97 protein-coding genes, 4 tRNA genes and 3 pseudogenes (1 of these 104 only partly in view) are annotated in these 98,482 nt (G+C 57.7%); 57 read left to right on the forward strand and 47 right to left on the reverse strand.

Annotated features, from left to right (window positions below):
• The 3 genes from ACZYSM_RS08330 to ACZYSM_RS08340 form a co-directional block, all read right to left on the reverse strand.
• Positions 1–470: the 5' portion of a GreA/GreB family elongation factor gene (locus tag ACZYSM_RS08330; protein ID WP_489070654.1), read on the reverse strand. It extends 25 nt beyond the left edge of the window; 470 of the gene's 495 nt are visible here — the first part of the coding sequence; it begins with the start codon at positions 468–470; its stop codon lies beyond the left edge, outside the window.
• Positions 471–612: 142 nt separating this feature from the next.
• Entirely contained in the window at positions 613–2,466 is a 1,854-nt protein-coding gene (locus ACZYSM_RS08335) for a DUF7840 domain-containing protein (RefSeq protein WP_489070656.1), read from the reverse strand.
• Positions 2,467–2,558: 92 nt separating this feature from the next.
• Positions 2,559–3,047, reverse strand: coding sequence for a DUF3015 domain-containing protein (locus ACZYSM_RS08340; protein WP_489070658.1), 489 nt, complete (start codon positions 3,045–3,047; stop codon positions 2,559–2,561).
• 277 nt (positions 3,048–3,324) lie between these two features.
• Between ACZYSM_RS08340 and ACZYSM_RS08345 the strand changes: the two genes are divergently transcribed.
• Together ACZYSM_RS08345 and ACZYSM_RS08350 are read left to right on the forward strand one after the other, a co-directional pair.
• Positions 3,325–5,763, forward strand: a complete 2,439-nt coding sequence (locus ACZYSM_RS08345) for a Lon protease family protein (protein WP_489070660.1) — start codon at positions 3,325–3,327, stop codon at positions 5,761–5,763.
• A 202-nt stretch (positions 5,764–5,965) separates the two neighbouring features.
• Positions 5,966–6,289, forward strand: coding sequence for a PA4575 family protein (locus ACZYSM_RS08350; RefSeq protein WP_489070662.1), 324 nt, complete (start codon positions 5,966–5,968; stop codon positions 6,287–6,289).
• Between the two features lie 23 nt (positions 6,290–6,312).
• Here the strand turns inward: ACZYSM_RS08350 and ACZYSM_RS08355 are convergent, their stop codons facing one another.
• The gene (locus tag ACZYSM_RS08355; protein ID WP_489070664.1) at positions 6,313–8,151 is read right to left on the reverse strand and encodes a hypothetical protein; all 1,839 of its coding nucleotides are present in this window, start codon (positions 8,149–8,151) and stop codon (positions 6,313–6,315) included.
• Between the two features lie 161 nt (positions 8,152–8,312).
• On the opposite strand from ACZYSM_RS08355, the gene ACZYSM_RS08360 reads away from it, so the two are divergent.
• The 3 genes from ACZYSM_RS08360 to bamJ all read left to right on the forward strand — a co-directional run bounded on the left by ACZYSM_RS08360 (position 8,313) and on the right by bamJ (position 9,983).
• Positions 8,313–8,801, forward strand: coding sequence for a TIGR00645 family protein (locus ACZYSM_RS08360; protein ID WP_489070666.1), 489 nt, complete (start codon positions 8,313–8,315; stop codon positions 8,799–8,801).
• A 132-nt stretch (positions 8,802–8,933) separates the two neighbouring features.
• Positions 8,934–9,239 (forward strand): DUF6482 family protein, encoded by a 306-nt coding sequence (locus tag ACZYSM_RS08365; protein ID WP_489070668.1) that lies wholly within the window; start codon positions 8,934–8,936, stop codon positions 9,237–9,239.
• 126 nt (positions 9,240–9,365) lie between these two features.
• A complete protein-coding gene (bamJ, locus tag ACZYSM_RS08370; RefSeq protein WP_489070670.1) occupies positions 9,366–9,983 on the forward strand; it encodes a BamJ family beta-barrel-assembly machinery protein in 618 nt (205 codons plus the stop codon).
• A gap of 53 nt (positions 9,984–10,036) precedes the next feature.
• Here the strand turns inward: bamJ and ACZYSM_RS08375 are convergent, their stop codons facing one another.
• The 3 genes from ACZYSM_RS08375 to ACZYSM_RS08385 form a co-directional block, all read right to left on the reverse strand.
• The gene (locus tag ACZYSM_RS08375) at positions 10,037–10,324 is read right to left on the reverse strand and encodes a PA4570 family protein (RefSeq protein WP_489070672.1); all 288 of its coding nucleotides are present in this window, start codon (positions 10,322–10,324) and stop codon (positions 10,037–10,039) included.
• A 203-nt stretch (positions 10,325–10,527) separates the two neighbouring features.
• A complete protein-coding gene (locus ACZYSM_RS08380; RefSeq protein ID WP_489070674.1) occupies positions 10,528–10,869 on the reverse strand; it encodes a zinc ribbon domain-containing protein YjdM in 342 nt (113 codons plus the stop codon).
• 178 nt (positions 10,870–11,047) lie between these two features.
• Entirely contained in the window at positions 11,048–12,016 is a 969-nt protein-coding gene (locus tag ACZYSM_RS08385; protein ID WP_489070677.1) for a polyprenyl synthetase family protein, read from the reverse strand.
• A gap of 241 nt (positions 12,017–12,257) precedes the next feature.
• Here ACZYSM_RS08385 and rplU point away from each other — a divergent pair, with 241 nt between their 5' ends.
• The 5 genes from rplU to ACZYSM_RS08410 all read left to right on the forward strand — a co-directional run bounded on the left by rplU (position 12,258) and on the right by ACZYSM_RS08410 (position 16,158).
• The gene (gene rplU / locus ACZYSM_RS08390; RefSeq protein ID WP_489070679.1) at positions 12,258–12,572 is read left to right on the forward strand and encodes a 50S ribosomal protein L21; all 315 of its coding nucleotides are present in this window, start codon (positions 12,258–12,260) and stop codon (positions 12,570–12,572) included.
• A 35-nt stretch (positions 12,573–12,607) separates the two neighbouring features.
• Positions 12,608–12,883, forward strand: a complete 276-nt coding sequence (gene rpmA, locus ACZYSM_RS08395) for a 50S ribosomal protein L27 (protein WP_489070681.1) — start codon at positions 12,608–12,610, stop codon at positions 12,881–12,883.
• 195 nt (positions 12,884–13,078) lie between these two features.
• Positions 13,079–14,302, forward strand: coding sequence for an Obg family GTPase CgtA (cgtA, locus tag ACZYSM_RS08400; RefSeq protein WP_489070683.1), 1,224 nt, complete (start codon positions 13,079–13,081; stop codon positions 14,300–14,302).
• 240 nt (positions 14,303–14,542) lie between these two features.
• Positions 14,543–15,661 (forward strand): glutamate 5-kinase, encoded by a 1,119-nt coding sequence (gene proB, locus ACZYSM_RS08405; protein WP_489070684.1) that lies wholly within the window; start codon positions 14,543–14,545, stop codon positions 15,659–15,661.
• A 32-nt stretch (positions 15,662–15,693) separates the two neighbouring features.
• Complete coding sequence (locus ACZYSM_RS08410) at positions 15,694–16,158, forward strand: CreA family protein (RefSeq protein ID WP_489070686.1); 465 nt, start codon at positions 15,694–15,696, stop codon at positions 16,156–16,158.
• A gap of 185 nt (positions 16,159–16,343) precedes the next feature.
• Here the strand turns inward: ACZYSM_RS08410 and rpsT are convergent, their stop codons facing one another.
• Complete coding sequence (gene rpsT, locus ACZYSM_RS08415; protein WP_008154937.1) at positions 16,344–16,622, reverse strand: 30S ribosomal protein S20; 279 nt, start codon at positions 16,620–16,622, stop codon at positions 16,344–16,346.
• A 260-nt stretch (positions 16,623–16,882) separates the two neighbouring features.
• Here rpsT and murJ point away from each other — a divergent pair, with 260 nt between their 5' ends.
• From murJ to ispH, 6 genes are all read left to right on the forward strand, one after another.
• A complete protein-coding gene (gene murJ / locus ACZYSM_RS08420; protein ID WP_489070689.1) occupies positions 16,883–18,421 on the forward strand; it encodes a murein biosynthesis integral membrane protein MurJ in 1,539 nt (512 codons plus the stop codon).
• Between the two features lie 129 nt (positions 18,422–18,550).
• Positions 18,551–19,489, forward strand: a complete 939-nt coding sequence (gene ribF / locus ACZYSM_RS08425; protein WP_489070691.1) for a bifunctional riboflavin kinase/FAD synthetase — start codon at positions 18,551–18,553, stop codon at positions 19,487–19,489.
• A gap of 13 nt (positions 19,490–19,502) precedes the next feature.
• On the forward strand, positions 19,503–22,334 hold the full coding sequence (ileS, locus tag ACZYSM_RS08430) for an isoleucine--tRNA ligase (protein ID WP_489070693.1): 2,832 nt from the start codon (positions 19,503–19,505) through the stop codon (positions 22,332–22,334).
• A complete protein-coding gene (gene lspA, locus ACZYSM_RS08435; protein ID WP_489070695.1) occupies positions 22,327–22,839 on the forward strand; it encodes a signal peptidase II in 513 nt (170 codons plus the stop codon). The genes ileS and lspA overlap by 8 nt, the downstream gene beginning before the upstream one ends.
• Positions 22,840–22,846: 7 nt before the next feature.
• On the forward strand, positions 22,847–23,284 hold the full coding sequence (locus ACZYSM_RS08440) for an FKBP-type peptidyl-prolyl cis-trans isomerase (protein WP_489070842.1): 438 nt from the start codon (positions 22,847–22,849) through the stop codon (positions 23,282–23,284).
• Between the two features lie 192 nt (positions 23,285–23,476).
• Positions 23,477–24,424 (forward strand): 4-hydroxy-3-methylbut-2-enyl diphosphate reductase, encoded by a 948-nt coding sequence (gene ispH / locus ACZYSM_RS08445; RefSeq protein WP_489070697.1) that lies wholly within the window; start codon positions 23,477–23,479, stop codon positions 24,422–24,424.
• On the opposite strand, the gene ACZYSM_RS08450 is transcribed toward ispH, so the two are convergent.
• Positions 24,401–24,949 (reverse strand): GspH/FimT family pseudopilin, encoded by a 549-nt coding sequence (locus ACZYSM_RS08450; protein ID WP_489070699.1) that lies wholly within the window; start codon positions 24,947–24,949, stop codon positions 24,401–24,403. The genes ispH and ACZYSM_RS08450 overlap by 24 nt on opposite strands.
• A gap of 135 nt (positions 24,950–25,084) precedes the next feature.
• On the opposite strand from ACZYSM_RS08450, the gene ACZYSM_RS08455 reads away from it, so the two are divergent.
• The 7 genes and pseudogenes from ACZYSM_RS08455 to thiO all read left to right on the forward strand — a co-directional run bounded on the left by ACZYSM_RS08455 (position 25,085) and on the right by thiO (position 29,283).
• Positions 25,085–25,558 (forward strand): GspH/FimT family pseudopilin, encoded by a 474-nt coding sequence (locus ACZYSM_RS08455; protein WP_489070701.1) that lies wholly within the window; start codon positions 25,085–25,087, stop codon positions 25,556–25,558.
• Positions 25,555–26,022 (forward strand): type IV pilus modification protein PilV, encoded by a 468-nt coding sequence (pilV, locus tag ACZYSM_RS08460; protein ID WP_489070703.1) that lies wholly within the window; start codon positions 25,555–25,557, stop codon positions 26,020–26,022. Before ACZYSM_RS08455 ends, pilV begins: the two co-directional genes overlap by 4 nt.
• On the forward strand, positions 26,019–26,726 hold the full coding sequence (locus ACZYSM_RS08465) for a PilW family protein (RefSeq protein ID WP_489070705.1): 708 nt from the start codon (positions 26,019–26,021) through the stop codon (positions 26,724–26,726). The genes pilV and ACZYSM_RS08465 overlap by 4 nt, the downstream gene beginning before the upstream one ends.
• A gap of 11 nt (positions 26,727–26,737) precedes the next feature.
• Entirely contained in the window at positions 26,738–27,214 is a 477-nt protein-coding gene (locus ACZYSM_RS08470; protein WP_489070707.1) for a pilus assembly PilX family protein, read from the forward strand.
• 157 nt (positions 27,215–27,371) lie between these two features.
• Positions 27,372–27,710 (forward strand): annotated as a pseudogene (locus ACZYSM_RS08475) (pilus assembly protein); the annotation flags it as partial.
• Positions 27,711–27,724: 14 nt separating this feature from the next.
• Complete coding sequence (locus ACZYSM_RS08480; protein ID WP_489070709.1) at positions 27,725–28,126, forward strand: type IV pilin protein; 402 nt, start codon at positions 27,725–27,727, stop codon at positions 28,124–28,126.
• A gap of 56 nt (positions 28,127–28,182) precedes the next feature.
• Positions 28,183–29,283: a glycine oxidase ThiO gene (gene thiO / locus ACZYSM_RS08485; RefSeq protein ID WP_489070711.1), complete on the forward strand. Its 1,101-nt coding sequence runs from the start codon at positions 28,183–28,185 to the stop codon at positions 29,281–29,283.
• Positions 29,284–29,540: 257 nt separating this feature from the next.
• On the opposite strand, the gene ACZYSM_RS08490 is transcribed toward thiO, so the two are convergent.
• Together ACZYSM_RS08490 and ACZYSM_RS08495 are read right to left on the reverse strand one after the other, a co-directional pair.
• Positions 29,541–29,774 (reverse strand): PP0621 family protein, encoded by a 234-nt coding sequence (locus tag ACZYSM_RS08490; protein ID WP_489070713.1) that lies wholly within the window; start codon positions 29,772–29,774, stop codon positions 29,541–29,543.
• Between the two features lie 124 nt (positions 29,775–29,898).
• Positions 29,899–30,921, reverse strand: coding sequence for an outer membrane protein assembly factor BamD (locus ACZYSM_RS08495; protein WP_489070715.1), 1,023 nt, complete (start codon positions 30,919–30,921; stop codon positions 29,899–29,901).
• Positions 30,922–31,071: 150 nt separating this feature from the next.
• On the opposite strand from ACZYSM_RS08495, the gene rluD reads away from it, so the two are divergent.
• The 7 genes from rluD to ACZYSM_RS08530 all read left to right on the forward strand — a co-directional run bounded on the left by rluD (position 31,072) and on the right by ACZYSM_RS08530 (position 36,165).
• Positions 31,072–32,034 (forward strand): 23S rRNA pseudouridine(1911/1915/1917) synthase RluD, encoded by a 963-nt coding sequence (gene rluD, locus ACZYSM_RS08500; RefSeq protein WP_489070717.1) that lies wholly within the window; start codon positions 31,072–31,074, stop codon positions 32,032–32,034.
• Complete coding sequence (gene pgeF / locus ACZYSM_RS08505) at positions 32,031–32,756, forward strand: peptidoglycan editing factor PgeF (RefSeq protein WP_489070719.1); 726 nt, start codon at positions 32,031–32,033, stop codon at positions 32,754–32,756. Before rluD ends, pgeF begins: the two co-directional genes overlap by 4 nt.
• A 131-nt stretch (positions 32,757–32,887) precedes the next feature.
• The gene (clpB, locus tag ACZYSM_RS08510; protein WP_489070721.1) at positions 32,888–35,452 is read left to right on the forward strand and encodes an ATP-dependent chaperone ClpB; all 2,565 of its coding nucleotides are present in this window, start codon (positions 32,888–32,890) and stop codon (positions 35,450–35,452) included.
• Positions 35,453–35,752: 300 nt separating this feature from the next.
• A tRNA-Asn gene (locus ACZYSM_RS08515) sits at positions 35,753–35,828 on the forward strand.
• A gap of 9 nt (positions 35,829–35,837) precedes the next feature.
• A tRNA-Pro gene (locus ACZYSM_RS08520) sits at positions 35,838–35,914 on the forward strand.
• Between the two features lie 5 nt (positions 35,915–35,919).
• A tRNA-Lys gene (locus tag ACZYSM_RS08525) sits at positions 35,920–35,995 on the forward strand.
• 93 nt (positions 35,996–36,088) lie between these two features.
• Positions 36,089–36,165: transfer RNA gene (locus ACZYSM_RS08530), tRNA-Pro, on the forward strand.
• A 113-nt stretch (positions 36,166–36,278) separates the two neighbouring features.
• Here ACZYSM_RS08530 and ACZYSM_RS08535 read toward each other — a convergent pair.
• The 3 genes from ACZYSM_RS08535 to ACZYSM_RS08545 all read right to left on the reverse strand — a co-directional run bounded on the left by ACZYSM_RS08535 (position 36,279) and on the right by ACZYSM_RS08545 (position 38,650).
• Complete coding sequence (locus tag ACZYSM_RS08535; RefSeq protein WP_489070723.1) at positions 36,279–37,577, reverse strand: NAD(P)/FAD-dependent oxidoreductase; 1,299 nt, start codon at positions 37,575–37,577, stop codon at positions 36,279–36,281.
• Positions 37,578–37,637: 60 nt separating this feature from the next.
• Entirely contained in the window at positions 37,638–37,811 is a 174-nt protein-coding gene (locus ACZYSM_RS08540) for a DUF3094 family protein (protein WP_489070725.1), read from the reverse strand.
• Between the two features lie 212 nt (positions 37,812–38,023).
• A complete protein-coding gene (locus ACZYSM_RS08545) occupies positions 38,024–38,650 on the reverse strand; it encodes a DUF1780 domain-containing protein (RefSeq protein ID WP_419116713.1) in 627 nt (208 codons plus the stop codon).
• A 228-nt stretch (positions 38,651–38,878) separates the two neighbouring features.
• Here ACZYSM_RS08545 and ACZYSM_RS08550 point away from each other — a divergent pair, with 228 nt between their 5' ends.
• On the forward strand, positions 38,879–39,559 hold the full coding sequence (locus tag ACZYSM_RS08550) for a class I SAM-dependent methyltransferase (protein WP_489070728.1): 681 nt from the start codon (positions 38,879–38,881) through the stop codon (positions 39,557–39,559).
• A gap of 49 nt (positions 39,560–39,608) precedes the next feature.
• Here the strand turns inward: ACZYSM_RS08550 and ACZYSM_RS08555 are convergent, their stop codons facing one another.
• From ACZYSM_RS08555 to ACZYSM_RS08565, 3 genes are all read right to left on the reverse strand, one after another.
• A complete protein-coding gene (locus ACZYSM_RS08555) occupies positions 39,609–39,950 on the reverse strand; it encodes a hypothetical protein (RefSeq protein WP_489070730.1) in 342 nt (113 codons plus the stop codon).
• Between the two features lie 245 nt (positions 39,951–40,195).
• Positions 40,196–41,563: a sensor histidine kinase gene (locus ACZYSM_RS08560; protein WP_489070732.1), complete on the reverse strand. Its 1,368-nt coding sequence runs from the start codon at positions 41,561–41,563 to the stop codon at positions 40,196–40,198.
• Complete coding sequence (locus ACZYSM_RS08565) at positions 41,541–42,233, reverse strand: response regulator transcription factor (protein ID WP_489070734.1); 693 nt, start codon at positions 42,231–42,233, stop codon at positions 41,541–41,543. The genes ACZYSM_RS08560 and ACZYSM_RS08565 overlap by 23 nt, the downstream gene beginning before the upstream one ends.
• Positions 42,234–42,381: 148 nt before the next feature.
• Between ACZYSM_RS08565 and ACZYSM_RS08570 the strand changes: the two genes are divergently transcribed.
• Positions 42,382–43,089, forward strand: coding sequence for a response regulator transcription factor (locus ACZYSM_RS08570; RefSeq protein WP_489070736.1), 708 nt, complete (start codon positions 42,382–42,384; stop codon positions 43,087–43,089).
• A gap of 157 nt (positions 43,090–43,246) precedes the next feature.
• On the forward strand, positions 43,247–44,455 hold the full coding sequence (locus tag ACZYSM_RS08575; RefSeq protein WP_489070844.1) for an MFS transporter: 1,209 nt from the start codon (positions 43,247–43,249) through the stop codon (positions 44,453–44,455).
• Positions 44,456–44,697: 242 nt separating this feature from the next.
• Here the strand turns inward: ACZYSM_RS08575 and ACZYSM_RS08580 are convergent, their stop codons facing one another.
• On the reverse strand, positions 44,698–44,901 hold the full coding sequence (locus ACZYSM_RS08580; protein ID WP_489070738.1) for a co-regulatory protein PtrA N-terminal domain-containing protein: 204 nt from the start codon (positions 44,899–44,901) through the stop codon (positions 44,698–44,700).
• A gap of 327 nt (positions 44,902–45,228) precedes the next feature.
• Between ACZYSM_RS08580 and ACZYSM_RS08585 the strand changes: the two genes are divergently transcribed.
• From ACZYSM_RS08585 to ACZYSM_RS08600, 4 genes are all read left to right on the forward strand, one after another.
• Complete coding sequence (locus ACZYSM_RS08585) at positions 45,229–46,572, forward strand: aromatic acid/H+ symport family MFS transporter (protein WP_489070740.1); 1,344 nt, start codon at positions 45,229–45,231, stop codon at positions 46,570–46,572.
• A gap of 127 nt (positions 46,573–46,699) precedes the next feature.
• Positions 46,700–47,911 (forward strand): benzoate/H(+) symporter BenE family transporter, encoded by a 1,212-nt coding sequence (locus ACZYSM_RS08590; RefSeq protein ID WP_489070742.1) that lies wholly within the window; start codon positions 46,700–46,702, stop codon positions 47,909–47,911.
• A 77-nt stretch (positions 47,912–47,988) separates the two neighbouring features.
• On the forward strand, positions 47,989–49,257 hold the full coding sequence (locus ACZYSM_RS08595) for an OprD family porin (protein WP_489070744.1): 1,269 nt from the start codon (positions 47,989–47,991) through the stop codon (positions 49,255–49,257).
• A 443-nt stretch (positions 49,258–49,700) separates the two neighbouring features.
• Positions 49,701–50,150, forward strand: coding sequence for a methyl-accepting chemotaxis protein (locus tag ACZYSM_RS08600; RefSeq protein WP_489070846.1), 450 nt, complete (start codon positions 49,701–49,703; stop codon positions 50,148–50,150).
• 20 nt (positions 50,151–50,170) lie between these two features.
• Here ACZYSM_RS08600 and ACZYSM_RS08605 read toward each other — a convergent pair whose 3' ends face one another.
• Positions 50,171–50,416: a DUF2790 domain-containing protein gene (locus ACZYSM_RS08605; protein WP_489070746.1), complete on the reverse strand. Its 246-nt coding sequence runs from the start codon at positions 50,414–50,416 to the stop codon at positions 50,171–50,173.
• 121 nt (positions 50,417–50,537) lie between these two features.
• Here ACZYSM_RS08605 and ACZYSM_RS08610 point away from each other — a divergent pair, with 121 nt between their 5' ends.
• From ACZYSM_RS08610 to ACZYSM_RS08620, 3 genes are all read left to right on the forward strand, one after another.
• Positions 50,538–51,470, forward strand: a complete 933-nt coding sequence (locus ACZYSM_RS08610; RefSeq protein WP_489070748.1) for a LysR family transcriptional regulator — start codon at positions 50,538–50,540, stop codon at positions 51,468–51,470.
• Between the two features lie 163 nt (positions 51,471–51,633).
• Positions 51,634–52,323 (forward strand): energy-coupling factor ABC transporter permease, encoded by a 690-nt coding sequence (locus ACZYSM_RS08615; protein WP_489070750.1) that lies wholly within the window; start codon positions 51,634–51,636, stop codon positions 52,321–52,323.
• Positions 52,324–52,395: 72 nt separating this feature from the next.
• Positions 52,396–52,611 (forward strand): hypothetical protein, encoded by a 216-nt coding sequence (locus tag ACZYSM_RS08620; protein ID WP_489070752.1) that lies wholly within the window; start codon positions 52,396–52,398, stop codon positions 52,609–52,611.
• An 8-nt stretch (positions 52,612–52,619) separates the two neighbouring features.
• On the opposite strand, the gene yacG is transcribed toward ACZYSM_RS08620, so the two are convergent.
• The 6 genes and pseudogenes from yacG to ACZYSM_RS08650 form a co-directional block, all read right to left on the reverse strand.
• Positions 52,620–52,823, reverse strand: a complete 204-nt coding sequence (gene yacG, locus ACZYSM_RS08625; RefSeq protein ID WP_489070754.1) for a DNA gyrase inhibitor YacG — start codon at positions 52,821–52,823, stop codon at positions 52,620–52,622.
• Complete coding sequence (gene coaE / locus ACZYSM_RS08630) at positions 52,820–53,443, reverse strand: dephospho-CoA kinase (protein ID WP_489070756.1); 624 nt, start codon at positions 53,441–53,443, stop codon at positions 52,820–52,822. Before coaE ends, yacG begins: the two co-directional genes overlap by 4 nt.
• A complete protein-coding gene (locus tag ACZYSM_RS08635; protein WP_489070758.1) occupies positions 53,440–54,312 on the reverse strand; it encodes a prepilin peptidase in 873 nt (290 codons plus the stop codon). The genes coaE and ACZYSM_RS08635 overlap by 4 nt, the downstream gene beginning before the upstream one ends.
• A 2-nt stretch (positions 54,313–54,314) precedes the next feature.
• Positions 54,315–55,532 carry a type II secretion system F family protein gene (locus ACZYSM_RS08640; RefSeq protein WP_489070760.1) on the reverse strand — a complete coding sequence of 406 codons (1,218 nt, stop codon included), beginning with the start codon at positions 55,530–55,532 and terminating at the stop codon, positions 54,315–54,317.
• 3 nt (positions 55,533–55,535) lie between these two features.
• A pseudogene (locus ACZYSM_RS08645) lies at positions 55,536–55,712 on the reverse strand (ATPase, T2SS/T4P/T4SS family); the annotation flags it as partial.
• Entirely contained in the window at positions 55,703–55,870 is a 168-nt protein-coding gene (locus ACZYSM_RS08650) for a hypothetical protein (protein ID WP_489070762.1), read from the reverse strand. The pseudogene ACZYSM_RS08645 and the gene ACZYSM_RS08650, both read right to left, overlap by 10 nt.
• 228 nt (positions 55,871–56,098) lie before the next feature.
• Between ACZYSM_RS08650 and ACZYSM_RS08655 the strand changes: the two genes are divergently transcribed.
• Positions 56,099–56,515 carry a pilin gene (locus tag ACZYSM_RS08655; protein WP_489070764.1) on the forward strand — a complete coding sequence of 139 codons (417 nt, stop codon included), beginning with the start codon at positions 56,099–56,101 and terminating at the stop codon, positions 56,513–56,515.
• Between the two features lie 367 nt (positions 56,516–56,882).
• Positions 56,883–57,239 carry a BON domain-containing protein gene (locus ACZYSM_RS08660; protein ID WP_489070766.1) on the forward strand — a complete coding sequence of 119 codons (357 nt, stop codon included), beginning with the start codon at positions 56,883–56,885 and terminating at the stop codon, positions 57,237–57,239.
• A 182-nt stretch (positions 57,240–57,421) separates the two neighbouring features.
• Here the strand turns inward: ACZYSM_RS08660 and ACZYSM_RS08665 are convergent, their stop codons facing one another.
• The 16 genes from ACZYSM_RS08665 to dksA form a co-directional block, all read right to left on the reverse strand.
• On the reverse strand, positions 57,422–57,718 hold the full coding sequence (locus ACZYSM_RS08665; RefSeq protein WP_489070767.1) for a DUF2845 domain-containing protein: 297 nt from the start codon (positions 57,716–57,718) through the stop codon (positions 57,422–57,424).
• A 2-nt stretch (positions 57,719–57,720) separates the two neighbouring features.
• Positions 57,721–60,642 carry a DUF748 domain-containing protein gene (locus ACZYSM_RS08670; protein WP_489070769.1) on the reverse strand — a complete coding sequence of 974 codons (2,922 nt, stop codon included), beginning with the start codon at positions 60,640–60,642 and terminating at the stop codon, positions 57,721–57,723.
• A 98-nt stretch (positions 60,643–60,740) separates the two neighbouring features.
• A complete protein-coding gene (locus ACZYSM_RS08675) occupies positions 60,741–61,754 on the reverse strand; it encodes a class I SAM-dependent rRNA methyltransferase (RefSeq protein WP_489070771.1) in 1,014 nt (337 codons plus the stop codon).
• Positions 61,755–61,997: 243 nt separating this feature from the next.
• The gene (locus ACZYSM_RS08680) at positions 61,998–62,870 is read right to left on the reverse strand and encodes an oxygenase MpaB family protein (protein ID WP_489070773.1); all 873 of its coding nucleotides are present in this window, start codon (positions 62,868–62,870) and stop codon (positions 61,998–62,000) included.
• 52 nt (positions 62,871–62,922) lie between these two features.
• Entirely contained in the window at positions 62,923–64,860 is a 1,938-nt protein-coding gene (gene acs, locus ACZYSM_RS08685; protein WP_489070775.1) for an acetate--CoA ligase, read from the reverse strand.
• A 187-nt stretch (positions 64,861–65,047) separates the two neighbouring features.
• A complete protein-coding gene (gene pgi, locus ACZYSM_RS08690) occupies positions 65,048–66,712 on the reverse strand; it encodes a glucose-6-phosphate isomerase (protein ID WP_489070777.1) in 1,665 nt (554 codons plus the stop codon).
• A 245-nt stretch (positions 66,713–66,957) separates the two neighbouring features.
• The gene (gene panD, locus ACZYSM_RS08695; protein WP_003228271.1) at positions 66,958–67,338 is read right to left on the reverse strand and encodes an aspartate 1-decarboxylase; all 381 of its coding nucleotides are present in this window, start codon (positions 67,336–67,338) and stop codon (positions 66,958–66,960) included.
• 241 nt (positions 67,339–67,579) lie between these two features.
• On the reverse strand, positions 67,580–68,434 hold the full coding sequence (panC, locus tag ACZYSM_RS08700; protein WP_489070780.1) for a pantoate--beta-alanine ligase: 855 nt from the start codon (positions 68,432–68,434) through the stop codon (positions 67,580–67,582).
• The gene (gene panB / locus ACZYSM_RS08705; protein ID WP_489070782.1) at positions 68,431–69,231 is read right to left on the reverse strand and encodes a 3-methyl-2-oxobutanoate hydroxymethyltransferase; all 801 of its coding nucleotides are present in this window, start codon (positions 69,229–69,231) and stop codon (positions 68,431–68,433) included. The genes panC and panB overlap by 4 nt, the downstream gene beginning before the upstream one ends.
• 357 nt (positions 69,232–69,588) lie before the next feature.
• A complete protein-coding gene (gene folK / locus ACZYSM_RS08710) occupies positions 69,589–70,068 on the reverse strand; it encodes a 2-amino-4-hydroxy-6-hydroxymethyldihydropteridine diphosphokinase (protein WP_489070784.1) in 480 nt (159 codons plus the stop codon).
• A 4-nt stretch (positions 70,069–70,072) separates the two neighbouring features.
• Positions 70,073–71,482, reverse strand: coding sequence for a polynucleotide adenylyltransferase PcnB (locus ACZYSM_RS08715; RefSeq protein WP_489070786.1), 1,410 nt, complete (start codon positions 71,480–71,482; stop codon positions 70,073–70,075).
• A 695-nt stretch (positions 71,483–72,177) separates the two neighbouring features.
• The gene (locus ACZYSM_RS08720; protein ID WP_489070788.1) at positions 72,178–73,611 is read right to left on the reverse strand and encodes a sigma-54-dependent transcriptional regulator; all 1,434 of its coding nucleotides are present in this window, start codon (positions 73,609–73,611) and stop codon (positions 72,178–72,180) included.
• Positions 73,612–73,633: 22 nt separating this feature from the next.
• Positions 73,634–76,588 carry a sensor histidine kinase gene (locus ACZYSM_RS08725; protein WP_489070790.1) on the reverse strand — a complete coding sequence of 985 codons (2,955 nt, stop codon included), beginning with the start codon at positions 76,586–76,588 and terminating at the stop codon, positions 73,634–73,636.
• Positions 76,572–76,748, reverse strand: a complete 177-nt coding sequence (locus ACZYSM_RS08730; RefSeq protein WP_003176118.1) for a hypothetical protein — start codon at positions 76,746–76,748, stop codon at positions 76,572–76,574. Before ACZYSM_RS08730 ends, ACZYSM_RS08725 begins: the two co-directional genes overlap by 17 nt.
• Before the next feature lie 77 nt (positions 76,749–76,825).
• Positions 76,826–77,722 carry a tRNA glutamyl-Q(34) synthetase GluQRS gene (gluQRS, locus tag ACZYSM_RS08735; protein WP_489070792.1) on the reverse strand — a complete coding sequence of 299 codons (897 nt, stop codon included), beginning with the start codon at positions 77,720–77,722 and terminating at the stop codon, positions 76,826–76,828.
• 172 nt (positions 77,723–77,894) lie between these two features.
• Positions 77,895–78,338: an RNA polymerase-binding protein DksA gene (dksA, locus tag ACZYSM_RS08740; RefSeq protein ID WP_489070794.1), complete on the reverse strand. Its 444-nt coding sequence runs from the start codon at positions 78,336–78,338 to the stop codon at positions 77,895–77,897.
• Positions 78,339–78,667: 329 nt separating this feature from the next.
• Between dksA and ACZYSM_RS08745 the strand changes: the two genes are divergently transcribed.
• Complete coding sequence (locus ACZYSM_RS08745) at positions 78,668–79,840, forward strand: pyridoxal phosphate-dependent aminotransferase (RefSeq protein WP_489070796.1); 1,173 nt, start codon at positions 78,668–78,670, stop codon at positions 79,838–79,840.
• Positions 79,840–80,553 (forward strand): DNA/RNA nuclease SfsA, encoded by a 714-nt coding sequence (gene sfsA, locus ACZYSM_RS08750; protein WP_489070798.1) that lies wholly within the window; start codon positions 79,840–79,842, stop codon positions 80,551–80,553. The genes ACZYSM_RS08745 and sfsA overlap by 1 nt, the downstream gene beginning before the upstream one ends.
• A 12-nt stretch (positions 80,554–80,565) precedes the next feature.
• Here sfsA and ACZYSM_RS08755 read toward each other — a convergent pair whose 3' ends face one another.
• The gene (locus ACZYSM_RS08755) at positions 80,566–80,883 is read right to left on the reverse strand and encodes a Rieske (2Fe-2S) protein (protein ID WP_489070800.1); all 318 of its coding nucleotides are present in this window, start codon (positions 80,881–80,883) and stop codon (positions 80,566–80,568) included.
• A gap of 217 nt (positions 80,884–81,100) precedes the next feature.
• On the opposite strand from ACZYSM_RS08755, the gene ACZYSM_RS08760 reads away from it, so the two are divergent.
• From ACZYSM_RS08760 to ACZYSM_RS08775, 4 genes are read left to right on the forward strand one after another with little or no spacing between them, the layout of a single operon-like run.
• Positions 81,101–81,988, forward strand: coding sequence for a heme/hemin ABC transporter substrate-binding protein (locus ACZYSM_RS08760; RefSeq protein WP_489070802.1), 888 nt, complete (start codon positions 81,101–81,103; stop codon positions 81,986–81,988).
• A 50-nt stretch (positions 81,989–82,038) separates the two neighbouring features.
• Positions 82,039–83,022, forward strand: coding sequence for a FecCD family ABC transporter permease (locus tag ACZYSM_RS08765; RefSeq protein ID WP_489070848.1), 984 nt, complete (start codon positions 82,039–82,041; stop codon positions 83,020–83,022).
• A complete protein-coding gene (locus ACZYSM_RS08770) occupies positions 83,022–83,789 on the forward strand; it encodes a heme ABC transporter ATP-binding protein (RefSeq protein ID WP_489070804.1) in 768 nt (255 codons plus the stop codon). The genes ACZYSM_RS08765 and ACZYSM_RS08770 overlap by 1 nt, the downstream gene beginning before the upstream one ends.
• Before the next feature lie 22 nt (positions 83,790–83,811).
• Positions 83,812–84,690 carry a ChaN family lipoprotein gene (locus ACZYSM_RS08775; protein ID WP_489070806.1) on the forward strand — a complete coding sequence of 293 codons (879 nt, stop codon included), beginning with the start codon at positions 83,812–83,814 and terminating at the stop codon, positions 84,688–84,690.
• Between the two features lie 346 nt (positions 84,691–85,036).
• Here the strand turns inward: ACZYSM_RS08775 and ACZYSM_RS08780 are convergent.
• The 4 genes and pseudogenes from ACZYSM_RS08780 to ACZYSM_RS08795 all read right to left on the reverse strand — a co-directional run.
• Positions 85,037–85,225: pseudogene (locus tag ACZYSM_RS08780) on the reverse strand (cAMP-binding protein); the annotation flags it as partial.
• A 107-nt stretch (positions 85,226–85,332) separates the two neighbouring features.
• A complete protein-coding gene (locus ACZYSM_RS08785) occupies positions 85,333–85,605 on the reverse strand; it encodes a TfoX/Sxy family protein (protein ID WP_003228231.1) in 273 nt (90 codons plus the stop codon).
• A gap of 250 nt (positions 85,606–85,855) precedes the next feature.
• Positions 85,856–86,200 carry a pentapeptide repeat-containing protein gene (locus ACZYSM_RS08790; RefSeq protein ID WP_489070808.1) on the reverse strand — a complete coding sequence of 115 codons (345 nt, stop codon included), beginning with the start codon at positions 86,198–86,200 and terminating at the stop codon, positions 85,856–85,858.
• 91 nt (positions 86,201–86,291) lie between these two features.
• On the reverse strand, positions 86,292–87,848 hold the full coding sequence (locus ACZYSM_RS08795) for a bifunctional aminoglycoside phosphotransferase/ATP-binding protein (protein WP_489070810.1): 1,557 nt from the start codon (positions 87,846–87,848) through the stop codon (positions 86,292–86,294).
• 117 nt (positions 87,849–87,965) lie between these two features.
• On the opposite strand from ACZYSM_RS08795, the gene mrcB reads away from it, so the two are divergent.
• The 3 genes from mrcB to ACZYSM_RS08810 are packed head-to-tail and all read left to right on the forward strand — an operon-like array spanning position 87,966 to position 91,367.
• A complete protein-coding gene (mrcB, locus tag ACZYSM_RS08800) occupies positions 87,966–90,290 on the forward strand; it encodes a penicillin-binding protein 1B (protein ID WP_489070812.1) in 2,325 nt (774 codons plus the stop codon).
• Between the two features lie 16 nt (positions 90,291–90,306).
• Positions 90,307–91,038, forward strand: coding sequence for a tetratricopeptide repeat protein (locus ACZYSM_RS08805; protein ID WP_489070814.1), 732 nt, complete (start codon positions 90,307–90,309; stop codon positions 91,036–91,038).
• Positions 91,038–91,367 carry a YqcC family protein gene (locus tag ACZYSM_RS08810; protein WP_489070816.1) on the forward strand — a complete coding sequence of 110 codons (330 nt, stop codon included), beginning with the start codon at positions 91,038–91,040 and terminating at the stop codon, positions 91,365–91,367. Before ACZYSM_RS08805 ends, ACZYSM_RS08810 begins: the two co-directional genes overlap by 1 nt.
• Positions 91,368–91,386: 19 nt before the next feature.
• On the opposite strand, the gene ACZYSM_RS08815 is transcribed toward ACZYSM_RS08810, so the two are convergent.
• Complete coding sequence (locus ACZYSM_RS08815) at positions 91,387–91,809, reverse strand: DUF4124 domain-containing protein (RefSeq protein WP_489070818.1); 423 nt, start codon at positions 91,807–91,809, stop codon at positions 91,387–91,389.
• A gap of 401 nt (positions 91,810–92,210) precedes the next feature.
• On the opposite strand from ACZYSM_RS08815, the gene ACZYSM_RS08820 reads away from it, so the two are divergent.
• The 6 genes from ACZYSM_RS08820 to msrQ all read left to right on the forward strand — a co-directional run bounded on the left by ACZYSM_RS08820 (position 92,211) and on the right by msrQ (position 98,194).
• A complete protein-coding gene (locus tag ACZYSM_RS08820) occupies positions 92,211–93,935 on the forward strand; it encodes an acetolactate synthase 3 large subunit (protein WP_489070820.1) in 1,725 nt (574 codons plus the stop codon).
• Between the two features lie 2 nt (positions 93,936–93,937).
• Positions 93,938–94,429, forward strand: coding sequence for an acetolactate synthase small subunit (ilvN, locus tag ACZYSM_RS08825; protein ID WP_150643298.1), 492 nt, complete (start codon positions 93,938–93,940; stop codon positions 94,427–94,429).
• Positions 94,430–94,477: 48 nt separating this feature from the next.
• A complete protein-coding gene (ilvC, locus tag ACZYSM_RS08830) occupies positions 94,478–95,494 on the forward strand; it encodes a ketol-acid reductoisomerase (protein WP_150643297.1) in 1,017 nt (338 codons plus the stop codon).
• 145 nt (positions 95,495–95,639) lie between these two features.
• Positions 95,640–96,497, forward strand: a complete 858-nt coding sequence (gene pssA, locus ACZYSM_RS08835) for a CDP-diacylglycerol--serine O-phosphatidyltransferase (protein WP_489070823.1) — start codon at positions 95,640–95,642, stop codon at positions 96,495–96,497.
• Positions 96,498–96,560: 63 nt separating this feature from the next.
• Positions 96,561–97,574, forward strand: a complete 1,014-nt coding sequence (gene msrP, locus ACZYSM_RS08840; RefSeq protein ID WP_489070825.1) for a protein-methionine-sulfoxide reductase catalytic subunit MsrP — start codon at positions 96,561–96,563, stop codon at positions 97,572–97,574.
• Entirely contained in the window at positions 97,574–98,194 is a 621-nt protein-coding gene (gene msrQ / locus ACZYSM_RS08845; protein WP_489070827.1) for a protein-methionine-sulfoxide reductase heme-binding subunit MsrQ, read from the forward strand. The genes msrP and msrQ overlap by 1 nt, the downstream gene beginning before the upstream one ends.
• Positions 98,195–98,482 lie beyond the last annotated feature (288 nt).

Genomic DNA, 98,482 nt, shown 5'->3' on the forward strand with positions numbered 1-98,482 from the left:
TCGATCAACTGATCGCCGGCCGGTCGCTTCCACTGCACTTCATCGCCGGGCTGCGCCCCAAGCAGCGCACGCCCCAGCGGTGAGCCCCAATTGATCAGGCCATGGGCGGCATCGGCCTGATCTTCACCGACCAGTTGCACGCGTTGTTCCACGCTGTGTTCATCGGCAAAGGTCACCCAACTGCCTATTTGCACTTTCTCGGTTGAGATTGCCGGTGCTACCACCTGAGCGCTTTGCAAACGTTGATTGAAGTAACGCAGGTCGCGTTCTAAATCGGCCTGACGTTGCTTGTCAGCTCCCTCACCTAGAGTCGATTGTTCGTTGTGCTGCGCCTGCAGTGCAGCAATTTTGGCCTGGAGCTGAGTGAGGCCTGTGGGGGTGACGTAATTGGGCTGCGTGCTGACCTGTCGTTCTACCGGTTGGTCGGCTTGCGCGGCGGCTTGATCTTCATTAACGAAGGCGCGGCTCATGGTAATTCTCCCTTGATGGAGTTTGGGCCAGGTCGCAGTCTGTGGGAGCCGAGCTTGCTCGCGATGGTATCGCTGCGGTCATCCATTCATACCGAGGTGTTCGCATCGCGAGCAAGCTCGACTCCTACAAGGGCGGGATGGCTCAATAGTGATACCACTTCACTTCAAGCATCACCTCATTCTCCGCTGATGCCAACTGACTGAACTGGCGCTGCGCACTCAGCCGCAAGCCGAGGTTGCGTGACAGCTCCCACTGCTGATTGAGGCTCAGGTTGCGGCGTACTTCGCCGTTGGTGAAGTAATCACCTTTGGCTTCCAGGCTCAGATTGCCCAGCGGGTTTCGCCAGAGCAGGCCGGTGTTGAACCCGGCCGCCGGGGCGATGAACCCGGCAAAGTCGGCGTTGTGCTCGATGCGCACAGTGCCGAGGGCAAAGCCGAGCATCTTGTCGCTGAGCTGCCAGGTACCGCCAGCACCGCCGTTGACGTGGCTGACCAGCGTTTCATCGTCATGCTTGCCCGGCACCCGCTCCAGACCGCCCGTGACTTGCCAGGACATGGGTTGCAGCAACTCGTTACGCGGGGTCAGCGAACGGATGGTCGCCAGGTCCAGTTGCTGCAACTGCCAGTGATTGCCTTCGTACTGGCGCAGCTTCATCTGGAGGATTTCGATCTGTGCACCGAGGGGGAAGCCCTCGGCGTTGTCGTTGAGGTCGTGATAGGCCATGCGCAAGCCATATTCGCCAAACGCTTTGTCGCCCCGGGTGCCGATACCGGCTTGCCAGGTGCGCGATTCGTGACCGTTCTCGGGTAAGCCTGGGCGCTCGATCGAAAGCTCTGGCGCCGGATTCTGATTGATCGCCCGCAATAGCTCGAAGCTGCGTTGCGAGCGCTCTGGATCGCGCTCCAGGCCGTTGGCGCGGTAGCGTTCAAGACGGTAGGCGGCGTCGATGATCAGCGCCTGCCGGGCCCGAGGCTGAGCCTTGAAGGCCGGATTCTGCAATTGCTTCTGGTCGGCGCTGACTTTTAGCACCCAATCCTGTTCTTCGCCGGTCAATGGTTCAGCACGGCTCAGGAGCTCGCGTTCGCGGGACGGTCGATAGTCGATCGTCTCCACCAATCCGGCTTCTTTCACGGCTTTCACGGTGTCGGTGGGGATGGCGGTCAGCGGGAATTGTTCGGTCAGCTTCAGGCTTGGTCGCGCCACTTGCAGCAGTTCCAGCAAGCGGTAGGAGCAGTTTTCGTCGAAGAAGAAGTAGTCGAACTGGATCTGCTTGAGCTCCCAGACATGCTCGACCATGCGCTCGGTTTCTTCCTGGCTCAGGTTCAGCTGGTATTCCCACAGGTCGCGGTTCTCCAGGCTTCGGTATTCCGAAAGTTTTTCCTGATAGGGCACCAGAGCGAACAGGCCAGGGTAACCACCCATCAGGCCTTTCCAGGCGTAGAGAATGCTGTTGTCCGAACCTTCGATATAGGCACCGAAGTTGATCGCGTAGCTGAGCAGGGCGGTGTGATCGCTTTGCACATCGGCCTGGTCGATACGCAGCAAGGTGTGACCAAACATCGACGACGGGCTGTTCAAATAAGCCGCCGGGAAAATCAACACCGCGCTGTGGGGGGCAACGTCCTTGAACCATTGTTTGAATTCAGTGCAGTTCACGGCCGGTAAGTCGGTCAGGTTCAGCTGCGCTTTCAACCAGCGGGTTCGCGCCGGGTAAACGCATTGCGCGTGTTTCTCGCCGGCGCTGGTCGGGGCGTACAAGGCTTGCAGGGTCGCGCTCAGCTCATCGTCGGGATGATGGGCGCCATCGGTGGCGAGGAAAAACTTCGGATCGCTGACATAGCTACGCCAGCCGCCGAGCTTGGCGGTTTCGTAGTGCCCCAGGGAAATCCAGAAGGTGTCGTTGGCCAATTGCTGTAAACGTTGATTGTCGATATGAGGCGCGGCGGACAGCGGGGCGCAGACACAGAGCGCCAAATAGGCAAGGCGTTTGAGCATGGTGGGCAACTTGGAATTCGAAAAAAAAGACCCAAAAAGGGACAGGTCCAAAAAACAAATCCCGCCCCTGGAAAGGAGCGGGTGGGTCGAGCTTAAGCTGGGGTGGCGTATTTGGCCAGACGAGCATCGCCTTTCAGTACGGCCAGGGTATTGGTGTGCACATCCTCAGCCGTCACATCGGCTTTGCTGAAAATTTGCTGGAAGTGTTCATGGGTGACAGCGGCGAAGTGCGCGCGGTCTTCAGGGGCTACACCCAGCACCACAGCATAGGTCGTCAGCGCTTCGCCCTGACCCTTGGCCATGTCTTCGGACAGCTCGTTCATCATGCCATTCATGGCAAACCAAGACTTGCCACCGTAGGTTAGCTCAGCGTTGGTCGCGCAGCCGTTGGTGCCGGAAGTCATACCGAAGGTTGCGTTGCCGGAGGTGCCGTTGGTGGTCGATGCCAGGAAGTGAGCCGGGGTGCCACGCTGACCTTTGAACAGCATGTTGCCCCAGCCGCAATCTGGACCGCCTGGCGCTTGGGCCATTGCATTGAGGGATACAACGGTGAAGAGAGTACCAAGAAGAATCCGTTTCATAGTTTTGTTCTCTTTAATGTGCAAACCAATGGACAAGAGGTTCTGGCCCGGGCCGGCGCCATATGGGCCGGTTATTAGTCCAGCCGCGCAGTTTGGAGTTTAGGCACGATCCAAGGGTTCCGTGATTTTTTGCAAACAATCCTCAACAGAGCCTCTTTCCCCCGGCCCGGCTGGGGTTTGTCGCTTGTCTATGCTTTCGCCTACAGCGTGCCTTGCCAGCCGGGTACACCCGGCGCCAGAATGCCGCTATCTGCCCCGCCTGATGTAAGGAAGCCCGATGCCTGATCCTGTTGCTGCCAGCTTGCGTCTAGCGCCCGAAGCGCTGACCCGTCCGTTTTCCGCTGAACAGTTCAGCTTCTCTACAACCAATGATTTGGAGCCTTTTCGCGGTGTGCTTGGCCAGGAACGTGCGGTCGAAGCGTTGCAGTTCGGCGTGGCCATGCCGCGCCCCGGTTACAACGTGTTTGTTATGGGCGAGCCCGGCACTGGCCGGTTTTCTTTCGTCAAACGCTACCTCAAAGCCGAAGGCAAACGCCTGCAAACCCCGGCGGACTGGGTCTACGTCAACAATTTCGATGAGCCGCGCGAACCGCGTGCGCTGGAACTGCCTTCGGGTGCGGCCGGTGCTTTCATTATCGACATCAATGCTCTGATCGATAACCTGCTGGCGACTTTCCCGGCAGTGTTCGAGCATCCGTCCTACCAGCAAAAGAAGAGCGCTATCGACCGCGCGTTCAACCAGCGCTACGACCGCGCACTGGATGTGATCGAGCAACTGGCGCTGGAAAAGGAAGTAGCCCTTTATCGCGACAGCACGAACATTGCCTTCACCCCGATGAACGAAGGCAAGGCGCTGGACGAAGCCGAGTTCGCGCAACTGCCGGAAGCCGAGCGCGAGCGTTTCCACACCGATATCTCCATGTTGGAAGAACGCCTCAACGAAGAGCTGGCGAGCCTGCCACAGTGGAAGCGCGAATCCAGCAATCAGATGCGTCAACTCAACGAAGAGACCATCACCCTGGCCTTGCAGCCGCTGTTGGCGCCACTGTCGGAGAAGTACGCGGAAAACGCCGCGGTGTGCGGTTATCTGCAAGCCATGCAGGTTTACCTGCTGAAAACCGTGGTCGAACAATTGGTCGACGACAGCAAGACCGACGCGGTGGCCCGCAAGCTTCTGGAAGAGCAGTACTGCCCCAGCCTTGTTGTTGGGCATCACGCCAGCGGCGGTGCGCCAGTGGTGTTCGAGCCACACCCGACCTATGACAACCTGTTCGGCCGTATCGAATACAGCACCGATCAGGGCGCGCTTTACACCACCTACCGGCAATTGCGTCCGGGGGCTTTGCATCGGGCCAACGGTGGTTTCCTGATCCTCGAAGCCGAGAAAATGCTCAGTGAGCCGTTCGTTTGGGATGCGCTGAAGCGCGCGTTGCAGTCGCGCAAACTGAAAATGGAATCGCCGTTGGGTGAACTGGGGCGATTGGCGACAGTAACGCTGTCGCCTCAGGTTATTCCGTTGCAGGTCAAGGTCATCATCATTGGCGCGCGGCAGTTGTATTACACGCTGCAAGACCTGGATCCAGACTTCCAGGAAATGTTCCGGGTGCTGGTGGACTTCGACGAAGACATCCCGATGGTCGATGAAAGCCTTGAGCAGTTTGCTCAGTTGCTGAAAACCCGTACCTCGGAAGAGGGCATGGCGCCGCTGACCGCCGATGCGGTGGCGCGACTGGCGACCTACAGTGCGCGGCTTGCCGAGCATCAGGGGCGGTTGTCGGCGCGTATCGGTGACTTGTTCCAGTTGGTCAGCGAGGCGGATTTCATTCGTGATCTGGCCGGCGACGAGATGACCGATGCCGGGCATATCGAACGAGCCTTGAAAGCCAAGGCGACTCGCACTGGACGCGTTTCTGCGCGGATTCTCGACGACATGCTGGCGGGGATCATTCTGATCGATACCGCGGGTGCGGCGGTGGGCAAATGCAACGGTTTGACCGTGCTCGAAGTCGGTGACTCGGCGTTCGGTGTGCCGGCGCGGATCTCCGCCACGGTCTACCCCGGCGGCAGTGGCATCGTCGACATTGAGCGTGAGGTCAACCTTGGGCAGCCGATTCACTCCAAGGGCGTGATGATCCTCACCGGGTATCTGGGCAGCCGCTACGCCCAGGAATTCCCGCTGGCGATCTCCGCGAGTATCGCTCTGGAGCAATCCTACGGTTATGTCGACGGCGACAGCGCTTCCTTGGGCGAAGCCTGCACCTTGATCTCGGCGCTATCGAAAACGCCGCTCAAGCAGTGTTTTGCGATCACCGGTTCCATCAACCAGTTCGGTGAGGTTCAAGCGGTCGGTGGGGTGAACGAGAAAATCGAAGGTTTCTTCCGTCTCTGCGAAGCCCGCGGTTTGACGGGTGAACAAGGCGCGATCATCCCGCAGGCTAACGTCGCGACGTTGATGCTCGATGAACGCGTGCTTTCGGCGGTGCGGGCCGGGCAGTTCCACGTCTACGCGGTGCGCCAGGCGGATGAGGCGCTGAGCCTGCTGGTCGGTGAGCCTGCCGGCGAGCCGGATGCAGAAGGTCAATTCCCCGAGGGCAGCGTCAACGCCCGGGTAGTGGAACGCCTGCGGGTAATCGCCGAAATGATCAGCGAAGCAGATCTCAAAGAAGCGGAAAAAGAGTTGGCCCTGGAGGCGTTGGCAGAGACCAAACCGGTCTGAGGTTGACCTGTGGCGAGGGGCCGCCCCTCGCCACTAGGCTGGCGTCAATATTCCCCGGATGAGTATTTGGCGCCGCTGGTCTTTGCAGGCTTTGCAGTTCGCACTTTTCCTCTATTCTCAGGGCAAGGAATCGACAGTAATCACTGGATCGAGACAGCCTTCCTGTGGAGGTTGAATACCGGATCTACCGAGGGTCGCCGCCATGTCGCGCAACCTCTGCCTTACCCGCCAATGCCTTGGCCTGGTCACCCGTATCGAATGCAGCATTCGCCCGCTTGCGGGGGATACCGGTATGTGGACCTTACTCTTCGCCGCCGGAATGGCCGGTGAGCAACCTTCAGCCATCAAAGCTCAAGGCCCGTTTCATGGACCTTTTGTGGCCGAAGAAATCCTTGAAACCATCGTTGAAAGCCTGACTTTGCATGGCTACCAACTGGCCGACGATCCGCAAATCTGGTGCCTGCATCTACAGGCCCAGTTGCGGGAAATCAACGGCGGACGTTGTCGTCCATCCGGCGACTTTTGATTGCATCCTGAACACTGAGACATCTATTCGGCAAGGTTTTCTGTTTCTGTTTCTGCTTTGTCGAGTTTGACCTCGAATCCATATTCGACAGTGTTCAGTTCGGTGCGCTGGTAGGTTTCCAGGCTGCTTGGCTGTCCATAGAAGTAATGCACGTCCAATAGCGCTGGTCCGTCTGGTGTTGTGCTATGGCTGACCGCCAGAATCTCCTTCAAATAATTACCTTTGTCGTCCTTGGCGTAAAAGCGCCAGTCCTGCGATGGGAACAACTTCTGGTCGATAATCAGGGCATTGCCCTTGAGCTCCAGGCCTTTAGGCAGTTGGCCTGCTGCGACGGTGTTTTTTTCGATGCTGGCGAGAAAAAATGGCACCGAGCCGATGGCGTAGGCCGGCGTTTCCGGAAACAGATTCAAGTCATAGGTAATGGTGGCGCGTAGCGGATCGACCTGGAAGGCCTCGGGTGGCAGCTCTATGGGGGCGCCGCGTTTGCCGTTTTCGTCTTGAGTGAAGAAGGTCACCGGCGTGTCGTCGGCACTGAAAGACGAGCCCAGCAATTCATCATTAAAGGTTTTTGGATGAATGAACTCGATGCGCGCTGCACTGGGGTCTTCGACGGATTGGCTGATGGTGATGCTCTTTTTCAGTGTGTCCTCGTCGAGCGCGGCATCCTTCAGCCAGGTCGCCGCCTGATCGTCATACACCACCACGGGTAATGACAGGCTTTGAATGGTTTTCTCGGTGGTGTTTCTGTCGAACCGACGCACTGGTAGCTCGAGATCCTTGCGAGTCACCGTGGCGGCCGAGAAGTCGAGCACGTTGACCTCCAGGTTCTCGATCGCGCCGTTGAAGTAGACCTTGGTGTAATGACTGGTCTGTTGGCGTTCGAACGTTTGCTGTTCCTCCTCAAGCTGTTTCTCGAAGGCCTCGCTCCAGGCATCCTGCTTCTGCATCTCAGCCAATTGCTTTTCATAGAACGCTATTTGTTGGGCGTTCTCGTTGATCGAGCCTGAGCGCGAGAGGAATTTTCCGGTCGTGTCTTTGGCCTGAACAATCAGCGGATTGAGCGGAGTTTCACTGACCTCAGGCGCCAGCGACGCGCTGTTGCTCAGCTCGATTTCCGCGTAGTTCTTTCCCAGGGTCAACAGCGTGACGGTGATGTTTTCATTCGTACGCTTTTTGCCCACGTCCTTTTTGGTCAGGTCGAAGGTGAATACTTTGCGCGGTGCGATGACTTCCACCTTGCCGTGCAATGTCATTGGTTGAGGTTGATTTTTGTTGTCGACTTCCAGACCTTCAATGTAGGGATAGGTCACCGTCAGATCATCGGGATTGGTCAGGTTGGAGCTGGAGGGGCTCAACTGAATACCGGGATCGGTTTCCGACCATTCGGGCTGGAAGGGAACGACCTTCTTGTTACTCAGCGTCACCGACTGCCATTCCAGGCCGTGCGGGAAAGGGAACTCTGCCGGCATGTTGAAGTTAAACGGAAAGACCGGTTGCAGGTCGGTGAGGTAGTCGGAGTTGGACGATTTGCGCAGCACGAAAAGGCCATCGATGTAGGCATCGACCAAGGCTTGCGGGCTTGGATAGTGCTTGAGTAAGGCCATGGCATCTTCGCCATACTCGGTTTCGATCGGTTTGTTCTTGAGCTTGAGTTGGGCGCGCTCAAGCAACAGCAAAGAACCGCCGAGATTGGCCACGGCATCCTTGAGTTTCGGCTCCTGGATCGCGTCCAGAGACTTTTCGAACTGCGCGGTCTTGTCTTCGAGACTGGTCTGGCGCTTCTCATCGCTGGGTGAACAGCCGCTACTGATCAGTAACGCGATGCACAGGCCAGCGCTCGTTAAAGGAAATCGCAAATCCATTATTCAGTCTTCCTGTCCGACGTCAGTGAGCTGCGTGAATGTCTTCGACACTAGCAGAAAAACACTTTGGCAGACGCGCAGGTCATGGATTTCTCTGCGGTTTATGGGTTTTTGACCGGCTGATATACTCGCCGCCGTTTTTAGACCTGATGTGAGATTTAATGGAACGCTTTATCGAGAATGCAATGTATGCCTCGCGCTGGCTACTGGCGCCGATCTACTTCGGTCTGTCCCTTGGTTTGTTGGCCCTGGCCCTGAAATTTTTCCAGGAAGTCTTTCACGTTATCCCTAACGTGTTCTCGATCGCCGAGTCCGACCTGATTCTAGTGTTGTTGTCGTTGATCGACATGGCGCTGGTGGGCGGCTTGCTGGTGATGGTGATGATTTCCGGTTACGAAAACTTCGTCTCCCAGCTCGACATCGATGAAGGCAAGGAAAAGCTCAACTGGCTGGGCACGATGGATTCCTCTTCATTGAAAATGAAGGTGGCCGCCTCGATCGTGGCGATTTCGTCCATTCACCTGCTGCGCATATTCATGGATGCGAAGAATGTCGATCCTGAGCATCTGAAGTGGTACGTGATCATTCACATGACCTTCGTGATCTCAGCCTTCGCCATGGGTTATCTGGACAAGCTGACCAAGCACTGATTGTTCTGACAGTCTTTCCGAGCCGCCCGGCCGTTGTGAAACGGACGGGCGGCGGCGTTTCTGGCTTGTGCTTTTGTACGGCGAGGCATATCCCTGTAACTGTCTTGGGCTGAGTTGTGCGAGGTTGCCGTCATGAACCTGGAAGAGCTGAACGCTTACGCCATCGCAGGGAAAGTTGATGAGTTGAACCTGATCTCTCTCGAGGGTGGAATCTATCTGCTCGAGGCGCGCATGCATGGTACGGCCTATCCGTTGAGTGACACCCATGGCCAGATGTTTCATCTGCGCTCGGTGGAGCACGCCCGTGAAGTACTCCATGCCTTTCCGAAGCTGCCGTTCAACCTGATCCACACTTCGGTTCACGATGAAATGTGCGGAATGTCGGGTGGCGCGGAGGATAGCCTGCGGGTGCCGATAGCTTTCCATTCGGCCAAGTAGGCTGGACACGCTCATCACCGTCACAGCTTCTGTGCTAGTCTGCTCGCCCTTTTGGTTCCGGGCGCCCCGGAATGCGCTGTGCACGCACGGCAATTTCCCGAGCCGTCCGCACAGCGGAGCAGTGTTATGTCCGAAGTAAATCTGTCCACCGACGAAACCCGCGTCAGCTACGGTATTGGCCGTCAGTTGGGCGACCAACTGCGTGACAACCCGCCACCGGGCGTCAACCTGGACGCGATCCTGGCAGGTCTGACCGACGCCTTCGCCGGCAAGGAAAGCCGTGTTGGCCAGGAAGAAATGTCCGCCAGCTTCAAGGTTATCCGTGAAATCATGCAAGCCGAAGCGGCAGCCAAGGCTGAAGCGGCTGCGGGCGCTGGCCTGGAGTTCCTGGCTGAAAACGCTAAGCGTGACGGCATCACCACTCTGGCTTCCGGCCTGCAATTCGAAGTGCTGACTGCCGGTGAAGGCGCCAAGCCATCCCGTGAAGACAGCGTGCGTACTCACTACCACGGCACTCTGATCGACGGTACTGTGTTTGACAGCTCCTACGATCGTGGTCAGCCTGCAGAATTTCCGGTTGGCGGCGTGATCGCTGGCTGGACCGAAGCCCTGCAACTGATGAACGCCGGCAGCAAATGGCGTCTGTACGTGCCGAGCGAACTGGCTTACGGCGCACAAGGCGTTGGCGGCATTCCACCGCACAGCGTGCTGGTATTCGACGTCGAACTGCTCGACGTTCTGTAAGACCCGCAACTCTATGTAGGAGCCGATCTTGCTCGCGATGCGTATGACTCGGTTTAACTTTGAAACCGTGTGATGCCATCGCGAGCAAGCTCGGCTCCTACATTCAGATCCCCCACCGGGCGCAGTGCCCGCGCGTAGCAGAACAGAAACAGGTTGCGCACCAGCTCCTTGAGCACCACGGGTTCGTTGGAGCTCAGGCCGTTGACGTCCAGGTCGCCCTGATCCTGCAGCTCATTCAATGCTTCTTCTTCCAATACCGCACAGACTTCCCCGGTTTCCCGATGCAGGATCCTGAGGTAAGGGTGTGGGCGGTCCAGCCAGGCATCGATCAAATAAGTCATGGTTCTCATCTCCGTTTATGGGATTTAGTGAGAATAATTCTTATTCAGTTAATAGCAAGTGCCTATTAGCGGTTTCTATTTTTTCTGTGTGGATATTGCTGTCAGTCAAAAGGGCTGGCCTTTTGCTATTGATGCGAGGGTGTTTGCAGGGGGGGCAGGGTGAAGCGCCATCCCGCACAAGGCACGGGATGGAAACAGCGGAATCAGACCTTTCTGACGAACTCGGACTTGAGCTTCATCGGGCCAATACCGTCGATCTTGCAGTCGATGTCGTGGTCGCCATCGCACAAGCGGATGTTCTTGACCTTGGTGCCGACCTTGACCACCAGCGAAGTGCCTTTGACCTTGAGGTCCTTGATCACGGTGATGGTGTCGCCATCTTGCAGAACATTGCCGACCGAATCCTTTTTCACGGATTCGTCGGATGTAGTCTCGGCTTCGCCGCTAGCGGACCACTCGTGGGCGCATTCCGGGCAGATCAGCTGGGCGCCGTCTTCATAGGTGAATTCTGAGTTGCATTTTGGGCAGGGTGGCAACGTGCTCACTAAAGCTCCTTGAGTTCAGGATGGCTAAAAGCGCACATTATATAGGGTTTTATGCAGGAGGTGGGGCCACGCCATCCCTGTGGGAGCGAGCCTGCTCGCGATAGCGGTGTGTCAGTCAGCATTGATGTCGACTGGCAGATTGCATTCGCGAGCAGGCTCGCTCCCACAGTGAGCATTATCAGTGCGTACGTGCTACCGCAAACTCACTCAACTCCACCAGCGCATCACGGTATTCGCTGGCTGGCAGGGCTTCGAGGCAGGTAATGGCGCGCGCCACATAATTGCGTGCCAGTTGCGCGGTGTAATCCAGCGAGCCTGAGGCTTCCACTGCGGCGCGGATGCTTTCCAGGTCTTCGATACCGCCTTTCTGGATCGCTCGGCGCACCAGTGCAGCTTGCTCCGGAGTGCCTTCGCGCATGGTGTAGATCAGCGGCAGGGTCGGTTTGCCTTCGGCCAGGTCATCGCCGACGTTCTTGCCCAGGGTTTCTGCATCGCCACGGTAATCGAGCAAGTCGTCGACCAGTTGGAAGGCCACGCCAAGGTGATCGCCAAAGGTGCGTAGCGCTTCAGCCTGCTCAGGCGTGGCATCGGCCAGGACCGCAGCACTGTGGGTCGAGGCCTCGAAGAGCATTGCGGTTTTGCCGCGGATGACTTCCATGTAGGTTTCTTCGGTGGTGCTGGCGTCACGAACCTTCGACAGTTGCAACACTTCGCCTTCAGCGATGATTCGCGTGGCTTGCGAAAGGATCTTCATCACCGGCATCGAGCCGAGTTCGACCATCATCTCGAAAGAGCGCGAGTACAGGAAGTCGCCAACCAACACACTCGGGGCATTGCCCCACATGGCATTGGCTGTCGAACGGCCACGGCGCATGCCGGACATATCGACCACGTCGTCGTGCAGCAGGGTGGCGGTGTGCAGGAACTCGATGGTCGCGGCGAGCAGGCGCATGTCATCGCCTTCGCGACCCAGGGCTTTTCCGCACAGCAACACTAATAAAGGGCGCAGGCGTTTACCGCCGGCCGAGGTGATGTAATCGCCGATTTTCGATACCAGCGGCACTCGGGAAGTCAGCTGTTTTTTGATGATGCCGTCGACGGCGCTAAAATCGTCCGCCACCGCGCGGTAAAAAGCTTGGGGTTGCATCAGCGACAGGTGCTCCAGAAGGGTTGCGCGGCATGCTAGGACCCATGTCCGCAGGTGTCAAGGCACTATGCTCAGGCACTTGCATCGTCTTCGCCGCTTGCGTACAATCGCGCACCCTGAACTTCCTGGGCAGCACCTGCCTTACGCAATTGCATCTGGGCCGTTCCAGCCTCATGCAGCCATGCCAGCCAATACCTCTTCTTATAAAGAGCTGGGTGAGCAGGATTATCGGAGAAATACCATGTCTTACGCAGTAATCGTTACAGGCGGCAAGCAGTACAAAGTCGCCCCAGGTGAATACCTGAAGATCGAAAAGCTGGAAATCGCTACCGGCGAATCCGTTACTTTTGATCGCGTTCTGTTGGTTGCCAATGGCGACGAAGTGAATATCGGTGCTCCAGTTGTTCCTGGCGCTACCGTTGTTGCTGAAGTGATTTCCCAAGGTCGTCACGATAAAATCCGCATCATCAAGTTCCGTCGTCGTAAGCACCACATGAAGCGTATGGGCCACCGCCAGTGGTACACCGAGATCAAAATCACCGGTATTCAGGCTTAATTTCAGCCTAATTCCTCACTAGGAGAATTGAACTCATGGCACACAAAAAAGCTGGTGGTAGTACCCGTAACGGTCGCGACTCAGAAGCCAAACGCCTTGGCGTGAAGATGTATGGCGGCCAGGCTATCATTCCGGGCAACATCATCGTGCGTCAGCGCGGCACCCAATTCCACGCCGGTTACGGTGTAGGCATGGGTAAAGATCACACTCTCTTCGCTAAAGTCGAAGGCGTGATCAAGTTCCAGGTTAAAGGCGCCTTCGGTCGTCGTTACGTGAGCATCATCCCGAAGACTGAAGTCGTCGCGGCGTAATCACGTAGTTGCTGGAAAAGCCCTGTCTTGCGACGGGGCTTTTTCGTTTGTGGGGTGAGTCTCTTGCAAAACTGTTTGTATGGGCTGCCAGCGCTGGATTTTGCGGTCGTTGATTGAGGTCGCTGCGCTCATTTTTGCAAGAGTCTTATGTCTTAGTGCTTTTCAGCTCGCCCGTGCGGCGAGGGGCGTTTTGTTATGAAGTTTGTTGATGAAGTTTCGATTCGAGTAAAAGCCGGTGACGGCGGCAATGGCTGCATGAGTTTCCGTCGGGAAAAATTCATCGAGAATGGTGGTCCGAACGGTGGTGATGGTGGTGATGGCGGCTCGATCTACATGATCGCCGACGAAAACCTCAATACCCTGGTGGATTACCGTTACACCCGGCATTTCGATGCCGAGCGTGGCGCCAACGGCGGTAGCACCGACTGCACCGGCAAAAAAGGTGAAGAGATGGTTCTGCGGGTTCCGGTCGGCACTACGGTGATCGATGCGAGTACTCAGGAAATCATCGGTGACCTGACCAAGGCTGGCCAGCGCCTGCTGGTGGCCAGCGGTGGCTGGCACGGTCTGGGTAACACCCGTTTCAAATCCAGTACCAACCGTGCTCCGCGCCAGACCTCTCCGGGTAAACCGGGTGAGGCGCGTGATCTCAAGCTGGAATTGAAAGTGCTGGCGGACGTCGGTCTGCTGGGCTTGCCGAATGCTGGCAAGAGTACCTTGATTCGCTCGGTGTCCGCGGCCAAGCCGAAAGTGGCTGATTATCCGTTCACTACCTTGGTGCCGAACCTGGGTGTGGTCAGTGTCGATCGCTGGAAGAGCTTCGTGGTTGCCGACATTCCGGGGCTGATCGAAGGTGCTTCGGATGGCGCGGGTCTGGGGATTCGCTTCCTCAAGCACTTGGCGCGTACCCGTCTGTTGCTGCACCTCGTCGACATGGCGCCGCTGGACGAAACCAGTGCTCCGGACGCAGCGGAAGTTATCGTCAATGAGCTGACCAAGTTCAGCCCGTCCCTGGCGGAGCGTGATCGCTGGTTGGTGCTGAACAAGTGCGACCAGATCCTTGAAGAGGAGCACGAAGCTCGGGTCAAGGAAATTGTCGATCGCCTGGAATGGACGGGTCCGGTCTATGTCGTCTCGGCTATCGCCAAAGAAGGCACCGAGCAGCTCTGCCGCGACATCATGCGTTACCTGGAAGATCGAGCTGATCGTCTGGCTAACGATCCTGTCTACAAGGAAGAGCTGGCTGAGCTCGATCAGAATATCGAAGATGAAGCGCGTGCCCAGCTGCAAGCGCTGGATGATCAGCGTGCCCTGCGTCGCAGTGGCGTGAAGAGCGTCCATGACATTGGTGATGATGATTGGGATGAAGAGGATGTGGATGATGAAGACGGTCCGGAAATCATTTACGTCCGCGACTGATTCATTGTGTGGGAGCCGCCGATAGGCTGCGATCTTTTGAGGTATTGAAGATCGCTGATGCGCGCTGAAGCTCCTTCGCGAAGCAATCAATCTGGCTGGGCGCGGTGTTATCATCGTCCGCAAGCCGGTTTCCAAGGCGCCGCTCATTGAGCGGCGTTTTGGTATCTGCAAAACGCAAGAATACGAATAATCTCATGGGTGGCGCTGGGTCGCGTCACTCGTCGGCATAGGTTGAAGAAGATGCGGAGCAAGGTGGCAGGTGCGCGGCGCTGGGTCGTGAAGATCGGCAGCGCTTTGCTGACGGCGGACGGCAAGGGGCTGGATCGCGCGGCAATGGGTGTCTGGGTCGAACAGATGGTGGCTTTGCATGAGGCTGGTGTCGAGCTGGTGCTGGTTTCCTCTGGTGCGGTAGCGGCCGGTATGAGTCGTCTGGGCTGGACTGTGCGACCGAGTGCCATGCATGAGTTGCAGGCTGCCGCGGCCATCGGCCAGATGGGGCTGGTGCAGGCCTGGGAGTCGAGCTTTGCCGAGCATGGCCGGCACACTGCGCAGATCCTGCTGACCCATGACGACCTGTCTGATCGCAAACGCTACCTCAATGCCCGTAGCACCTTGCGCGCGCTGGTCGAGCTTAAGGTGATCCCGGTCATCAACGAAAACGACACTGTGGTGACCGACGAAATCCGTTTCGGTGATAACGACACGCTGGCGGCGTTGGTGGCCAACCTGGTCGAGGCTGATTTGCTGGTGATTCTCACGGATCGCGACGGCATGTTCGATGCGGACCCACGCAATAACCCCAATGCTCAACTGATCTACGAAGCGCGAGCTGACGACCCGGCCCTCGATGCGGTGGCGGGTGGCACCGGTGGTGCGCTTGGTCGTGGTGGCATGCAGACCAAGCTGCGCGCGGCGCGTCTGGCTGCTCGTTCTGGTGCTCACACGATCATCGTGGGTGGGCGCCTGGAGCGGGTGCTGGATCGGCTAAAAGCTGGCGAGCGCATCGGCACGTTGTTGTCGCCTGAGCGCGGCATGCTGGCGGCGCGCAAGCAGTGGCTGGCTGGGCATTTGCAGACCCGCGGCACGCTGGTTCTAGATGCGGGTGCGGTCGCGGCGCTGTCTCAGGGCAACAAGAGCTTGCTGCCGGTTGGCGTCAAGTTGGTCCAGGGCAGTTTCCGTCGTGGCGAAATGGTTGTCTGTGTGGCGCCGGATGGTCGTGAGATTGCCCGTGGTCTGGCCAACTACAGTGCTCTGGAAGCGCAAAAGATCATCGGTCAGTCGTCTGAAGCGATTGTCGGTCTGTTGGGTTATATGGCGGAGCCCGAGCTGGTTCATCGCGATAACCTGATCCTTGTTTGAAAAGCGATTTGATTGGCGTAAGGAAAACCTGAATGCGCGTAGCAAAAGGATTGTTGGGCTTACTGTTGGCTTTGCCGCTGCTGGCTTCGGCCGAGGAGATTGGTCGGGTTTCCACGGTGTTCAAGTTTGTCGGGCCAAATGATCGCATTATCGTCGAGGCGTTCGATGATCCGAAGGTTGAGGGTGTCACCTGTTACCTCTCGCGGGCCAAGACTGGTGGCGTGAAAGGTGGGTTGGGTCTGGCTGAAGATCGTGCCGAGGCGTCTATCGCTTGTCGTCAGGTCGGGCCGATCAGCTTCAAGGGTGAGCTGAAGGATGGCGAAGAGGTGTTCAAGGAGCGCACCTCGTTGGTGTTCAAGACCATGCAGGTGGTGCGGTTCCTCGACAAGAAGCGCAATACGCTGGTGTATCTGGTCTATAGCGATCGCCTGATCGAGGGCAGTCCACAGAATGCGGTGACCGCGATCCCGATCCTGCCGTGGACGCACGCTCAATAAATTAACGAAGATCCAAAGGTGGGAGCGAGCCTGCTCGCGATTGCGGACATCCAGCCAGCATAGATGCTGAATGTCACTCCGCTATCGCGAGCAGGCTCGCTCCCACATTTTTTTTGTGCGGCGTTTGTTAAATCGCAGGCAATAAAAAACCGACCCTAGGGTCGGTTTTTTAACAAGCGTGTCGCTTAGGCTGCAACGGCAAGGTTCAGAGCCTTGACGTGGCCATTCAAGCGGCTCTTATGGCGAGCAGCTTTGTTCTTGTGGATGATGCCTTTATCGGCCATACGGTCGATAACTGGCACGGCCAGAACGTAAGCAGCTTGCGCTTTTTCAGCGTCTTTTGCGTCAATGGCTTTAACTACATTCTTGATGTAGGTACGAACCATGGAACGCAGGCTGGCGTTGTGGCTGCGACGCTTCTCAGCCTGTTTTGCACGTTTTTTGGCGGAAGGTGTGTTGGCCACCGTCGAGCTCCTCGAAAGACTTTTTGGGAAATAGCAAACAAAATAGGCCGCGAATCATGCCGATGAGTTGAAGTCTTGTCAAGGGCGGGTGATGCGTTCCGCTGAGTGGTAGATGCGGAACGCCGGGATATTTCTTTCCGGCGTGCGACCTGTAAACTCGCGAGCTTTGGCTCTGTGCTGTTGTGCTGTTGCGGCGCGGAGTATCGCATATGTGGGCGCTTTGTTCGCCTGCTCTTTCTCTACAGGCAAAAACTCTTTCAATGAATCTGCTCAAGTCGTTGGCCGCCGTCAGCTCTATCACGATGCTTTCCCGGGTTTTGGGGTTTGTGCGTGACACCATTATTGCGCGCGCATTTGGCGCAGGGATGGCCACGGATGCGTTCTTTATTGCGTTTAAGCTGCCCAATCTGCTGCGGCGGATCTTTGCCGAGGGAGCGTTTTCCCAGGCCTTCGTACCGATTCTGGCGGAATATAAAAGCCAGCAGGGCGAGGAAGCGACGCGCACTTTCATTGCGTATGTCTCGGGTTTGCTGACGCTGGTTCTGGCCCTGGTCACGATAGCGGGGATGCTGGCTGCGCCTTGGGTCATCTGGGCAACTGCGCCGGGTTTTGCCAATACGCCGGAAAAATTCGCGCTGACGTCCGATCTGCTGCGGGTGACCTTTCCTTATATATTACTGATCTCCCTGTCTTCGCTGGCCGGGGCGATCCTCAATACCTGGAACCGTTTCTCTGTGCCGGCCTTTGTGCCGACCCTGCTCAACGTCAGCATGATCATTTTTGCAGTGTTCCTGACGCCTTACTTCGATCCGCCAGTCATGGCGTTAGGCTGGGCAGTATTGGCCGGTGGGCTGGCGCAGTTGCTGTACCAACTGCCGCACTTGAAGAAGATCGGCATGCTGGTGTTGCCGCGCCTGGACCTGCGTGATACCGGCGTCTGGCGGGTGATGAAGCAGATGCTGCCGGCGATCCTTGGGGTTTCGGTCAGCCAGATTTCGTTGATCATCAACACCATTTTCGCCTCATTCCTGGTGGCGGGCTCGGTGTCCTGGATGTATTACGCCGACCGTTTGATGGAGCTGCCGTCCGGCGTGCTGGGCGTGGCGTTGGGGACGATTCTGTTGCCGACGTTGGCCAAGACCTACGCCAGCAAGGATCGCCATGAATACTCACGGATTCTCGATTGGGGCTTGCGCCTGTGTTTCATGCTGGTGCTGCCATGCTCTCTGGCGTTGGGGATTCTGGCCGAGCCGCTGACCGTTTCGCTGTTCCAATACGGTCAATTCAGCGCGTTTGACGCTTCCATGACCCAGCGAGCGTTGATCGCTTACTCAGTAGGCCTGCTAGGCATCATTGTGATCAAAGTGCTGGCTCCCGGCTTTTATGCGCAGCAGAACATTCGCACGCCGGTCAAAATCGCCATCTTCACGCTGATCGTCACGCAGCTGCTCAACCTTGCCTTTATCGGGCCGCTGAAACATGCGGGCCTGGCGTTGGCAATCAGCGTCGGCGCCTGCATCAATGCCGGTCTGCTGTTTTATCAACTGCGCAAGCAGCAAATGTTTCAGCCGCAACCGGGCTGGGGAAAGTTTGGCCTGAAACTAGTGGTCGCGGTGGCGGTAATGTCCGCGGTATTACTGGGCTTGATGCAGTTCATGCCGGCCTGGGATCAGGGGCATATGCTGGAACGTTTCCTGCGTTTGGGGGCTTTAGTAGTGGCGGGAGTAGTGGCATATTTCGGCATGCTGGCGCTGATGGGCTTCCGTCTGAAGGATTTCGATCGCAAGGCGTTGAGCTAAAGACTTTTCACGGATAAACGCGGGTTAAACGTCGGTTTTATCGATTCGATCACTTTGGGTTACGGTGTTGCCTGTCGTCGGCCGCCGGGTGTGGTTATAATCGACCACTTTATGAGCAAGAAGCGCGTTATGCAGCTGGTTCGAGGCCTCCACAATTTGCGCCCCCAGCATCGGGGCTGTGTCGCCACTATTGGCAACTTTGACGGTGTTCACCGTGGTCACCAGGCTATCCTGGCTCGGCTGCGTGAACGTGCGCTTGAGTTGGGCGTGCCCAGCTGCGTGGTGATTTTCGAGCCGCAGCCGCGTGAGTTCTTCGCGCCTGACACGGCTCCGGCCCGACTGGCTCGATTGCGCGACAAGCTGCAGTTGCTGGCCGAGGAGGGTGTCGACCGGGTCTTGTGCCTGGCCTTCAACCAGCGGTTGAGCAAGCTCAGCGCTGCCGAGTTCGTCGATACCATTCTGGTCGATGGCCTCGGAGTGCAGCATCTGGAGGTCGGTGACGACTTCCGCTTCGGCTGCGACCGGATAGGAGATTTCGATTTCCTGCAGCAGGCCGGGATCGTTCAAGGTTTTACCGTCGAAGCGGCACAGACCGTCGAACTGGACGGTATACGTGTCAGCAGCACCCAGGTGCGTAATGCCTTGGCCGCTGCGGATTTTGCTTTGGCCGAGCGATTGCTCGGTCGTCCGTTCCAGATTGCCGGGCGGATACTGCACGGGCAGAAGCTGGCGCGCCAATTGGGCACGCCAACGGCCAACGTGCAACTCAAACGCCGTCGTGTGCCGCTGACCGGGGTTTATCTGGTAAGTGTCGAGATCGACGGTCAACCTTGGCCTGGAGTCGCCAATATCGGCGTTCGGCCAACGGTTGCAGGTGATGGCAAAGCCCACCTGGAAGTCCATCTTTTAGATTTTGCCGGCGATCTGTATGACCGGCGTTTGACGGTGGTTTTCCACCACAAGCTGCGCGAAGAGCAGCGTTTCGCCTCTCTGGAGGCGCTTAAGACGGCGATCAATGCGGATGTCGCCGCCGCCCGTGCCTATGCCGCACCTAGCGCCAATCGCTAATGAAGAGCCTTAAATGACCGACTATAAAGCCACGCTAAACCTTCCGGACACCGCCTTCCCAATGAAGGCCGGCCTGCCTCAGCGCGAACCGCAGATTCTGCAGCGCTGGGACAGCATTGGCCTGTACCAGAAGTTGCGTGAGATTGGTAAGGATCGTCCGAAGTTCGTTCTGCACGATGGTCCTCCGTACGCCAATGGCACTATTCACATCGGTCATGCGCTGAACAAAATTCTCAAGGACATGATCATCCGCTCGAAAACCCTTTCGGGTTTCGACGCGCCTTATGTTCCGGGCTGGGACTGCCACGGTCTGCCGATCGAACACAAAATCGAAGTGACTCACGGCAAAAACCTGTCTGCTGACGAAACCCGCGAGCTGTGCCGTGCCTATGCCACTGAGCAGATCGAAGGGCAGAAGACCGAATTCATCCGCCTCGGCGTGCTTGGCGACTTCGCCAACCCGTACAAAACCATGAATTTCGCCAACGAAGCCGGCGAAATCCGCGCGCTGGCAGAAATGGTCAAGGGCGGTTTCGTATTCAAGGGCCTCAAGCCTGTGAACTGGTGCTTTGACTGCGGCTCGGCGTTGGCTGAAGCGGAAGTCGAATACCAGGACAAAAAATCCTCGACCATCGACGTGGCCTTCCCGATCGCTGACGAAGCCAAACTGGCGGCCGCTTTCGGTCTGGCTGCGCTGAGCAAACCTGCTTCGATCGTGATCTGGACCACCACCCCGTGGACCATCCCGGCCAACCAGGCACTGAACGTTCACCCAGAGTTCAACTACGCCCTGGTCGATGTCGGCGACAAACTGCTGGTGCTGGCTGAAGAGCTGGTCGAATCCTGTCTGGTTCGCTACAACCTGGAAGGCTCGGTGATCGCCACCGCTCCAGGCGCGGCGCTGGAACTGATCAATTTCCGTCACCCGTTCTACGATCGTCTGTCACCGGTTTACCTGGCTGAGTACGTCGAACTGGGCGCCGGTACTGGCGTGGTTCACTCAGCTCCAGCCTACGGCGAAGATGACTTTGTGACCTGCAAGCGTTACGGCATGGTCAACGACGACATCCTCACTCCGGTGCAGAGCAACGGCGTGTACGCCACCTCGCTGGAGTTCTTTGGTGGCCAGTTCATCTGGAAAGCCAACCCGGCTATCGTCGACAAACTCGCTGAAGTCGGTGCATTGCTGCACACCGAAACCATCAGCCACAGCTACATGCACTGCTGGCGCCACAAGACTCCGCTGATCTACCGCGCCACCGCGCAGTGGTTCGTCGGCATGGACAAAGAGCCAGCCACCGGCGAGACCCTGCGCAAACGTGCGATCAAGGCTATCGAAGAGACCGCGTTCATACCCGCCTGGGGCCAGGCACGCCTGCACTCGATGATCGCCAATCGTCCGGACTGGTGCATCTCCCGTCAGCGTAACTGGGGCGTGCCGATCCCGTTCTTCCTGAACAAGGAAAGCGGTGAATTGCACCCGCGCACCGTCGAGCTGATGGAAGAAGTGGCCAAGCGCGTCGAAGTCGAAGGCATCGAAGCCTGGTTCAAGATGGATGCTGCCGAGCTGCTCGGTGACGAAGCGCCGCTCTACGACAAGATCAGCGATACCCTCGACGTCTGGTTCGACTCGGGCACCACTCACTGGCACGTGCTGCGCGGTTCGCACCCGATGGGTCATGAGACCGGCCCGCGTGCCGATCTGTACCTGGAAGGCTCCGACCAACACCGTGGCTGGTTCCACTCGTCGCTGTTGACCGGTTGCGCCATCGACAACCACGCGCCGTACCGCGAGTTGCTGACTCACGGCTTCACCGTCGATGAGAGCGGCCGCAAAATGTCCAAGTCCTTGGGCAACGTGATCGCGCCGCAGAAAGTCAACGACACCCTGGGCGCCGACATCATGCGTCTGTGGGTCGCGTCCACCGACTACTCGGGAGAGATCGCGGTTTCCGAGCAGATCCTGCAACGCAGTGCGGACGCCTACCGGCGGATCCGTAACACCGCGCGCTTCCTGCTTTCCAACCTGAGCGGTTTCAACCCGGCCACCGACATCCTGCCGGCTGAAGAAATGCTCGCGCTGGACCGTTGGGCGGTGGATCGCACGCTGTTGCTGCAACGCGAGTTGCAAGAGCACTACGGCGAATACCGTTTCTGGAACGTCTATTCCAAGGTGCACAACTTCTGCGTGCAGGAGTTGGGCGGTTTCTACCTGGACATCATCAAGGACCGTCAGTACACCACTGGCACCGACAGCAAGGCCCGGCGTTCCTGCCAGACCGCGCTGTTCCATATCTCCGAAGCGCTGGTACGCTGGATCGCACCGATCCTGGCCTTCACCGCCGACGAGTTGTGGCAGTACCTGCCGGGCGAGCGTAACGAATCGGTCATGCTCAACACCTGGTACGAAGGCCTCAGCGAGTTGCCAGAAGGCATCGAGCTGGACCGCGCCTACTGGGAGCGGATCATGGCGGTCAAGGTCGCCGTCAACAAGGAAATGGAAATCCAGCGTGCGGCCAAGGCCGTCGGTGGCAACCTGCAGGCTGAAGTGACACTGTTCGCCGAAGAATCGCTGGCGGCCGACTTGGCCAAGCTGAGCAACGAACTGCGCTTCGTCTTGATTACCTCGACCGCCAGCGTTGCACCCTTCGTGCAAGCGCCGGCTGATGCGGTGGAAACCGAAGTGGCTGGCCTCAAGCTGAAAGTGGTCAAGTCCGCTTTCGCCAAGTGCGCCCGTTGCTGGCATTGCCGCGAGGACGTCGGGATCAATCCTGAGCATCCGGAAATCTGCGGTCGCTGCGTCGACAACATCAGCGGCGCTGGCGAGGTTCGTCACTATGCCTAACGCTGCTAGCCGTTTCGGACGGCTGAGCTGGCTCTGGTTGAGCGTGCTGGTACTGGTCATTGATCAGGCCAGCAAGTTCTACTTCGAAGGCTCGCTGACGATGTACCAGCAAATTGTGGTAATCCCGGATTACTTCAGCTGGACGTTGGCCTACAACACCGGTGCTGCGTTCAGCTTTCTGGCTGACAGCTCCGGCTGGCAGCGCTGGTTGTTCGCCCTGATTGCGATTGTGGTCAGTGCGGTGCTGGTGGTCTGGCTCAAGCGTCTGGGGCGCAATGAAACCTGGCTGGCGATCGCGCTGGCACTGGTGCTTGGCGGTGCTCTGGGCAACCTGTATGACCGCATTGCCTTGGGCCATGTGATCGATTTCATTCTGGTGCATTGGCAGAACCGCTGGTATTTCCCTGCGTTCAACTTTGCCGACAGCGCCATCAGCGTCGGGGCAGTGATGCTGGCGCTGGATATGTTCAAAAGTAAAAAGACTGGAGAAGCCGTTCATGACTGAACAGTTATTGGCTGAGCAACGCATTGGCCAGAACACGGAAGTCACCTTGCATTTTGCATTGCGCCTGGAGAACGGCGACACCGTCGACAGTACCTTTGACAAGGCTCCAGCGACCTTCAAGGTCGGTGACGGCAACCTGCTGCCGGGTTTCGAAGTGGCATTGTTCGGCTTCAAGGCTGGCGACAAGCGCAACCTGCAGATCCTGCCGGAAAATGCTTTCGGTCAGCCAAATCCGCAAAACGTGCAGATCATCCCGCGTTCGCAGTTCAAGGATATGGAGCTGTCCGAAGGCCTGTTGGTGATCTTCAATGATGCGGCGAATACCGAGCTGCCTGGCGTGGTCAAAGCGTTCGACGACGCCCAGGTGACCATCGACTTCAACCACCCGCTGGCGGGTAAGACGTTGACCTTCGACGTTGAGATCATCGACGTCAAAGCACTGTAACTGACCGAATGCGGTCTAGTGTGGGAGCGGGCTTGCTCGCGAAAGCGGTGTAACAGCCAACATTTTTGTCGGACGTTTAGCAGCCTTCGCGAGCAAGCCCGCTCCCACACTGAATCTGCGCTGTTTTCGAACCTCGCGTTCGATTAGCAGGCAGGCATTATTATTTTTTGCGCGTAAGCCACGAGGCACAGTATGCAAATCAAACTCGCCAACCCCCGTGGCTTCTGCGCCGGTGTAGACCGGGCGATCGAAATCGTCAATCGCGCCCTGGAAGTCTTCGGGCCGCCGATTTATGTGCGCCACGAAGTGGTCCACAACAAATTTGTCGTCGAAGACCTGCGTGCTCGCGGAGCAATCTTCGTCGAAGAGCTGGATCAGGTGCCGGACGATGTCATCGTGATCTTCAGCGCCCACGGTGTTTCCCAGGCCGTGCGTACCGAAGCGGCGGGCCGTGGCCTGAAAGTTTTCGATGCGACCTGTCCGTTGGTAACCAAGGTTCACATCGAAGTCGCGCGTTACAGCCGCGACGGTCGCGAATGTATTCTCATCGGCCATGCCGGTCACCCGGAAGTCGAAGGCACCATGGGCCAGTACGACGGCAGCAGTGGCGGGGCGATCTACCTGGTCGAAGATGAAAAAGACGTCGCCGCGTTGCAAGTGCGCAATCCCGAGAAACTGGCGTTCGTGACTCAGACCACCTTGTCGATGGACGACACCAGTCGTGTCATCGACGCACTGCGCAGTCGCTTCCCGGCGATTGGCGGTCCGCGCAAGGACGACATCTGCTACGCCACGCAAAACCGTCAGGACGCGGTCAAGCAACTGGCGGATGAGTGCGATGTGGTGTTGGTGGTCGGTAGCCCCAACAGCTCAAACTCCAACCGCCTGCGCGAGCTGGCCGAGCGCATGGCCACCCCGGCCTATTTGATCGATGGTGCTGAAGACCTGCAGCTCAGCTGGTTCGACGGCGTCGAGCGGATCGGCATCACCGCCGGCGCTTCGGCCCCGGAAGTGCTGGTGCGTGGCGTGATTCAGCAATTGCAGGCCTGGGGCGCAACCGGCGCCGATGAGCTGGCCGGCCGCGAAGAAAACATCACCTTCTCCATGCCCAAAGAGCTACGCGTTCGTTCGTTGCTTTGAGGTGTCACCCTCTGCGCACAGTTCCTGCTCGGCCTTTTCGCTGCGCAGGCTGATGCGACCGGTCTTGGCCAGCACCACTTGATGGTGACTAATGCCCTGGTCCGTGGCGCAAACATGTACGGTCCCGGCGCGAAAGGCGCCGCCTGGCCACAACGCTTCGCCTAAACCGGTGAAACGAACATAGGTCTTCATCGGTCCATTCCCGACAATCGTCACCCGTCCGCTCTCCTGGCGCTCAAGCAGCACCGGGTTATCGCTGTCCTCATGACCCTTGCCGCTGATATCCAGGATGATTTTCCAGCCCAGCCCCCAGTCGTCGTCCACTGCATGGATAACGACGGTCTGGTTGCGCAGGATGGCTTCGGTGCGGGCGTTGCGGATGCCGCTGGCGAGCATTTGCGCGGCATTCTCTCGGCGCACCGACTCGAGCAGCTCGCTGAACGGTGGGCTGACAAGTTGCAGGAGGAGGGCGGCGGTCGCCACTCCCATAAGCAGTTCGATCAGGCTGAAACCTTTCTGATGCATAACGTCTCCCTCCATGGAGATGGTGTGGGCGTGCGCAATCCGTGTGCGGGGCTTGGCAAATCAACCGTACATTCAGTTGTCGAATGTCCTAGGTTGTACCGCTAGTTATAGACGATGGCAGTTGAGGAGCTTGCGATGCGCCACCGCGTAAAGGGTTTTACGCTGATCGAGTTGATGGTCACGCTGGCGGTTTTTGTGATTCTGGTCACCATGGCCATTCCGGCGTTTACCCTGTCGGCACAGAGCGCTAAAGCCGATACGGAGGTCATTGATTTGCTGCACGGGCTCAATTACGCACGTTTGGAGGCAATTGACCGGGGTATCACTACGCGGATCAGGCCGACCGCAGATGGTGGCGCCTGGACTGCGGAGCTGTCGGTTTACGACGGTACTGGCAACCCTGCAAATGTATTGCGGGTTGTGCCAGGCATGAGCAGCGGCGCCACGTTGACACTAACCTCAGGCGTAACCAACATCGATTTCAACAATCTGGGTGGGTTGTCGGCACCTGCCACAACCGTGGTCTTGAATTATGTGTTGGGAGCGCAAACAAGGACGATCAATGTGTGTCTGAATGGACGAATTGTTTTGGGTGGAAAGTGCGGATGACGGGATCGGGCAAGCGTGCACAGGGCGGCATGACACTGATCGAAGTATTGGTTGCGGTAATGATCCTCGGTGTCGGGCTGCTGGGGGCGGCGGCGGTTCAGCTGAATGCGCTGAAGTACACCGACAGTTCGCTGATGACCAGCCAGGCCAGTTTTATTGCCTACGACATGCTCGACCGGATCCGGGCGAACTCAGGTGCCGATTACACCATCACACCTCCTGGTTCGAGCAACCTGAATGTCGCTCGGGATCAGGATCTCTATGACTTCACCACCAATATCGTCGCTTTTGGCGGTCCAAAGGCAACCGGCAGCGTTACGGTGAACCAGCGAGTGTTCACGATCACCATCAATTGGGACGATTCACGGGCTGCTGGAGCGGTCAGCCCCGCTCAGAGCGGTGTGCCCCAGCGGACCTTTGTGCTGACCAGTCGCGTCGCCGTCGACCCTGTGGTGACGCCATGAACAGAAGCGTCAAAGGTTTCGGTCTGATCGAGATGATGGTGGCGCTGGCGTTGAGTCTGATCGTGGTATTGGGTGCTGCGCAGATCTTCATTTCGGCGAAAAACACCTACGTCAGCCAGAACGCATCAGCCAGCATGCAGGAGGATGCGCGTTTCGTCCTGAGCAAAATGCTCCAGGAAATCCGTATGGTCGGCATGTTCGGTTGCCTTGGGTCGATCACCGACTTGAGCTCGGCCTCGGACTTCGCTGCCAACTCGGTAACGCCCATCAGCTGGGATAACGCCAATCTCAAGCTGACCCTGGTGACTGCCGACGTTGGCAATAACGGCGGTAAGCCGACCTGGACCGTTATCTCCGACTGTCGAAACAGCGCAACGGCCTATTCCGACACCCACACGCCTCCGATCGGGCAGTTGGCGTTCCCTATCCGCCGGCTGACCTACACCTTGCGCAACAATCAATTGTTGATGGGGGCTGGCACCTACGCTGGTCAGGTGTTGGTGGACCACGTCAGTGCTTTTTCGGTGACCTTCGGAGTCGCCAGTTCGGCCACCGATATTGCCGCTTCCAGCTACACCAGCAACCCGTCCGATCCAGCGCGTATACGCAGTGTGCGCTTGACCTTGACCCTGGCGGACCCGAACAACCGCGTACGCAATCAGACCTATAACGTGGTTGCTGCTTTGCGCAACCGGTTGATGTAGGTGGAGTGCCGATGAGTATTCCCCGAATGACGGTAAAGTCCGAGCGCGGTATGGCATTGCTGGTCAGCCTGGTGTTTCTTTTGCTGCTGACGCTGATCGGCATTTCGTCGATGCAGAACGCGACCTTGCAGGAAAAAATGACCGGCAGCGTGACCCTGCGCAATCAGTCGTTTCAAATGGCCGAAGCCGCATTGCGGATCGGTGAAAGCGCGGTGCAGCTGGACGCCTACTCGCTCACAGTTTGCGCGGGTACTCAATGCGCGCCGCCTGCCGAGTCGTCGGTGGTGGCCGCCGCCGGCCTCAATTCCTCCTCAGGGGTGAACTGGATCGCCGCCGGTAACGGCTTCTATGGGGTGCAGAACATCGGCACCACACTGACAGCCGTGAATGTACCGAGCAACACCTCGGCGACCTTGTATCGGGTCACGGCGGTAGCCCAGGTAGGTACCTCGCGCAGCGTGCTGGAGAGTATTTATGCGAAGTACTGAGGCCCGCTCACGCTGGCGGCGCTGGCTGCTGCTGTTCTGCGGCGCGGTATCGAGCCTTTACCTGACGGCGCCGACTTACGCCTTCACGCCCTCGGACTCACCGCTGTTGAGCGCTGCAGCCGTGGCGCCCAACGTTATGCTGTTGTTCGATAGCATCCAGGTCAGTCAGGTATCGGGGCGCATTGTGTTTCCCGGCGCCGGCCTGGATACCACCGACCTCTGTTCCAGCTTCGGTGCCGGTAAACTGATCGAACTGGATGCGTTCAGCGGTAAGATACTCAACTGTGCAGTACTCGATACCAACGGTGATGGGGGGATCGACAGCACGGACATACTGTCCAGTGGGGTGACCTTTACTGGCGGTATTCCAGTACTGAACGCGATCGTCAACGGTGCGACCAGCAAGATAGTGAACGACTCCAGTGGTGGCGTTACCACGCTGGTTGAAAAGCCGGGCGGCGCAAGCCGACGGATCATGTGGCGACAAATACAGTAAGTGAGATTTGAGGCATGCGCAAATTCAACCAAGGTTTTACCCTGATCGAAATAATGATCGTGATCGCGATCATCGGGATCGTGGTGACCATCGGCTACCCGGGCGTTACCGAATACCTGAAGAAAGCTCACCGCACCGAAATCGCCGGGTTGCTCTCCGAACAGGCGCAAAACCTGGAACGGTTCTATTCGAAGAGCAGTGTGTACACCAACGCCACCGGACTCAGTGCGGGTAACGACTACTACACCATTACTCCGACGCTGGACGATAAGACTTTCTCGCTGACGGCGGCACGTAAAAGCGGATCAATGATGGCGGACGACAAGTGTGGGGATTTCACCATCACCAATACCGGCCTCAGAACCATTGCCAATGCGACTGCCGGCCTGACCACCAAAGATTGCTGGGGTCGTTGAGTGCATTTTTCGGGCGCACTTTGCGCCCTTAGTCCTTTTTATTGTTGGATCAAAAGATGGCCAAGCAACAGCAAGTGGTGATTATCGGCGGTGGGGTTATTGGCCTGCTGACGGCGTTTAATCTGGCTTCTGAAGTGCAGAGTGTGGTCCTGCTGGATCGCTCGAATGTGGGGCAGGAGTCGTCCTGGGCTGGCGGCGGGATTGTTTCGCCGTTGTACCCATGGCGCTACAGCCCGGCGGTCACTGCGTTGGCCCATTGGTCACAGGATTTCTATCCACAGCTCGCCGAGCGTCTTTTTGCGGCAACGGGGGTTGATCCTGAAGTGCACAAGACTGGCCTGTACTGGCTTGATCTGGATGACGAAGCCGAGGCGCTGGCCTGGGCCGTGCGGGAAAACCGCCCGCTGAGCAGGGTGGATATCTCGGCCGCGCACGATGCGGTGCCCGTGCTGGGCGCCGGATTCTCCCGGGCGATCTACATGGCGGATGTGGCCAACGTGCGTAATCCGAGGTTGGTGAAGTCGCTCAAGGCCGCGTTGTTGGCATTGCCGAATGTCACGATCCATGAGCAATGCGAGGTCAGCGGTTTTATTCGCAAGGGCGAGCGTGTGGTGGGTGTGGATACGTCAGCGGGCGAGATTCTGGCGGATCAGGTTGTGCTGTCGGCGGGCGCCTGGAGCGGCGAGTTGCTGCAGAGCCTTGGTCTGGAGTTACCGGTCGAACCAGTAAAAGGTCAGATGATCCTCTACAAATGCGCGTCGGACTTTCTCTCGAGCATGGTCCTGGCCAAGGGTCGTTATGCGATTCCTCGCCGTGATGGACATGTGTTGATCGGCAGTACGCTGGAGCACGAAGGCTTTGACAAGACACCCACACAGTCCGCTCTGGAAAGCCTGAAGGCCTCGGCCATCGAGCTGATTCCGGCGCTGGCTGATGCTGAAGTGGTGGGGCATTGGGCCGGGCTACGGCCGGGGTCGCCGGAGGGTATTCCCTATATCGGTAGTGTTCCGGGTTTTGAGGGGCTGTGGCTCAATTGTGGCCATTACCGCAATGGTCTTGTGTTGGCGCCGGCCTCCTGCCAGTTGTTCGCTGATTTGATGCTGGGCCGTGAGCCGGTCATTGATCCCGCACCGTATGCACCGGCAGGTCGCATTTAGCGACTGAAGTCTTTAAAAGATCGTCCGAACGCGGCCCGAACCATCGGCAGCTCTTACGCCGACGGGGTACATCCGCAAATTTGCAGAGGTATGCAAATCCTGTAGGAGCTGCTGCAGGCTGCGATCTTTTAACGGGCGACAAGTTGCCACTCAATCCAGCCCCAGCTTCTTCAAGTGATACCGCATCGAGCGAAACGACAGATTCAAACGCTGAGCCGCAGCAGCGCTGGGCTTGTTTGCCGCAGGGACTTAAGGTCTCAGCGGTCACGTGAACCGGGGCCTTGCTCCAGGTGTGCCTGGCTGCAATACCACTGCTGTTGAAGACTTAGCGCCCGGTCACGCGGCAAATGCACACCACAGTGGGCGCAGCGGACCATGGGCGGCGCACTTTGCTCGCTGGGCGTATTGGCCACAGAAGTCGGGCGCTTGAACTTGCGCCAGAACCATACCGCAGCAGCAATCAGAGCGATCCAGAACAGTAAACGAACCATGGCGACCAGCTTTTCGACGAATGATTTGGCAGTTTAGCCAAGGACATGGCAAGCGCACAGCGCAATAAATCGCCGCAATAAAAAAGGGAGACTCGAAAGTCTCCCTTTTGGCACCACGCTGGTGTCAGTCGAACACACCAAAGGTCATGTAGCTGAACCACGAACGGTCGCTGTTGTTGCCTTGCGCTTCGTGTTGTTCTTCTTTGACGGCGTCGCCGTTTTCATCTTTAGGCTTCAGATCGGACGGGATCGCGTCTTTGGCATCCTGGTATTTCCTCATCACGTCCTGGTTGGCGCGGGTTTCGCCCGGCGGCAGCGGTGGACTGGATTCGATCAGACCCAGGGTCACCTTGCTCATCCACGAACGGTTGTCTGCTTCGGCAACCCGCGGCACGAACTGACCATCCACCAACGTCGGGTGATTGGGGTAGTTGAGCTTCAGGGTTTCCAGGCTGGTATTGGCCAAATCGTCCAGGTGCAGGCGCTGGTAGGACTCGACCATCACCGCCAGACCGTCACCGACTGAAGGGGTTTCCTGGAAGTTCTCCACCACATAACGACCACGGTTGGCAGCGGCTACATAGGCCTGACGGGTCAGGTAGTAGTCGGCCACGTGGATCTCGTAGGCGGCCAGCAGGTTGCGCAGGTAAATCATGCGCTGTTTGGCGTCCGGCGCGTAGCGGCTGTTCGGGTAGCGACTGGTGAGCTGCGCGAATTCGTTGTAAGAATCTCGAGCGGCACCCGGGTCACGCTTGGTCATGTCCAGCGGCAGGAAGCGCGCCAGCAGGCCGACGTCCTGGTCAAAGGAGGTCAAACCCTTGAGGTAGTACGCGTAATCAACGTTTGGATGCTGCGGGTGCAGCCGGATGAAACGCTCAGCGGCGGACTTTGCAGCTTCCGGCTCGGCGTTTTTGTAGTTGGCATAGATCAGCTCAAGTTGAGCCTGATCGGCATAGCGGCCGAATGGATAGCGCGACTCCAGGGCCTTCAGCTTGGCTGTGGCGCTGGTGTAGCTGTGGTTGTCCAGGTCGGTCTGTGCCTGCTGGTACAGCTCGACCTCGCTCAGGTTTTCGTCGACGACTTCCTTCGATGAGCAAGCAGCAGTCAATGCGAGGATGGCGATCAGCAGCAGGTGTTTCACTTGCATGGCGGCTTGCGTCCCTATGACGGCCGCTGTCTTGGGCGTGGCCGTCCTGTTATGATGATCACCCCGTTGGAAGCCACGGGGCAAAAGACGCCGTATTTAACCACAAGCGCGCAGCCGAAACCAAAGGCTGTGCCGACGCCTAGTCTGAGCATGTCCGATAAAATTGAACTTCGCGCAGAGGTGCCGTCCGAATTGGGCGGCCAACGCCTCGATCAAGTCGCCGCACAATTATTCGCTGAGCACTCGCGCTCGCGCCTTTCCGCCTGGATCAAAGACGGCCGCCTGACTGTGGATGGGGCGGTTATCCGCCCGCGAGACATCGTTCATGGTGGCGCCATTCTTGAGCTGACTGCCGAGCAGGAAGCCCAAGGAGAATGGATCGCTCAAGACATCAAGCTCGATATCGTCTACGAAGACGACGACATCCTGGTAATCAACAAGCCTGCGGGCTTGGTGGTGCACCCGGCTGCCGGTCATGCTGACGGCACCCTGCTCAACGCTTTGCTGCACCACGTTCCGGACATTATCAATGTGCCGCGCGCCGGTATCGTGCACCGTCTCGACAAGGACACCACCGGTTTGATGGTGGTGGCCAAGACGATTCAGGCGCAGACCCAGCTGGTCACTCAGCTGCAGAGCCGCAGTGTCAGCCGGATCTACGAGTGCATCGTGATCGGTGTGGTCACCGCCGGCGGCAAGATCAACGCGCCTATCGGTCGTCATGGCCAGCAACGTCAGCGTATGGCAGTGATGGAGGGTGGCAAGCAGGCGGTCAGTCATTACCGCGTGCTTGAGCGTTTTCGCTCCCACACCCACGTGCGGGTCAAGCTGGAAACCGGTCGTACACACCAGATTCGCGTGCACATGGCTCACATCAACTTCCCGTTGGTCGGAGATCCTGCCTATGGCGGACGTTTCCGCATCCCGCCGGCAGCCAGTTTGACCATGGTCGAATCGCTGAAAACTTTCCCGCGTCAGGCTCTGCATGCGCGTTTCCTGGAGTTGGATCATCCGACGACCGGTAAGCGTATGAGCTGGGAATCGCCACTGCCCGACGATTTCGTCTGGTTGCTGTCGCTGCTCAAACAGGACCGTGAGGCGTTCATCGGATGACCCACTGGCTGATTCCTGACTGGCCTGCGCCGGCCGGGGTGAAAGCCTGCGTCACCACCCGTGCGGGCGGCGTCAGTCTGGCGCCGTTCGACAGCCTCAACCTTGGCGACCACGTCGAAGACAGCCCTGAGGCTGTTGTCGAGAATCGCCGTCGTCTGACCGATCATTTCTCTATTCAGCCGGCCTGGTTGCAGCAAGTTCATGGCGTTGCTGTGGCTCATGCAGATCCAGGTTGTGTCGCAGCAGCCGACGCCAGTTGGTCCGCGACGCCGGGCATCGCCTGTACGGTGATGACTGCGGACTGCCTGCCTGCGCTGTTCTGTGACCGCGCAGGCACTCGCGTCGCAGCGGCCCATGCCGGTTGGCGCGGGTTGGCGGCTGGAGTGCTTGAAGCCACGCTAGACAGTCTTGCCGTGCCACCTTGCGAGGTGATGGTCTGGCTAGGTCCTGCTATCGGGCCGCAAGCGTTTGAAGTCGGTCCGGAAGTTCGTGAAGCCTTTGTTCAGCATCTTCCGCAAACGGCCCAGGCCTTTGTGCCAAGCCGTAACGCCGGGCGTTTTATGGCTGATATCTATGAGCTGGCGCGCCTGCGCTTGGCCGTGTGCGGTGTCACAGAGGTGTATGGCGGTGGTTTCTGCACCGTGACCGACCCGCGCTTCTATTCCTACCGCCGCAGTCCGCGCACCGGTCGGTTTGCCTCCCTTATCTGGCTTGAGCGCTAAACTCTCCTGATCTGCGTCAACCCTGCGCCGCTTGAATCTTCCAGAATCGACCTCATCTAGTGAGGTATCTGGCAGGTTTCTTCATTTAGGTGTGTCCATCGCTCCGGCCTGCTCAACTAGGAAGGTGACCTATGCGTATAGACCGTTTAACCAGCAAGTTACAGTTAGCCTTATCCGATGCTCAGTCTCTGGCGGTTGGCCTCGATCATCCGGGCATTGAACCGGCGCACTTGATGCAGGCACTGCTTGAGCAACAGGGTGGTTCGATCAAACCCCTGTTGATGCAAGTGGGCTTCGACATCAATAGCCTGCGCAAAGAGTTGACCAAAGAGCTCGACCGTCTACCGAAAATCCAGAACCCTACCGGCGACGTGAACATGTCGCAGGACCTGGCGCGCCTGCTCAATCAGGCAGATCGCCTGGCGCAGCAAAAAGGCGACCAGTTTATTTCCAGCGAGCTGGTTCTGCTCGCCGCTATGGACGAGAACAGCAAGCTCGGCAAGTTGCTGCTTGGCCAAGGCGTCAGCAAGAAAGCCCTGGAGAACGCAATTAACAACCTGCGCGGTGGTGAGGCGGTCAATGACCCCAACCACGAAGAGTCGCGCCAGGCCCTGGACAAATACACCGTCGACCTGACCAAGCGCGCCGAAGAAGGCAAGCTCGACCCGGTGATCGGCCGTGATGACGAAATTCGCCGGACCATCCAGGTGCTGCAACGCCGCACCAAGAACAACCCGGTGCTGATCGGCGAGCCTGGGGTGGGTAAAACCGCCATCGCAGAAGGCTTGGCCCAGCGGATCATCAATGGCGAAGTGCCAGACGGCCTGAAAGGCAAGCGCTTGCTGTCGTTGGATATGGGGTCGCTGATCGCCGGTGCCAAGTTCCGCGGTGAGTTCGAAGAGCGCATGAAGTCGTTGCTCAATGAACTGTCGAAGCAGGAAGGGCAGATCATCCTGTTCGTCGACGAACTGCACACCATGGTTGGCGCCGGCAAGGGCGAAGGCTCGATGGATGCAGGTAACATGCTCAAGCCCGCTCTGGCGCGAGGCGAGCTGCATTGCATTGGCGCGACCACTCTCAACGAGTACCGTCAATACATAGAGAAGGACGCGGCGCTCGAACGGCGTTTCCAGAAAGTCCTGGTGGAGGAGCCGAGCGAAGAAGACACCATCGCGATCCTGCGCGGCTTGAAAGAGCGTTATGAGGTCCACCACAAGGTGGCGATCACCGACGGTGCGATCATCGCGGCGGCCAAACTGAGCCATCGCTACATTACCGACCGTCAATTGCCGGACAAGGCCATCGACCTGATCGACGAAGCAGCCAGCCGTATTCGTATGGAAATCGACTCCAAGCCGGAAGTGCTGGATCGTCTGGAGCGTCGCCTGATTCAGCTGAAGGTTGAAGCCCAGGCATTGAAGAAAGAAGACGACGAAGCCGCGATCAAACGCCTGGAGAAATTGCAGGGGGACATCGTCCGGCTGGAACGTGAGTATTCGGATCTGGAAGAAATCTGGAACGCAGAAAAAGCCGAGGTGCAGGGTTCGGCGCAGATCCAGCAGAAAATCGAACAGTCTCGCCAGGAACTGGAAACTGCCCGCCGCAAAGGCGATCTCAACCGCATGGCCGAGTTGCAGTACGGGGTGATCCCGGACCTGGAACGCAGCCTGCAGATGGTCGATCAGCACGGCAAAAGCGAAAACCAGTTGCTGCGCAGCAAAGTGACCGAGGAAGAGATCGCCGAAGTCGTTTCGAAGTGGACCGGTATTCCGGTATCGAAAATGCTCGAAGGTGAGCGCGACAAACTGTTGAAGATGGAAAGCCTGTTGCACCAACGTGTGATCGGTCAGGACGAGGCTGTGATAGCGGTGTCCAACGCGGTGCGGCGTTCCCGTGCCGGGTTGTCCGATCCGAATCGCCCAAGTGGCTCGTTCATGTTCCTGGGCCCTACCGGTGTGGGTAAAACCGAGCTGTGCAAGGCGCTGGCCGAATTCCTCTTTGATACTGAAGAGGCAATGGTGCGCATCGATATGTCCGAGTTCATGGAAAAACATTCCGTGGCGCGTCTGATTGGTGCGCCGCCGGGCTACGTAGGCTATGAGGAGGGCGGTTACCTGACTGAGGCGGTGCGTCGCAAGCCGTATTCGGTGATCCTCCTGGACGAGGTCGAGAAGGCCCATCCGGACGTCTTCAACATCTTGCTGCAAGTGCTGGAAGATGGCCGACTGACTGACAGTCATGGCCGCACGGTGGATTTCAAAAACACCGTGATCGTCATGACCTCCAACCTGGGCTCGGTACAGATCCAGGAATTGGTTGGGGATCGTGAAGCGCAGCGTGCGGCAGTGATGGATGCGATTTCCACGCACTTCCGGCCGGAGTTCATCAACCGGGTCGACGAAGTGGTGATCTTCGAGCCGTTGGCGAGGGATCAGATCGCAGGCATCACCGAGATCCAGTTGGGTCGTCTGCGCAGTCGCCTGACTGAGCGCGAGCTGAAACTGGAGCTCAGCCCTGAGGCGATGGACAAGTTGATTGCGGTGGGTTACGACCCGGTCTATGGCGCACGGCCGCTCAAACGAGCGATCCAGCGCTGGATCGAGAACCCGCTGGCGCAACTGATTCTGTCCGGTCGGTTCATGCCGGGCGAGACGGCCGTCGGCAAGGTGGAAAACGACGAAATTGTTTTCGGCTGAGTCGTAATGCCAGTGAAATAAAGAAGGCCTCGCATTGCGAGGCCTTTTTTTCGCCAGGCTGTTGAACTCTAAGGAAAAGGCTTGTAAAGTGCGCCCCGCAGTAAGTCACCCTGAAGGGTTTCTGCTCCCCAAGCAGGAATCTGAAATAAGTTGCAAATCATTAACTTGAATGCAAATTAGGGGGTTGACAGAGGTGCTTAAAATTGTAGAATAGCGCGCCTCAGACACACGAACGCAGCGATGCGAACGGGTCGAAGAGAGTGCAACAAAGCGTCAAATGTTGTAATTGAAATATGTAGTTCCGTGATAGCTCAGTCGGTAGAGCAAATGACTGTTAATCATTGGGTCCCAGGTTCGAGTCCTGGTCACGGAGCCAATTTCAAACCGGGGTATAGCGCAGTCCGGTAGCGCGCCTGCTTTGGGAGCAGGATGTCAGGAGTTCGAATCCCCTTACCCCGACCATTTTTGGGTCGTTAGCTCAGTTGGTAGAGCAGTTGGCTTTTAACCAATTGGTCGTAGGTTCGAATCCCACACGACCCACCATTTTTGATACCAGTTCGCTGGGATTAGATCTTAAGATTCAGGCCAAAAGCCTGGATCGCAGAAGGCGCCTTTTAAAGGGTGCCTTTTTTTTACCGGGGTATAGCGCAGTCCGGTAGCGCGCCTGCTTTGGGAGCAGGATGTCAGGAGTTCGAATCCCCTTACCCCGACCATATTAAAAATCCTCGTATCGAAAGATACGGGGATTTTTTTTGTTTGGTGAAAGCCTCCAGGACGCCGCAGGGCAAATGTGGGAGCGGGCTTGCTCCCACACTAGACCACGTTGTTAATGCAGCTTGAGGCGTGGCTCGGTCCCACGTCCGATTTTGCTGCCCAGCATCAGCATCGCCGTGCGGAACGCCCCGTATAGCGCCACCTGGTGCATCCGATACAACGACACATAGAACATCCGCGCCAGCCAGCCCTCCAGCATCACGCTGCCGGTCAGGTTGCCCATCAAGTTACCCACAGCCGAAAAACGCGACAGCGAAATCAGCGAGCCGTAATCCGTGTAGCGGTACTCGGGCAAGGTCTTGCCTTCGATGCGCAGTTTCAGCGAATTGGCCAGCAGTGAGGCCTGCTGATGCGCGGCTTGTGCCCGTGGTGGTACGTTGCGATCGGTTCCTGGTTGCGGGCAGGCCGCGCAATCACCGAAGGCGAAGATATTCTCATCACGGGTGGTTTGCAGGGTTGGGAGCACTTGTAGCTGATTGATCCGATTGCTTTCCAGACCGGCGATATCCTTGAGGAATCCCGGCGCCCGAATCCCGGCTGCCCAGACTTTCAGGCTGGCAGGGATCACCTGGCCGCTGCTGGTGATCAGGCTGTCAGCGGTGACCTCACTGACGGCCGCGTTGGTCAGCACCGTGACCCCGAGTTTTTCCAGGGTTTTATGCACAGGGCCGCCAATGCGCTCCGGCAATGCTGGCAGCACCCTTGGCCCGGCTTCGATCAAGGTGATGTGCATGTTTTCCGGTTTTATCCGGCCCAGGCCGTAAGCCGCCAGTTCATGGGCAGCGTTATGCAGCTCTGCCGCCAGTTCGACGCCCGTGGCGCCAGCGCCGACGATGGCCACGCTGATTTGTTCGACCGTATCGGTTTGCCCTGCGTGGGCGCGCAGGTAGTGGTTGAGCAATTGCTGATGGAAGCGTTCAGCCTGTTTGCGGGTGTCAAGGAACAGGCAGTGCTCTGCCGCGCCTTGGGTACCGAAATCGTTGGTGGTGCTGCCTACCGCAATCACCAGAGAGTCGTAGGCCAGTTCGCGGGCTGGGACCAGCTCTTCGCCTTTTTCGTCCAGGGTGGCCGCGAGCTGGATTTTCTTCTGGTCGCGATCAAGCCCGTTCATGCGCCCTAGCTGGAACTCGAAGTGGTTCCATTTTGCCTGGGCAACATAATTGAGTTCGTCTTCAGAAGAGTTCAGCGAACCGGCTGCGACTTCGTGCAACAGCGGTTTCCAAATGTGCGTCAGGTTCGCGTCGACCAGTACCACACTGGCCGTACCACGCTTGCCCAGAGTCTTACCCAGACGGGTAGCTAACTCCAGGCCGCCGGCGCCGCCGCCAACGATGACAATACGATGGGTCATAGGGATATCTCGCAAGGCTAAAAGAAATCGGTGCAGTTATCCGAGCGAGCGCCACGCAGCTCATAGCGTCAGATAACTCAAAAGGCGACTCAACAGGCCAAGACCAATCGTCACTGCCAATACCACCACGAGGAGCATCCAGGGCCGGAAAGGCCTGCGCTCGACTCGGTGCTGGGACAGTTGCAGGTACTCTTCGACATGTTTCTGGTCGTCGGGGTTCAGGCGGCTGGTCATAAAGGCCTCGTCAGGTAGACGTTGCGAAATTTGTAGAAGCTACAGCGCGGATTCATCCAGCGTTAAAAAGAGCATAGCCGCTCGCTTGCAGGAGCTCGATGCACACACACTGTCCCCAGGCGAATGATTGCACTTTGTATCACTCGCGCAGTGATTGCGCCATATTCGCGAACGGCTTGAAAGACCCTTCGCCAGTTACCCTTGCAACGGGTTCATAGGCTGATACCGACGTCGAAGACGATGCTTCGCCCCAGGTTGTTGCGCAGGAAGTCGGGGGCTTCCGGGTGGGCGAACAGTACGCGGGCGAAGGTTGGACCGACCAGCGACAGCGAGCGCCAGCCTTGGCGCAGGTATTCGGTTGGTGGCGGGAAGTGGCTGTTGAGGTCGAGCACTTCACGCTTGAGGCTGGCGAAGGCGATGATGTCCAGCTCGCCCAGGTCCATGCCGCGCTCTTTGTAGTTATGCGCTTTTTTGCGCAGGGTCGGCGCCAGTCGCAACAGAAATTCGTTGGCGGGGATACGCCTGGGTTTGGCTTCGCGGCGCACCAGCTGGCTCAGGGAAAACGCGCTGCGACGGCGCTGCAGCTCATCGCGCCATTCATCGTTCAAGCGTCGCCCTTCATCGAGCACGAAGAACACCTCGAAACTCGCGTCACGAAACAGCACGTCCGGTGGCTCCCCAGCGGGAGCGAATTCGTCGGCGCGATAGGGGATATTCAAGCCTTGTAGCAGGCGCTGGCAGACCCAACGCTCACGCTCCCATTTGCGGGCATTGGACAGGAACGCGTTGGCTTGTTCGGCCGCGATGGTGAGCAGGCGCAAATAATCTGAGTCATCCATACGCCAAGCTTAGCGTCCAAATGTGATCCGAAGGAATAAAGTCTGTCGGGCATTTGCTGCCTGGCTTCGCCACGCGTTTGAAAGGCCAGGTATCAAGCACCGCCCGCTCGAGTGGTGTCTTGAGGGGGCGCTTTAAAAATAGAGGGCGAACAAGTTTTTCACACCGTATGGACCTCTTGGATACTTATAAATGCTTAGCCTTCGGTTTATGAGTAGCCGGAGGGCATTATGAGCGGCCCAATCAAGCTTAAATTTTTTGAAAGGAACGATCTGGAGCAAGCGCAACAATGCGTTTTGAGGTATCAGGCCGGGCTTGCTCGCAGGCTGTCGCACTGGCGGGATGATCAACTGGCTCGCAAGGCGTTGGCACTGGCTGGTGAGCCTGGGCTCGTTCTTGACCTTCCTTGCGGCACCGGAAGGTTTTGGCCATTGCTGGCGCAGAAGCAGAACAGGATCATCATCGGAGCGGATAACTCGGGTGAGATGATTGAGACTGCTTGCAGATCTCAACCTGCGCACGTTGCACAACGCGTACGGACGTTACAAACATCCGCAGTTGATATCGAACTGCCAGACAATGCTGTCGATAGTATTTTCAGCATGCGTTTATTACACCACGTCGGCAACCCGCTACATCGATTAGCCATGCTGAACGAGTTTTATCGAGTTACCCGAGATACGGTAATCATCTCTTTGTGGGTGGACGGTAACTTCAAGTCTTGGCGGCGAAAGCATCATGAGCAGCGTCGGCGCACCAAAGAAGGTGGGCGCGAACATCAGAGCCAACTTGTTATTCCTAGGGCGGTAGCTGAGGCTGAATTTATAAAGGTGGGTTTTCGAATTCAGGAGCGACTGGACTTCATCCCGCTGTACTCCATGTGGCGAGTCTATGTTCTACGCAAAGTGTAAAGCTTCTACAAAAAAGCAGGTGGTCAAGTGCTGCGGTGGTAAATACAGTTCAATCCTTGATAACCAATAAAATTAGCTGGGTCACCACAACCCCAAGCAGGGGCAAAATAATTGCCATCAAAAACAGTTCGGGCAGCTCTCTTATAACGGTCCCATAAAACCCTTTTGTCGACAATGCATAAAGCCCGGCGAAGTTTTTTGAGAAAAACAGCACGCCAGAACAGTAACCTGCTACCCCGAATCCCCATTGCTTCATGCTGCCAGAAAACCGGCTTAGGACAGCCCCCCACCCCAGACTAACAACCAGAAGAGCTGCGTACTCAAGTGCTGAGTCAGTGCATAGCCAACCCGCTAAAGCGCCTACGACGGCACTGACTAAATAACTATACATGAGCGGCCAACCTCTCCAGGTTTTCAAAGGGATTGACGGTGGCCTTTAGCGGTGCATGATTCAACATCAGAAGTTGCCCATCCCTTTGTCGTTACTGTGGCGAGCGCATATTCATCGGGAAGGGGCAGGTGTGATAAGGATCCGCTCGTGACCTGGATGGACCCCTGAAACACACGATTAATCTGTCTAATCATGCTGAATATTTAGCAAATGCTCATATTACCGTCTTTGTTTATGTCGATCATTCAAGCTGGAAGTGTTTTTCCAATCAGGTCAACCCGGCAACCCGGCTGTGCATCATGGACTTTGAGTGTCATGTCATGTAATCGCGCAATTGCCGAAACCATGCTTAAACCCAGTCCATTTCCTACCGTGTGGCGGCTGGACTCTGAGCGGTAAAGACGCCGGAATACGGCCTCACGCTCGGCTTCTGGTATGCCAGGACCATTATCGCTGACGCTCAGCCCGCTACGGGTCGCATCGGCAATAATATCGACGCGCACACGACCGTCGGGCGCAGAGAACTTGATGGCGTTGTCGAGTAGGTTACAGACCGCATCGAACAGCAACTGTGGGTCACCCGATAGATTGGCAGGCATTGAGCTGGGAATGAATTCGAGGGTCATGCCACGCTCCTCAGCCAGCGGCTCGAAAAGCTCCGTGGCGTCGGCGCCAATCCTGTTGAGATCGACTACGGTAAAGTTGCTACGGCGGGCGCTGCCTTCGATTTCTGAAATACGCAGCAGGGCGCGGAAAGTTTGCATCAAGCCCTTCGCTTCCTCGATGGCGGCATCAATGGCGCTGGCGTATTCCTCTTGGCTCAGGTTGCGCCGCTGTGCACGCTCGAGTCCTGCGATCAGGCGAGTAAGCGGTGTGCGTAGATCATGGGCTATATCATCGCAGACACCTTTTACTTCACTCATCAGCCGTTCAAGCGCATCAAGCATGCCGTTTACCACACTGGCGATACGGTCGATGTCGTCGCGGTTGCCGCGCGTGGGAAGACGTCGGCTTAGATCGCCTTCGACAATTTTTTTTATGGACCGACTGAGAGCATCCAGGCGTCGCCGGGCGAAGTAACCTAGCGCGATGGCACCGAGCAGGCCTACCACCAATAACAGAGCCCCTCCAGAAATCAGGGCATTGACCAATAGTTCGTCGAACTCACGGATATCGTGAATGTCCTGGCCTATCAGCAAGGTTGTGCCATCTTCCAGGTGATGGGCAATAAAACGGACTGGCCGGTCGCGGCCTTTAGCTTTATCCCAGACGAACTCAGTGGGTTTGTCGTAGTCGCGCACTTGAGGTAAGGACTGTAATGCTCCCGCGATGGGCTTACCTTGAGTATCGAACACTGTGTAAGGGAGTCGACCGTCCGGATCCTGCTCGGTATGTTTGAGGATTTCCTGCTGGCGCAAGACGGGCGTCTGATGGCTCCGTTTATCCATCTCGTGATACAGGACTGTGTCCACTTCGGAGATGAGATACCCGGTTGTTTGCCAGTAAATATAACCAAACAAGGCGAAGAACGAGCATCCGAACAACGCCAGAAACATCAGGGCGGTGCGAAAGCTGATGGTGCGTGGGATTTCACTCAGGTGAACGGAGAACATAGCCGGCCCCGCGAATGGTTTGGAGCATGGGGGCTTCGCCATCGCCATCAATCTTGCGGCGAAGGCGACCAATATGTACTTCGATGACGTTGGTACGCTCGTCGTAGCTGTAATTCCATACCGCCTCGAACAACATCGTGCGGGTGACGACTTGCCCTGCGTGTTGCGCCAAGTATTCAAGCAAGGCGTATTCACGGGGCAGCAAATCAATTTGCCGTTCTCCCCGCCGCACTGAGCGGCGCAGCAGGTCGAGGTCAAGATTGCCCACGCGCAGGCGGTTTTCGCGGTCCTGGCCCGGTTGCTGGACGCGCCGTCGGCTCAGTGCATCCAGACGCGCGGTCAACTCGATGAACTCGAAGGGCTTGGTTAGATAGTCGTCCCCTCCTGCGCGCAGTCCCTTGACTCGGTCATCCAGGGCGCTTAAAGCACTTAGAATCAGTACCGGCGTGGCAATGCCCGAGGCGCGTAACGCCGTGAGCATGCCCAAGCCATCCAGAGCGCCAGGCAGCATGCGGTCCAGGATGATAATGTCGAATGTATCGCTGATTGCTTGCAGCAAGCCGTCCCGGCCATTGTCGACCAGTGTCACGTCGAAGCCGTGATCCTGAAGAGCGGCTTCTATCTCGCGAGAGGTGACGGGGTCATCCTCAACAACCAATACATGGGTCATAAGCGTTAAGCGCAGCTCTGTGGTTGACGTTTACAGGTCGTGGCACTGGCTCTCGACCTTGGGGATGGCATAGTGTGCCAAATCGACATAGACGCAAAGGTCGCGGGAACATGAAAGAAAGTTTAGGTTCGCTGGCGCAGAGGTCTGCATGCGCATCCTGGTGATTGAAGACGATACTCGCGCGGCAAACTATCTGGTACGGGGATTGAGTGAGAGTGGGCATATCGTTGATGCCGCCGAAGATGGTCCAACGGGCTTGGCCTTGGCGCTGGAAGGTATCTACGATGCGTTGATTATCGATAGACGCCTGCCAGGCATGGACGGCTTGGCGCTGGTGCGGGAGCTGCGCCGCCAGCACATTGCCATGCCGGTGCTGATGCTCAGTGCGCTGGCTTCGACTCAACAGCGAGTCGAAGGTTTGCAGGCCGGCTGCGATGATTACCTGGCTAAGCCCTATGCCTTTGTCGAAGTCCTGGCTCGGCTGGATGCCTTGCTACGCACCCGCGATCAGCAACCAGGGCCTGCGCGCAGTCTAAGGGTCGGTGACCTGTACCTCGACTGTGCTGTGCGCCAGGCGACGCGTCAGGGGCGAACCATTGCTCTGGCCTATCGTGAAACCTTGATCCTGGAAAAACTCATGCGTCACAGCGGTGAGGTCGTGTCCCGCATGATGTTGCTTGAGAGCGCCTGGGACTATGAGTTTGATCCCAACGACAACGTAATCGATAAACATATCTATCGCTTGCGACGCAAGCTCGATGAAGGATTCGATCACTCTCTGATTCTTACAATTCCAGGCGTGGGTTACCGACTCGACGCGGGTGACGATGCGCTCGGCAATGGGGCGGTTGATTAGCCCGCAGGTCATTCATGGATAGAAAAACCACTGGGTGGCCCAGTGGTTTAATGCTCTAGAAGCTACGGTATTCAACGGTCAGGTGTATGGGTGTACGTCGTGCAGGGCTTAAAGTGATTGCAAAATGAACCAGGCTAATCACCCCGGGGTAAAAGAGATGGGCGAACTTGCAGGTAGCTCGACCCGAACCATTCCGCGCACGATCTGGGCGCTGGGATTCGTCAGTCTGTTCATGGATCTATCGTCGGAGCTGGTGCATAGCCTTTTACCCGTATTTTTGGTGGGTACGCTGGGCATCAGCGTGATGACCGTTGGACTCATCGAAGGGATAGCGGAGGCAACAGCACTGATCGTTAAAGTCTTTTCTGGAGCAATCAGCGACTTCATTGGCCGCAGGAAAGAACTGCTGCTGTTGGGCTACGGTCTTGCAGCGCTTACAAAACCACTATTTCCTCTGGCGGCCTCTGCGGAATTGGTCTTCACCGCCCGAATCCTCGACCGGATTGGTAAAGGAATTCGCGGTGCTCCGCGTGATGCGTTAGTCGCAGATGTGGCCCCGCCTGCTATTCGAGGCGCGTGCTTTGGGTTACGTCAGTCGATGGATACTGTAGGCGCCTTTTTAGGCCCCATCCTGGCCATTTTTCTGATGCTGTGGTTTGCCGACGATATTTCCATGGTGCTGTGGTTTGCAGTGATTCCCGCTGTATTGGCGGTCATGCTGCTGTTTTTCGGGATTAATGAGCCAGAGCATGAAGCCGTACCACGGCATTTCCGCTCGCCCATACAAATGACCTCATTGAGGCAGTTTTCAAAAAGCTATTGGTGGGTCGTGGGCATAGGCGCGGCGTTCACCCTGGCGCGTTTCAGTGAGGCTTTCCTGATCTTGCGTGCCCAGCAATCAGGATTCTCTGCTACCTGGGTTCCTCTGGTCATGGTGGTGATGGCCGGGTTCTATATGTTGTCAGCGTATCCGGTTGGAAAGTGGTCAGACAGTATCAGCCGCACGGCGTTACTCAGTGTCGGTTTGGTGCTGCTGATTCTTGCTGATGTGGTGTTGGCTTATGCCGAGTCCGTCAGCATGGTGCTATTGGGTGTCGCTTTATGGGGGCTGCACATGGGCTTCAGTCAAGGAATACTGGCGACACTGGTAGCGGACACGACACCTCCCCATCTTAAAGGCACAGCCTTTGGGCTGTTCAACCTGGTCAGCGGGATTGCTTTGCTGTTGGCCAGCGTCATCGCCGGCGGACTTTGGCAGGTATACGGCGCAGCGGTAGCGTTCTACGCGGGCGCGGCATTTTCAGCGGCAGCGCTGATTCTGCTGCTCATCCAACAGCGGAGTGACGATGCCATCGGGCAAAGATAGGCAGCGTTATTTTTTGCGAAATACCTGATGTTGCCACCCACCGCCAGGACTCTCGGAGTACCCCGGAGTCCCAGCCTGAGGCGATATTTCACCGCCTCCTCCTCGTCGAGTCCCACTGCCACAAGGCGAGTCAGCGATTCGGTTAAAACATCGTTTGCGCAGTTATCCGTTTGCATCCCATGACACGCTAAGCGCATGGCGATTAACTCGGCTGCCCAGTCGACTTGACTGGTAAAACACTGTCAGTTTGAGCGTTCAACATCGCTGGAAGCCGCTTTCTGAGTACTCGCTACGGCCTTGGCATGTTCAGACTGTTGGTAGTGCGCCATCGAGGCGTCCCGCGCGGCGTCCATCCGGGCCATTACCTGATCGCTACCACCTTCGGCCATCGCTGCCGCAGAAGCGCTAATCAGAGTAACGATCAACAAAGCTTTAAGGGTTTTCATGGGGGATCTCCAATACTCGGGTTCTGCCAGCAAGAATGTTTGCGGGCTTAAGCTTTAGGCTTGAGCACATCCTAGAGGCGCCCGCATTTCAGCCCGTTCCCCGCCACATGAATTTTTTGACAGGTTCGCCATATCTGACCTTTACGGTCTTTTCCCCTGCTCGGCGGCTCACCGCAGATACCTGACACACCTCTGCACGAAACGGATAGCGATCTGCACAAAGCGGATATTGCGTTCTTATTCGCCTCCATAACCTGACATGGCCTCAACAAAAAACGATGGAGTTCTCGTCCGTCGTTCTAAAAACAACAACAAGAGACAGATGCCATGCGCAATATCGACGTACATGAGGTTATCGACAACGCACGCTTCAACCGCTTCCACTGGATGGTGTTGTTCTGGTGTGCCCTGATCATCATCTTCGATGGCTACGACCTGGTGATCTACGGCGTGGTTCTGCCCATGCTGATGAAGGAGTGGGGGCTGAGCCCTCTTGAAGCGGGTGCATTGGGCAGTTATGCGCTGTTCGGCATGATGTTCGGGGCGCTGTTTTTCGGCCCGCTCTCGGACAAGATCGGCCGGAAAAAAGCCATCACCATCTGCGTCATGCTCTTCAGCAGTTTCACCGTACTGAATGGCTTTGCCAGTAGCCCTGCGGAGTTTGGTATTTGCCGTTTCATTGCCGGGCTCGGCATTGGCGGTGTGATGCCCAATGTGGTGGCGCTGATGAACGAGTACGCGCCGAAAAAGATCCGAAGCACGCTGGTTGCCATCATGTTCAGCGGTTACTCGGTGGGTGGCATGCTCTCCGCTGGACTGGGCATTGTGCTGATCCCCAGCTTCGGTTGGCAGGCGGTGTTCTATGTGGCGGCGCTGCCGTTGCTGCTGTTGCCACTGATCATGTACTTCCTGCCCGAGTCGGTGGGTTTCATGCTGCGCCAGGGGCGTAATGAAGAGGCACGCAAGGTCCTCGAACGGATCGACCCCAATTATGTGGCGCAGGCCACTGATCATCTGCACATGGCGGAAGTGAAAGGCACCGGCACTCCGGTTCTGCAACTGTTCCGTGAAGGTCGTGCAGTGCGCACGCTGATGCTCTGGGCAGCATTTTTCTGCTGCCTGCTGATGGTCTACGCCTTGAGTTCCTGGCTGCCGAAGCTGATGGCCAATGCCGGCTACAGCCTGGGTTCGAGTCTGTCCTTCCTGCTGGTACTCAACTTCGGCGCAATCTTCGGCGCGATAGGCGGCGGGGTATTGGGCGATAAACATAATCTGCCGCGGGTGTTGGCGGTGTTCTTCACCATTGCCGCCGTGTCGATCACCTTGCTCGGTTTCAAGAGCCCGACACCTGTGCTGTACCTGCTGATTGCCATTGCTGGCGCCACCACCATCGGTTCGCAAATCCTGCTGTATGCCTGCGCCGCGCAGTTTTACTCCATGACCATTCGTTCCACCGGTCTGGGTTGGGCCTCGGGTATTGGTCGCAACGGTGCCATCGTCGGCCCGCTGCTCGGCGGTGCTCTGCTGGGTATCAGCCTTCCGCTACAGCTCAACTTCATGGCCTTCGCCTTGCCGGGCGCCATCGCCGCCATCGCCATGACATTGTTCGCCATCAGCAGTCAGCGCTCCGCCAATGGCGTTGCGTCGGCGCTGGAGATAACCGGGGCCTGAGTCTGAGGGCCGGGGGGCGCGGCGTTCTGCCATGCCTGCGGTTACGCCTGAACAAGTCAATTCCCCCTGACAAGAGCATCCGGGCCGTGTGCCATGGATGCTCTGATGAGCCTTGCGACGAGGTCCCATGAAAGCGTTGTTCCGCGATTTTTCCCTGTCCGCCGCGGTCGCCGGATTTATCGCCACGGTGATTTCCTATGCCGGGCCCCTGGTGATCATTTTCCAGGCGGCCGATACCGCCCATCTATCCCGTGAAGTGCTGTCGTCCTGGGTGTGGGCCATTTCCATTGGCAGTGCATTGCTTGGCATAGGGCTGAGCCTGCGTTACCGGGTGCCGGTGATCATCGCCTGGTCGGCACCCGGATCGGCACTGTTGGTGGCACTCTTGCCGGGTATTTCCATGCATGAGGCCGTGGGTGCCTATCTGATCAGCAGCCTGATCATCTTTCTGGTCGGGGTGTCAGGGGCCTTCGACCGCATCATCAGCAAGCTGCCAGCGGCGATCGCTGCGGCAATGCTGGCGGGCATTCTGTTCAGCTTCGGTACCGGGTTGTTCGTTTCCTTGCAGAGTAAGCCGCTGCTGGTCCTGACGATGTTCGTCACCTATCTGGTGTGCAAGCGCGTGATACCGCGTTACGCGGTGTTGGTGGTGCTACTGGTCGGTTGCTCCATCGCCTTGCTGGCAGGCGATTTACATCGCGAGGCACTGGTGATCGGCCTGGCTACACCGGTGTGGATTACGCCGCATTTCAGTTTGAGCGCAACCCTGAATATCGCCTTGCCATTGGTGATGGTGGCGCTGACCGGTCAGTTCGTGCCGGGTATGGCGGTGCTGCGTGCCAGCGGTTATGCCACGCCAGCGAGCCCAATCATCGCCAGCAGCGCGTTGGCCACTGCGCTATTGGCACCCTTCGGCTGCCATGGTCTGAATCTGGCGGCCATTACCGCCGCCATTTGCACCGGGCGTGAAGCCCATGAGGATCCCGGAAAACGTTACATCGCCGGGGTTGTGGGTGGCCTCTGCTACCTGCTGCTGGGCATCTTCGGCGCCACGCTGGTCTCGCTGTTTTCCGCCTTCCCTAAAGAGCTGATTGCGGCCTTGGCCGGGTTGGCACTGTTCGCCGCGATTGCCGGCAGCCTAGCTGGCGCCATGGCGGTCCCGAGTGACCGCGAGGCGGCGCTGGTGACCTTTCTCACCACGGCATCGGGTATGTCCCTGTTCGGTTTGTCCGCAGCCTTTTGGGGGCTGATTTTCGGCATGGTCACGCACCTGTTGCTGAGTGTCCGGCGACCCGCCCCCGTGACTCAGGCAACCAGCGGCCAGGAGGTGGCGCGCTGACGTCCAAAACACCCGCATCGAAACCTGTGCGGGTGGAGCACTGCAACCTGTCGATCAATAACAATAAGAGCAAAACGATGAAACAGACTTTCCCAGCAACTCGTTCAGTGTTGTCCCTGGCGCTCGCCTTGAGTTTTTCCAGCGGCCTGATGGCCGCCGAGGGCGGCTTCATTGAGGACGCCAGCGCCACCTTGCAGGCACGCAATTACTACTTCAGTCGCGATTTTTCCGACATCGTCGGGGCCAACAAACAGTCGAAGGCGGAGGAGTGGGCGCAAGGTTTTATCCTCAATTTCAAGTCGGGTTATACCCAAGGGCCAATCGGGGTGGGCGTGGATGCCATAGGGCTGTTGGGCATCAAACTCGATAGCAGCCCGGACCGGGCGAACACCGGGCTGTTACCGGTGCAGAGCGATGGTCGTGCGGCGAATGAGTACAGCCGTCTGGAGGCTGCACTGAAGCTGCGTTACTCGAAGACCGAACTGCGAGTCGGTGAGTTACAACCCAATCTCCCCGTGTTGGCCTTCAGCGATATCCGTCTGCTACCCCCCAGCTACAAGGGGGCGAGCATCACCTCGAGCGAGATCGATGGACTGACCCTGCAGGGCGGTCATTTGAGTTCAACCAGCCTGCGCAACGAAGCCGGTGAGGAAAAAATGCAGGCCATGCTCGGTCATGTGCCGCAACGCCAGGTCAGCAGTGATGGCTTCAACTATGCCGGTGCAGATTACGCCTTCAATGACAAACGCACGTCAGTCAGTGCCTGGTATGGGCAACTGGAAGATATCTACAACCAGCGCTTCCTGGGCCTCAAACACAGCGAACCGTTCGGTGATTGGACCCTGGGCGCCAACCTGGGTTACTACGACTCCAAAGAGGACGGTAAAAAGCTGCTGGGCACGATTGATAATCAGGCGTTCTTCTCCTTGCTGTCGGCCAAACACGGCGGCCATACCTTCTACCTCGGTTATCAGGGAATGTATGGCGATAGCGCCTTCCCGCGGGTTTTCGCCAACATCACACCGCTAGGCAACGAGGTGCCAACCTACGAGTTCGCCTACACCGATGAGCGTTCCTGGCAGGTGCGTTACGACTACGACTATGCGGCCTTGGGGTTGCCCGGTATGACCAGCACGGTGCGTTACATCACGGGTAATAACGTCGACACCGGCAAGGGCTTCGAAGGCAAGGATCGTGAGCGCGATCTTGATATCGGCTACGTGGTGCAGAGCGGAACCTTGAAGGGGCTGGGGATGCGGGTGCGCAACGCTATGGCGCGTTCCAACTACCGCAGCGATATCGACGAGAACCGGCTGATCCTCAGTTACACCTGGACGCTGCTTTGATCGGCATGGAGGTTTATATGGCACAAAAAGTCTGGGCCGGATCGCTGTTGACTGCAGCAGGCATAGGCGCAGTGGTGTTGGCCTGGGGCGACAGTGGACGCCTGCTGCTGGCCGGCGGGATAAACCTTGCGTTGCTGCTTGCCGCCGCGCTCTATCATCGGCAGCCGACGCTCGTGCTGCAGGATCCGCCGGAGCGCGAGCCGGAGACTCCGGTACTCAGTGCCCCCGTGGCCGTTGTGCAGACGCTGACGCAGGTGCCCGAACCTGTGTGGCCGGGCGCACACGTGCAGGCCACCCTGGAGCAGTTGACCCTGGCGGTGCTGCAGACGGAGGAGGACATGCGCTTCGCCAATCAGTTGGCACGGACTGCAGGCGAACGGGTGCAGTCGAGTGCGCAAAGCATGCAGTCCTCGGCGAGCGTGCTGGGTGATCTGAATCTCTACATGCAGGGTCTCGATCAGGTATTCAACGAACTGGGCAGCCAGTCGGTACGAATTGGCGCCATTGTGGGCAGCATTCAGGACATTGCCCGACAGACCAATTTGCTGGCATTGAATGCTGCCATCGAGGCCGCGCGGGCGGGCAACCATGGTCGGGGTTTTGCGGTGGTGGCGGACGAGGTGCGTAATCTGTCTCGCCAGGCCGCTGATTCCAGTGCGCAGATCCGACAGATCGCTACGGGCCTGGAACAGTCTGCCGAGCATGCACGCCAGGGTATCGAACACTTGGCGGGTTCGACGCGTTTGGGCCTGGAAAAGGCCGAGGTCGCGTTGCACTCAATGGGTGAGCTTCAACGTGGTGCGGTGGCCAGGGTGGAAGTGGTCGAACGCATCATGCAGCGGTTGACCAGCCTGCATGAACTGGCATTGCAGGCGAAACGGATAGTCGCATGAGTCGTGCTGCTCGGGGTTGATCAAGAGTTGCCCGAGCAGCCGCCCATTACCTGATAAACCAGACGATGGGTTTCACCCTGGTGGTCGACATACACCATGGTCGCTGGCACCACTTCGCAGGCGTTTGCAGTGGGCGTTACCGATATCACCTTGGCGATATCGAGCGGCTGTGCGGGGTTGTACTGAGTCGCCGGGACTTGCTCGTTGCCGGCCGCCATAACCGAGGTGGCCATTACGGCCAGAAACAAACTGATCAACGTTTTCATTTCATTTTTCTCCGTGGTGATCCTGATGTCTAAAGTCTATTCCTCGCCTGCTGCGGATAAAGAGCGGTTTGCTTGATGGAGCCTTACATGAAGTGCAACAGTCGGCGCGCCAGGAGGGTTTATGGACCTGCTCAATAGCTTGCGGGTGTTCGTCCGCGTAGTGGACAGCGGCAGTTTTACCGCAGCAGCGCAGGCGCTCGATTTATCGACTGCGCAAGTTTCGCGGTTGGTGGCGGATCTGGAGCAGCATGTGCAAGCGCGCCTGCTGCAACGCACCACCCGGCGTCTGGTATTGACCGAAGCCGGAGAGCGATTTCTGTTGCGGGGTCGGCAGATACTCGAGGAAATGAACGAGGCCACCGCTGAAGCCCGCGGCGCCCATCTCAAGCCCAGTGGTCGGCTACGAGTACACAGCATGAACGGCCTGGGCGTGTTGATCACGCCGCTGATCGCTCGATATGGAGAACTCTACCCCAACGTGGTGTTCGAGCTGACCCTTTCGCAGCGCAATCCAGACCCGTTGGAAGAAGGTCACGATGTGGTCATCTCGATTGCTCAGGAATTAGCCGATACGCAATTTGTCGCACAGGCCATCGGGCAGATTTACAGCGTGCCTTGTGCCTCCAGGGAGTACCTGGAACGCCATGGCGTGCCCGGCAACCCTTTGGACCTGAATGAGCATCGCTGTCTGCGAATGCTCGATCCTTTGTACAGTGATGAATGGACATTTCACGACGAGCAGGGCGAGCATCGTGTCATCCCCGGCAAGACCTTCCAGAGCAATGTCGCCGAGTCCATGGTCAAAGCCTCTGAAGCCGGTATGGGCATCAGCCTGCTGCCGTTCTATACCGCGACGCGGCCGGTGAGTGAAGGCAAGTTGCTGCGCCTGCTGGCGACCTATCGTTTACGGGAGCGCAATGTCTATGCGCTTTACCCATCACGACGTTTTCTCGATGCCAAAGTCAGAACCTGGGTGGATTTCCTCAAGGCCGAGTTGCCCAAGCTGTTCGCCGAGCATGAGGGTATTTTGAACAATCCACGTCACTGGGCCTGATGGTTTTAAAGACCAGCAAGAGTTGATCGGAGGGTGCGGGAAGGGGGGTGTAGACTGGCTGCTGGTAACATCGAGCCCTATTGCACAAGGAGTCTGAAGTGAAGGTTTGGTCAGTGATGTTACTGAGTCTTGCGCCGATGTGGGCGCTGGAGAAGGTCCGGCCATGATCAGTGCAGCCGTGCTGTCGCCGGAAACCCTCACGGTCGGCTGGCTCATCTATGTACCGGTGCTGGCTTGGGCGATTGCGCGCGCGCCCTGGGTCGAGCTGTTCACTGATAGTCGGCGTCAGCATCTGCTGTTCGGTACGGTGTTCACGTTGTTTGTGTTGTGGCTGGTGCGACGGGACTTCGATACCGGTGTGTCCTACCACTTTATCGGCATGACCGCGGTGACCTTGCTGCTGGACTGGCCATTGGCAATTGTCGGTGGCCTGATCGCGCAACTCGGGCTGGTGGCGTTGGGCCGCCAGGATTTGGCGGCAGTCGGGGTCAATGGCACGTTGCTGATCCTGCTGCCGGTGTTGGTCACCGAATGCTGCGCGATCCTTGTGGAGAGGGCGCAACCGCGTAATCCCTTTGTGTATATCTTTTGTTCAGGCTTTTTTGCAGCGGCGCTTTCGGCGTTGTTGTGTCTGTTGCTGGCGCTCGGCTTGCTGTGGTTCGACGGGCGCTTTGCCATGCCGGAATGGCTGGAGGACTTTGTCGGCTATCTGTGGCTGATCATTTTCCCCGAGGCCTTTATCAACGGCATGATCGTCAGTGCATTGGTGGTGTTCTGCCCCGAGTGGCTGGAAACCTTCAATCGCACGCGCTACCTGTCGGCGCCGTGGAAGGACGATGAGCCGCGCAAGTAAGGACCTTGATCCACATCAAGGTCCAAAATCATGAGGCCCTGCATGCTTTGAAAAATCTTCAGGAGCACGGTCATGAGTGTCTACGAGTGGGCAAGGCAGGAACTGCGTCAGAGTCTGGATGCGGCGCAAGAAGTGGGTTTTGACCCGGGTTTGAGTCTGCGCGCCTTGCTCAGTGCAGTGGTGCAGCAGAGCAAGGGCGTACGCAATGTCGAGGATCTGGCGGATGAGTTGCAGTTTCTGGCCGAGAACCTCGACGATGGGCAGGATTACGGTTTTATGCGGCCGTGACTTTCTAATTAGTGCGTACGAGGGTCGAAGTCCTCGGAGAACATCTCGTCTTCGGCGTCCGGGCTGACCGGGATCTTGTGCTCTTCAGACGCCCAGGCGCCCAGGTCGATCAGTTTGCAGCGGTCCGAGCAGAACGGCCGGTTGGGATTGGTTGCGCTCCATTCCACAGGGGCACCGCAGGTTGGGCATTCGACGGTCAAGGGTTGGCTCATGACTGGCCTCCACGCAAAGTAAGATAAAAGTGATGCAAGCGTTCGACCTCGCTATGTAACCAGTTTAGATCGCGATCATTGACCAGCACATCGTTGGCATGGCGCAAGCGTTCTTCACGGCTGGCCTGAACTTTGAGAATCGCCTGGACCTGTTGCTCGCTGGTCTGGTCACGCAGCAGGGTTCGCTCGATTTGCAGTTGCTCTGGCGCATCGATCACCAGCACACGTTGTGTCTGTGTGTACTGCCCGGACTCTACCAACAGTGGCGAGACCAGAATTGCATAAGGCGACTGGGCCTTGGCCAAGTGACTGGCGATTTCCTGTCCGATCAGTGGGTGCAACAGGGACTCGAGCCAGCGCCGCTCTTCAGGAACTTCAAAGATCAGTTTGCGCAGCGCAGCGCGATCCAGTTGACCATCTGCCTGAAGCACGCCTGCACCGAAGTGCTCGGCGATCTTCGCCAGTGCGGGACGACCTGGCTCGACTACCCAGCGGGCGGCATGATCGGCATCGACCAGATGCACACCGAGGTCGATGAAGTGCTGTGCAGCGGCACTTTTGCCGCTACCGATTCCGCCGGTCAGGCCGAGAATCCAGGGTTTGAGAACAGGGCTAGTCATTTGAAACCGACAGACTGCAGATAAGAGTTGGTTATTTGACCACCCCAGAGCAAGGCAATCCAGCCGGCAATTGCCAGATAGGGGCCGAAAGGCATTGGCGTCGAGGTTTTCGCGCCACGCATGCGCAGCAAACTCAGCCCCAGCACAGCGCCCACCAGGGATGACAGCAGGATCGTCAGCGGCAGAATTTGCCAGCCGCCCCAGGCTCCGAGCATCGCCAGGAGCTTGAAGTCGCCCTGGCCGATGCCATCCTTGCCAGTGAGCACCTTGAACAGCCAATACACCGACCACAGGCTCATGTAACCGGCCACTGCGCCCCACAACGCGTCATGCAAGGACACGAACAGGCCGAAGCTGTTGACGATCAAGCCCAGCCAGAGCAACGGCAGCACCAACACATCCGGCAGCAGTTGATGATCGGCATCGATCAGGCTCATCGCCAGCAAGCCCCAGCTCAAGATCAACATCAGCCCTGCCTGCCAGCCAAAACCGAAATGCCAGGCGACGAAGGCAGAAAGCAGACCGCAAGCCAGCTCGGTGAACGGGTAGCGTTTGCTGATGGGGGCCTTGCACTTCGAACAGCGACCTCTCAAAAGCAGATAGCTGAGGACCGGGATGTTTTCCCAGGCCCGGATCGGGTGAGCGCAGTGCGGGCACTGGGAATGTGGGAGCAACAGGTTGTAAGTCGGGCCTGATGGTTCTGGCGTTAAACCCAACACATCGTGGGCTTGTTCCCTCCATTCGCTTTCGAGCATTTTTGGCAGACGCCAGACCAGCACATTGAGGAAACTGCCAACAATCAGGCCCAGAGCCAGCATCGATAATATGAAGGCCAGCGGATAGCTCGCCAAAAGCTCGTTCAAGGGCATGTTCAGATCGCTGTGCCGAGTTGGAAGATGGGCAGGTACATGGCTACTACCAGGCCGCCGACGATGATGCCAAGAACTACCATGATGAAGGGTTCCATCAGGCTGGTCAGGTTGTCGACCATATTGTCGACTTCACCCTCATAGTAAGTTGCGACCTTTTCCAGCATATCGTCCAGCGCGCCCGATTCTTCACCAATGGCGGTCATTTGGATCGCCATGTTCGGGAAGATGCCGGAAGCGCGCATGGAGAAATTCAGCTGCATGCCGGTCGAGACATCCTGTTTGATGCGCTTGACCGTGTTCTTGAACACAATGTTGCCCGTGGCGCCGGCCACGGAGTCCAGGGCTTCGACCAACGGTACGCCGGCAGCAAAGGTGGTAGAGAGTGTACGGGCGTAACGAGCCACGGCTGATTTGTACATCAGCGTGCCCACCAGCGGTAGTTTCAACAGACTGACGTCCAGCCAGTCACGGAAGCGTTGAGAACGTTTGCGCGCATGCCGGAAACCCAATACCGCAGCACCGATCGCGACCAGTACCAGCAACCACCACTCCTGCATGAACTCGGAGATGGCAATGACCATCAGGGTGAAGGCCGGGAGTTCTGCACCAAAACCGGAAAATACCGCCTGGAACTGTGGGACCACCTTGACCAGCAGAATGCCGGTCACAATGATCGCGACGAAGATCACGGCCAAGGGATAGGTCATGGCTTTCTTGATCTTGGCTTTGAGGCTTTCGCTCTTTTCCTTGTAGGTCGCTACCCGCTCCAGCAAGGTTTCCAGGGCGCCAGCCTGTTCACCGGCGTCCACCAGGTTGCAGTACAGGTCATCGAAATACTGCGGCTTTTTGCGCAGCGCAGCGGCAAAGCTGTTGCCGGCCGCGACTTCCTGTTTCACCTCGTCCACCAACTTGCGCATGTTCGGGTTATCGAAACCTTCACCGATGATGTCGAAGGACTGCAGCAACGGCACTCCGGCTTTCATCATGGTCGCCATCTGCCGGGTGAACAGGGCGATATCCAGGGGCTTGATGCGTTTGTCGGCGCTAAAGATCGAGCTGTTTTTTTTTCGTACCTTGCCCGGGGTAATGCCTTGCTTGCGCAACTGCGCCTTGATCAGTACCGGGTTATGACCGTTCAATTCACCGGTCATTTTCGTGCCTTTTTTATCGGTGCCTTCCCACGCGTAGACACTGATTTTTGCTGCTTTGACCGCCATCGTTTAGTCCTTGGTGACCCGGTTGATTTCCTCAAGGCTGGTAATGCCCTGCATGGCCTTGAGCAGGCCTGAGGTACGCAAGTCGTTAAAACCATCCTTGCGCATCTGGGAGTCGATCTCCAGTGAATTGCCTTGCGTCATGATCAGACGTTGCAGGTCCGGCGTGTTCTTCACCACTTGCTTGAGCGTCGCCATGTACAGGTCTTTCTGGTCGGGTTCATATCCCAAGGCATCATGCCCATCTGCGCGTTGAGCGGATCGAGAGTTCGCATCACGACTTTTTCGCCCCACAGCAGAACCAATTGCGTGGCCAGGTCGGTGAGGGCGATGTCATTCATACGAGCACCAAACGCAAAACAGTCAGAGACTTATAGCCTAGACGGTCGGATCAGCCTAATGAGGGATGGGCGGGTGACAAAAAGTGTCAGATTGTGCAGCTGCTAAGGATAAAGGCGATGCGCCAGCACCTTTGTGGGCCCACTGACATGGGCTCGATGGGCTTGGCATGCGCTGTGCTTTAACCTGTTAAGGTCATGAGACTTCATTTAATGCTTGGAACTTAATCTATGGATAGTCAAAAAGGGTTTACCTTGATCGAGCTGTTGATCGTGGTCGCGATCATCGGCATTTTGGCCACGTTTGCGATACCGGCTTATTCGAAGTACCAAGCCAGGGCCAAGGTTACCGCTGGATTGGCGGAAATCTCCGCGCTGAAAGTTCCTTTTGAAGACATCATGAATCAGGGCACCGATCCCACATTAGAGCTGGTAGGTGGCATCGCGACATCGAGTAACTGCACGACTACCGCATCAGGTACCTCCTCTACAGGCGCAGGCACAATTGCTTGCACAATCTTGAATGCTCCGGGCCCTGTGCTTAACCATACGATCACTCTTACCCGCACACAAACCGGGGGCTGGTCTTGCGCAACCACCGTCGCGTCTGACTACTCTCCAAAGGGTTGCACCGCCACTGGCACGTAGTCTTCTAGTCATCCAGTAAAAAAATGCCCCCGCCTGGTGAAGACGGGGGCATTTTTTATGGGAAGTATTGAAGATGAACGGAGGGTGATCAGCGGCGTTATTTCAAACATCCTCATACCTGAATAGATAAATATGGAAATGGCCTGCAATTCAGGATGTTAGGAACTTTTGTGAAAGCCGCAACTTGCATGCAGATTACGTAGGAGTCATGCATTCTGCACGACTCCGGATTTTTGATTTTTTTATAACTAGTTGATTTATAAGTATTTACTTTTAGTTTGTGGGTTGGCACAGCGTCTGCAATATATCCAGTAACCCTGCCCCAGTATCACGGCGCAGACCTTCTAGAAAAACAGGAGTTACTCGTATGAAGAAGTTCGCTATCGCTGCTGCTACTGCAACCGCGCTGACCCTGACCATGGCCAACGTTGCATTTGCGCAGACCACTCAAACCACCCAGTCGCCAATGGTTGTGGCTGCTGGTGAAATGACCAAGGCCAAGGAAGCTACTTCCGACACCTGGATCACTACTAAAGTGAAAAGCGATCTGGTCACCGAGAAAGGCATTCCTGGCACGGACATCAAAGTTGAAACCAACAAAGGTGTTGTGTCCCTGTCCTCAACTGTTGCGGTAACTGAGGCACAGAAAAAAATGGCAGTGGATATCACCAAAAAAATCAAAGGCGTTACAGCTGTATCGGCTGACGGCTTGAAAACCGAATAACGTTCAAGCTTCTCGCCTGGACTGGGAGAAGGGGACGACAGGCGCTCCAGTAATACGCCTGTCATTTCTTCAAGGTTCATGCGAAAGACCGCACGGATGTGGTCATTACAGGCTCCGGCACTGAGTGTCGGAGCCTGTTCTATTTGAGGCGCAAAATGTATCTGCGAAGGGGAAGGGGGGTGTCAGTTGCCGCGTTTGCTGTCGATACGCACCAGGCGATTGCCTTCAAAGCGCAGGTATTGATACATGCCGCTGTTGGGGCCGTACATCCACTCCTCGACCTGAAACTCTTCGCGCTTGTTAGCGCTGCGCTTGTAACCCAGAGAATCACGGGAAACCGGCGCTCCACATTTCTGCAGAACTTCGCTAGACCTGTCTCCTACGCTGATCAATTGACTGGCGCAGCGTAGCGTATCGGCGGCTTGAGCCTGGCTGGCAGCAACGGCCAATGCCAGGCTGAGCAAGAAACGTGTTTGCATGGTTACTCGCTATCCAGATGCAGCGGCGTGATCACCCGACCATCGTTTTCTGCTTGCCCTAGATTAGCGTCGATGAAGTAAACCCGATCGTCAGCCAACTGCCCTTTGTCCACCAGGAAGTCCTTGATGCTGCTGGCCCGATCTTGTCCCAGTTGACGTAGGAGCACGTCGCTTTCGCTCCAGAACTTGATCACCCCTTCACGCAGTTTTGTCGTGCGTTCGTCGCGGCTCAGTTGCGTCCATTCGGCCGGTGGTTGTGTTTTCAGGCGGGTGCGGTAGATGCCTTCAAGCAGCGGCGCCTTCTCGCTGTCTGGAACGTCTAACAGGGACGCTTGGGCAGGGACCTTGTCACCGCGGCGCTGAAGCATTTTGTAGTAGTTGTATTGATATTCACGCTCGAGCCGCTGTTCGGCGATCGGTGGGCCGTCGCTGCTTTGCGCGCTGGTGCCTTCAATTTCCAGTCGCAGGGCCGGACGCTCTTTGAGAGCATTGGCCAGTTTGATCAACGTCGATTCGGAGTCTTTATTCAGGTCACTGGAACCTGGCGCGAACGACACGCTGCCAAGGTCTTCTGAGCCGCCACCGCTGACCAGACCGCCAATGAACTTGAAGGGCGCTTCAACTGCACGCAGCACCAGATTGCGCAGGGTCTGCCAGATGATCGGCATCACGCTGAACTGTGGATTGTTCAAGTCGCCGGTGACCGGAAGCTCGATGGAGATTTTGCCGTCGCTGTCTTTGAGCAGTGCGATTGCGAGACGAATCGGCAAGTCTACGGCATCCGGGCTGTCGACTTTTTCACCCAGTTGCAGTTGTTCGATCACCATTTTGTTCTCGGCGGTCAACTGGCCCTTGATGATCTTGTAATGCAGGTCGAGATTGAGCCGGCCCTTGCGAATACGGTAGCCGGCGAACTTGCCGGAGTAGGGCGTCAGGGTGGTCAGCTCGACACGTTTAAAACTGGTGGCGATGTCCAGCGCCGCCATCGGGTCGAACGGGTTCACGCTGCCTTTGATGGTGACCGGGGCGTAACGGTCAACCTTGCCTTTGATATCGACGCTGGCCGGTTTGACCTGACGGCTGTCGATGGTACCGATCGATCCGTTGAGCTGTTGAACGGCGGTGGCGAAGTTTGGCGTCAGGCTGAAGTCGGCGAAGTTTGCCGAACCGTCGTTGATGGCGATTGCACCAATATGAATGCCCAGCGGCTTTTCCTTGCTGGCGGCGGGTTTGGCGGCGCTTTTAGCACCGTTGTCCGCTGGCTGAGGGATCAGCAGGTCATCAATGTTGGTGGTGCGATCCTCGTTGATCATAAAACGCACGTACGGCTGGAACAGGTTGACCTTGGTGATCGACAGGCTGTCGCCATGTTGATAATTCAGCCCTTCGAGCACCAATTGCTGCCACTTGAGGAAGTCACGGGTCTTCAAGGTGTCCAGGGTGTGCAGTTGATCGACCTGGGCCCGACCGGTGACGTTGAACGCCAGCGGTTCGGTACTTTTCAGATCGACCGCCAGATCACTGCCAAGCATGCCGCTACGCAGTTCCAGGCGAATGAACGGGCTGATATAGGACTGGGCGATACGCAGGTCGATGTCTTTGGTCTGCACCTGCAGTTTGGCGCTGACCGGGCTCAGATTGACTTCGCCGCTCGCCTGGATCTTGCCCTGCTTGCCCAGCCCGGTATCGAGCTTGAGGGTGAAAGGCGACTTGTTGAGGCTGTCGAAGTTTTGCAGGTCCAGGTTCAGGGGGCCGAGTTCCAGCGCCACCGCAGGTTGCGCCTGGCGGTCCGCCACGTGGACTTGGTAGTCGCGCAGTTGCACATCCTTCAACAGCACCTGCCAGGGTTTGTTTGGGGCGGTTGGTTCTGGCTTGGGCGAATCCGCCGCCGCTGGGGCCTTCGCGGGTGCAGGTTTGGCTGGTTGGCTGGCAAAGAGCTTCTGCCAGTCGAGTTGGCCATCGGCTTCACGAGCAGCCCAGGTTTCCAGTTTTTGGCTGCGGATCTTGCCGACAACTACTTGCTGTTTGGCCAAATCGACAGACGTTTCGCTGATATCCAAGCGTTCCAGTCGCACGAGTGGCCGGCCGTCGGGAGCCTTGATGGCGAACGGCGCAACACTCAGCGCCGTATTGCTCAGCAGTAGTTCGGTTTCTTTGGCCAGGTTGAGTTTGTAGTCAGTGCTGAGGTTAACAACCCCGTTTTCCAGAACCAATGGCACGGATTCACGTACATACGGCCACCAGAGTTTCATCTGGCCATTAGTGACTTTCAATTTACCTTCAGAGGCAATCGGCACCAGGCTGAAGTTGCCGGTCCAGTCGATCTGCCCACCTTCGGGGCCCACCGCGACCAAGGTCATGTCGGCGTTGTCGTCAGGCAGGGTGCTGAGGTTCTTCAGTTCGAAGTCGAGCTTGTTGTAGAGGAATTCGATGGGCTCGCTGGGGCGCAGGTCCTGGAAGTGCACATAGCCGCCGGCCAGCTTTATGCGCTCGATGCGCAGCGGAAATGGTTTGGCGTTGGGGTCGGCAGGTGTCGGTTCGCTGGCTGGCAGTTTGAACAGCCCGGGCAGATTGAGCTTGCCGTCTTTGCCGAAAAGGATTTCGGTATTGGGTTTGTCCAGCTCGACATCGGCCAAGTGCAGCGCGCGAGTCCAGAGGCTGTCGATCTGCAGATTGGCGTAAAGGCGTTCGAAGCTGACCTGCTCCTTGCCCGGTTCGCCGATATTCAGGCCCCATAGGGTCAGCTCAAGGCTGAAGGGGTTGAGTTCAATACGTTGGATGTGTGCCGGCACCGTTGCGTAGTTGGCCAGTTGTTGATTGGCGACCCGCAAGGCGATGCCTGGCAATATCAGAAATCCCAACAAGCTATAAAGGGCGAGAGCAGTCAACAAGGCGCCAATGGCGCGAATCAATCCTTTGGGCATGTGAGGCGTCATCTATCTGATATCGGAAGTGCCTTGGAGTATGGCATGCGTTTACGGTTCCGAAGCAATCACCTTTATTCGCGTAATACTTGTCTGGCTCAGAGTTGCAGGATCAGGGTTTTCAATGGCGGTTGCTGATCCATGGACGGGAAATCGCTGCCCGGGGTCAGTACCTGCCAGTCGCGCACCGGGCGTCCGGCCTTTTCGGCACAACGTAAAACCTGTTCACGCCAGTCGTCCATGCCGACCTTTGCCAGGTTGTTGCAGCAGATCAGTACGCCATTTTCTGCGGTGGTTAGCAGGGCCGGTTTAAGCAGGCTTTGATAGTCGCGCAACAGGTCAACGGTGCCGAAAGCACTTTTGGCCCAGGCGGGAGGGTCGAGCAGGACCAGGTCGTACTGGCGCTGTTCCAGGCGTGGGTAGCTCGGCAATTTGTGACGGCGCTGAATGATTGGCAAACCGGCCAGTTGACGGATCGCCGCAAAATAGTCGGACTGGATGAAGTGCATTTTCGGCAACTGCGGGTTGAGCTGACCGTTCTCACGGCCGACGGCCAGATTGCCCTCGGCAAAATCCAGATTGCACACCTCGCTGGCGCCGCCGGCGGCTGCGCTCAAGCCAACGCCGCAGGTGTAGGCGAACAGGTTCAGTACGCTTTTACCGGCGCTGTGATCTTTGACCCAGCCGCGAGCATTGCGCAGATCCAGAAACAGCAGTGGGTCCTGTCCGGCGTGACGGCCGCGGACACGGTAGTTCAAGCCCCATTCGTGGCCGACCATATCTTCCAGAGCAGCGTCTTCGGCACGGTAGACCGAGTCTTCCCGATCGATGCGCGAATTGCCCTTGGAGCGGTCGTTGTAGACCAGCAGGGTGTCCAGACCGAGGTGCTGATTGATGGCTTCGTGCAGTTGCAGCAGTGCGTCGCGCTCCAGCGACTGGTGAAAGCTTTGCACCAGCAGTTGCGGGCCATAACGGTCGATGGTCAGGCCGCCGGCACCTTCCTGGCTGCCATGGAACAAGCGATAGCAGTCGGTGCCTTGCTGATGCAGCTCGGCTAGCAGGTCTTGGCGATGATCGAGGGCGGCGCGCAGCGCCTGATTCAAGGAAGACATGCGGAGCGCCTTGCAGGGGAATTTGGCGCGAGAGTTTAACAGCTAAGGGGGACAGGCTGGAGGGCAATGGTGTTCTGGAGGCCGCTTCGCGGGCAAGGTCGCCGCTGTCCCTTGTAGGAACCGAGCTTGCTCGCGATGAGGGTGTGTCATTCAACTATGATGTTGACTGACCTTCCGCTATCGCGAGCAATCGAGCGTCGACCGGCTGCTCCTACAAGTTATGAGTGACTCACAGAACCGGTCTCAGCTCTGCAAACCCATGCGGCGTCGGGCGCGCTGCACCGATCCGTTGCGCACCGCCCAGCGCAGCAACGGCGCACTGCGCTTGACGCTGACGCGGATCAATTGCCGTTGTAACGGGCCTTGGCTGACACCCAGCATGCCACTGGCCCAGTCCGGCAACAGATCGATACCGGCCTGCATCATCAGCGCCCCGAAAGGCTTGGCCAAACGGCTCGGTGCCGGGGCGTCCAGCAGCAGACGCAGCACTTCGCGGCTGCGCTCATCACACACCAGTTGTGGGCGGATTCGCTCAAGGTAGTCGGCAATTTCCTTTCGTGAGCGAGGCACGTCCCGGGCGCCAAGGCGCTCGGCGACCAGGGCAATTTCCGCGTAATAGCGATCCTGATCGGCCGGCGACAGATTCGGGTTGCGGTAACGCAGGTGAGCGGCGAGGAAGTTGCTGACCTCGGCTACATGCACCCACGTCAGCAGATCCGGGTCGCTGGCCGCATAAGGCTGGCCATCAGGTGCGGTGCCGACCACTTGCAGGTGGATGGTGCGAACCTTGTCGATCAGCCACTCGGCATCCTGTCGTGAGCCAAAGGTTGTACCGGAAATAAACTGTCCGGTGCGGCGTAGTCGGCCGAGCATGTCCTCACGGAAGTTCGAGTGATCCCAAACCCCGGCCAGCGCCAGCGGATGCAGGGCTTGCAGCATCAGGGCGCTGATGCCGCCGATCAACATGCTGCTGAAGTCGCCATGCACTTGCCAACTGACCGAATCCGGCCCGAACAAGCCGGGATCACCCTTGGGGTTCTCCAGATCAAGCTTGCCGAGGGACAAGCCACTCAGGCTCATGATCTGGGTTTCGATACGACTGCGAATGAATTCCATGACTGCTCGGTGGTTACAGCGTTAAGCAAGGCGCGGCATTGGCCGCGCAGGTTTACTGGTTCAGGCGTTTGTCGATCAGACCCTCGACCACGCTCGGATCGGCCAGGGTCGAAGTATCGCCCAGGCTGTCCAGCTCGTTGCAGGCAATCTTGCGCAGAATCCGCCGCATGATCTTGCCCGAACGGGTTTTCGGTAAGGCGGGTGCCCATTGGATCAGGTCTGGTTTGGCGAAGCTGCCGATTTCTTTGCTGACATGCGCCAGTAGTTCTTTCTTCAAGGCATCAGTCGGTTCGGTGCCATTCATCGGCGTGACAAAGGCATAGATTCCCTGACCTTTGACGTCATGGGGGTAACCGACCACCGCAGCCTCGGCGATGCTGTCGTGGAGCACCAGCGCGCTTTCTACTTCAGCGGTACCGATGCGGTGCCCGGACACGTTGATCACGTCATCGATGCGTCCGGTGATCCAGTAATCGCCGTCGTCATCGCGCCGCGCGCCGTCGCCGGTGAAGTAATAGCCGGGGTAGGGTTTGAAGTAGGTTTCGAGCATGCGTTTCGGGTCGCCGTAGACGCTACGAATCTGCGCCGGCCAACTGGCCTTGATCGCCAGTATGCCGCTGCCGGCACCACTGATTTCCTTGCCTTGTTCGTCCAGCAACACCGGTTGCACGCCGAACATTGGCTGGGTGGCGCAGCCGGGTTTGATTCGGCTGGCGCTGACCAGCGGGCTGAGCATGATGCCGCCGGTTTCGGTCTGCCACCAGGTATCGACGATCGGGCAACGTTGCTCGCCGACGGTATTGAAATACCATTCCCAGGCTTCCGGGTTGATGGGTTCACCGACAGTGCCCAACAAACGCAGGCTGCTGCGCGATGTCTGTTGCAACGGCTCCACGCCTTCGCGCATCAGCGCGCGCAATGCGGTGGGCGCGGTGTAGAAGATGTTGACTTGATGTTTGTCGATCACCTGCCAGAACCGCGAGCTGGTCGGGTAGCTCGGCACACCCTCGAAGATCAGTGTGGTCGCGCCATTGGCCAGCGGACCGTAGACGATGTAGCTGTGGCCAGTGACCCAGCCGACATCGGCGGTGCACCAGAAGACTTCGCCGTCACGGTAGTCGAACACGTACTTGAAGGTCATCGCTGCTTGTAGCAGGTAACCGCCAGTGGTGTGCAGCACGCCTTTGGGTTTGCCGGTACTGCCGGAGGTGTAAAGGATAAACAGTGGGTCTTCAGCGTCCATCGGCTCGGGGGGGCAGTTGTCATCCACGCTGCGTGTGACCTGGTGATACCAAAGGTCACGGCCTTCGACCCAATTGACCTCACCGTGGGTGCGCTCGATCACCAGCACCGTGCTGACGTCCGGGCAACTGAGCAGGGCTTGGTCGACGTTCTTTTTCAGTGGGACAAACTTACCGCCGCGCACGCCTTCATCGGCGGTGATCACGGTGCGGCAGTCGGCGTCGAGAATACGGTCACGCAGGGCGTCCGGGGAAAACCCACCGAAGACCACCGAGTGCACCGCGCCAATCCGCGTGCAGGCGAGCATGGCGTAGGCGGCTTCGGGAATCATCGGCATGTAGATGCAGACCCGATCGCCTTTTTTAACGCCACGACTTTTCAGTACGTTGGCCAGGCGGCAGACGTTGTGATGAAGTTTTTTGTAGGTGATCTGCGCCGATTCGGCGGGGTCGTCGGCTTCCCAGATGATCGCGATCTGGTCGCCGCGTTGTTCAAGATGGCGGTCGATGCAGTTGTAACTGACGTTCAGTCGGCCGCCCGTAAACCAGCTTGCCGCACCGGTTTTCAGATTCGCTTGTTGAACGCTTTGCCAAGGTGTTGACCAGTCGAGAAAACGCTTGGCCTGTTCAGCCCAGAAGATGTCGGGTTGCTCGATGGATTGGCGGTACAGGCGCTGATAATCGTCCTGATTCAGTTGCGCAGCCCGGCGGACGGCATCGGCGTTGGGGAAAGTGCTGATATCGAACATGACGGTTCCTTATTCTTGTTTTTGCGACAAGTGATAAAGATGCGCCGACTGGGAGGTGGGTTCAAGACCCTAAAACAAACGCCCCCCGTAGGAGCCGAGCTTGCTCGCGATGCGGGCGCCGCGGTGTATCAGGTACACCGCGTTATCGTTCATCGCGAGCAAGCTCGGCTCCTACTGGAGCGGGGTGTTAGCCGCGGTGACGACCACGGAAATAGTTGATCAGGCCTTGGGTCGATGCGTCGTCGGCCGGTTCTTCGATGGCGCCGGTCAGGCGGTTGTAGACGCCTTTGCCGAGCTCTTTGCCCAGCTCCACACCCCATTGGTCGAAGGCGTTGATGCCCCAGATCACGCTTTGCACGAAGACTTTGTGTTCGTACATCGCCACCAGTGCGCCGAGACGACGTGGGCTGATGCGTTCGACCACCAGGGTGTTGCTCGGACGGTTGCCCGGAATCACCTTGTGCGGCGCAAGTTTCTGCACTTCGTCTTCGGCCATGCCTTTGTCACGCAGTTCGGCTTCGGCTTCGGCGCGAGTCTTGCCAAGCATCAGCGCCTGGCTTTGCGACAGGCAGTTGGCGTACAGCCATTGGTGATGGTCGGCCACCGGGTTGAAACTGACGATCGGCACGATGAAGTCGGCCGGAATCAGCTGGGTGCCCTGGTGCAGCAACTGGTGATAGGCATGCTGACCGTTGCAACCCACGCCGCCCCAGATGACCGGGCCCGTCTCGGTGGACACCGGTGTACCGTCCTGGCGCACGCTCTTGCCGTTGGATTCCATGTCCAGCTGCTGCAAGTGCTTGGTGATGTTGCGCAGGTAGTGGTCGTACGGCAGGATCGCGTGGCTTTGCGCACCCCAGAAGTTGCCGTACCAGACGCCGAGCAACGCCAGCAGCACCGGCATGTTCTGTTCGAATGGCGCGCTCTGGAAGTGCTGGTCCATGGTGTAGGCACCGGACAGCAGTTCCTTGAAGTTGGACATGCCGATGGCCAGGGCGATCGGCAAACCGATGGCCGACCACAGCGAGTAACGCCCGCCAACCCAGTCCCACATCGGGAAGATGTTCTCTTCGCGGATACCGAACGCCACAGCGGCGGCATTGTTGCTTGAGACCGCGATGAAGTGACGATACAGCTCGGCTTCAGAGCCGCCCTGGGCCAGGTACCAGGCGCGAGCGGCCTGAGCGTTTTTCAGGGTTTCCAGGGTGTTGAAAGACTTCGAGGACACGATGAACAGTGTGGTCTCGGCGCGAATCTTCATCGACAGTTCGTGGAACTCACTGCCGTCGATGTTCGCCAGGTAATGGCAGCGCACGCCTTTCTGGGCGTAGGACAGCAGCGCTTCAGAGACCAGTTCAGGGCCGAGGAACGAGCCGCCGATACCGATGTTCACCACGTCGGTGATCGGCTTCTCGGTGTAACCGCGCCATAGACCGTCGTGGATCCGGCCGACCAACTCGGTGATCTGGTTCAGTACCTTGTGCACTTCCGGCATCACATTGACGCCGTTCACCGATAGTTTGTCGCCCACTGGGCGGCGCAGTGCGGTGTGCAGGGCCGGGCGACCTTCCGAGGAGTTGACCAGTTCGCCGGCGAACAGCGCTTTGATCGCGTCCTGCAGACCGGCCTCTTTGCCCAAGCCGACGAGCAGGTCGCGGGTTTCTTTGTTGATCAGGTTTTTCGAATAATCGAGAAAAAGCCCACAGCTGCTCAAGGTAAATTCATTGAAGCGCTGAGGGTCGGCATTGAATGCTTCGCGCATGCTGAAATCTTGCATGGTTTCGCGGTGTTGATTCAACGCTTGCCAGGCGGGCAGAGCGGTAACGTCGTGTGGAGTGCGGTAGTACGCCATCGCTGCGGGTTTCCTTTTACTTGGACTGCCTTTTGGACACTAAAAAGCCCGGAACGTCCTGCTCAGTTACAAGAGGAGGTCCAGTCAACCTGCGGTAACACGATTGAATAGCGCAGGGCGAATACAGTAAACCTCGCGTCTTGATCTGTCTTGGCTTTGTCTGACCTGCGATCGGTACTTTTTTATAACATCGCGACCGGTGGACATAACATCCGGGCTTTGAGTATGGAGAGCTGAGCGGTTAATCAGGCGACCTGAACCGGAATGGCATTGCTGGTGTGGCTCAGTTCATTACCCGGTGCCATGTAGAGCATGCGCGGTTTGAAGTTGAGCAGCTCGGCTTCGCTGTAGTGTGCGTAGGCGCAGATGATTACCCGATCGCCGACCTTGGCCTTGTGCGCAGCCGCGCCGTTGACCGAAATCATCCGCGAGCCTTCTTCGCCACGGATCGCGTAAGTGGTGAAGCGTTCGCCGTTGTCGACGTTGTAGATCTGGATCTGTTCGTACTCACGGATTCCGGACAAGTCCAGCCATTCGCCATCGATGGCGCAAGATCCTTCGTAATCGAGTACAGCGTGGGTGACTTCGGCGCGATGCAGCTTGGCTTTGAGCATGATGGCGTGCATGAATGTTTCCTTGGTCAGATCCGAACGGCGGGCAGTTTGCCCGAAGCCTTTGAGGCGGGCAATACACTGTGTTTGAGGAGCCGAATGCAATCTGCAACACAACACAGTTCCAATGTGGGAGCGGGCTTGCTCGCGATAGCGGTCTGGCAGCCAACATCTTTGTTGAATGTTAAGCCGTCATCGCGAGCATCGGAACGCCGCCCGGCCCGCTCCCACAAGTATGTGGCGGAGCCGCTTTCTTTTACGCGTCGAGATTCAAATGCAGGTTGTCGATCAGCCGGGTGGCACCCAGATAGGCCGCGACAAGGATCACCAGATCGCGGTCATTCGGGGTGGCCGGACGCAGGCTTAGCGCCTGACGAATTTCCAGATAATCGGGCCGGAAACCGGCGGTTTCAAGCTGTTGGATATGCGCTGACAGCAGCTTGGGGTAATCGCGCTCGCCCTGTTCGATGGCTTCGGCAATCTGGCTCAGGCTGCGGTACAAGGTCGGTGCGATGGCGCGCTGTTCTTCAGTGAGGTAGCCGTTGCGCGAGGACAGCGCCAGGCCATCAGCGGCGCGTACGGTTGGCTCGCCAATAATCTGGATCGGCAGGTTCAGGTCGTGGACCAGGGCGCGAATGACCGCCAGTTGCTGGAAGTCTTTCTGGCCAAAGATCGCCAGATCCGGCTGGACCATATTGAACAGCTTGCTGACCACCGTCGCCACGCCTTCGAAGTGACCGGGACGGCTCGCACCGCACAGACCTTCGGACAATTGCGGGACACTGACGCGGGTTTGGCCGGCCATGCCGTCCGGGTACATTTCTTCAACGCTGGGGGCAAACAGCAGATGGCAGCCAGCCTGGAGCAGTTTCTCCTGGTCGGCGGCCAAGGTTCGTGGGTACTTGTCGAGGTCTTCGCCCGCGCCGAATTGCAACGGATTGACGAAAATGCTCGCCACCACGAAATCCACTCGTTGGGCCGCCTTGGTCACCAGCGCCGCGTGGCCGCTGTGCAGGTTGCCCATGGTCGGTACAAAGCCGATACGTTTGCCTTCGCTGCGGGCGCGGGCTACGGCGGCGCGCAACTCGCGCACGGTCTTGACAGTGTTCATGCAGAGAATCCGTGTTCAGCGCCGGGGAAGGTCACGGCTTTGACTTCAGTGACGTATGCGCTCAAGGCAGCCTGAATGCTGTCTTGACCGACCATGAAGTTCTTCACGAACTTCGGTGCGCGGCCAGTGAGAGAGAGGCCAAGCATGTCGTGCAGAACCAGCACCTGACCGTCGGTGGCGCTACCGGCGCCGATTCCGATTACCGGAATCTTCACTGCCTGGGTGATTTCATGGGCCAGTTCGCTCGGTACGCATTCAAGCAGCAACATGGCAGCGCCGGCTTGCTCCAGGGCAATAGCATCGGCGCGCATCTGCCGGGCCTGGTTCTCATTGCGCCCCTGGACTTTATAGCCGCCGAGGATGTTCACCGATTGCGGCGTCAACCCCATGTGCGCACATACCGGTACGCCGCGCTCGGCCAGTAGACGGATCGACTCCGCCAGCCAGACTGCACCTTCGACCTTGACCATGTGGGCGCCGGCTTGCATCAGCTGGGCGCTGTTGTTCAGGGCCTGTTCGGTGGTCGCGTAGGCCATGAAGGGCAGGTCCGCGAGGATCAGCGCACCGGCGTTACCGCGTTTGACGGCTGCAACGTGGTACGCCATCTCGGCGGTGGTGACTGGCAGTGTGCTGTCATGCCCTTGCAGCACCATGCCGAGGGAGTCGCCCACCAGCAGCACTTCGACACCAGCCTGGCAGCAGGCGTGGGCGAAGGTTGCGTCATAGCAGGTCAGCATGGTGATTTTTTCACCTTTCTGCTTGAGGCTTTGCAGGGTGGTCAGGGTGATGTCTGGCATGAAAAGTGTCCTCATTCAGGCGCTGTGGAAACTACTGCGAGTAACGCGCGTGATTCATCATTTATACAGGCGCACGTTCTTTTTGCCGTGCTTATAAGGCCTGGATTGCGCCCTTTAGTGCCGTGTTGGCGGCAGCGGGACGCCTATAGTCGTGAGGAGAACTCTGGAAGTCAATTGTGTGTGTTACCGCAATGTTACGCCGGAGGTGTTACCGACGTTACTGATGCGATTCAGCAGCTCTTTACGCTGTGTGTCGGTGCGAGCTTGCTCGCGATGAGCGATGACGCGGTGCTCCAGATAGACCGCATTGTCCCTATCGCGAGCAAGCTCGGCTCCTACAGAAAATCAAAATCAAACCTACGCCAGACGTTCGAGCCCGACAAATGGACAGTCGGCAAGCATGTCGCTGAGGTACCTGCCGTCCGCCAGTTGCAGCGATGGGGTGGCCAGTTCGGCCAAGGGATAGAGCACAAAGGCTCGGGCTTGCATGTGGTAGTGGGGGACTTTGAGTCGGGGCTCATCGATCAATCGGTCACCGAACAACAGGATATCCAGATCCAGCGTGCGCGGTCCCCAGCGTTCATTGCGCTCGCGGCCTTGGTCGATTTCGATGGCTTGTAGCGCATCGAGCAACTCCAGCGGCGTGAGACTGCTGTCCAGGACTGCCACCGCATTGGTGTAACGCGGTTGGCCGGGGAGCAAAGAGTCGCTTTGGTAAAAGGACGATACGCCGACCAGTTCGGTCTGCGGTAATTGCGCCAGCGCATCGACGGCGTTGCGCAATTGTTCCGTCGGGGCAGCCAGATTGCTGCCCATACCGATATAGATACGTTCCATGAACTTACTCGCCCGACGCGCTCGGTGTGCCGGCAGTGGCACTGCGTTTGCGCTTGCTGCCACCGCTACGGCGACGTTTGCGCGGAGCACCGCTGGCGCTGTCGTCCTTGCCGCTGAGGTCGCGGATCATGTCGCGGCGTTCGCTGTCGTTAGCGTCCTGATAGTCGGTCCACCACTCGCCCAGACCGTTGGTCTGTTCGCCGGCGCTTTCACGCAGCAACAAGAAGTCGTAGCCCGCACGGAATCGCGGGTTGTCCAGCAACAGGTCGGCACGTTTGCCGCTGCGCCGAGGCAGGCGCTCCTGCATGTCCCAGATCTCGCGGATCGGCATGGTGAAGCGTTTCGGAATCGCGATGCGTTGGCACTGCTCGCTGATCAGCTCGTGAGCGGCTTCCTGCATGGCCGGAATTGGCGGCATGCCACGGTCCTGCAAGCGCAGCACGCGGGCCGGCAGTGCAGGCCAGAGCAGGGCGGCGAATAGGAAGGCTGGGGTGACCGGCTTGTTCTGCTTGATGCGCAGGTCAGTATTGACCAAGGCTTCGCTGATCAGAGTGTGGGTGTACGTCGGGTTGTGCTCCAGTGCTTCGGCGCTGGCCGGGAACAATGGATCGAACAGTTGGAGGTCCACCAGCATTTCGAAGGTGTCTGCGGCATGCCCGGAGAGGAACAGCTTGAGCACTTCTTCGAACAGTCGGGCCGAGGGAATTTCCCGCAGCATGGGTGCCAGATCGCGAATCGGCGCAGCGGAGTGCTTCTCGATGCCGAAGTCCAGCTTGGCGGCAAAACGCACGGCCCGCAGCATCCGTACCGGGTCTTCCTGGTAACGCTGCTGTGGATCGCCGATCAGACGGATCAGGTGATTGCGGATGTCGTGTACGCCGTTGGCGTAGTCGAGAATGCGCTCGCTGACTGGATCGTAATACAGGGCATTGATGGTGAAGTCGCGACGTTGAGCGTCTTCTTCCAGCGTGCCATAGACGTTGTCCCGCAGAATGCGCCCACTTTCGTTACGTGAGGATTGGTTGCTGTCTTCCTCGTCGTCGTTTTGCGGGTGATTGGCGCGAAAGGTGGCGACTTCGATGATTTCGCGACCAAAGTGGATATGCACCAATTTGAAGCGACGGCCGATGATCCGCGCATTGCGAAATTCGGCGCGAACCTGTTCCGGCGTGGCGCTGGTGGCGACGTCGAAGTCTTTGGGTGTGATGTTGAGCAGCATGTCGCGCACGCAGCCGCCGACCAGGTAAGCCTGGTAGCCGGCGTTCTGTAGGCGTTCGACGATGTTTACCGCATAACGGCTGAATTGAGCGCGTTGCAGCGAATGCTGGCTGCTGTTGAGCACTTCAGGCGTGCTGCGAATGTGTTGCGTACGACGCAAGGGAGAACGGAATGACTGGAACAACTTCTTCAGCATGGGGTGCACTGTTTGAAGGAATGTTCGGCCATAACGAAGAATGACCGCATGATGGGCGGGGATTCTAGCATTTAGTCGAGGGATGGTGTAGGAAGCGTGCGCATCAAGCGTACGGGGGAGGTCAAACGCCAGAAACCACAAGGGGAGCCGAAGCTCCCCAAGAAGTAGTTGCATGCTCTATTTTTATTATTGGTGTTGGGCTTCTTGTTTTTATTGATCGCCCTTGTCACGAGTTTCTGCCTTCGTGACCCTCCCAATCGGGAGCCAAGAGCAAACGGATTGCTTTGGTCGCTGTGTTGCAATGATCCAGTGATCCAACCAGTTCAGGCTCTGTCTTAGGACAGTTTTTTGTTGTTCTCGGCCTGGTTGCGGGGCAAGCCCCAAATACAACGCCTCTCCAAAAGAATCAGTTAGCTGCGCCTCCGCCGTGTTGTTTTTATTATGCGTGAGCCGATACGTCTTATTTTTATTGTCTTTTGCATTGCTTGTTATTGTTTTTGTACTAAGCATATAGCAGGTGTCGTGCCAACTTTTGCGAAGCCCAGTAAAACAAGGGGTTAGCTGGTTGGTCGAGGGTTTTCAGGGCATAAAAAAGCCGGGACTTCGTTACCGTAAGCCCCGGCTTTTGTTACGTAAAAAAACTGAGGTAACAGTTTTTTTACATATGAGGGTGTTACCCGTGTGGCTGAGTGGACTCAGCTCTCGCTGGCAACCCCGGTCTTGCGCCGTGGAATACCCAGGCGCTGGCGCCGCTCCCACAGGCACTTGCGGCTGACCCCGAGTTTGCGGGCCAGCTCGGTCTCGGTCATGTGGTCCTGATGCTCAAGGACGAAATGCTGGAAGTAGTCTTCCAGCGACAAGTCCTCAGTAGGCTCGTGGCTGGTGTTGTTGGCGGTACCCTGTTGCGGTGCCAGGCCGATGAAATCGTCATCGTCCAGGTCGCTCAACTCGATATCGATCCCCAGCAACTCGGCCGAAATCTCCGGGCTCTCGCACAGAATTACCGCGCGTTCGACCGCGTTTTCCAGTTCTCGAACGTTACCCGGCCAAGAGTAATGACGAATCGCCTGTTCGGCGTCCGGGGCGAACTTCAGGTCAGTGCGGTTGACCCGAGCGCTTTGCCTGGCGAGGAAGGCGTTGGCAATTTCGTTGACGTCGGCTCCACGCTCACGCAGGGCCGGCAACTTCAGAGCGATGACGTGAAGGCGATAATACAAGTCTTCACGGAACTGGCCGATCTTGGCCAGGCTCTTGAGATCACGGTGAGTCGCGGCAATCAGGCGTACGTCGACTTTCTGCGATTGCACCGAGCCGACGCGGCGGATTTCGCCTTCCTGCAACACACGCAGCAAGCGCGCCTGAGCCTCTAGCGGCAACTCGCCGATCTCATCGAGGAACAGCGTGCCGCCGTCAGCGGCTTCGACCAGACCCGCACGGCCAGCGCTAGCGCCGGTGAAGGCGCCTTTCTCATGGCCGAACAGTTCGGATTCGATCAGGCTTTCCGGGATGGCCGCGCAGTTCACTGAAATCATTGGTGCTTTGGCGCGTTTGGACAGGTTGTGCAGGGCACGGGCGACCAGTTCTTTACCGGTACCGGATTCACCCTGGATCAGCACATTGGAATCGGTTGGCGCGACTTTGCGGATCTTGCTGTACATCTCCAGCATCGGCGGACAGGAGCCAATGATGCCGATGTCGCCGTTGCTGTTGTCGACACCCGCTTTCTCTGCGCCGTTGGCTTTGCCCGTCGGGCGTTCACCGGGAGTGCTCTGCACCGATTGCCGGTCACGCAGAATGCGTGCAACGGCCTGCAGCATTTCGTCGTGATCGAAAGGCTTGGCGATGTAGTCCACCGCGCCCATCTTCATCGAGTCAACTGCCGAACGCAGGCTGGCGTAGCTGGTCATGATCAGCACTGGAGTGCCCTGGCCGAGCTTGATCAACTCGGTGCCAGGTGCGCCCGGCAGGCGCAGGTCACTGACGATCAGGTCGAACGTGGGAATGCTGAAACGCTCTTGTGCTTCCTGCACGGAACCGGCTTCGCTGACCTGGTACTGGTTGCGTTCCAGCAGGCGGCGCAAGGCGGAGCGGATAATTGTTTCGTCTTCGACGATCAAAATGTGCGGCATTGATTCGATACTCTCGACGGTCTCAGTTCACAGCGGACGTCGCTTCGACATGACGCGGTAAGGTCACCCGGATACGGGTGCCGCGTTGGCTTTCGGTGTCAGCCGGGCTGTCGATGGTGATTTGTCCATAATGCTCTTCAACGATGGAATAGACCAGTGCAAGGCCCAGACCGGTGCCTTCGCCAGGATCCTTGGTGGTGAAGAAGGGTTCGAACAATCGGTCCATGATGTTCTTCGGGATACCACTGCCTTCGTCTTCGACGATCAGATCGACCGTGTGTTCGCTGGCTTCGCTTTTGACCCGTACTGCACTGCCGGCCGGTGAGGCGTCGCGGGCATTGGACAGCAGGTTGATCAGCACCTGGGCGAGCCGCTGTGGGTCGCCGTCGACCCAGTGTTCAGGGTCGCACAGGTTGAAAAATTGTACTTCGAAGTTGCGTCGGTTCAGCGCCAGCAAACCAATGGCATCCTGCGCTACTTCGGCCAGACACACGGGCTCGTCACTGTGTTGATGGCTGCCAGCGTGGGCGAAGCTCATCAGCGATTGGACGATGCGTGAAACACGCTTAGTCTGCTCGAGGATCTGACCGCTGATTTCGGTCAGTTCGCTGTCATCTTCGCGCTCCTCACGCAGGTTTTGCGCGAGACAGGCGATACCGGTGATCGGGTTGCCGATTTCATGGGCCACGCCGGCAGCCAGTCGACCGATGCTGGCCAGCCGCTCGGAGTGCACCAGTTTATCCTCGAGCATCTGGGTTTCGGTCAGGTCTTCCACCAGCAGCACCAGGCCGCTGTTGCCAGGCGCCAGCGGCTCGTCGATGGCGGCTTTGTGCAGGTTCAACCAACGGGTCTGGCCATCGAGGGCCAGGTGCTGTTTGTGCAAGTGTTCGTCCGGCAGGTTGATGAAACCTTGCAGCAGTTCTTTCCACGGATCGCCAAGGGTGCTCAGGCGTGAACCCACCACGCGCTGTGCTGCGATGCCGGTCAGCTCCTCCATGGCTTTGTTCCACATGAGGATTTCCTGGTCCTTGGCCAGCGAGCAGACGCCCATCGGCAGTTCCTGCAAGGTTTGTCGGTGATAGCGACGCAAGGCATCGAGCTCGGCGGCCAGACCGGTCAGGCGCGAGTGGTAGTCCTCGAGGCGGCTTTCAATGAAGTGGATATCTTCAGTGACATAGTTCTCGCCACCGGCCTTGTACGGCAGGAAAGTCTCGACCATGTCCTGAGCCACGCTCGGCCCCATCAGGCCGGAGAGATTAGCCTCGATGCGATCGCGCAGCCGGCGCAAGGCATAAGGGCGGCGCTCATCGAAGGGCAGATAAAGGTCGCGCAATGCCTGTTCGACTTCTTTCTGTGCGGCTTTGGCTCCCAACGGTTTGGCCAGTTGAGTGGCGAACTCTTGCGGCGATGCGGCGTGCAGCTCTCGGCGTTGCGGGCGGCGGACGTTATCCACCGCGCAGGCTTCGGCGGCGCTGGCTTCTTCGCTGCTGGCATTGGTGAACAGCGAGATCAGGGTGAACATCAATACGTTGGCGGCGAGTGAGGCGATGGCCGCCATGTGCCAACTGGTGTCGTCCAGCACATAGATCATGTTCAGCAGCGGAATGTAGAAGCCCTGCAGATTGCCAACCAGCGGCAACAACATGGTCACCAGCCACACCAGAATCCCCGCCAGCAGCCCGGCGATAAAACCTCGGCGGTTGGCGGTCGGCCAATACAGCACCGACAGCACGCCAGGCAAAAATTGCAACGTGGCGACGAAGGCGACGATGCCAAGGTTGGCCAGATCCTGCTCGGCCCCCAGCAATAGATAGAACCCGTAGCCGGCCATGATGATCGCGACGATCAGCGCCCGGCGGGTCCACTTCAGCCAGCGATAGATGTTGCCTTCAGCGGGCGGCTGATAGAGCGGCAGCACCAGGTGGTTCAAGGCCATTCCGGACAGCGCCAGGGTGGTGACGATGATCAGTCCGCTGGCGGCCGACAGTCCGCCGACATAGGCCAATAGCGCCAGCGCCTTGTTGTTGGCGGCGATGCCGATGCCGAGGGTGAAGTATTCCGGGTTGGTGGTGGCGCCCAGTTTCAGGCCAGCCCAGAGAATCAGCGGTACCGCCAGGCTCATCAACAGCAGGAACAGCGGCAAGCCCCAGCTTGCACTCACTAACGAACGCGGGTTGAGGTTTTCGGTGAACGTCATGTGGTACATGTGCGGCATGACAATCGCCGACGCGAAGAACACCAGCAACAGCGTGCGCCATGGTCCTTCTTGCAGAGGGGTGTGCAAGGCGGCGAGGGCGGTCTGGTTCTGCAACAGCCATAGCTCAAGCTGTTGCGGGCCGTCGAACACACCGTATAGGGCATACAGACCGACGCCGCCGATGGCGATGAGTTTGATCACCGATTCGAAGGCGATGGCGAACACCAGCCCTTCGTGCTTTTCCCGGGTAGCGATATGCCGCGAGCCGAAGAAGATCGTGAAGAGGGTGATCAGTGCGCAGAAACTCAGCGCCACACGATGCTGTACCGGCTCTCGGGTGAGGATGCCGATGGAGTCTGCAACCGCCTGAATCTGCAACGCCAGCAGCGGCAAGACCCCGATCAGCATGAAAATTGTCGTCAGCGCGCCGGCCCAGGTGCTGCGGAAACGGAACGCGAACAGGTCGGCCAGGGACGATAACTGGTAGGTACGGGTGATTTTCAGAATCGGATACAGCAGCACCGGCGCCAGCAAAAAGGCCCCGGAAACCCCGAGGTAACTGGATAGAAAGCCGTAACCATATTGATAGGCCAGGCCGACCGTACCGTAAAACGCCCAAGCGCTGGCATACACACCCAGCGACAAGGTGTAGGTCAGCGGGTGGCGAATGATCGAGCGCGGGATCATCCCGCGTTCACTGATCCAGGCCACTCCGAACAGCACCGCCAGGTAGGCGGCGCTAATCAGGATCATCTGGGTCAGGCTAAAGCTCATCGGCATCTTTTTGGCTCTGCAGGATGAAGGTCACAACGATCAGAATCAGCCAGAGCAGATAAGGGCGATACCAGGCGCCAGTGGCGTCGATCCACCAATCCATGATGGCCGGGGAGAACAGATAGATCCCGACTACCAGGAGCAGGACCAAACGATAGATGTACATCCTGGCCTCTCTTTATTGTGCGTGTGCCCGAAAACGTGCGGCGATGGTAACGGATGGGCGCCAAGCTGCAAGCGTCGTCAGCGTATTTGCGCTTCGGGCAAGGTGAGTGTGCGCGGGATCAGCGCTGCATCCCAGTGGTGGATGCCCCAGCTCAGTACTTCTCGGGGGCTTGCGTAGTCGAGTTCGCTACCGGGTTTTTGGCCTAAGGCACGCAGCGCACGGAGCAACAAGGGCATGGCCTGATCGTTGGCCAACGGTGGTGAACGGTAGGATTTGCCCAGCTTGTGGCCGTCCGGTTGAGTGATCAGCGGGACGTGCAGGTAGCGCGGTTGCGGCAGCCCGAGCAATTCTTGCAGGTACAGCTGGCGCGGCGTGGAGTCCAGCAGGTCGGCGCCGCGGACGATATCGGTAATGCCTTGCCAGGCGTCGTCAAGCACTACCGCCAGTTGATAGGCGTAAAGCCCGTCGCGGCGACGAATAACGAAATCACCGACGTCGCGGCCCAGATGCTGGCGAAACTCGCCCTGCACCCGATCTTCGAAGTGGTATTCCAGCTCAGGCACCCGCAGGCGGATTGCGGCGTTGTCACTCGAGTGGCCGGCATTGCGACACAGCCCGGGATAGACACCGTGATAGGGCGCCAGCTGTTTGCGCGAGCAGGTGCAGGCGTAGGCCAAACCATAATTGAACAAGCGATTGAGCACTTCGGCGTAGGCGTCGTGACGGTCACTCTGTCGGACCATTTCGCCGTCCCATTCGAAACCGTAGTGCTCCAGAGCAGCAAGGATCGCAACTTGGGCGCCGGGTTCTTCCCGTGGCGGGTCGAGATCTTCCATGCGCACCAACCAACGTCCGCCTACCGAGCGGGCGTCGAGGTACGAGGCCAGGGCAGCGACCAGCGAGCCGAAGTGCAGATAACCACTGGGAGTGGGGGCGAAGCGCCCGATATACGAGGAGGAGGTAATGGCAGTCATGGCTAAATGTTACTTTGTCTGGCCTGTTGTCGGCGATGGCGTCCTTGAAATCGCTATCGCCGGAACGCCGCCCGGACCAATCGAGCGTCGACCGGCGGCTCCTACATTATTCAAAATCCCCAGAAACAAAAACGGAGCGTTCGCACGCTCCGTTCTTCGTTCAAATCGGCTGTTACTTGCCGACCTGCTTTTCCTTGATTTCCGCCAGCGTTTTGCAATCGACGCACATATCAGCGGTAGGGCGCGCTTCCAGTCGCTTGACGCCGATCTCGACGCCGCAAGACTCGCACCAACCGTATTCTTCGTCTTCGATTAATTGCAGAGTCTTGTCGATTTTCTTGATCAGCTTGCGCTCGCGATCGCGGGCACGCAGTTCAAGGCTGAATTCTTCTTCCTGACTGGCACGGTCGGCCGGGTCAGGGAAGTTGGCCGCTTCGTCTTTCATGTGATCAACAGTGCGGTCGACTTCCTGCATCAAGTCCTGTTTCCACTTGTTCAGGATCTTGGTGAAGTGTTTGCGCATGGGCTCGCCCATGTACTCCTCGCCCTTGGTTTGAACGTAGGGTTCGAAGCCGCTGATCGACTGGTTCTGCTTTTGCTTTGCTTGGGTGGGCATGAATGGACCGCCTCTACTCTTGTAATCCATTGCGCAGGAATGTTCCATACCGACACCTGCCGGCCCTGCGGCTGCAAGCGGGCGAACTTACCAGATCAAATCGGGCCGCGCTACTCCCGGTTGTCGAGCCTGCGGTCCATGATGCTTGCAAAAGGTTGCAAAGCCTTGACTGGTGGGTCTGGAGGCCTGATCAATTATTGATTTTAGTCAAACTTGGGCCAAACGTTTGAGTTGTTCCAGCTATCTTACGGTTCAGACCGCATTAGGCTCTCGCTCGTTCCCGTCGTTGGGTAGAATCGGGTTTTTGCTCCCCATTGAAGGAATGGCTAATGGCTCAGCCCTACAGTGCGCGTAGCCGCGCTATCGAACCTTTCCATGTCATGGCGTTGCTGGCGCGCGCCAACGAATTGCAAGCGGCCGGGCACGATGTGATCCATCTGGAAATCGGCGAGCCGGACTTCACCACGGCTGAGCCGATCATCAAAGCCGGCCAGGCCGCGCTGACGGCGGGGAAAACCCGTTACACCGCCGCCCGCGGAATTCCGGAGTTGCGGGCCGCTATCTCTGGTTTCTACCAACAGCGTTACGCTCTGGACATTGATCCTGAGCGGATTCTGATTACCCCCGGCGGCTCGGGTGCGCTGCTGCTGGCCAGTAGTTTGCTGGTCGATCCGGGCAAACACTGGCTGCTGGCGGACCCGGGTTACCCATGTAACCGGCATTTTCTGCGCTTGGTGGAAGGCGCGGCGCAACTGATTCCGGTCGGTCCGGAGGTGCGTTATCAGCTCACTCCAGAGCTGGTCGAGCGTTACTGGGATCAGGACAGCGTTGGTGCGTTGGTGGCTTCGCCGGCCAATCCGACCGGGACGATTTTGAGCCGTGACGAACTGGCCGGGTTGTCTGCTGCAATCAAGGCGCGCAACGGTCATCTGGTGGTGGACGAGATTTATCACGGTCTGACCTACGGCACTGATGCAGCCAGCGTGCTGGAAGTTGATGACAGCGCATTTGTCCTCAATAGCTTCTCAAAGTATTTCGGCATGACGGGGTGGCGCCTGGGTTGGTTGGTGGCGCCACCAGCCGCCGTCGGCGAACTGGAAAAACTCGCGCAGAATCTCTATATCAGTGCGCCGAGCATGGCCCAGCACGCCGCGTTGGCCTGCTTTGAGCCCGACACGCTGAGCATTCTTGAGGAGCGGCGTGCCGAGTTTGGTCGTCGCCGGGACTTCCTGTTGCCGGCCTTGCGGGAACTGGGCTTCGGCATTGCTGTTGAGCCGGAAGGCGCGTTTTATCTGTACGCGGATATCAGCGCGTTCGGCGGAGATGCCTTTGCTTTCTGCCGGCATTTCCTTGAAACCGAGCACGTGGCGATTACGCCGGGGCTGGATTTTGGCCGTCATCAGGCCGGCCATCACGTGCGTTTTGCCTACACCCAGAACCTGGATCGTTTGCAGGAAGCCGTCGAGCGGATTGCTCGCGGTTTGCGGAGCTGGCAAGGCTGATGCGCTTTCATCCTCCACTCGAAGAAGGCCGTTTGCTGCGTCGCTATAAGCGCTTTTTGGCGGATATCGAAACCGTTAGCGGTGAGTTGCTGACCATTCACTGCCCCAACACCGGTTCGATGTTCAACTGCATGGTGGAAGGCGGGCAGGTCTGGTTCAGTCGTTCCAACGACCCCAAACGCAAATTGCCCGGCACCTGGGAAATCAGCGAAACCCCACAGGGGCGTTTGGCCTGCGTCAACACGGCGCGGGCCAATGCCTTGATCGAGGAGGCTTTGCGCGCAGGGTTGATCACTGAGCTCAATGGCTTCACCGGGCTGAAGCGCGAAGTGGCTTACGGTCAGGAAAATAGCCGAATCGATTTCCGCCTGGATTACCCGAGCGGTCCGGCGTTTGTCGAAGTCAAAAGTGTCACGCTAGGCTTCGATGGTTCACCCATTGCCGCATTTCCCGACGCCGTGACTGCGCGCGGCGCCAAGCATTTGCGGGAGCTGGCCTGTCTGGCGCGGGACGGTATTCGCGCGGTGCAGCTGTATTGCGTCAACCTGACGGGCATCGAGGCGGTGCGTCCGGCCGAGGAGATCGACCCGGGTTATGCCGCGGCGCTGCGTGAGGCGGTTGCGTGCGGGGTCGAGGTGTTGGCTTACGGCGTGCGGCTGACCGCTGAAGAGGTCTGCATCGACCGACGCCTGGAGGTCATTCTGAACGGCTAGCCACACAGGCCACTAAAGTTGCACCCATATCCCTTGGGCGTCTTCCTTGCAAGGAAGGGCGGTCAAGGATTGCCCGGCACAGGGGCCGGCGACGCATTCACCGCTTTCGATCAGAAACAGTGCGCCGTGCGTGGCGCACTGGATCAGGCTGGCGCTCTGGTCAAGAAACTGGTCGGGCTGCCATTCCAGCGCGACACCCCGGTGCGGGCAGCGATTTTCATAGACATAGACCTGGCCTTCACGGCGCACGGCGAACAGCTTCTGGCCGTCGATATCAAAGCCGCGGCTACTGGCGTCGACCAGCTCGGCGTGGGTGCAAAGAAACTTCATGTCTATCCTCAGGTGCCCGAGGCTCTGCGCTCAGGCTGTGATGGTGTATTCGTATGCATGTGACGAAACATGTCTGTGCTTGACGTGCAAATGCAAACAATTATCAAATGCCCGCTTCGCTCGTTGTGTATGCACTCGCTGAGTACGATGCCGAGGATCCTCGGCATGTCACATTGACGCGTAATTCAGCAGGACAGCCCTCAAAGGAAAACCTCTTATGCGCCTGAGTACCAGCGCTATTGCGTTCTGTGTCGGACTTTTGGTCAACCATGGGGCTGTAGCGGCCGAACTGCCGCAACGCTGGGTCAGTGCCGGTGGCGCGTTGTCGGAATGGGTCAGCGCATTAGGGGGCGAGTCGAAGTTGGTCGGCGTGGATACTACAAGCCAGTACCCGGAATCACTCAAGGCCCTGCCCAGTATCGGTTATCAGCGGCAGCTGTCAGCAGAAGGCATTTTGAGCTTGCGCCCACAGATTCTCGTGGGCACCGAAGAAATGGGCCCACCCCCAGCGCTGTCGCAGATTCGCAGTGCGGGCGTGCAGGTCGAGCTGTTCTCGGCGCAACCTGACCTGCCGACCTTGCAGGGCAACTTGCAGCACCTGGGCACGCTGTTGGGCAACGAAGACAAGGCCGCGCAACTGTTCCAGAACTATCAACAGCAACTTGAACAGCAGAAAACCTGGGTCAGCCAAGCGCAGACCCGGCAAAAACCCCCGGGTGTGCTGTTGCTACTGGGGCATGCGGGCGGCAAACCCTTGGTTGCTGGCAAGGACACGGCAGCTGACTGGTTGTTGCTGCAGGCCGGTGGCCAGAATCTGGCGACTCACAGCGGCTACAAACCGTTTTCAGTCGAGTCCCTGGCCAGTCTGAATCCCGAAGTACTGGTCTTCGCTGACCGCAGCTTGACCGGCGAGGCTGCGCGCGCCGCGCTGTTCAAGGAAAACCCGATCCTTGCCTCAACCCGTGCGGCCAAGGACGGGCGAGTGTTTGAGCTCGATCCGACTTTGTTGGTAGGTGGGCTCAGTCCACGGTTGCCGGCAAGCCTGGTGAAGTTGTCGGCCAGGTTCTATCCCATCGAATCAGCCAAGGCTAAAATCGCCCCATGACCACGCTGGTTAAACCTCGATCGTTGTTTATTGGCTTGAGCCTGCTGTGTGTGCTCGCAATCTGGCTATCTTTGGCGCTGGGACCCGTTAGCTTGCCGTTGCTGGATACTTTGCGTGCAGCGTTGCGCTTGATCGGGTTGCCAATACCGGCAGAGGGACTGGAGCAGGCCGAACTGATTCTCGGCCAGATCCGTCTGCCACGGACTTTGCTCGGCCTGGCAGTGGGCGGGGTACTGGCGTTGTCTGGCGTGGCGATGCAGGGTTTGTTCCGTAATCCGCTCGCCGACCCGGGCCTGGTCGGTGTATCCAGTGGTGCCGCGTTGGGCGCAGCGATTGCGATTGTCGGCGGTTCGGTATTTGGCGGGCTGCCTGAGGCGCTAGGTCCTTACCTGCTTTCGTTGTGTGCCTTTCTCGGCGGGCTGGGGGTGACGGCGCTGGTCTACCGTCTCGGCCGGCGTAATGGTCAAACCAACGTAGCGACCATGTTGTTGGCGGGCATCGCCCTGACTGCGTTGGCCGGCTCGGCAGTCGGCTTGTTCACCTATCTGGCGGATGACGCCACCTTGCGTACGCTGACCTTCTGGAATCTGGGCAGCCTCAACGGCGCCAGCTATTCGAGGCTGTGGCCGTTACTGCTGGTGAGCGCGGCGGTGGCGCTGTGGCTTCCGCGCCGGGCCAAGGCACTGAATGCACTGCTGCTGGGAGAATCAGAAGCCAGTCACTTGGGCATCGACGTTGAAAGGCTCAAGCGTGAACTGGTGTTCTGTACGGCGCTCGGGGTCGGTGCTGCGGTTGCGGCGGCCGGCATGATCGGCTTTGTCGGGTTGGTGGTACCGCATCTGGTGCGGCTGTTGGCCGGGCCGGATCACCGGGTTTTGTTGCCTGCCTCGGTGTTGGCGGGGTCGAGCCTGCTGCTGTTTGCCGATCTGGTGGCGCGTTTGGCATTGGCGCCCGCCGAGTTACCGATCGGAATAGTCACGGCGTTTATCGGTGCACCGTTCTTCCTGTTTTTGTTGTTACGAGGGCGCGCCTGATGCTGCGAGCGGAAAACCTGCAGATCCGCCGTGGCAAGCAGACGGTGTTGGCGGATATCAATCTGGAGCTCAAATCGGGCGAAGTGCTCGGCGTACTCGGACCGAACGGTGCGGGCAAGAGCACCTTGCTCGGTGCGTTGTGCGGCGAACTGCGTCCAAGTCAGGGGGAAGTCTGGCTGGATGAGCGTGAGTTGGGAAACTGGGAGGGTGCGCAAAGGGCGCAACGTCTAGCGGTATTACCGCAGACCTCGACGCTGGATTTTGCTTTTCGGGTCGAAGAGGTCGTCGGCATGGGGCGCTTGCCGCATCAAAGCGGTCGAGTCCGCGACGACGAAATTATCGCCGCGGCCTTACATGCCGCTGACGCCGAGCATCTGAGCGGACGCAGTTACCTGGCGTTGTCCGGTGGCGAGCGGCAGCGGGTGCACTTGGCGCGTGTCCTGGCGCAGCTATGGCCGGGGCAGGTCGGGCAAACCTTGCTGCTCGACGAGCCGACATCGATGCTCGATCCGCTGCATCAACACACAACTTTGCAGGCGATCCGCGAGTTTGCCGATCGCGGCGCTGCGGTGCTGGTGATCCTGCATGATCTGAACCTGGCAGCGCGCTATTGTGATCGTTTGTTGCTGCTTGAGGGCGGACGCCCTCATGCTCTGGACAGCCCGGCGATGGTGCTGCGACCTGAACCGCTGAAAGCCGTTTTTGGGCTGGATGTGCTGGTGCAGCAACATCCGGAACGCGGGCACCCGTTGATCATCGCCCGTTAAGACCACTCACTGGAATGAAAGCATGCGTGCGATTCTGATACTGGTTTTGATGCTGCTCGGTGCTTGTCATAACGCGTCGATGTTGCCGAACACACCGGCTTCAAGCAGCTCGAAAGGGCCGACTGCCGGCATGATCCGTGATCTCAGCAACGGACAGGTGCTGACGGCGGATGAATTGTTCGGTCGCCTGGCCAACGCGTCACGGGTCATCGTCGGTGAACAGCACGACAACCCCGATCACCATTCGCTGCAATTGCGATTGCTACAGGCGTTGGCTGATCGTCGTACCCAAGGCAGTCTTCTCCTGGAGATGCTGACGCCGGACCAGCAGCCTCGCGTCGACAAGGTCCACATGGAGCTGAAAACGACTGGCTGGCCCAACGACTTACCTAAAGCGTTGGCGTGGCAATCGGGTTGGGACTGGACACTGTACGGCCCTGTTGTGCGTTTTGCGTTGGCTCAGCCTTATCCGTTGCTGGCGGCCAACCTTGACGCGAATGAAGTGCGGCAAATTTATGCCCGGGCACCTGCATTGAGTGGTGCTCGTTCGAACTCGGCTTCGGTCAAAGGCGAACTGCTGGCGCAAGTTCGCGAATCCCATTGTGGTCTGCTACCTGAAACGCAAATGCCTGCCATGCTGGCTGTCCAGCAGCAACGTGATCGGCGAATGGCAGAGCGCTTGCTGGCGGCACCCACTCCTTCGCTGTTGTTTGCCGGTGCTTTCCACGCGCGCAAGGATGTCGGAATACCAGTACACCTGTTTGACCTTGGGGCTCCGGACGGGGCGGTCGTGTTGATGTTGGCGCAGGAAGGTGCTGAGGTTGCACCAGGTATGGCGGACTATGTCTGGTACACCGCTGCTATGCCTGAGCAGGACTATTGCGCTCCACTGCGTAAGTAAAAATCCAGGACCTACCCAAATGATTTGTCGGGGCCTGCGGTTATCCACAGCGTCGGGCCAGGAATCCTCTCTTAATGACTGAATGCCGATGACGATGTGGCAACCGTCACCCGTTTCCATTTTTCAACGGGCAAAAAAAGACCCGGCAAGAGCCGGGTCAAATAACCGTGATTAGCCTGATGAGGAGATAATCTGAGAGTCCGAACCACTGGTCTTCCAGGTTATCGGCTGATCTCGCGACCAGATGTGGTAATCATAACGATTCTCATTTCTAAGTCAATAGCTGTTTTTTCATTTCTGTGAATCGAGTCAAGTGCTCTTGCTGATCGCCCGTAAACAGGGCGCTTCAGGCTCTCTCCTTGAGCGAGTGGAGGCGGATGACTTCTTTGTTCAGTTGGTCGATTCTGCGCGCCATGCTTTGAATAAGGTTGTGGGCAATTTTCGGATTGCTTTGCGTCAAGCTGAGAAATTGATCCTTCGGGATCAGCATGACCGTACTGGGCTCGCTGGCAATGACGCTGGCACTACGCCGCACGGCGCCAAACCCTCCAATAGCTGAGTTGGAATACGTTGCAGTCGACTGATCAGTGCGTCGGCGTAGGCCGGTTGTTCCCCGAGGAAATACATGTAAATCCTGCCCGCTCAGTTTTTATGGCGTGACGATATCGCTTCCAGCTGCTTATTCAATGCATCTTTGCGTTCTGCCGGTATGTCGTTCCAGTGCACGTCCATCAGCGCGCCTTCGATTGCATAGAGCAACACTTTCGATGCACGAAACCCCCGGGTTCGCACGGCCCGATATGCATCCACCGCCCCTAGGCGGCGTAAGTCAGAAGCACTATGGATGCCCACGGCGTGCAGCCATTGTGCCGACGTCTTGCCAAGGTTCTTCAGGTGCTGCAGTTCATCATTCATCAAGCCTCCTTGCGACGGCCGAACGGTGCGTGGACGAGCCTCAAAGGAGTGTAGCGGTCAGTAGGAAAAGCGTGGTTGTTTGGTAAGTTTCTACGAAAAAGCTTCTAAGCCGAGAGGCCAGAAGGCTATAGAAAGGGCTGCGAGCGCAGTGGGAGAGGAGTCGAGAGCGAGTACGCTGGTTGACAGCGGGAAACACTACGCACAGTCCAGCGCGTAGTGAAGGGCGCCGGACTTCTGGTTAATGAGTGAATTATTTGGTGCGGTAGCGCAAGCGCGTGCCGAAATTCACCGACATGAGAATCTCATCGGCCGTCAGCTCTGGTGGGAAGTAGGCCCCCGATATTTGCGCATGTGCCAGGCTCGCACCTTCCATGGAGGAATTGCGCAAATCCAGGCCGCGTAAATCAGCCGAGCGGAAGTAACCGTCTGTGAAGTCGATGCCTTCGGCGTTCAGCTCGCGCAGATCGAGGCCGCGGAAATCGCCACCACGCATATCGATAGGTTTGTCTTTAGGCCTTTCACTATTGAAACCGGCGATGTCGTCTTTGTGCAGCAGCGCGTAAAGCGGAGTGTCGAGAAGTTTCGGCTGGCTCATGGGGCGTCACCTGTTGGATTTATGGCGCCATTATAGTGCCACTACTTTGCGGCCGTGAAGCCGTTACCGGTTCCACGGCTGAAATAGTTGCTTACAGGCCCGGCAAGCGCTGGCGAATGTGTGCAACCAAGCTGTCGAGAGTGCCGCTTTCATTGGTTTCGACGCGTTTGCTGCACAGGATTTCCGCAGCAGTCAGGGGCTCACGGCTGGCTTGCTGAGCTTCGATAACTGCCATGGTCGCGTCGGACGGATCATTTTTGTCCGCTTGACGCTGCGCGAGCCAGCTCTCGATGACTGCTTGCGGAGCATTGCAGTCGAGGATCAGGAACGGCGCGCCGGTGGCTTCGGCGATTTTCGCAGCGCCATCGCGTTGCTCGCGTTTGAGGTAAGTGGCGTCGACCACTACGGGGAAACCGGCACGCAGAATCACATCGGCAATCTGGTGTAGACGGGCGTAGGTAGCAGCGCTGAATTGGGTGCTATAAATGCCCGCCTCAACATTGTTTTGTACCTGTTGCTCGCCGAACAGACGCTTGCGTTCGACATCGGAGCGTAGGCGAACCGCGCCCAATGCTTCCACCAGACGCATGGCCACATGACTTTTGCCGACAGCCGAAACGCCGGAGGTGATCGCCATAAAACGTGACGGGATAGTGCTGTAGCTTTCTGCCAGATTGGCATAGTTGCGGTATTGCCGCAGCGTGGTCGCACGCTGCACCGGGGCGGCTTCGGCTGGCATGCTGAATAGAGTGACTTTAGCGCGAACCAGGGCGCGATAGGCTTTGTAGAAGTTCAGCAGCTCAAGCCCCTGATAATCGCCGGTCAGCTCCAGGTACTGGCTGATAAAACGCCGCGCCAGGCTTTTAAGGCCGCGGTCTTCCAGGTCCATCGCGAGGAACCCGGTGTCAGCGTAAACGTCAGTGAAACGGAACGGTTCGTTGAACTCGATGCAGTCAAAGATCACGACCTCGCCATCGATCACCGTAGCGTTGCCTAAATGGATGTCACCGTGACACTCACGGATAAAACCCTCGGCCTTGCGCTGGGCGAACAGTGGTTTGAGGCGCTCGAAGCTGCTTTCGGCCCAGGCTTGCAGGGCATCGAGTTGCAGCAGGTCAGCCTTTTCACTGAGGAATGGGCGAATCTGTTCGAAGTTCTGCCGTACCGGCGCCATGACGCTTTCTGGTGTGCCGGCTTCGTGGGTTGCCGGAACCAGGGGTGCACTGAGGTGGAACTGAGCGATCTGCTTGGCCATCTCATCAATGTGCACAGCCGTCAGTTCGCCATTGGCTTGCAGGGTGCTGAGCAATTGGCTTTGTGGGAACTGACGCATTTTCAGCGCGTAGTCGATCACGGGGCCACTGCCGCCCAATTGCGGAGCTTCGGCGCTGCCGGTAATCGGCAACACTTCCAGGTACAGATCATGGGTCAGGCGCTGGTTAAGGCGCAGCTCTTCGCCGCAGAAGTGTTCGCGAGCCTCCAGGCCGGTGAAATCGAGGAAGCCGAAGTTGACCGGCTTCTTCACTTTATAAGCATAGGGGCCAGTGAGCAGCACCCAGGAGATATGCGTCTCGATGACCTGAAACCCTTCTACGGGATGTGGGTAGAGGGCCGGGTTTTGCAGGGCGGCGATCAGGGATTGGCTCACAGGCGATCCTTCAGATTCGTGGAAAATTCAAGGGCGTCATTATGGCTGCAAGCGACGTTAGTGCAAACCTCAGAGGGCTTCTGTTGAGTCTGAATAAAGTGCGTATAATCCGCCGCCATGACTCGTACCCGATCCCCTCGTTCCCGTTCCAAACGCCCGTCTGGTGGCCTGCGCCCCTGGTTAGGCTGGGCTCTGAAGCTCAGCCTGGTCGGCCTGGTAGTGCTCGCCGGCTTTGCGGTTTATCTCGATGCAGTGGTCCAGGAGAAGTTCTCTGGCAAGCGCTGGACCATCCCGGCCAAGGTTTATGCCCGGCCGTTGGAGCTGTTCGTCGGACAAAAGCTCAGCAAGGAAGACTTCCTGACTGAGCTCGATGCTCTGGGTTACCGGCGCGAAAGTGTCGCCAATGGTCCCGGCGCGGCATCGGTCAATGGCAACACGGTCGATTTGAATACCCGCGGTTTCCAGTTCTATGAAGGCCTGGAGCAGGCTCAGCCGGTGCGCGTGCGCTTCTCCGGTGACTATGTGGCCGAGCTTTCGGCGACCAACGGCTCGAAAGTCGCGGTCGTGCGTCTGGAACCGCTATTGATTGGCGGTCTTTACCCGAAAAACCTCGAAGATCGAATCCTGATCAAAATCGATCAGGTGCCGCCGTACCTGCTGGATACGTTGGTTGCAGTGGAGGATCGGGACTTCTATCACCACTTCGGGGTTTCTCCGAAGTCGATTGTCCGGGCCCTTTGGGTTAACACCTCGTCTGGGCAAATGCGTCAGGGCGGCAGTACGTTGACCCAGCAACTGGTCAAAAACTTCTACCTGACCAACGAGCGCAGCCTGTCCCGTAAGTTGACCGAAGCAATGATGGCTTTGCTGCTTGAGTTGCATTACGACAAACGCGAAATCCTTGAGGCCTACCTCAACGAAGTGTTCGTCGGTCAGGATGGGCAGCGTGCGGTTCACGGTTTCGGTCTGGCCAGTCAGTTCTTCTTCAGCCAGCCGCTGTCTGAACTCAAGCTGCATCAGGTGGCGTTGTTGGTGGGCATGGTCAAAGGGCCATCCGCCTACAACCCACGTCGTTATCCTGAGCGCGCACTCGAGCGTCGTAATCTGGTGCTCGATCTGCTGGAACAGCAAGGTGTTGCGACGGCCGAGCAAGTCGAAGCAGCCAAGAAGATGCCGTTGGGCGTAACCAAACGCGGCAGTTTGGCCGACAGCTCGTTCCCGGGTTTTCTTGATCTGGTCAAACGTCAGTTGCGCGAAGACTACCGCGACGAAGACTTGACCGAAGAAGGACTGCGAATTTTCACCAGTTTCGATCCGATCCTGCAGATGAAGGCGGAGGCCTCGGTCAACGATACCTTCAAGCGTCTTGCCGGTCGCAAGGGGGCGGATGAGGTTGAAGCCGCGATGGTGGTGACCAACCCGGAAACCGGGGAAGTCCAGGCCATGATCGGTAGTCGTCAGGCGAGCTATGCCGGCTTCAACCGTGCACTGGATGCTGTACGGCCAATCGGTTCGTTGGTCAAACCAGCGGTTTACCTGACTGCGCTTGAGAAGCCGAGCCAGTACACCCTGACCAGCTGGCTCTCCGATGACTCGTTCTCGGTGAAAGGCGCTGACGGCCAGATCTGGAAGCCGCAGAACTATGATCGCCGTTCCCACGGCACGGTCTTCCTGTACCAAGGGTTAGCACATTCCTACAACCTGTCGACCGCGCGTCTGGGCCTGGCAGTTGGCGTGCCGAATGTCCTCAAGACACTGGCGCGCCTGGGCATTACCCGCGAGTTTCCAGCCTTTCCGTCGATGTTGCTGGGGGCCGGTGGCTTGAGCCCGATGGAAGTGGCGACCATGTATCAGACCCTGGCCAACGGTGGTTTCAATACGCCGATGCGTGGGATTCGTAGCGTGTTGACCGCCGAAGGCCAACCACTCAAGCGTTATCCGTTCCAGATTCAGCAGCGATTCGATCCGGGTTCGATCTACTTGATCCAGAGCGCGATGCAGCGGGTGATGCGCGAAGGTACCGGCAGTTCGGTCTACAACGTTCTGCCGAAAACCCTGACATTGGCGGGTAAAACCGGCACGAGTAACGATTCGCGGGACAGCTGGTTCGCCGGCTTCAGCCAGGATTTGCTGGCGGTGGTCTGGCTCGGTCGCGATGACAACGGCAAAACACCCTTTACCGGTGCCACTGGCGCCCTGCAGGTCTGGACCAGTTTCATGCGCAAGGCTGACCCGTTGCCGCTGGATATGCCGCAGCCGGATAATGTTGTTCAGGCTTGGGTCGACTCCCGTACCGGGCAGGGTTCCGAAGCGAGTTGTCCAGGCGCGGTGCAGATGCCGTATATTCGCGGCAGCGAACCGCCTCCCGGTACCGCGTGTGCTGGCGTAATCCCAGCGCCCGTCAATGAGGTGATGGATTGGGTCAAGGGCTGGTTGAATTAAGCAAAGAGGATTTGAAGTGAACAAGTGGTGGATTCCAGCTATTACAGCTCTGGCTTTGCTCAACGGTTGTGCCAACGTGCAGCGCGGCTCGATTCCAGTGGTGGATTCAGGCAGCGCCGTTTCCAACAGTGAGCGGATATCGGCCAATGGCGGCTTCCGTCAGACGACCGTCAAGCGCCCGGTGCAAGCTCAGACTCAAGCCATCCCGCAAGGCGAGGGGGTGGTGGTGATGATTCCGGGCGGTGGCGCGACCACCTCGGCGCCGATCAGCAGTGCGCCGATTACGCCTGGTCCTATCACTCCAGGGCCGATCGATACGTCGCCTGTCCAGTCGGCACCGATCAATCAGGGCAACTACAGCATGCCGTCTACGCCGAGTGGGATTCCTTCCGCTCGCAGCGGTGGCCTGTCTGCCGACGAACAATTGGACGGCCCGGTGCTGGCCTTGCTGACCACCGCCCAGCAACAACAGGCGAGCGGTGACCTGAACGGTGCTTCCTCCAGTCTGGAGCGCGCCCAACGTGTCGCCCCGCGCGAACCACAAGTGCTCTACCGTTTGGCACAGGTGCGTATGGCTCAGGGTGATGCGGCGCAAGCCGAGCAGTTCGCTCGTCGGGGTCTGACTTTTGCCAATGGTCGCCCGGACCTTCAGGCAAGCCTGTGGGGCTTGATCGCTCAGGCACGTGAGAAACAGGGTGATTCCGCAGGTGCGGCACTGGCGCGTCAGAAGGCCAAGGTTCCTCTCTGATGGATGTACGTTTTCCGAAGATTGCTGAACAGCTCCTGTTGATCGAGCGTGAACTGCGGGTGCAAGGTTGCTGGGAGGAAACACCTCCTGGCGCTGAGGCGCTAGCGAGTGTTGAGCCCTTCAGTGTCGATACACTGGATTTTGAACAGTGGCTGCAATGGATCTTTCTGCCTCGGATGAAAATCATCCTTGAACAGAACCAGCCGCTGCCGAATGCCTCCGGAATTCTGGCCATGGCCGAGATGGTCTATGCCGCCCGCCCGGGGCAGGGCAGGGAGCTACAGAAGCTGTTGGCACAATTTGATCAACTGATCATCGACGTCGGCTAAACAGGAAAACTGCCAGTCGTTACTGGCAGTTTTCCACAATCGACTTCTGTACCTCGGCAGTGCGTTCTTGCCGTTGCTCATCGGTCAGGCGCTTCATCCCCCCTTCCGCATTCTCCCGCAAGCGTGGGTTGTTCTGCAGTTGAACCAGACTGGTTCGCGCTGTGTCGCAGAACTTCCTGAGTTGGGCTTCCTGTTCCGCGATCTGCTTTTTGACGGTGCGCTCAATAGCCTGCTGATCGCCTATGAGGGCGTTGGCGGGTAACGCTTTGGGTGACGTGGCTGGGGAGGAGGGCGTTACGATCGTGGTGATCTCTTGACCCTGTGGTGGTTGCGCATCGAAATGCGTAACGCCTTGAGCGTCGACCCATTTGTAAATCTGGCCGGCCATGCACAAAGGACTCAGGGCGATCAGCAGGCTGGCTGTGAAGAAAAACGTCCGCATGCCATTTCCTTGTCATGGGTTGCGCAATTGAAGCTAACACAGTTGCTGTTTAAAGGTTTTTTCTTGCTTTCTCATGCGCTTAGTTCGAATAAAGCACATTGACGACTTGACTTGGAGAGGGCGAAACAGAAGAATCCAAAGTCCGCTGTAGAGGGACTGCCAGAAGCAGACCCGCTCAGCAGATCATGAGGCGCACATCCGCGCCGACTTGTTACACCCGCAACGCGTTACCTCGCGCTGGGTGGGAAAACCCCGCAACACTTGGGGAGCTCCCAATACTTGCTCAGTCAGTGCTGACGTAGTCGGCGACCACCGTCGCTCATGCTCTGCTAAGCAGTAAACCTATTAAGACCCGTTCCCTTTTTAGTGAACGGTATTCTGGCGTTTTAGAGGTGAACAACGTGGAGCTTTTATCTGGCGGTGAGATGCTCGTCCGCTTTTTGCGTGACGAAGGCGTCAAATATATCTACGGGTACCCGGGTGGTGCTCTCCTTCATGTTTACGATGCCTTGTTCAAAGAACCGGAAGTGACCCACATTCTGGTTCGTCATGAACAGGCCGCGACCCATATGGCTGACGGCTACGCTCGTGCCACCGGTAAAGCCGGTGTGGTACTGGTGACCTCCGGCCCGGGCGCGACCAATGCCATCACCGGTATTGCCACGGCCTATATGGACTCCATTCCGATGGTGATCATTTCTGGTCAGGTGCCTAGTAACATGGTTGGTACCGATGCATTCCAGGAAACCGACATGATCGGTATCTCCCGGCCAATCGTGAAGCACAGCTTCATGATCAAGCATGCGTCGGAAATCCCGGAAGTCATGAAGAAAGCGTTCTACCTGGCGCAATCCGGTCGTCCGGGTCCGGTCGTGGTCGATATCCCGAAAGACATGACTAACCCGGCCGAGAAGTTCGAATATATCTTCCCGAAAAAGGCCAAGCTGCGTTCCTACAGCCCGGCTGTTCGCGGCCACTCCGGCCAGATTCGCAAAGCGGCAGAAATGTTGCTGGCGGCCAAGCGTCCTGTTCTTTATGCAGGCGGCGGCGTGATCCTTGGCGGCGGCTCCGCTCCGCTGACCGAACTGGCGCAAATGCTCAACCTGCCGGTGACCAATACGTTGATGGGCCTGGGTTCATACCCAGGTACGGATCGTCAGTTCATCGGCATGCTCGGCATGCATGGCAGCTACACCGCCAACCTGGCGATGCACCACGCCGATGTGATCCTTGCAGTAGGCGCGCGTTTCGACGATCGCGTGATCAACGGCCCGGCCAAGTTCTGTCCGAATGCCAAGATCATCCACATCGATATCGACCCGGCTTCGATCTCCAAGACCATCAAGGCAGACGTGCCTATCGTGGGGCCGGTCGAGAGTGTGCTGACCGAAATGGTCGCCATCCTCAAGGAAATCGGCGAGACCCCAAACAAGGAGTCCGTTGCCAGCTGGTGGAAGCAAGTCGACGAGTGGCGCGGTGATCGTGGCCTGTTCCCTTACGAAAAGGGCGACGGCAGCATCATCAAGCCGCAGACCGTGATCGAAACCCTCAGCGAAGTGACCAAAGGCGATGCCTACGTGACTTCCGACGTGGGGCAGCACCAGATGTTCGCTGCGCAGTACTACCGGTTCAACAAGCCTAACCGCTGGATCAACTCCGGTGGTCTGGGCACGATGGGCTTCGGTTTCCCTGCGGCCATGGGCGTCAAGCTGAGCTTCCCTGATGCTGATGTTGCCTGTGTCACAGGCGAAGGCAGTATTCAGATGAACATTCAGGAACTGTCGACCTGCCTGCAATATGGTCTGCCGGTAAAAATCATCAACCTGAACAATGGCGTGCTGGGTATGGTTCGTCAGTGGCAGGACATGAGCTACGGCAGCCGTCACTCGCACTCTTACATGGAATCGCTGCCTGACTTCGTCAAGTTGGCCGAGGCCTATGGTCACGTGGGCATGCGCATCACTGATCTGAAGGATCTGAAGCCGAAGATGGAAGAAGCCTTCGCCATGAAAGATCGTCTGGTGTTCCTCGATATTCAGGTCGATACCAGCGAGCACGTCTACCCGATGCAGATCAAAGACGGCTCCATGCGCGATATGTGGCTGAGCAAGACGGAGCGTACTTAATCATGCGGCACATTATCTCCTTGCTTCTGGAAAACGAACCGGGCGCTTTGTCTCGCGTTGTTGGTCTATTTTCGCAGCGTAACTACAACATCGAAAGCCTGACCGTGGCGCCGACCGAAGACCCGACCCTGTCGCGTCTGACGCTGACCACTGTTGGTCACGATGAAGTGATTGAACAAATCACCAAGAACCTCAACAAGCTGATCGAAGTGGTCAAACTGGTCGATCTGTCGGAAAGTGCTCACATCGAGCGCGAACTGATGCTGGTCAAGGTCAAGGCTACCGGCGCCCAGCGCGCCGAGATCAAGCGTACTACCGACATTTATCGTGGGCAGATAGTCGATGTCAGCGCTAGCGTGTATACCGTGCAATTGACCGGTACCAGCGACAAGCTCGACAGCTTCATTCAGTCGATCGGCACTGCCGCGATTCTGGAAACCGTACGCAGTGGCGTCACCGGGATTGCCCGTGGCGACAAAGTGCTGAGCATCTAACTCAAATTAGCGAATGGCCTGAACGGCCTGGATATATAGGGGAAATTCATGAAAGTTTATTACGAAAAAGACTGTGACCTGTCGATCATCCAGGGCAAAAAAGTTGCCATCATTGGTTACGGCTCCCAAGGCCATGCTCAAGCCTGCAACCTGAAAGACTCTGGCGTTGACGTCACTGTTGGTCTGCGTAAAGGTTCGGCGACCGTTGCTAAAGCCGAAGCTCACGGCCTGAAAGTGACCGACGTTGCCAGCGCTGTTGCTGCTGCCGACCTGGTCATGATCCTGACCCCGGACGAGTTCCAGTCCGCTCTGTACAAAGACGAAATCGAGCCGAACATCAAGAAGGGCGCAACTCTGGCCTTCTCCCACGGCTTCGCGATCCACTACAACCAGGTTGTGCCTCGCGCTGACCTCGACGTGATCATGATCGCGCCGAAAGCTCCGGGCCACACTGTGCGTTCCGAGTTTGTCAAAGGCGGTGGTATCCCTGACCTGATCGCTATCTATCAGGATGCTTCCGGCAACGCCAAAAACGTTGCTCTGTCCTACGCTGCTGGCGTTGGCGGCGGTCGTACCGGCATCATCGAAACCACGTTCAAAGACGAAACCGAAACCGACTTGTTTGGCGAACAGGCTGTTCTGTGTGGCGGTACCGTTGAGCTGGTTAAAGCCGGCTTCGAAACCCTGGTTGAAGCTGGCTACGCGCCAGAAATGGCCTACTTCGAGTGCCTGCACGAACTGAAACTGATCGTTGACCTCATGTACGAAGGCGGTATCGCCAACATGAACTACTCGATCTCCAACAACGCTGAATACGGCGAGTACGTGACGGGTCCGGAAGTTATCAACGCCGAATCCCGTCAGGCCATGCGCAACGCCCTGAAACGCATTCAGGACGGCGAGTACGCCAAGATGTTCATCAGCGAAGGTGCTACCGGCTACCCATCGATGACCGCCAAGCGTCGTAACAACGCCGCTCACGGTATCGAAATCATCGGCGAGCAACTGCGCTCGATGATGCCGTGGATCGGTGCCAACAAGATCGTCGACAAAGCCAAGAACTAAGTTCTAGCCTTGAAGAGAAAACGCGGCGTAGGCCGCGTTTTTTCGTTTGGGCAGACAGGTTCTGGTATAAAGCTGAACCGTTTGCGTCCGAACCGTTGTCGCAGACACCTGTCGAAACTTTCCACACCGTTGCAAGGTATTGTCCATGAGCGAACGTCCCGAAGAGCCACACCAGGCCTCTGACGCCGAAAGCCTGCTACCGATCGATGAGCATGTTGAAGAAGGGCATGACGCTGAAGGCCGTAAAGTCCGGCATCGTGGTATCTATCTTCTGCCGAATCTGTTTACCACCGCGAACCTGTTTGCGGGGTTTTACTCCATCATTAATTCCATGAGCGCACAGAGCGCTTTGAGTGCCGGAGACGCGATAAGCGCGAGCAAGTATTTTGCTTTTGCTGCGATTGCGATCTTCGTCGCCATGGTGCTCGACGGGCTGGATGGTCGCGTTGCCCGGATGACCAACACCCAGAGCGCCTTCGGCGCTGAATATGATTCGTTGTCCGATATGGTCGCCTTTGGCGTCGCACCCGCGTTGCTGGCATTCGGCTGGGCCTTGGGTGATATGGGCAAAGTAGGCTGGATGGTCGCTTTCGTCTATGTGGCGGGCGCAGCATTGCGTCTGGCGCGGTTCAATACTCAGGTAGGTACCGCAGACAAACGTTATTTTATCGGTCTGGCCAGTCCGGCCGCGGCAGGCGTGGTAGCCGGGATCGTATGGGCGTTCAGCGATTACGGCATCCAGGGTTCCAAGATGTCCTTTCTTGTTGCTCTGATGGTTGCCGCCGCCGGCATGCTGATGGTCAGCAACATCAAGTACAACAGCTTCAAGGAGCTGGATCTGAAAGGGCGAGTGCCTTTTGTCGCGATTCTGGCGGTGGTGCTGGTGTTCGCTGTGGTCTTTAGTGATCCGCCGCGCATTCTGTTGCTGATTTTCCTCGGCTATGCGGCCTCCGGACCGGTGCAGTACCTATTGCGTCTTCGTCGTCACAAAAACGTCGAGTGATGTAATTTCCCCCATACTCCGCAGTCTATTGGCGCATCAGTCCTCCAATGCTGCGGAGTTGTCATGTTAATCAAGCTACCCAAGTCGTCCGACTGCCAAGAGTCGGATGTCACGCCAGAATCCCTCTACTTCTCTCGTCGCAACCTGTTGGGCGGCGCTATCGCCGGGCTGGCAGTCAGCAGCTTGCCGCGCTGGGCTAATGCTGATGATGCGACTCGGTATGCGGATGTCGAGCCGGGTAAGGCGCCGTCCTGGTTCGCCGAAAAGCTACCAGCGGCCAAATGGCAGGCTGTCACCGTCAAGGATGAGGCGATCACGCCATTTAAAGATGCGACCCACTACAACAATTTCTATGAGTTCGGTACTGATAAAGGTGATCCGGCACAGAACGCGGGAACTCTGAAAACTGAGCCGTGGAGCGTTGTGGTGGATGGCGAGGTGGGCAAGCCCGGGCGTTATGCCCTGGAAGACTTCATGAAACCCTATCAGTTAGAGGAGCGGATCTACCGTCTGCGGTGTGTGGAGGCTTGGTCGATGGTGATTCCCTGGATCGGTTTTCCCATTTCTGCGCTGCTCAAGCAGGTTGAGCCGACCTCCAAGGCCAAATTCATTCGTTTCGAAACCCTGAAGGACCCCAAGAGCATGCCTGGTCAGCGCTCCGGTTTTGCCCTGATCGACTGGCCTTATATAGAAGGGCTTCGTCTGGATGAGGCGATGAATCCGCTGGCGATTCTTGCCGTGGGTATGTACGGGCGTGAGCTTCCTAATCAAAACGGTGCGCCGCTACGTCTCGTGGTGCCATGGAAGTACGGGTTCAAGAGTGTCAAATCCATCGTGCGTATCAGTCTGGTCAGTGAGCAGCCGAAAACCACTTGGCAAAGCATTGCTGCGGATGAGTACGGTTTCTACGCGAACGTAAACCCTACGGTTGATCACCCGCGCTGGACTCAGGCCCGCGAGCGTCGTCTGCCAAGCGGACTATTCAGCCCTAATGTTCGCGAGACACAGATGTTCAATGGCTACTCCAATGAAGTCGCTTCTTTATATGCCGGCTTCGATCTGCGGAAGAATTACTGATGCGTTATCCGTTGTGGCGCATTGGCGTCTTTATAGTAGCGGCGGTTTGGCCGCTGCTTTGGTTGTATCAAGCCTGGATCTTCGCCCTGGGGCCGGATCCGGGGAAGGTACTGGTTGACCGATTGGGGTTGGGCACGCTGGTTCTGTTGCTGATCACCCTGAACATGGCGCCTTTGCAGAAACTGACCGGCTGGGCTGGATGGATTGCCGTGCGACGGCAGTTGGGTTTGTGGTGCTTTGCTTATGTGGTGATGCATTTGAGTACTTATCTGGTATTTATCCTTGGTCTTGATTGGTCGCAACTGGGGGTGGAGTTGCGCAAACGGCCTTACATTATTGTCGGCAGTCTTGGGTTCGTTGGATTGCTAGCGTTGGCGGTCACCTCTAATCGTTATAGTCAGCGACGTCTCGGTAGTCGCTGGAAGAAATTGCATCGCTTGGTATATGTGATCCTGGGGCTTGGATTACTCCATATGCTTTGGATCGTTCGAGCGGATCTGAAGGAGTGGGCTATCTATGCATCTATAGGTGCGCTGCTATTAGTGTTGCGTATCCCGCCTGTCACGCGCCGAATTCCCCGGTTAATAGCAAAAAAAGCACCTTCTGCAACAAAAGCGTAATTAACCCTTGACGGCAGATTCTGTAAGTCTATAATTCGCCCCACTTCCGGCGCAGTCGAAACGGAAAACTCCTTGGTAAACAAAGAGTTACGCAGTTTTCGACAGCGGTTACGCTTCAGTTCATCGAGGCCCGAAGGAGTTGCTGGAGTCGGGGTGTTGGGCTCCATTAACGGTTCGATCCACTCGGTCGAAAGCGGTGTAAAAGAGGTGTTGACAGCAGCGAGTAACGCTGTAGAATTCGCCTCCCGCTAACGAGTGATCGGAAGCGCCAAGTGGTTGAAGTTACAA

This window comes from Pseudomonas sp. F220, assembly GCF_057813935.1.

Excerpts from the sequence above, each read along its gene's own strand:
- ACZYSM_RS08335 (WP_489070656.1), bottom strand. The coding sequence starts at position 2,466 with ATGCTCAAACGCCTTGCCTATTTGGCGCTCTGTGTCTGCGCCCCGCTG.
- ACZYSM_RS08340 (WP_489070658.1), bottom strand. The coding sequence starts at position 3,047 with ATGAAACGGATTCTTCTTGGTACTCTCTTCACCGTTGTATCCCTCAAT.
- ACZYSM_RS08345 (WP_489070660.1), top strand. The coding sequence starts at position 3,325 with ATGCCTGATCCTGTTGCTGCCAGCTTGCGTCTAGCGCCCGAAGCGCTG.
- ACZYSM_RS08350 (WP_489070662.1), top strand. The coding sequence starts at position 5,966 with ATGTCGCGCAACCTCTGCCTTACCCGCCAATGCCTTGGCCTGGTCACC.
- ACZYSM_RS08355 (WP_489070664.1), bottom strand. The coding sequence starts at position 8,151 with ATGGATTTGCGATTTCCTTTAACGAGCGCTGGCCTGTGCATCGCGTTA.
- ACZYSM_RS08360 (WP_489070666.1), top strand. The coding sequence starts at position 8,313 with ATGGAACGCTTTATCGAGAATGCAATGTATGCCTCGCGCTGGCTACTG.
- ACZYSM_RS08365 (WP_489070668.1), top strand. The coding sequence starts at position 8,934 with ATGAACCTGGAAGAGCTGAACGCTTACGCCATCGCAGGGAAAGTTGAT.
- bamJ (WP_489070670.1), top strand. The coding sequence starts at position 9,366 with ATGTCCGAAGTAAATCTGTCCACCGACGAAACCCGCGTCAGCTACGGT.
- ACZYSM_RS08375 (WP_489070672.1), bottom strand. The coding sequence starts at position 10,324 with ATGACTTATTTGATCGATGCCTGGCTGGACCGCCCACACCCTTACCTC.
- ACZYSM_RS08385 (WP_489070677.1), bottom strand. The coding sequence starts at position 12,016 with ATGCAACCCCAAGCTTTTTACCGCGCGGTGGCGGACGATTTTAGCGCC.
- rplU (WP_489070679.1), top strand. The coding sequence starts at position 12,258 with ATGTCTTACGCAGTAATCGTTACAGGCGGCAAGCAGTACAAAGTCGCC.
- rpmA (WP_489070681.1), top strand. The coding sequence starts at position 12,608 with ATGGCACACAAAAAAGCTGGTGGTAGTACCCGTAACGGTCGCGACTCA.
- cgtA (WP_489070683.1), top strand. The coding sequence starts at position 13,079 with ATGAAGTTTGTTGATGAAGTTTCGATTCGAGTAAAAGCCGGTGACGGC.
- proB (WP_489070684.1), top strand. The coding sequence starts at position 14,543 with ATGCGGAGCAAGGTGGCAGGTGCGCGGCGCTGGGTCGTGAAGATCGGC.
- ACZYSM_RS08410 (WP_489070686.1), top strand. The coding sequence starts at position 15,694 with ATGCGCGTAGCAAAAGGATTGTTGGGCTTACTGTTGGCTTTGCCGCTG.
- murJ (WP_489070689.1), top strand. The coding sequence starts at position 16,883 with ATGAATCTGCTCAAGTCGTTGGCCGCCGTCAGCTCTATCACGATGCTT.
- ribF (WP_489070691.1), top strand. The coding sequence starts at position 18,551 with ATGCAGCTGGTTCGAGGCCTCCACAATTTGCGCCCCCAGCATCGGGGC.
- ileS (WP_489070693.1), top strand. The coding sequence starts at position 19,503 with ATGACCGACTATAAAGCCACGCTAAACCTTCCGGACACCGCCTTCCCA.
- lspA (WP_489070695.1), top strand. The coding sequence starts at position 22,327 with ATGCCTAACGCTGCTAGCCGTTTCGGACGGCTGAGCTGGCTCTGGTTG.
- ispH (WP_489070697.1), top strand. The coding sequence starts at position 23,477 with ATGCAAATCAAACTCGCCAACCCCCGTGGCTTCTGCGCCGGTGTAGAC.
- ACZYSM_RS08450 (WP_489070699.1), bottom strand. The coding sequence starts at position 24,949 with ATGCATCAGAAAGGTTTCAGCCTGATCGAACTGCTTATGGGAGTGGCG.
- ACZYSM_RS08455 (WP_489070701.1), top strand. The coding sequence starts at position 25,085 with ATGCGCCACCGCGTAAAGGGTTTTACGCTGATCGAGTTGATGGTCACG.
- pilV (WP_489070703.1), top strand. The coding sequence starts at position 25,555 with ATGACGGGATCGGGCAAGCGTGCACAGGGCGGCATGACACTGATCGAA.
- ACZYSM_RS08465 (WP_489070705.1), top strand. The coding sequence starts at position 26,019 with ATGAACAGAAGCGTCAAAGGTTTCGGTCTGATCGAGATGATGGTGGCG.
- ACZYSM_RS08470 (WP_489070707.1), top strand. The coding sequence starts at position 26,738 with ATGAGTATTCCCCGAATGACGGTAAAGTCCGAGCGCGGTATGGCATTG.
- ACZYSM_RS08480 (WP_489070709.1), top strand. The coding sequence starts at position 27,725 with ATGCGCAAATTCAACCAAGGTTTTACCCTGATCGAAATAATGATCGTG.
- thiO (WP_489070711.1), top strand. The coding sequence starts at position 28,183 with ATGGCCAAGCAACAGCAAGTGGTGATTATCGGCGGTGGGGTTATTGGC.
- ACZYSM_RS08490 (WP_489070713.1), bottom strand. The coding sequence starts at position 29,774 with ATGGTTCGTTTACTGTTCTGGATCGCTCTGATTGCTGCTGCGGTATGG.
- ACZYSM_RS08495 (WP_489070715.1), bottom strand. The coding sequence starts at position 30,921 with ATGCAAGTGAAACACCTGCTGCTGATCGCCATCCTCGCATTGACTGCT.
- rluD (WP_489070717.1), top strand. The coding sequence starts at position 31,072 with ATGTCCGATAAAATTGAACTTCGCGCAGAGGTGCCGTCCGAATTGGGC.
- pgeF (WP_489070719.1), top strand. The coding sequence starts at position 32,031 with ATGACCCACTGGCTGATTCCTGACTGGCCTGCGCCGGCCGGGGTGAAA.
- clpB (WP_489070721.1), top strand. The coding sequence starts at position 32,888 with ATGCGTATAGACCGTTTAACCAGCAAGTTACAGTTAGCCTTATCCGAT.
- ACZYSM_RS08535 (WP_489070723.1), bottom strand. The coding sequence starts at position 37,577 with ATGACCCATCGTATTGTCATCGTTGGCGGCGGCGCCGGCGGCCTGGAG.
- ACZYSM_RS08540 (WP_489070725.1), bottom strand. The coding sequence starts at position 37,811 with ATGACCAGCCGCCTGAACCCCGACGACCAGAAACATGTCGAAGAGTAC.
- ACZYSM_RS08545 (WP_419116713.1), bottom strand. The coding sequence starts at position 38,650 with ATGGATGACTCAGATTATTTGCGCCTGCTCACCATCGCGGCCGAACAA.
- ACZYSM_RS08550 (WP_489070728.1), top strand. The coding sequence starts at position 38,879 with ATGAGCGGCCCAATCAAGCTTAAATTTTTTGAAAGGAACGATCTGGAG.
- ACZYSM_RS08555 (WP_489070730.1), bottom strand. The coding sequence starts at position 39,950 with ATGTATAGTTATTTAGTCAGTGCCGTCGTAGGCGCTTTAGCGGGTTGG.
- ACZYSM_RS08560 (WP_489070732.1), bottom strand. The coding sequence starts at position 41,563 with ATGTTCTCCGTTCACCTGAGTGAAATCCCACGCACCATCAGCTTTCGC.
- ACZYSM_RS08565 (WP_489070734.1), bottom strand. The coding sequence starts at position 42,233 with ATGACCCATGTATTGGTTGTTGAGGATGACCCCGTCACCTCTCGCGAG.
- ACZYSM_RS08570 (WP_489070736.1), top strand. The coding sequence starts at position 42,382 with ATGCGCATCCTGGTGATTGAAGACGATACTCGCGCGGCAAACTATCTG.
- ACZYSM_RS08575 (WP_489070844.1), top strand. The coding sequence starts at position 43,247 with ATGGGCGAACTTGCAGGTAGCTCGACCCGAACCATTCCGCGCACGATC.
- ACZYSM_RS08580 (WP_489070738.1), bottom strand. The coding sequence starts at position 44,901 with ATGAAAACCCTTAAAGCTTTGTTGATCGTTACTCTGATTAGCGCTTCT.
- ACZYSM_RS08585 (WP_489070740.1), top strand. The coding sequence starts at position 45,229 with ATGCGCAATATCGACGTACATGAGGTTATCGACAACGCACGCTTCAAC.
- ACZYSM_RS08590 (WP_489070742.1), top strand. The coding sequence starts at position 46,700 with ATGAAAGCGTTGTTCCGCGATTTTTCCCTGTCCGCCGCGGTCGCCGGA.
- ACZYSM_RS08595 (WP_489070744.1), top strand. The coding sequence starts at position 47,989 with ATGAAACAGACTTTCCCAGCAACTCGTTCAGTGTTGTCCCTGGCGCTC.
- ACZYSM_RS08600 (WP_489070846.1), top strand. The coding sequence starts at position 49,701 with ATGCAGGGTCTCGATCAGGTATTCAACGAACTGGGCAGCCAGTCGGTA.
- ACZYSM_RS08605 (WP_489070746.1), bottom strand. The coding sequence starts at position 50,416 with ATGAAAACGTTGATCAGTTTGTTTCTGGCCGTAATGGCCACCTCGGTT.
- ACZYSM_RS08610 (WP_489070748.1), top strand. The coding sequence starts at position 50,538 with ATGGACCTGCTCAATAGCTTGCGGGTGTTCGTCCGCGTAGTGGACAGC.
- ACZYSM_RS08615 (WP_489070750.1), top strand. The coding sequence starts at position 51,634 with ATGATCAGTGCAGCCGTGCTGTCGCCGGAAACCCTCACGGTCGGCTGG.
- ACZYSM_RS08620 (WP_489070752.1), top strand. The coding sequence starts at position 52,396 with ATGAGTGTCTACGAGTGGGCAAGGCAGGAACTGCGTCAGAGTCTGGAT.
- yacG (WP_489070754.1), bottom strand. The coding sequence starts at position 52,823 with ATGAGCCAACCCTTGACCGTCGAATGCCCAACCTGCGGTGCCCCTGTG.
- coaE (WP_489070756.1), bottom strand. The coding sequence starts at position 53,443 with ATGACTAGCCCTGTTCTCAAACCCTGGATTCTCGGCCTGACCGGCGGA.
- ACZYSM_RS08635 (WP_489070758.1), bottom strand. The coding sequence starts at position 54,312 with ATGCCCTTGAACGAGCTTTTGGCGAGCTATCCGCTGGCCTTCATATTA.
- ACZYSM_RS08640 (WP_489070760.1), bottom strand. The coding sequence starts at position 55,532 with ATGGCGGTCAAAGCAGCAAAAATCAGTGTCTACGCGTGGGAAGGCACC.
- ACZYSM_RS08650 (WP_489070762.1), bottom strand. The coding sequence starts at position 55,870 with ATGAATGACATCGCCCTCACCGACCTGGCCACGCAATTGGTTCTGCTG.
- ACZYSM_RS08655 (WP_489070764.1), top strand. The coding sequence starts at position 56,099 with ATGGATAGTCAAAAAGGGTTTACCTTGATCGAGCTGTTGATCGTGGTC.
- ACZYSM_RS08660 (WP_489070766.1), top strand. The coding sequence starts at position 56,883 with ATGAAGAAGTTCGCTATCGCTGCTGCTACTGCAACCGCGCTGACCCTG.
- ACZYSM_RS08665 (WP_489070767.1), bottom strand. The coding sequence starts at position 57,718 with ATGCAAACACGTTTCTTGCTCAGCCTGGCATTGGCCGTTGCTGCCAGC.
- ACZYSM_RS08670 (WP_489070769.1), bottom strand. The coding sequence starts at position 60,642 with ATGCCCAAAGGATTGATTCGCGCCATTGGCGCCTTGTTGACTGCTCTC.
- ACZYSM_RS08675 (WP_489070771.1), bottom strand. The coding sequence starts at position 61,754 with ATGTCTTCCTTGAATCAGGCGCTGCGCGCCGCCCTCGATCATCGCCAA.
- ACZYSM_RS08680 (WP_489070773.1), bottom strand. The coding sequence starts at position 62,870 with ATGGAATTCATTCGCAGTCGTATCGAAACCCAGATCATGAGCCTGAGT.
- acs (WP_489070775.1), bottom strand. The coding sequence starts at position 64,860 with ATGTTCGATATCAGCACTTTCCCCAACGCCGATGCCGTCCGCCGGGCT.
- pgi (WP_489070777.1), bottom strand. The coding sequence starts at position 66,712 with ATGGCGTACTACCGCACTCCACACGACGTTACCGCTCTGCCCGCCTGG.
- panD (WP_003228271.1), bottom strand. The coding sequence starts at position 67,338 with ATGCACGCCATCATGCTCAAAGCCAAGCTGCATCGCGCCGAAGTCACC.
- panC (WP_489070780.1), bottom strand. The coding sequence starts at position 68,434 with ATGAACACTGTCAAGACCGTGCGCGAGTTGCGCGCCGCCGTAGCCCGC.
- panB (WP_489070782.1), bottom strand. The coding sequence starts at position 69,231 with ATGCCAGACATCACCCTGACCACCCTGCAAAGCCTCAAGCAGAAAGGT.
- folK (WP_489070784.1), bottom strand. The coding sequence starts at position 70,068 with ATGGAACGTATCTATATCGGTATGGGCAGCAATCTGGCTGCCCCGACG.
- ACZYSM_RS08715 (WP_489070786.1), bottom strand. The coding sequence starts at position 71,482 with ATGCTGAAGAAGTTGTTCCAGTCATTCCGTTCTCCCTTGCGTCGTACG.
- ACZYSM_RS08720 (WP_489070788.1), bottom strand. The coding sequence starts at position 73,611 with ATGCCGCACATTTTGATCGTCGAAGACGAAACAATTATCCGCTCCGCC.
- ACZYSM_RS08725 (WP_489070790.1), bottom strand. The coding sequence starts at position 76,588 with ATGCCGATGAGCTTTAGCCTGACCCAGATGATCCTGATTAGCGCCGCC.
- ACZYSM_RS08730 (WP_003176118.1), bottom strand. The coding sequence starts at position 76,748 with ATGTACATCTATCGTTTGGTCCTGCTCCTGGTAGTCGGGATCTATCTG.
- gluQRS (WP_489070792.1), bottom strand. The coding sequence starts at position 77,722 with ATGACTGCCATTACCTCCTCCTCGTATATCGGGCGCTTCGCCCCCACT.
- dksA (WP_489070794.1), bottom strand. The coding sequence starts at position 78,338 with ATGCCCACCCAAGCAAAGCAAAAGCAGAACCAGTCGATCAGCGGCTTC.
- ACZYSM_RS08745 (WP_489070796.1), top strand. The coding sequence starts at position 78,668 with ATGGCTCAGCCCTACAGTGCGCGTAGCCGCGCTATCGAACCTTTCCAT.
- sfsA (WP_489070798.1), top strand. The coding sequence starts at position 79,840 with ATGCGCTTTCATCCTCCACTCGAAGAAGGCCGTTTGCTGCGTCGCTAT.
- ACZYSM_RS08755 (WP_489070800.1), bottom strand. The coding sequence starts at position 80,883 with ATGAAGTTTCTTTGCACCCACGCCGAGCTGGTCGACGCCAGTAGCCGC.
- ACZYSM_RS08760 (WP_489070802.1), top strand. The coding sequence starts at position 81,101 with ATGCGCCTGAGTACCAGCGCTATTGCGTTCTGTGTCGGACTTTTGGTC.
- ACZYSM_RS08770 (WP_489070804.1), top strand. The coding sequence starts at position 83,022 with ATGCTGCGAGCGGAAAACCTGCAGATCCGCCGTGGCAAGCAGACGGTG.
- ACZYSM_RS08775 (WP_489070806.1), top strand. The coding sequence starts at position 83,812 with ATGCGTGCGATTCTGATACTGGTTTTGATGCTGCTCGGTGCTTGTCAT.
- ACZYSM_RS08785 (WP_003228231.1), bottom strand. The coding sequence starts at position 85,605 with ATGAATGATGAACTGCAGCACCTGAAGAACCTTGGCAAGACGTCGGCA.
- ACZYSM_RS08790 (WP_489070808.1), bottom strand. The coding sequence starts at position 86,200 with ATGAGCCAGCCGAAACTTCTCGACACTCCGCTTTACGCGCTGCTGCAC.
- mrcB (WP_489070812.1), top strand. The coding sequence starts at position 87,966 with ATGACTCGTACCCGATCCCCTCGTTCCCGTTCCAAACGCCCGTCTGGT.
- ACZYSM_RS08810 (WP_489070816.1), top strand. The coding sequence starts at position 91,038 with ATGGATGTACGTTTTCCGAAGATTGCTGAACAGCTCCTGTTGATCGAG.
- ACZYSM_RS08815 (WP_489070818.1), bottom strand. The coding sequence starts at position 91,809 with ATGCGGACGTTTTTCTTCACAGCCAGCCTGCTGATCGCCCTGAGTCCT.
- ilvN (WP_150643298.1), top strand. The coding sequence starts at position 93,938 with ATGCGGCACATTATCTCCTTGCTTCTGGAAAACGAACCGGGCGCTTTG.
- ilvC (WP_150643297.1), top strand. The coding sequence starts at position 94,478 with ATGAAAGTTTATTACGAAAAAGACTGTGACCTGTCGATCATCCAGGGC.
- pssA (WP_489070823.1), top strand. The coding sequence starts at position 95,640 with ATGAGCGAACGTCCCGAAGAGCCACACCAGGCCTCTGACGCCGAAAGC.
- msrP (WP_489070825.1), top strand. The coding sequence starts at position 96,561 with ATGTTAATCAAGCTACCCAAGTCGTCCGACTGCCAAGAGTCGGATGTC.
- msrQ (WP_489070827.1), top strand. The coding sequence starts at position 97,574 with ATGCGTTATCCGTTGTGGCGCATTGGCGTCTTTATAGTAGCGGCGGTT.